We start from the raw sequence: 115,343 nt of genomic DNA on the forward strand, positions 1-115,343 counted from the left end.
ATGGTGGAGGGGGACGGATTCGAACCATCGAAGGCGGAGCCGGCAGATTTACAGTCTGCTCCCTTTGGCCACTCGGGAACCCCTCCAGGGTATTTAAGTAAATAAATATTTACTATGGTTAGTCCCAATTCTAACCGCTTTATATCAACGTGTGCGTTACTATTAAAATAAGGCACAAATCAAGTTGTATGGTGGAGGGGGACGGATTCGAACCATCGAAGGCGGAGCCGGCAGATTTACAGTCTGCTCCCTTTGGCCACTCGGGAACCCCTCCAGGGTTTTAAGGTTAACTCATTCGTTATACTAACCTTCGGCTAGTCCCAATTCCAGCCGCTCTCAAGTGAGGAGCGCATAATAGCAAAATCGAATGTGCTGTAAAGAATTTTATTGCGATTTTGACTCGGTTGCTGCCTTTTTGGGCAATGATGCCAGAAAGTAACCGTTTCGCTCCTTTATCGCTTTAGATCAGATATGTTTACAAAAACTTTCTTCATCTTTACATTAGTTTACGTAGCGTATTATTTCAGCTGATAAAATGTCGAAAACCATTTTTAAGAGACCAATATGAACAACATAAAACAGATTTCTGCGTTTGGCTGCATCTTGATGTTAGTGTCAGGTGCCACTTTTGCCGCTGGACAAGGAAAAGCATCTGGGCCTTCTAAGTCTCGTTCCATCGCCGTAGTGACAGAACCGGTTGCCACTCATCAAATCTCTCAGACACTCACCTTAGTTGGCAAACTGGAAGCAGAAGAATCGGTTGTGATCGCTCCTGAAGTTTCAGGGAAAATTAACATTATTAATGTCTCTGCCAATCAGAAGGTTGATAAAGGGCAACTGTTGATTCAATTGAATGACGATAAAGCCAAAGCGGTCCTTTCGGAAGCTGAGGCTTATTTGCGTGATGAGCAGAGAAAACTGGCCGAGTTTGAACGGCTAGCGAAGAAGGGAGCAATTACCCAAACAGAAATAGACGCTCAAAAAGCCAGTGTCGATATTGCAAGAGCAAGACTTGATGCGGCCAATGCCAGCTTAAAGGATCTTAACATTACCGCTCCATTTTCTGGCACCGTGGGTTTTGTCGATTTTAGCCGAGGAAAAATGGTAAGTGCAGGCTCTGAGTTGATTACACTGGATAATTTATCGGTGATGCAACTGGACTTGCAAATTCCAGAGCGCTATTTATCTATGCTTTCAAAGGGTATGGATGTGAAAGCGACAACGAACGCTTGGGGTGGCCGTGATTTCTCGGGCAAACTGATGGGCATTGATACTCGCATTAATAGCGAGACTCTGAATTTACGAGTGAGAATTAAATTTGATAACCCGGATAATCAACTTAAACCGGGTATGTTGATGTCTGGCACGATGGAGTTTCCTGCCCTATCAGCGGCTATTATTCCTGTACAAGCGTTGCAATACTCCGGCACGAAGCGATACGTATATGTGGTTGATGACAATAATAAAGCCAAACGCACAGAAGTAATTTTAGGCGCTCGTATTGGTAATGAAGTGGTGATTGAAACGGGGCTAGAGATCGGTGAAAGAATCGTAGTACAAGGCATAGTGAATATTCGCGATGGTATTACGGTTGTCGAACAGGGGCAAAAGCAAGCGGCGATTGCGAGTAAGGATACAGAAGCTAGCAAAGGTGCAGAATAATGTTGTTATCAGATATTTCTGTAAAGCGGCCAGTTGCCGCTGTGGTGTTGAGCTTATTGCTGGTGGTATTTGGTATTGTCTCCTTTAATAAGCTGGCAGTAAGAGAAATGCCAGATATTGAAAACCCGGTTGTTTCTATATCTACACGCTATGAAGGTGCTTCAGCGACGATTATCGAAAGCCAGATTACGTCTGTAATAGAAGATCAGCTTTCTGGCATTAGCGGTATTGATGAAATCACGTCAACCACTCGTAATAGCTCGTCTCGAATTAAAGTGACTTTTGAACTTGGTTATGACTTGAACTCAGGGGTAAGTGACGTACGTGATGCCGTTGCGCGAGCACAACGTCGTCTTCCTGACGAAGCAGATGAACCACTGGTATACAAAAACAATGGCAGTGGGGAAGCATCGGTATACATCAATCTAAGTTCGTCAGAGATGGATAGAACACAGCTCACCGACTATACCGAACGTGTGCTGGTGGATCGCTTCAGTTTGATCTCAGGAGTGAGCTCGGTTGATATCTCAGGCGCACTTTATAAAGTGATGTACGTTAAGTTAAAACCTGAGCTAATGGCTGGTCGAGGCGTGACAGCTGCGGATATCACCGCTGCGCTGAAATCAGAAAACCTTGAAAGCCCAGGGGGAGAAGTACGTAACGACTCAATTGTTATGTCGGTACGTACCGCAAGAAGCTATAACCAAGTTGACGATTTCCAAGCGCTAGTGATTAAACGTTCAAGCGATGGTTCGCCTATTTATTTACGCGATGTTGCGGATGTATACATTGGTTCTCAAAACGAAAACTCCACCTTTAAAAGCGATGGTGTGGTTAACGTTAGTATGGGTATTGTGCCTCAGTCGGACGCTAACCCTCTAGAAGTCGCGCAGATGGTGCATAAAGAAGTAGAGGATATACAGAAGTTTCTTCCTAGCGGAACGCGGCTGGCGATAGATTATGACTCGACTATTTTCATCGACCGCTCAATTACTGAGGTATACAACACCTTATTTATTACCGGTGGTTTGGTTGTTCTTGTTCTTTACATCTTTATTGGTCAAGTTAGAGCAACAATCATTCCGGCGATAACCGTTCCCGTTTCGCTGATCTCGGCCTTTATCTCCGCCTACTTTTTTGGCTTCTCGATTAACCTAATTACCTTAATGGCACTGATATTGTCTATAGGCTTAGTGGTTGATGATGCCATTGTGGTGGTAGAAAACATCTTCCACCATATTGAGAAGGGAGAGTCACCACTTGTCGCTGCCTATAAAGGGGCAAGAGAAGTGGGCTTTGCGGTTGTTGCGACCACTCTGGTTTTGGTGATGGTATTCCTGCCGATTTCATTTATGGATGGAATGGTTGGCCTAATGTTCACTGAATTCTCAGTGTTGCTGTCAATGTCCGTTATCTTCTCGTCTTTGATAGCACTAACCCTGACTCCAGTTCTGGGCAGTAAAATTCTAAAAGCGAATGTAAAGCCTAACGCCTTTAATCGTGGGGTAGAGTTTCTATTCAGCAAGTTGGAAAAGGGCTATCGATTCCTATTAGTGAAAGCAATGCGTGTGCGGTTAATTGCGCCGCTGATCATCTTGGCGTGTATTGGTGGTAGTTATGGCCTAATGAAGCAGGTGCCTTCACAGTTAGCTCCGGCTGAAGATAGAGGCGTGTTGTTGGCCTTTGTCAGAGGGGCCGATGCGACAAGTTACAATAGAATGTCAGCAAATATGGACTTGGTTGAGTCAAAGCTGTTGCCACTATTAGGACAGGGGCTATTGAAGTCATTTAGCATTCAGACGCCAGCTTTTGGTGGCAGTGCCGGTGACCAAACGGGCTTTGTTATCATGATATTGGAAGACTGGAATGTGAGAACTCAGTCGGCTCAACAAGCGCTTGGTGTGGTAAGAAAAGCGTTAACAGGGATCCCTGATGCGCGTGTGATTCCTTTTACACCCGGTTTTAGAGGGGGATCAAGTGAGCCGGTTCAGTTTGTATTGGGTGGCTCCGATTATGTAGAGCTTAAAGAGTGGGCTGAGGTTCTTAAACAAGCCGCAGAAGATAGCCCATTAATGGAAGGCGCTGATATAAACTACTCAGAGAAAACGCCGGAGCTTGTTGTTACCGTTGATAAGCCACGAGCAGCTGAGTTGGGTATTAAAGTCTCTGACATCTCCAATACGCTAGAGATCATGCTGGGTGGTAAGAGCGAGACCACGTTTGTTGAGCGTGGCGAGGAATATGATGTTTACCTACGCGGGGATGAGAATAACTTTAACAATGCGCAAGATCTTAGCCAGATCTACATGAGAACCTCATCGGGCGAATTAGTCACGTTAGATGCTGTTACGCGTGTTGATGAAGTCGCCTCTGCCATTCGTCTTTCTCACTACAATAAGAAGAAAGCCATTACTGTTACTGCAAACCTAGTGGAAGGAGTCACTCTTGGCGAAGCATTGGACTTCCTTGACAATAAGGCCATTGAAACGCTGCCCGGAGACATCTCTATAAGCTACTCCGGCGAATCAAAAGACTATAAAGAGAATCAGTCGAGTATTTTGGTGGTGTTTGCATTGGCTCTCTTGGTTGCGTATTTAGTCTTGGCCGCTCAATTCGAAAGTTTTGTTAACCCGCTGGTGGTGATGTTCACCGTTCCTATGGGGGTCTTTGGTGGGTTCTTAGGACTCTTTTTAATGAGTCAAGGACTGAACATCTACAGTCAGATAGGCATGATCATGCTGATTGGAATGGTTACAAAGAACGGTATCTTGATTGTGGAGTTTGCCAACCAGCTTCGAGATAAAGGAATTGAGTTTGAAAAAGCGATCATAGACGCATCAGCTCGACGCTTACGTCCGATTTTGATGACCGCGTTTACTACACTGGCGGGGGCAATCCCACTGATTACGTCTAGCGGTGCGGGTTATGAAAGTCGTGTTGCGGTAGGTACGGTTATCTTTTTTGGAATGGCCTTTGCCACACTGGTGACACTATTTGTTATTCCAGCAATGTATCGTGTACTTTCTGCTGCAACTAGGGCACCGGGACATGTTGAACATGAGCTAACTAAGCAATTAGAGCATGAAGTAAAAGCCAGAATCAGTCACTGATAGACGATAATTAATACAAACAGCCGGACATTGGAAACAGTGTCTGGTTTTTTTATATTTAAAAAAATAGAAAATAATGAATGGAACAGGTGATTTATGTTTAGAGGGATTAAACGAAATAATTTTGAAGGGAAGGTTAAAGGGTGGGCATGTGAATGCCCTTCCTTTAATAACCTAATTAACTGAATTAATGAATGATATCAATTAGTTAAGTAGAGCAAGCATTGTTGAAGCAGCAACGATAATTGCGCCGATAACACGTAGACCTAAAGGTGCTTGGTTATACTCTCTGATGTCACTGTCGTGCCAAGTTTGTAATGCGTTGCGTAGATCTCTGTTTACCATAATTCTCTCTCCCATTTTGGGTTAACTCATAAAGTGAAGTACCTTTAACTTTCGCTATACTGCGTCTATCAAGTGTATTTTGATTGTATATACACTGAAATATAATTGCAATCAAAATGTCACATTAAGTGGAGATTATTTTTTTTAAACGAGCTTTTCGGAAAAATCGCATAGAAATCGTACAATTAGTGAGCGATTTTGGCTATTTTTAAGGCAGGATCACCATGATCCTATTGCTGATCTTTCAAGGCGTAAATACGCCGCGTTAAGTGACAGCATTAACAAGGGTTCCGCATAACCGTATTTATTAACCGCGCACAATCTATTTCTGGTTATGTTTCTCTATAAACGATAAAATGGAGAAAATTATTCTAAATAAAGCAGAGCAATGAAAATCGAATTAGATAAAACCGACCGAAAACTACTGTCGATATTACAGACAGATAGCACAGTGTCATTAAATGAGTTAGCTGAAACCGTAAACTTAACCACCACACCTTGTTGGAAGCGATTAAAAAGAATGGAAGACAACGGGGTGATCAGTAAGCGTGTCGCGCTGTTAAACCCCGAGAAGCTTGGCTTACTGTTTACCGCATTTGTGTTGATCAAAACCATTGATCATTCTCATGAGTGGTACCATCAATTTGTAGAAACCGTGACCCCTTTTCCTGAAGTGATGGAGTTTTATCGCATGGCGGGAGAGTATGACTACATGATGAAAGTTCAAGTTGAAGACATGAAGTGCTTTGATGAGTTTTATAAAAGATTGGTAAACAGCGTAGAAGGCATCTCAAACGTGACCTCAACTTTTGCCATGGAGCCCCTTAAGTACACCACAGCATTACCGATTGATGACAGATAGTGCCCCGGTTAATTACCATGCCCAAGTCGTAGCGATAAGCTATTCACTTGGGCATGATTCAATTGGCTATTGAGTAAAGCGCATAACACCTTCTTGGATAGCAGACGCAACTAAGTCACCCTGCTGATTAAAGATCTCCCCTCTGACTAAGCCTCGTGAATTACATGCCGTCGGGCTCTCAATGGAATAGAGCAGCCATTCGTCCATTTTAAATGGGCGATGAAACCACATTGAGTGATCGATAGTGGCTACCTGAAAGTTCGGTGTCATCAGGGTCACTTTGTGAGGGTGCATGGCGGTGACAAGGAAGCCCCAATCCGCCGCATACGCGAGTAGATACTGATGGATCATCTGATTGTCCGGTACGCTACCGTTGGCTTTGATCCACAAATACTGTTTTGCTTCCGCTTTTACCGGTTTTAATGGATTTATGACGGTAACAGGGCGAACCTCAATGGGCTTTTCGCCACAAAAAACTTGTTTGATCTTCTCAGGCAAAAACTCTGCAATTTTCTGTGCCAGCTCACTTTCAGATTGGTAATGCTCTGGGCTATCGATAGTTGGCATCGGGTTTTGATGCTCAAAACCTTCTGCTTCGCCATGATAAGAAGCGGTAAGGTAAAATATCGGTCGGCCATTTTGAACCGCTTTGACACGGCGAGTACTGAAACTGCGCCCGTCTCGTAAATTCTCGACATCATAGATGATCGGTTTCTCAGGATCTCCGGGATAAAGAAAGTAGCTGTGAAAGGAGTGAGCGATACGATCATTATCCACAGTGTATCTTGCTGCAGATAACGCTTGTCCCATCACCTGACCACCGTAAACTTGTGGAAGTCCTAGATGTTCGCTTTGTCCACGAAACAGGCCTTGTTCTAATTGTTCCAGCTGTAATAGATCCAATAGTGCTTGTAACGGCTTACTCATATTTCCCTCTTTGGACGCGCATCAAACTTTTGTTAAATAAATACATTCTAAGTGTTCCAATATCAAGTGCTTCTTATAGTCTATCAACAATACTTTGATAGAGAGGGCGTTATGAAAAGGACTATCTACCTTATTGCATCGGTAATATTGGCTTGGTTATTGGTTGGTTGTGAGACAACAGAGAAAGTTGCAACGTCAAACAAAGACGCACAACAGCAAGAAGTGATGCGCGCAATTTCCGGAATTGTATTTTATAGAGAAAGAATCGCACTGCACCCTGACGCTGAAGTACAAATAACGTTAGAAGATGTCTCGCTGGCGGATGCACCCTCTAAAGTTATCGCCCAGCAAACCTTTACCAGCGATGGTGATCAGGTGCCGCTCGACTTTGAGTTAAGTTATGACGCAAATGAGATACAACCGAATCATCGCTATAGTGTTAGAGCGCAAATTCGTCTAGAGGGAGAGCTTATCTATACTACAGATAGCAGCTATCCGGTAATTACCGATGTCCATTCAACGGACAATGTGCAGCTATTGCTGATAACAGTGCAGTAGTGTTAGGGGCGTTTTAAAGCTGCCACCGGTAGATTTTTAATGAAATTCTACCGGATTCGCTCACCGCAATGCCTTCAGATTCTAATCGTAATTTTTGGCGCTGGTAGCTTTCTCCTTTTAGGGAGATTTTGCCAGCGCTATTGATCACCCGAAACCAAGGTAGCTTTGAGTCTTTGGGTAAGTTGGATAGCGCTTTTCCGACATGGCGGGCATAGCCGGGATAGCCTGCCATTTTCGCCACTTCACCATAGGTGGATACCTTTCCCTCAGGTATCTTATATATAACCATATAAACCTGCTGTAAAAACGAGTCCATACACACCTTTTATTGTTCTATTACTGTCTTTATATCGATGTATCATATCCTTGTTAAGGTGAGATTGAATAGCGCTTTTTATGAGAGCTGGCTTTGTATGGTGTGAGTTATAAAACGTCAATAAGAGCAATTATTCGCCATTTAAACTCGAATGTGTTGATTTCGACCTTAGATGGCTTGCAATGAGAAGTGGGATAGTCGATAATCCTCCGCACTCGCTGCTGATAAGCTTGCGAAACAGAATCTATGGAGGCCCTGGTCCTCTCGCAACAATACTTCGTTTAATTGGTCAGGCCCGGAAGGGAGCAGCCAGGGTGAATGACTTGTGTGCCGGGATGTGGCTGGGGCTTCCACCCATTTAAAACGCCGCTTTTATTAGCGGCGTTTTGCTATCTAGCGAATGTCATTTCACATTCCTCAAAACTACTCCAACCCTTCAACTGTAATGATCTATTGCGGTTAATCAAATTTGGGCTGGTGATGTGACGTATTTGAAACAGGTGAAGGTTGGATGTACTTAGCCATCGTAATGGATCTGTACTCACGATGCATCGTTGGTTGGCATATTAGTAAACGTATGACCACTGGCTTAGTGAGTAAAGCAATGGTGAAAGCCTGTAATCTACGGCAACCGCTAAAAAGCTTGGTATTTCATTCAGATAGAGGTTCACAATATACCAGTAGACAATATCGAAAATTGTTAGCTGATTACCGAGTCAGAGTAAGTATGGGGAATGTTAGTGCTTGTTGGGATAACGCTGTTATTGAGAGGCTGTTTGGTTGCTTAAAGCATGATTGGCTGATGAAAGTTCCGCAACCGACTCGAGTCGATGTGAAGAATGATGTAATGGTAGAAATGCGCTATTACAACCTAGAAAGCTGCATACCGCTAATGGAGATCAATCGGCCAGTAGAGTATGAGAAAATCTCCTTAATAAAAGTGTCCTGATTTAGCTGTGCAGAACAAGCTCTACTGTTGTTAAATACAAAAACGAATATCAAAAAACTAATTAAGATTTTACAAATATACCTCTTGAAAAATAGCGGATGCATGTATACTATTCTGGTGCAGGGATAACCCTGGCGAATAGAAACCAAATATTGATAGCTCCCCCCAAGTTAGCTAATGCGCCCTTACTACCCGGTTTCAGTAAGGTTTTTTCTTGGTCTAATGTTTCTGCAAACACTTATATTGGTAGATGTACTCAATGAACACTTATTAATTACGAGTACTGTTGCCCTGTGTACCTATAGGAACTACAGAGTATTAAAGCTGGTACTAGATCCTGGACTTTTGCAGTAATTTTTAGGAAGGGACGCTAGACTATAGTAATCGGGATAATAGCCTTCTTAGGCATCAGAGTGTTATAAGGTAACAAATATGTTGTTAAGAATTTTTGCATTGGCTTTTATGTTTAGCTCAACCCTGATATACGCGTCTGATAAGGACAAGCAAGAACAGGTGGAGACACTTAGAAATATAGAGTTTTGTAGAATAATCGCTAGTCAATTTGAGCCTAATGAGCAATCTAAGTGGGAATCTTTGAAACAAAGTTACTTTGATGTAAGACGAGGTGCGCCTGCTAAATCCACACAGTGGGCGGAGCCTAAGAAAATAATGTGGGGTATCAAGTCTGCTGAAAATGATGCGAACAGGAGATTGAACTCGTTGCCTGCTGAAGAGCTTTATGTGCACTTTACGTGTTACGAAAAGTTGGAGAAAATACAAAAATCTAAACCCTGGTAATAGTATTTCAATTGACAGGGGTTATTGAGTGTAACTATTACTTTGTTATTTTAAAAGTTACTGAGAAAATTGCCATTTTTGGGGTGTTAAATGGGGCGATCTAGTGCTGCAGAGGCAGAGTTTACAAAGCAAAAAATTATTGAATCTGCTTTTGCTCTAACGTTGAATGAAGGGTATGAAGCATTAACTTTTACAAAACTGTCTAACCATTGCGGTGTATCCCGTTCCGGTATAAATAGGCACTTTCCTAAGAAAAATGACATCGTAAAAGTGCTGGAGCCAAAGCTGGAAAAACTATTAAAAGCGCAGATGGACTTTTCATCTCCTTCAGCGTTTTATAAATCCTGGGTAGATGGTTTAGCTAGCAACTCTGAGTTTCGTAGCGCGTTATTGGCAGCAGGACCGATTATTCCCACGGATAAAGGGATCCGGAGTTTAAAACGGCTTATCAAAGGTAGTGAAGCAGAAGTGACTAAAACTATATATATGTGTATAGGGTATGCAGTCGTCAATCTTAACTGAGTGGCATTCATGGTGGTAATTAGTAGGTGCTAGGTATAATCTATGCTTATAATTGTTAAATTAATGTAGCATTTTCATTGGTTATATTTACGGTTATTTCAGTGCTAAGAGCGGCCTATCTTCGTTTAAGTCTAGAGCGTGCCACTCAACAACACGACCTTGCGGAAATGGACTTTAGCGTACAATTAGCGGGTTACGTCCTCTAAACTGATGAGATCAAAGGCGTACTTGATGAAATGTTAGAGTATTAATCAAATTATTTAAGTTTTGTTTTCCATTATGGAGAAAAAGTATGTTCCACAAAAGTAAGATGAGTTTACTTCTTTTAATTGTATCTGCTACAGGGCTGACAGCTTGCAACGCAGAAAACGAAACGGTCATACAAAAGGAGCTGGTTCGTCCCGTCAAAATTATTTCCGCTGGCATCGATTCCCGACAGGATGTTACTAAGTTTCCGGCAGTGGTTGATGATAATCGCCTAGTTGAGCTGAGTTTTTCATCAGGGGGAAGGCTAGTCGAGTTTCCTGTTAACGGCGCTCAACAAGTTAAAACAGGCGACATAATTGCCCGACTAGATCAACAAGATCTGAACAACAATCTGAGTAAGGCTAGAGTCCAGTACGACAACGCGGAACAAGAATACAAGCGGGCCGTAAAGTTATCAAAAAGCAAAGCAATATCTCAAAGTACCCTTCTACAGAGAAAGACCGAAAGAGACGTTAGCCTGTCGCAGCTGAAAAGTGCGAAAAAAGCCGTGAATGACGCGATTTTACGAGCGCCATTTGATGGTGTAGTTGCTCAGACTTTTGTTGAAAATGGACAGTCACTTTCCGGTGGTCAAGCTGTCATTGTTCTTATTGGCGGCGACACGTTAGAAGCTTCCATTGACATACCTGCATCGTATTTAGCTAGCCTGTATAAAAGTGATAATGAAAACAACAAAATAGAGTCTTATATCATCCTTGATGTCGCTCCTGAGCTACCGTTGGAAATTAGATATAAAGAAGCTCTGCTTCTTGCGGATGCTATTACGCAAACTTACAACGTTACTTTTGAATTTACAGCACCTGAAGGGGTTCTTGTGTTACCTGGTATGAGCGCGACGATTGAAATGCGCACTACCAATGATGCAACAATAAATTCTATAGGCGTACCTTTAAGTGCGATTACGAGTGATGGCAATGAGAACTATATATGGGTAGTAAACAAACAAGATATGACCGTAGCGAAGCGCGAAGTAACGATTGCTAAAGGCGTTGGTGACATACAGGTTATTACAAAAGGACTTGAGCTGAACGAGTGGGTTGTGAGTGCTGGTGCTTCGTACTTATATGAAGGAATGAAAGTAAGGAAATGGAAATGAACTTATTGAATTACTTTATAAAAGTGAGTTGTGAAAAGGCAGGTACAAATGAATATTGCTGAGTTTACAATAAAGAATACGGTGCTAAGTATTATTGTTATCTTACTAACGATAGTTGGTGGGTGGCATGCGTATCAGGGAATGGCGCGCTTTGAAGATCCTGAGTTTACTATCAGACAAGCAGTTATTGTTACCGGGTATCCGGGAGCGAGTCCACACGAAGTCGCTCTCGAGGTAACAGAGCCCTTGGAGAAAGCAATTCAACAGCTTCCGGAGGTTAAAACTATTGAATCAGTATCTACTTACGGTAAGTCTGAAATCAACGTAGAAGTAAGGTATGAAGCCTCAAAGACAAGAGGAGATTTGCAGCTTGTCTGGAATAAACTTAGAAACAAGATTAATGACACAGTAAGCTCTCTACCACCTGGGGTTGGGGCTCCTTATGTTGCGGATGATTTCGGCGATGTATTTGGTTTGCTCTATTTTGTTACCGGGCAAGACTTCACTAATGTCGAACTAAAAAAATATGCTAAATCGTTGCAAAGCTCTCTACTTCAGGTTGATGGGGTGGCTCGTGTATCTATTGCCGGGGAGAAAAGTGAAGCGATTTATGTAGAAATATCTCAGCACGAAGCAAAACGTCTTGGTTTGTCTATTTCTAATATCGTTAACATGGTATCACAGCAAAATGCGGTCGTTTCATCAGGGAGCGTTAAGGTCGGAAACAAGCGCCTTGTTATTGACCCCACCAATGCTATTGATTCTGTAGACTCCATCAAAAACCTCTTAATCTCCGCTGATTCAGATGGAAGATTAGTTTATCTAAAAGACATTGCGAGAGTGTGGCGGGGCTATAAAGATCCGGATGAAAAGCTCTATTTGTACAATGGTGAACCTGCTATCGCTATTGGTGTTTCGGGGCAACTCGGAAGCAATATTGTAAAAATAGGCCAGGATATTGATGCAAAAATAACAGAAACTGAAAATTTGAGACCTCTAGGAATTGAATTGCATGAATTTTACCATCAGGGGAAAATCGTCGATTCTTCGGTAGAAAACTTTGTTGTCAATGTGGTTGCTGCCCTTGTCATTGTTATCGTGACATTGTTGATTTTTATGGGGTTAAAGTCAGCTTTAGTGATCGGTTCCATTTTGCTGTTAACCATTTTCGCGACACTAGCAACAATGAATATGGTTGATATTCCAATGCATCGTATTTCATTGGGGGCGCTGATTATTGCGTTAGGCATGATGGTAGACAATGCCATTGTTGTAACAGAAGGCATCCTCGTTGGTGTCAAAAATGGAATCCGCAAGCTGGATATAGCAAAACAAATTGTCCAGCGATCAGTTTGGCCTCTTTTAGGAGGCACTCTGGTTGGTATCATTGCTTTCGCCCCGATTGGATTTGCACCCGGCTCAACGGCAGAATATACGGGACATTTATTCTGGGTAATTCTTATTTCATTGCTGTACAGCTGGCTCTTTGCAATCACGCTAACACCATTGTTTTGTTTTTGGCTATTTAAAGAAGCTACACAGGATTCGGCATCTGAGGAACAAGAAAGCAGGTTTACCAGATCGTACAAAAAATTCCTCTACATGATGTTGAAGCAACGATATATAGTAATGATCGGTGTGGTTGCCATGTTCTTTGCTTCTGTTTGGGGGTTCCAGTTCGTCAAGCCTGGATTCTTCCCTGCATCAACAACACCAATGTTTGTTGTTGACTATTGGTTGCCTCAAGGAACAGATATAACCACTACAAAACGTGACGCCGAAAAGTTGGGTCAATTCGTTCAGTCACTCCAAGGTGTTGACGATGTTCAGACCTCAATTGGAGGTGGGGTGCCAAGATTCATGCTGGTTTATGCGCCTGAGTCTCAGAACTCAGCGTATGCTCAGTTATTAATACGTACAAGTGACGATAAAGTTATTGATGGTCTTTTAACTCAGATCCAAAGCTATATTGATGAATCTTTCCCTGATGCTCAAGGAAAAGTGTGGAAGTTTGTGTTGGGACCTGGCGGTGGTTCTAGGATAGAGGCCAAATTCAGTGGACCTGATACCAAAGTTTTGCGCAATTTGGCGACTCAGGCGAAAGCAATTATGGCCGAAGATGGTCGAGCTCTATCGATCAAAGATGATTGGCGCCAACCAATTAGCGTTATTGAGCCTATATATTTAGAGAAAGCAGCCCAAAGAGCGGGGGTTTCTCGTGAGGATTTAGCTTCTGCATTGGAAACGAATTATTCTGGTAAGAACATTGGTGCCTATCGAGAGCGTGATGAACTGATTCCAATTATCACCAGAGCACCGATAAATGAACGATCTGGTGTGAAGGACATTAACAGTGTGCAGGTTATCAGCTCTATAACTGGGCAAGCTGTGCCTATAGGACAAGTAACGGATGGCTTCAGAACTGTTTGGCGCGATGGTGCAGTTAGACGTGTTGATCGCCAATGGGAAATCAGAGCTCAGTCAGATCCAGTTCCTGGAGAATTAACTACCGATTTATTCAGCCGAGTTAGACCAAAAATAGAGGCAATACCATTACTTGAAGGTTATGCGCTTGAATGGGGAGGTGAGTATGGTGATTCTACAGAGTCTAACAGCAACTTAGCTTCTACTATTCCACTAGGTTTTGCGGCTATGGTTATCACAGTGTTTGTGCTATTTGGTTCAGTCAGACAGCCGGTAGTTATATGGTTGGTAGTCCCTCTTGCTCTGATTGGTGTTTCTGTTGGCCTGCTAGCAACCGGGACACCAATGGAATTTATGGCCATCCTTGGTTTATTGTCTCTTTCTGGGTTACTTATCAAGAACGCAATTGTTCTAGTTGATCAAACCGACTTAGAGATAAGTGAAGGCAAAGCAAGGCATGATGCGGTGATTGATGCTGCGGCTAGTAGAGTACGACCGGTAATGATGGGAGCGCTGACGACGGTTTTAGGTGTTATTCCTTTGTTCTTTGATGCCTTCTTTAAGTCAATGTCAGTAGTGCTTGTCTTTGGTCTTACTTTTGCCACATTGTTAACACTTATTGTCGTGCCTGTGCTTTATGCCATTTTCTTCAATATCAAGTCAAAAGAAAGCACAATGTAATTATTGAAAATAGATGGTAAATAGCCGTATAAGGGTTGATTCTTATACGGCTACCCAATTGCAACGAGCAGAGAATATGGTTCGGTATTGGTGGTGCGTAAGATGAAGCAAATACTTAATGTCATGGCTTGGGTACTGGTGTTATTTCTGGGGGTGGGTTGTTCCTATATAGGTCTAACTCAGGATGTGGAGTTATTAAACCATTCGGCAAGCATTTCAGGTGTAGTTGTGTCACATGAAAGTGATACGCCTATTGTAATTACTCTGAACAAGGTGATTGGGAAAAATGTAGAGCTAGAGGAGTTCGTTACCACTTTTCCAAATGACTTATTCAGGTTCACAGTTGCAGAAGGGAACTATTACTTGTTTGCATTTGAAGATCCGAATAAGAACTTCACTTTAGATGAGAGTGAAAGGATTGCATTCTATGGTTCACCCAGTTTATTGAAGCTAGCGCCAGATGAGAATGTAGATAACGTAACTCTTCAACTTCTATCAGCCAATAAAGCAAAACAAGCGTTGCCACACATATATAGTCCCGAAAGCCCATATAAACCAGTAAATCACCAAAATAATCTTTTGGGCAAAGTAGTTACGTCATCATATTTCGAACCAACAATTGGTCGTTTAGGTATGTGGGAACCGGTGAAGTTCCATGAAATGGGAAACAGTGGCATTTTTTTCCTGAATGAGTACTCTCCTAATAAAATCCCTGTGCTTTTCATTCATGGAATGAGTGGCTCTGGTTACGATTGGTTATATCTTGCAAATGAACTGGATAAAAATATCTTCCAGCCTTGGATAGTGCAGTACCCGTCAGGCATCGATTTAGAGTTATCCTCCAAAATGCTACATCAATCTGTTACTGAACTAGCGATTCGTTTCGATGTAAGTGAAATAAAAGTGGTAGCTCACAGTATGGGCGGATTAGTATCAAAGAGTTTTATAAACCATGTGTTTTCATCGAAAAATCAACAACCTAATATATCTTCCTTTATAACTATATCTACTCCATGGGCAGGGCATGATTCTGCGAAAAACGGAATTCAATACATGCCTGTTGCGGTTCCATCCTGGATCAACATTGCCCCGAATAGTAAGTTTCTGCATCATCTCAAGGCTGTTTCTCTAAGAGAACATCTTTTGTTTCATTTATTCTTCAGCTATCGTGATAATCCAAATCTTATTTCATCAAAAAATACAGATGGTGTTGTTTCAATGGAGAGCCAGCTCATGACTGAGATGCAAGATGACGCAATATCGGTTTATGGCTTAAATGAAGATCATACTAGTATTTTAAAAAGCCCCATCATGGCGAAAAAACTCAACGAAGCCCTCAAAATGTCTCCTTAAACCTAAATGAAGTTAGATGGATAAGAAGCTTGAGTTCAGTTTTTCTATTCAGTGCTTAGTCTTATCTGATTGCATTTTGTGATACCAAAAATTTTCCGTATTTTTCTAATTTAAGTAATTATTCTAAGAAGGTTTTGTCGGGTGGACGACAATTGTTACCATGTGCTGTCTAGCTGCATTTCTTGCTAACTATTACTGCAAAATTAAAGCTAAGTTGTTGAAGTTTGTAGAATGCGATGCTGACTTATATTGCAAGCATCACCATTTAAAACGCCACTTTTATTAGCGGCGTTTTGCTATCTAGCGAATGTCATTTCACATTCCTCAAAACTACTCCAACCTTTCAACACTCCGCTGCTCATCCAGAGTAATCAACTCGTTCAAATACACCATAACGGCATTAAGTTCGTTTTGATCAGCATCGGTTAACGTTGAGTGTAGGGTAACTAAGTAGTCGCGTGCTAATAGCGGCATATTGGCAATTTCGGTTTGGTTGGGTATTAAGTTAGGCATAATGGCCTCCGAGTATTAGTTTTATATTGTTCACAACTCAAAGGTCCTAAGCTTTGGGTGGCAAACTGAACAGGGTTAGGACTACCGCATACTCGAATACGGCCAGCATAAATGCTGCCCCGCTCAGCTCACCATAATTTCACTAAGGACTGTTCTACTTAGCTAATTTCGGATATGCCAAAGCAACATATAGATTTGGCTATTTGTTGAAGCCTCTATACGTCGAGTATTTTTCGGGGTCCTAAACCCGACACTGGATTTTGCCAGTGCTGGAGTAGGGTATAAAAAGAATGGCTGTGGTGCAATGGCGTATTTGTCTAGTTTTATGACTGTTGCATCTATGCTTTCTGCGTTGAGGTGTCCTTGGTAAAGCTCATTGATCAGGTGGGGCTTATCCCCCAAGACTCTTCACAATGACCACCATTGACAGTGGTTTATTGCAATACTAGAAGCTATCTAAAAGGTCTATTCCGTCCTAAGCACCTGAATTGTTTTTGTCCAGAACCTTCACCGTTGGCATTTCGTAACTCAGAAATGCCCCATTGTTTGTTACGCTTCTAAATACGTTACAGATGATCAGCTAATTTTGTCGACAGAAGATTTAGTAAGATATTGTTAATAAAAGGATTGGTACTATTCTTCATAGGATAAAGCGCATTGTTAAAAAGTGATAACACGCTGGCTCGTTTTTATTTGATGACAGAATACATAGTTCGATGTATTTTCTTTAATTTTTAGTGAGTTATGATAAGTTGATGGAAAGTCAGGCAGACAGGAAAACGAGACTGCCTGTTATTAAGAATGTTAGAGCTCTTGGAGAGATTAGTGCTAGAAAAAGAAATCGCTAAGTTTTCATATTCGTGTATGTCCAATACTAAATGGAGAAAATTTTTTAGTGTGGTCAATGAGTCCAATTTGAAGCTACCTAATTGTGTCTGGAAACTTGTTGGTGAGGCTGAACCGAAAAGTGGGTTCGTTCCAGATTTCGGCCAACTTGGCGAAGACTATGTCGGAGATTGTGGCGCATTAAATGGGCCTTTTGAGTTTAAACGTATTGAATGGCTTAAATTACCAACTCGCATTGGATTTAAGCCATATGAGAAGGCACCAACTCAATTCAAAATGCAGGAGTTTTCCACAATAATTGAACAGCTAAGCTCTATAGGGAGTTTTGAGTTAGACGTAAATTCAGAGGGTGTTACAGTCTATGGCTATAAGCCTTAACAAGGCCATCAACCAACGCCACTTCGTGGCTGGACAGCCTAAAGCGCGCTTTGCGCACGGCTGCCGGTTATTGCGGCGATATGTGTTCTTTCGTGTAGCATCGTTTTAATTAAGTGCTCTAGCTCAAGAAACTTTCAAGATGATTTCTATAATATCTTAAGATTCAGTTGGTTAAGTGGATAACAAAATGAACCGTGAACAAATCTATGACTTCATTGGTGAGCTTGCAATAGCTCTTTACTCTAAACAAATCAAAATTAGCTTATCTGCGCTAAATGCGATTTTGGCAGATAAAGGCGTTGAATATGGTAATAATCGTGGATTAGCTTCTGGAGTTGCCGCAGCATATCGTCATTGGGAGAAAAAAGATCCAGTCATCTACCATGCTATTGCGTTTACTTTTAGGGATAAAAACGGAAATGTTCCGTGGGACTAAACACATAACAATAAATTTAAGAGTGATTCACAACGCTCGGCGCTTTCATTTCAAGTCAGTTTAGTGATTATGGCACAATGGTTTAGCTAAGGTGCTAGCGTTGTTCACACCTTAATTTGGCGTTATGTGTTTGGGAGGAGAAATGTCAGTTTGGCAAAAAATCGCCAGTGAAGTTGAAACAAAAGTTAATAATCAAAAGCTTCACACACTAGGCGAAATGAAGAAAATAGTATCGAATAAAGATTCTGGCTTTTACTGGATTTACACAAAGATACCAGCTCAAAAGTTCCTTGATTATTCTGTTCCAGATAACTTAGTTCACATTGACTTCGCTGAATTAGCGAAAGTAAATCTTCCTTTTGAGTGGACTATCAAGCAATTTGACGACGATTATTGGTGTGTCTACAACGGTAAAGGCAAAGCTTTGCGAGATAGACTGGCGGCAGCATTTACTAATACTCAAGGCGCAACAGGAAAACTCGCTTTAGAGCGGTGTTTTGAGGTTGATGAGTTTCGCGTTAAGTTTGTAGTTTGTGATAGCTCGGATGAGCAGTACGGTATTAGGTGGGCATATGCGGGCATTGAGCGAGACTTAGAGAGGGTTTGGCGATTGAATAATGGTTGGCCATTTTTGTGTCGCACACAACAAACTGTTCAAGAGGGATTCGCAACGCGTGGCATTTTTACCATGCGTTTAGTTTAGTGTTTAAGGTGGTATGCGGCGGAAGCGGTATTGCGTTGCTCACACCTTAACAGGGCGTTAGGCTTTCGGTAAGAGTTAATGGAATATAAGTGTGATATCGAGTTTTTAGAACGGCGGTTGAGATTGTTAAAGTGGCTTAACTATGGGTTTATTATCCCTTGCTTAATAGCTTTATATTTCAAACCTTCGATTTTTGTTGTAAATGGCTCCCTTACTACAGGAATTGCTATTTGTGCAGCTATTATGTATTTCTTGAGGTTTACCGATAGACACTACGACAGTGCTTTATACAACCATTGTAGTGACGTGGTTATTGTAAACAACGTCGGGGTTGAGTTTTGTAACCAAGACTCAGGCTACAACTTTAAGCGCAATCACGAAGATATTGTGTCGGTGGAATACTCAAGATTATTTGGTACTCCAAAGGTGAAGCTTCGATTAACCAACAATGAATTCTATGATCTCGTTTGGTTTAAAGACTCGAACTCTCTTTACAATAAGCTAAAAAGTAAAGAGAGCTTGGTGAAAAAAGCCTGACAAACTGTTCAAGACGGACTGCTAACACGGGCACTTTTAGCACCAGTCGGGTGTAGTGTTTAAGGTGGTTTAGTATAGTTACGTGGTAGGTTGGCAGCCACTTAACAGGGCGTTAGGTGTTCCTCAAAAGATAGGTCATTTTATGGATAGTAGAATTCCTTTACCAACAGATAATATCTATAAGTTTTACGCTTTGTTTGGACTCTTGCTTTTTGTCTTTGGGATTGGCTCAATAATATATATGAATCAATCAACCAATAATTTGGTTTACGAGATTATTGTCGAATACCATACTCTCAAAAACATCCCAGAAGAAGCACGGTCATTGGCTGAAGAAGCAACATTTCAAGTACTTGATCGAAAACTTGATGTTGCAGTCCGCGACAAAGTTTTTTATTCATCCGGTATCGGAGCAATCATTGCTATTGGGATGTTCATGATATGGTATGGTTTTAGGGCTTGGCACACAGTAATTCAACCGATGCAAGATGAGATAACCCGTTTAAATATAAAGAAACTGAAACAAGAAGTTGGCGAGTAGTGAACACCTAACAAATTGCTTAAGAGTGACGGCTAACCTTAGGCATTTTTGGTTCGGTTTAGTCTTGCGATTACGGTGGTTTTGCTTGGGTTTCGTGGTGTTAGCCGCACCTTAGCAAGGCATTAAGTGTCTATCAAATATGACAGAGGATGTATGAACCACTGGTTGAAAATCAAAATCCCTATTGATTCTGAAGTTGATCTAAAATCAGAAATGGCTGCTCCTCAACATGTTACGGATTACTACATTCAACATGGCGATAAGCAACTTTGCTTTTGGCTGACCGACGATAGTAACCTGTTTGGTGTATCAAAGGTGTTAAGAAGTTTCTGCTGTAAGCGTGCGGATATCCACTCAATAGTATTAGAGTATGTAAAACCTGCAAAAGGGCAAGGTTGGGTATCATTGGAAGTATATGGTTTCAATAATCGCAGCATTGGATCATTAGGTAGTGCTAGATATTCAATTAAATCATTGGAATGGTTGAGTGAGGTTCAAATTGAACTTGCCAATGAATTTGGTTTTACAGTCTGTTGCCTAGAGTTAGGTTATGACACTTAACAAACTGCTTAAGATGGACTGCTAACGCTCGGCAATTTTGATTCTAGTGATATAGTGTTTACGGTGGTTTGTTCAAGCAGAGTAGCTATGCGTCGTCAGCTACTTAGCAAGGACGTTACCAAATCTGCAGTTCTAACTTGAAACTGACCACAAATGTTTCAGAGAACGATACTCTGCAATATGATGTTTAATAGATGCAAGGGACTGTCGGATTGATTGCAATGGTGTAGTAGTTAGAGTGAAACCTATCTTAGACAGTGCCGAGTATCATTGTTGATTTAATGAAAACTAATTACAGGGCACTGACCGTTTTGTTATTTAGCGTTTGCCAAATTAAAGAATACCTATAGCGTTAATGAAGTCGTTAAAATGTAAGCGCGTCATAATGATTTGCACAACTAAATATAAATGGAGTTAAAACAGCTGCTTTACTTATCCCTTTTTAAATTCGCGAATAAATTTATAGATAGTGTGTCGGGTAATATTTAGTTTTCCAGCAACAATAAGAACAGATTCTTTGAATTCAAAAATACCGTTGCTATATAGGATTTCACAAATTGACTTATTTCGACGTTTAGCCGTTACATGGCTAGCGTTGTCAACGGTTTCAATTGCTTGGTCAAGTGCATTTTTTATGCTCGAAGTTGGATCAGAAACAAGAACTTCACTTGCTTTTGAACTTTCATTAGGAATGGTATAACTGGCGAGGAACTCATTGAGTGGTACAGACATGTTAATGTTAATACTGATCAGGCCAATAGGCTTACTACCGTTAGTAATTACCAGTATCGAAGACTTTAACATAGTGTCACCAACCTCAACAAAGTAAGGTTGAACTCGGTTCTCACCTGTCGATTGATATTCAAATACAACTCGTAACGCTTTGTCTGAAATGGGATCACCTACTTTACGGTGACTGATACCACCATTGACAATTTTTACGACGGACATTTCAACATCTTCAAGAGAGTGAACGACAACTTCGCAATGTTCACCATTTATTGACGCCACTAGATCTGCGATATCAAAGTATTTCTCCAACACTTCTTGATCTTCTTGGTTAAAGTTAAAAGAGCGGCTTGCAGATTTGTACATGAAAATCTCCGTTTTATTGCATTATGTTTCTATTTTCACAACCACAAAATTCTAACAAATATTAAAACTTTGTGGTTTGATTTGTCGAGGAAAGTAGGAGCGATTCAGTTATAGAGAATGATATGCTGTTTTAACGCCTACAATTTTAAAAAGGGAGCAGTTACGTTCAGCAACTGCTCCCTTTTCCTAATATTTACTTCATTAAACGACTATTATAAGTCAGATTAATTTATACATTTTGAAAGTGTTTTAGTCAGTTGAAATTAATACTCACTTTCGTAATTTCTCCCTCTATCCAGCAATTAGTGCAATTGATAGTTCGGCGAACAATGTGGCTGAATAGAAAAACCTTTAGTTGCATCAGTGGGAGATAGTCCTGAAATTATTACCTATTAACAGATGCTGCTGATGCGTTTGAAATAGGAGCCATATTATTAACAAAAACACCTCCTGAAGCAATAGTACCCGTAAGAATAATAGAATCGCTATCTAATGAAACGCAAAAAAATAAGCCCCTTTCTCTATTGAGGAAGAGGCTTATCGGACTAACTATTTAAACTTATGACTCAGTTGCGAGTTCTAAATTTTCTTCTTTGTCTTTTGCTGCAAATTTCATAAACGCGACCATCGAGATGATAACGACAGCAATAGCAACCAAACGGATTACAGTCACTTCTTCACCTAGTGCGAATACGGCAAGAACAAATGAAGATAGAGGCATTAAGTTAAGAGCCATACCTGTACCATCAACACCAACACGTTCCATTGCGTAGATGTAGATAAGGTAACTTGTACCTGAGATGCCCACACCAAGAATACAAATGGCTAAGATACGTAAAGGAGAACTAAATACGTTTAGTGCAGAAGAGAAGTCTGCGCCAGAAACCATCAAATACAAGCCAAAACCAAGTGATGCAAAGATGAACTGGTGGAACATGGTTGCTACAGAACCATACTTCTCAGCAAGGATTGCGCGGCTGTATGCCGTACATGAGAAGCTAGCGGCACTTAGAAGACAGATAAGGTGACCGATGTTGAATCCATTCGTTTCTGCTGTTGGATCCATAACCAGAATGGCAACACCAGCAAACGCACCAAGAGCCGCTCCTATTTGCATAACAGTGAAACGTGCGTTATGACGAAGGAAACCTACTGACAGAATTAGAATAGGAATTAGACCTTGAATCACGCCATTTTCTGATGCGGTGATATAGTCAAGAGATAGGAATGATAGATAGCTGAATGCGCCTTGACCGATAATACCACAGGCTGCAGTCCAGAAAAGATCACTTCTGTTCGCCCAGCTTATTTCAAATTTTTTCTTCTTCTCCATTTTTCCACTTGCTAGGCCAATGTTGAAAACCGTGCCAAGCGTAATAAATGCAACCGTATAACGAACCCATACTAGTACCTGTGCATCCATTACTTCAAGAATAGGTGTGCCTACAATCCAAGGGATGCCCCAAAGCAAGCCAATGAAAATTGCTGCGCACCAACCTTTAACTTGATTACTCATAATTTTATTTCTCTTTTGTTTATTGTTTATTGTTTATTGAGTGCCCATAGACAGGGCACCTGTATTATTTGTTAATTACTGATTCAGCAGACGCCCATAACCTGGACAAGAAGCTTTCTTTCCAGTTAAGTGCATGGCGTGCCAGAACATAGCGGAATTGCTGCACACCACTGGAATATTAAACGTGTCTTCAATTTCCTGAATATGGTCAAGAACACGTAAATTGGTGCACGACATAAAGACAAGATCAGCACCAGATTCAGGCAATATTTTTTTTAAAGCCGCCAGCATTGATTCTTTAGATACTGTAGTGATGTTGGTGTCTTTTTCGATTCCAAGAGAACCCAGAACAACCACTTCAAACCCTGCATTGGTTAACTGTTCATATAATGGAAAATTAACACCTGTTGGATAAGGGGAGAAAACGGCGATTTTCTTAGCACCTAAATGCTTGAATGACGCCTGAGCAGCCGTCCAAGGGTTGGTGGCAGGGATATCACCGCGATTTTTAGTCAGTAGCTGAGATACTTTTTCTTCACCAATAATGATCGAGGCAGAAGTACACCCAAATGCCATTACGTCCATTGGCAATCCAGTTGCTATCAAGTCTGACGCATCGCTGATACCTATCTTGATTTGATCTAACGCTTCTGGAGTCATTTCACTGCTGTAGTAAACACGAGAGCTAAATACCCCAGCTTGCGTGCCTAAAAGCTTCGCCCAGTCCATCTCTAAAGAATGGTCGGTGCTTAGCTGAACTAAGCCAATATGCACACGGTCAATTCTTGGTGCTTGTTCGTGTTCTAATGGCACTTCAAACTTTTTAAATTCTTCAAATGATTTCATAAATACACTCAAATTCGGATGTCATATCCAAGGAATAATATGACTAATTATAGCGGTTTATTTAATGACAATTAGTTCTGGTTCAGCGCGTTCACTCAGCCACTCTGCACCATCTTCAGTGATGACAATGTTTTCTTCATGAACCATTGACTTACCAGGTGCGTATACCATTCCTGGTTCTAAAGTCATTACCATGCCGGGCTTAAGAACGGTATTATCTGTTGCGGTGTTTGATGGACGCTCTGTTAATTCCATTCCAAGACCATGGCCAAGACGACCGACGTCATTTCCTAATGCACCATTTTCTTCAAGTACTTTCCACATTGCGTTGTAAATATCAGTGGTAGTTGCACCCGGACGAGCTGCTTCAAAACCTTTGGTTGTTGCTTCGTATGTTGCGCGGTAAGCGGCTTTGGTCTGCTCACTTGCATCTCCGAATGCCCAGTTGCGGTCGAAGTCAGAGAAGTAACCGTCACGTACAGCACCAGTATCGATGATAAGTACATCACCATGCTCAATAACACGATCGGTCGGTCCCATAATGATGCTGTCATAACCGTCAGCACCAGAGCCAGCAATGATGTATGGGCATTCGTCTGCACCTTCTAAAAGCATATCAACACGGAATTGTTTACAAATTTCTCGTTCCGTCATTCCTGTTTTTGCATATTCTGGAATCTTAGCGAAACCGACATTGGTGATACGGCAAATTTCTCTTGTTTTTTCGATTTCAGCTTGAGATTTAATTTGACGAAGTTCATGAATAGACAAAGAAACATCAACAAACTCTTTTTTAACCATTGTGGTCAACTGTAGGTAGTTGTTCACTGGCATACGCAAATGTGACTCTATTCCAAGCGTGGCACCGACACGACCATGCTTACATGGTAGAGAGTTCAGTACACTTGCGACTAGGCTGATGCCGTCGTCTTCTGGACGTGGTGACGGCCAAGTAATGATGTTGTCAATCCAAGTACCAGCCATGCCACTTGCGCCGATTTCAGGAATAATAGCCGTTGGCTTGCCTTCTGCTGGAACCACAACAAACCAAGGACGAGTTGGGCTATGCCAGAACTGAGTGTGAAAACCAGTAAAGTAGCGCACGTTAGGTTCAGTAGTAAAAATCATCGCGTCCAGTTTTTGGTCGTGCATGATTTTTTGGGCTCTTTCAGTTCTGTTTTCAAATTCGGCTTGTTCAAAGCCTCTTTTTACAAAATTCATGATATTCCTTTTTTTTCTTATTAGATTATTTGATTACCTTTTCAGTTAAATATAGTTAACCATATATGTAAAGATTAGAATGCTTGTATCTATTCATTATTGTGATGAAGCTCCTAGGGTTAACATTTGTAACCCTTGTGGTAACTTTTCGGTTACAAAATGTTACTTTTGTTAATAAGAACAATACTTACGACAAGTTTCATATCCGTGGCTGTAATACGTATTTTTCCCTGTAATCAAAGGGGGTTACAACAGTTTAGTGAGTAGTGTAGTGCTTTCCAATGCACTAAAAGGACATTTAAAATCACGATTTCAAATAAAAGCAAGAAAAAAGATTGTATGCACAAGCATTAATAGTTAACATTATTTGACTATTAGGTTGAGTGCGGACTCCGGTTAACTTTTGTTTACTATTGGCTGGGAGGTGCTGTTTAATTAGTGGTCAGACATGAACGTTTTATCGTATAGACCATTTGATACTCATCTCGCAAATAGAGTTAGAGAGCGCTCTAGAGAAAGTAATCGCTGACGTTAATAGCAATGCAATGATTAACCGTACAAGAAAAATTAGAGCCATAACAAAACGGCTTTGTGAAAATGGAATTTTTGAGCTTAAAGAGACGGCTGCACTCATATCTAAATGCTTTGAAACTACTCGTCACGCTATATACATATATAACCGCGAGTTCAAAACACAAAAATAAACAAGAGAGATATACAATGAAAACTAAAATTCACACTGACTCAGCTCCAGCAGCAATCGGCCCTTACTCACAAGCACTTGCATTCCAGGAACTCGTGTTCACATCAGGCCAGTTACCTTTAGACCCTGCAACGATGGCTTTTCCTGAAGGCGGGATCAAAGAGCAGGCACTACAATCGTTAAAAAATCTTAAGGCGGTACTGGAAGCAAGTGGCGCTTCTATAGATACAGTTCTTAAAACGACCTGTTTCTTAGCTGATATGGAAGATTTTGTTGCATTCAATGAAATGTATACAGAAATATTTGGAACTGAAAACGCGCCAGCACGCTCATGCGTACAGGCCGCTCGTCTTCCAAAAGACGCGCTCGTTGAAATCGAAGCAGTTGCTTACATTAATAAGTAGCCGTGGGAAAGGCCATAGTTACTATGGCCGCTCGATTTTTACTTATTATCAACTACTCATTTGAAAGAAGTTATTATGCTGAAGATATCAAAAAATACGTTTTACACGGGTAAGACATCGCCACTCTTCAATGAGTCGGTCGCTAGGGAAGCGCTTGATTTACATAAAAAAATAGAAGGCTATCAAGAAACACCTTTAGTTTCTTTAACTAAATTAGCTGAGCAGCTTGGTGTGAAATCTATCCTAGTGAAAGATGAATCTAAACGCTTTGGACTAAACGCATTTAAAGTCCTTGGTGGCTCTTATGCTTTAGGAAAGCTACTGGCCGAACACCTTGGTGAAGATATTTCAGATATCAATTTAAAAACAGTGGCTTCAAAGTTAGAAAACCCTTTGGTATTTACTACTGCTACTGCGGGTAACCACGGAACAGGCGTTGCTTGGGCGGCAAGAGAAATGGGCCAAAAAGCGGTTGTATATATGCCAAAAGGTGCTGCACAAACAAGTGTTGACCGTATTAAGGGCTTAGGCGCGGAATGTATCGTGACCGATGTAAATTACGATGATACGGTGCGTCTAGCTAACCAAACCGCTCAAGAGAACAACTGGATGTTGGTTCAAGATACGGCATGGGAAGGCTACGACAAGATCCCAACATGGATCTCTCAAGGTTATATGACAATGGCATTAGAAGCCGTTGAACAAGCTAAAAAATTAGAGCAGTTACCCACTCACGTTATTTTGCAAGCAGGTGTCGGTGCAATGGCTGGTGGTGTACTTGGTTGCCTTGCAGATAAGTTAGGCTCAGATACATTCAAAACAATTATTGCAGAACCAAGTGCAGCAGATTGTATTTATCGCTCTGGGACTAGTGAAGCTGGCGAAATGGTCAATGTCACGGGTGATCTAAATTCAATTATGGCAGGGTTGGCTTGTGGTGAACCTAACCCAGTAACTTGGCCTATCTTAAGAGATTGTACTCAACAGTTTGCTTCTGTTGATGATAACGTTTCTGCTACAGGAATGAGAATGCTAGGTAATCCTTTGTCTGGTGATCCTGCTGTAATAAGTGGAGAGTCTGGTGCTATCACTACGGGTTTGCTTTACTTATTGGCCAATCATCCTGACGGTAAGAAAGCCGCACAAGAAATCGGTTTAAACAAAGATTCTATTGTCATGCTATTTAATACCGAAGGAGATACTAACCCTATCCGTTACCATCAAATTGTTTGGCAGGGCATGCTTCCTTTAGCGGAGTAATGGAACTGTATTCTTGATACCCTGATGTTCCTCTCATGACCTTAGTGTTTTGAGAGGAATTTTTTTATACATTTGTTTTTATTAGCGACTTGTCTTAATTTGCTACGCAACTTTTTATAATGTTGCGCTTCGATGGCTGTGGTGCAATGGCGTATTTGTGTTTGATTTCATTCAATATAAATAGTGTTACTTAATGTGCCTGTCCTAGCAGGAGCCGTTACCCAATTGTCGTCGCGTCATCATCTTGCGTCACTTCAAAAGCTAAGTTAAAACGATGCTCCCTTGTGGTTCGCACTCGGTGTTTATATGAACATTCTGTTTGAGTAGATAGGCTCGAAGCTTTCAAGCAGAGTCATACGTTTCAGAGCGTCTCTTTCTGGATTAACGATGACATTCGCGTAGATACAGTTTCGCAATTCGTTCTGCATTGAAGCCGCGAGTTGTGGATTAATAGTCGCTGATGGAGCAATTAACCCATCGTACTTCTCGTCATTCAATATCTCGGTGCCGTATTTTTGTGTCGCGATGTTAAATGGGTACTGCTGCCAATTCGTTGGGAGCTCTTCTGGCTGGATTTCCTTCAACTTTAAAGTAGGGCATTCGAACACACCAATGGCGAACAATTTATTCGCTATTTTTGGGGATTTGACATAACTGCCAAGCTCCAGCATCGCATTTTGTACGTTGCTGTTAAAATACATCACTGGGGTTGATGCTACGTTCCAACGTGCCCCCACTTTGTAAGAGCTGCCTTTTTTATAGTCAGTCCATGTCTTTGCATATTTTTTGTGTAGGGCTCGAAACAAAATCATGAAAAATCTCCATAGCGTAGTCGCTCGAGAACTTCTCGAAGTGCCTTTCTACCTGCCAACGTTTGTACTAACTCTATGGGAGCTCGTCCATCCAAAGAGGGCAATGCATCGTTTAACCATTCATCGATGAGCTCGGAATCACCCATAAACACATCTCGCATTTCAGCCCAGAAAGCCGTTAAATCACTGATATCCTGACTTTGTGGGATGGTCAGATGCTTTCGTGCGTACAATTTAGATAGGTTGCTACTACTGACATCAATCGTTTTTGCTACTACCTCTCTAGGAATTGTTTTAACCACAATTCGTAGTGTTTGTCCTGCAAGTCTCGGCTCTTTAAGAGTGGCTTCGGTTAGTAGTGGTACGCTATCGATGTCGTAGTTCTCTTCAAACCTCGACAGAACAATGCTGTCGAGTGTTGTCATATCGACCTGTGCCATATTATCCCCTTTGTTGCCAAATTCGTACTTACTACTACAGTATATTCGTATTTAGTACGATTGCAAAGCGACACTATTCACATATCCTCGCAGATGCTTTGGTCGAAGTCATTTATCTTAAACGTCTAGTCTCGGCACAAGACAATGAAATCCTTCTGTTTTTGCTGACGCTTGTTAACCTCAATACCCTCTAATTTCTCCGGTACATATTTAGAACCTTATTAAAATGATAGTTTTGTTAATAGAGGTGTTAGTTTGTCATTGCTCAAAATCTAAACTACGTTAAATAAGTTGGCTAATATGTAATAGGTAGAATAATGAAAAGTATACTCTCCAAGCTCTCTGTAACGCGGCGTTTGGGGGTGATAGTGTTCCTATTTGCTGTAACCACTATCCTCATCGCAACGGATATTATTTTAACATTAGAAAAAAACAAAATTGACAGTACGATAATGAATGTCGCTACTCGTCAACGAACGCTCACGACCAAGTACGCGAGCGAAATCATGTTATCAGTCTATGAAGGTCACCGTTCGGTTCACGCTACGCTGGACTACAACAACACAGGAAAACTGTATGAGTTGTCTCTGAATGCTCTAAAAAATGGAGGAGAAACATTCGAAGATATATCCATGAGTAAATCGCTAGAGTTACCCAGTAATCAAGCTCAACTGTTTATCAACCAAGTGAGTAAAACAGAGCAGTTGTGGGACAGACAAAAATCGATGGCCAATGCGCTTATCAGTTCAACGAGTAAACCAGCGGAAGCGCAAGTCGATCAATTCATGCTTGCCAATCAAGAAACCCTTAACTCCATGAATGACGCAGTACTTATTTATAATCAGTACGCAGGAGAAAACATACAGGTACTAAAACAGGATATTATTTATATCTCTCTAATCGGTGTCACGATATGTATTCTCGTTACCGCAGTAATAGGAAGAACGATTACCAACCCGATTCATAAGCTCGTTGATGTAAGTTTAGCAACCAGTAAAGGTGATCTGGAAGAGCGCTCTGAAATAAATATGCTGGTTAACAATAGCGAGTTAGGTATTCTCGCCAAGAACGTTCAATCCATGAGGCATGCGCTCTCTTCCGTTGTAAAAGGCCTTAAGACGAGTGCGGTAAATATCACTAACTTATCTTCTCGTGTCGAAACCTTGTCCCATGAAGTAAACAGCAGTTATCAGGATGAGAAAAGCAAATACGAAGAGATCTCGGCAATCTCTGATGAGCTGGTAGCCACCTTTGATAAAGTGTCATTTACGGTGACACAAACCCTTGAATCAGCAAGTCAGAGCCAACAGAGCGCAAGCAAAGGTTTAAACTCAGTGAGTGAGAACATTAGAACCGTGGAGTTGGCATCAATCGAGTCTGAAAAAGTATCGGCCAATGTTCAAGAGCTGAGCACGGTTGCAGAGCATGTCTACAGTATTATTGACGTAATACAAACCATAGCTGAGCAAACCAACTTACTGGCGCTCAATGCTGCTATTGAGGCGGCAAGAGCCGGTGAACAAGGTCGGGGTTTTGCTGTTGTAGCGGATGAAGTGCGTGTTCTTGCTCAAAAAACCAATCACTCCACCGTAGAGATAAGTAACTTGCTTAACCAATTAACCGAGCGGGTCAAAATATCTGTCGACTCTGTAGAGCAACTTCAGGTCGAAGTTCAAAACAGCAAAAGATGCAGCCATGAAACCGAGCAGAGCATTGAGCTTATTACCAGTTCAATTGAATTAACGGTGGGGCAGCAAAACGAAATAGCGTCTTTGATCGAACAGCAGTCAATGAGTATTAATGAACTTAAAAAGGCACAGGATTACTTAACTAATTTGCTTGAGAACACCAATAAAAAAATCACCAGCAGTTCTCAGATTGCCGTGGATATGAGCGATATGGCCAAGGGAATTTCTTCCACCTTAAATGAGTTCACACTGGCAACCAAATAGTTAGGTACTGATTAATAAGTCGATAGCATTTGCGATGTTGCTATCGCTTTCTATAGGTGACTTTTGGCCGGGCGGTATGTCGGCCATAACTCGGGGATAGACAAAGATGGTAAAAACAGATGTAGATACAAATGGCAATCATATTACTATTTCAGCAGAAGGCGCTTTCGGCTTTAACATGGTGAGTGAGTTTCGAAATAGTTACGTAGAGTATAAGGAGTATGATTTTACTGTTGATTTTCGAAAGGTGGACTATATCGATAGCGCCGGGTTAGGGATGCTACTTAACATGCAAAACTATCTGGAAAAAAAGGATTTAGAGATCCGTATAACTAACCCGTTACCTCAGGTAAAGAAAATACTAATGATATCGAGGTTTGATAAGAAGTTTATTATTGATTAAGAGCGTTCGATGAATGTAATTATTGTAGATGATCAAGCTAGCAATAGAGAGCTTTGCCGATTGCTGTTAAAGCCTATTGCTAGCGACATTAAGATGTACGCCAATGGGCAAGAGTTGATCGATGCTTTACTGAATGCTTCTGCTTTACCGGATGTTATTTTATTGGATGTGATGATGCCGGTTAAGAATGGATTTATTGCGGCGTGTGAAATCCGAGAACGGTTCCCGCAGCATCACATTCCTATCATTTTTTTAACTGCGCTGGATGACGACTCATCATTCGAACAATGCTTATCTCTGGGTGACGACTTTATACTTAAGCCGGTAGAGAAAAGCGTTATTCAAGCCAAGGTGCAGGCGCATTTCAGAATATCTCATATGCACAACGAGGTGAAACAACAAAGAGATGAACTGAAACAGTTTCATGAGTTGATTGAATATGAGCACTCTGTTGCGGATTCGATATTTTCAAACTTAAAAAATGAGATGAACTTACATTTAAAGAACATCTCAGGAGTCGACTATTTATCAACCCCATCAACCCTATTTAATGGTGACTTGATCATTGCGGCTTGCCGTCCTCATGGTGGAGCCTACATTATGGTTGCCGATGCGACTGGGCATGGTCTTCCTGCCGCAATTTCAACGCTTCCGGCTGCTCGGGATTTCTTTAGCATGGCTAAAAAAGGGTTGTCATTAGGGGAGATCGTAACTGAGCTTAACTCGGTGATGGAGAGGTTTCTTCCGGTTGGAATGATGCTGGCTGCCAGCGTATTTGAAATTAAGGCCAGTGGTCTTGAATTCGCATTCTGGGGAGGAGGGTTACCCGATGGATTTTTACTGAACGCAGATGGCACGGTAGCGAGCAGACTTAAATCTAAACATATGCCTCTTGGCGTCTTAAAGAGCAATGAGTTTGAAGCGAATATAGAAGTCATTCAGGTGCTTCCTCAGCAAAAACTGTGCTGTTATACCGACGGCGTTATTGAAGCGAAGAATGCTCACGGTGAACTGTTTGGAGAGGCAAGACTGGAAGAGGTTTTGAGCTGTTCATCTCTGACTATCTCAAAGATTTACCACTCTGTTCACAATCATTCGAACAGATCGGTAGACGATGATCTGTCTATTTTAATTTTAGATTTCCCATTGATAAGTGGCTGTCCGGAAAGAACCGATGCCGCAGAAGCGCATATAAGTCAGTTGCCTTGCGACCTGTCAGTCCACTTCGATGCTTCGTTGATCAGGGAGGTCATTTTGATGAATGAAGTCAGAAAAGTTTTGAACGGTATCATTGCAGGAAGTCATTTAGATCTAATCTGTACCGTGTTGTCTGAACTGCTTAGCAACGCGATTGATCATGGATTACTAGAGCTTGAATCCGACCTGAAACAAGAAGAAGATGGCTTTTATCTGTATTTTCAACAGCGTCAGGAAAAACTGAACCAATTAAGTAATGAAAAGTGGTTAACGTTTAATGCCAAGCATGACTCAGATAAAAAGCACTTTGTGTTGGTCGTTGAGCACAACGGAAGAGGGTTTGAGCATAGCAATCTAATACCTGACATCTCAAATAACGAGGTATGTGGAAGGGGGATAGCCATTGTAAGCGAGCTCTGTGATTCACTAGAGTATTCAAAGGCGGGTCGCTGTGCGACCGCGGTATACTCTTACAAAGCCCGTTGATGTCTGGAGGTGGAATATTGCTGAGTTTTGTTGCCTGCGATATCGGTGACCATTTTAGCCGGTTGCTTCTGCCAAGTACTGTTTAAGTTCATCTGCAACGAAGTCGAAAACTCGGCGAATTCGAAGATTGGTGCGCAGTTCTTGATGACAAACTATCCAGACAGGTAAATGAATAGGCCGTACCAAGTGCTCAAAGGCTCGTACTAGCTGATTGTCCGCATCTCCAATATCTTGTGTTAGATAGATAAGGCCAAGACTTTCTTTACAGAGATTTAGCTGCATCAACTGACATTCAGAGGTCACTTTAATGTTGTCTTCTGTTAACTGGCCACCTTGCTGGTTTAGTTTTTCAATAATAGCGCTGTTATTGCTAAAGCCAATCACTTGCAAATCTACAGCATCAGCCAAGGTTTTTACGGTTGAGAAAGGTTGCAAATACTCTTTTGTGCCATACAGCCAAACCACTTCATCGCCTAGTTTTCTGGCAATAAGGTCAGGTTGAGTGGGGTGGAAACTTCGAATTGCTATATCCGCTTCTCTGCGTTTGAGGTCGCTTACGTTATTTGTCACCACAACCTCAATTGAGATTCCGGGCTCTTTTTTTCGCAACTTGGCGATAATTTTGGGTAGGCGAAACACGGCATCCAGCTCACAGGCGGAGATAACAACGGTCCCTTCGAGCATTTGCGACTGACCATTGGCAACCAAAGAGAAGTCACTTGCGGCGTCACCCATTCGTCTTGCAACTTCTAGCAGCTCGACTCCTCCAGCAGTGAGCACAAGCTTTTGTCCTATTCTATCAAATAGTGAAATTCCCAGCTCTTTCTCTAAAGCGGCCACTTGCCGGCTGAGTGTTGGTTGGGTCATGTTTAAAGCTTTCGCGGCTGCCGATAAAGACCCTTCTTGCGCTGTTACCAAAAAGGCTCGTGTGCGATTCCAATCAAAACAAACAGAATTCCAGTTCATACGTTTTTGTATAGCTCCATGCAATAATTGGTAGTTAACTGACCATTAATACATAGGCATACTACTTGGTAATTGAGTTCAAGCAAGGAGAAGTTATGAGGATATTGGTGTTAGGTGCTTCAGGGGCGACGGGTCGTTTGGTTGTAGAGCAGTTAATTAAAAGACGGCAGCGGGTAAGAATCATTGTTCGTTCATCCAAAGATCTATCGTCGATGATTACAGATAGCGATCTGGTTGAAGTGACATATGCGAGTGTACTGGATCTGACCGATCAGCAAATGATAGAGCAAGTACAAGGATGTGAGGCTGTAGTGTCATGCTTGGGGCATAATTTAACCTTTAAGGGAATATTCGGTCAGCCTCGGCGTCTGGTGACAGACGCGATAAAACGTGTGTACCGATCAATCAATGCTATCCAACCAGCAACACCGATAAAACTGGTATTAATGAGCACCACAGGGTTTCAGAATCAAGTTGAGGGAGAAAAAGTGTCCATGGCCCATAGAGCGATAGTCTCACTGTTGAGAGTCACTTTACCTCCTCATGTTGACAATGAACAAGCCGCGCTGTTTTTACAAGCTCAGCATAAACAGCTTTCTAAGTGTATTGAGTGGGCAGCAATACGCCCTGACAGCTTGGTTGACCATACTCAGGTAACACCATACCACCTACATGCTTCGCCGCAGCATGACCCTATTTTTGATTCACAAAAAACAAGCCGTATAAACGTGGCCCATTTTATAGTAGAGCTGGTTACGACTCCTCGCATATGGGATAAGTGGCGCAGTAAATTGCCGGTGATTTATAATGAATCGTTTTAGTAGCTTGTTTGACTTGTACGTGAACTAAAGCGTTAGCAAAGTTAGAGGTGCCAAAAGTTAGAGGTGCGTGTATTCGCAAGAACGCTTTTCGCAGGATCGTTAGCGGTTTTTACGGCCTCTTTTGCGTTAACCAGAAATTACCGTAGTAGAGCTTCTCTAACTTAACCTGATCGCCTTGTTGCAGCAGGACAAATTCTAGATCGGATTTCTTCTTGGCAACGGTGATGTAATGACGAATGCCATCTTCTGTTGTTTTGGTCTCGTAATAACCTAAATCGACAGGTTTTATTTTCTGCTTTAGCAGATAAGTGTATTGTCTCTTTAAGTTATTGTTTTGGATGTCTAAAGTGACTTGCTGAAGCAATAGTGTGAACGGATAAGCGGCTTCTTCCATGGATTCCTGAGTGTTCTTGAGACGGTTTTTCATCTCCATAGTGCGAAAATCATAACTGTAGGAACGGTGGTTAGAGCCAATTTCTTCTTCATAGCTTGTGTACACGGGAACAATTTGATCACTTTCCACTTTATATACGCCTTGTTCTTCCACATCGGCATCAATAAATAGAAAAGAGCCTTTTGCGCGTGATTTATATTGGCATACCTGCTGTTCACAGCTTGAGGTAATCGACAAATCGCCAAGCGTGATGGGGCCAAAACCTACCGAGTATTCGCTGCTGTTAGCCGCTAATGGCACTATAGTGAGGATAGTCGCCATAAGTTTTAGATAAATATTCGTTGCTGTTTTTTTCATATTTTTTATTCACTAATGCTCTGTAAATTTCGCTAGGTCATTTGTAAAGTATAGTTGCTACAAGCTATATATACCTTAATTAACCTTATACCACATGTTGGTGCTATCCAAGTTAAGTTCGGTTTTTGAGTCGCTTGCCACTCAGTTAACCAATTGCGATGTAATGCATTACTTTTTTTATTTCGTCTATAATCAAAATGATAGTCGCGAAAGGTCACCAGACCCTAGGGTTATGCTGAGAAGGAACTGGATTTTACACAAGAATGTGTTGTAGGAGATGACGCCTATTAAACAAAAGAGTATGGACATCAACCGCTATTGTTACGCAAAGCTTTTGCTGCCGACCACATTTATACGGCTGCTTAATGTGGTGGTGCGTATTCCAATCTACTTGTTTGTTTTGCTATTACCCAGTTACGCTTCTGCTCAGCCAGCCTCTGGTGTTGAGTTTGGGAAAAGCTCGTTATCCAATATGCCCGTTATTCTTCAAGACTACATCGAAGAGATGCACCCTCCAATAGACGATAACTGGGCCGATGCAACAGAAAGCTACTTCGCCACCATGGTTCATGACTTTAGTACCTATATTGATCACGGCTTAGCAAAAGATGAAGATGAGCAGCAGTTAGAAAATCGCAGCTATTTACGCCTCCGTACTAACTTTAATTACACCCACCGAGGCGATTTTGACTCAAAGGGGCGTGTTTCTGTGCGAGTGGACTTACCCCATGTAGAAGAGAACTGGAACCTAATATTTGATACCGACCCAGATGACTATGATTCGTTAGAGAACAAGCAGCGTGATTTAGGAGGGGGGAGAACAACCACTTCTAATGAAGGAGCGATTGGTGGTGTTCGCTTAGAAGGGGACCAAATTAAACACTGGAAAACTAAGTTTGATATCGGTATCAAAATACGTTGGCCAATCGACCCGTTTGTTCGTACCGAGTTACAACGCGTAGAGAACGTAACCGACGACTGGGTTACGCAGTTCAGACAAGAGTTATTCTATTACCACTCTATTGGTTTAGGGTCACTTACAGAACTGAATTTTTTCTATCCAGTGAATGACAATCACTCAACGATTCTATCCCTTAACTCTAGTGCCCAGTATCTTTATGAAGATTATGGCTGGGAGCTGTTGCAGCAAGTTGTCTTAGCCGATCGAATCAACAGAGAACATTTAATGGAGTACTCGGTTGGTATTGATATTGAGCCAAAAGCGTCTGACGAGATCGGCAACTATTGGTTATCAGCAACTTGGCGTCACAAGCTGTATAAGAACTGGTTGTTTCTAGCCATCACTTCACAGGTTGATGCCCCTAGAGAGTACAATTACAAAGCCAACCCTGGTGTATTGATTGAAGTTGAGGCCTTTTTCTCTCGAAACCGGAAAGTGGATCGCTTGCGTAGAAGTATTCCTGCTCCAACTCGGACAATCAACTGATCTGATGCTCTGCAAGTCACAGAGCCCACGCCTATTGAGAGTGGAATATTGTGTGATCACTTAGAGATATACACCTTTAAAGGTATATATTTTATCAATAATAACCTCTATATTTACTTTTTCGGATAAAGGTAAAGAGAGAGTTATGTCGAACATTCAAGAATTTATGACTGAGCATCACAAAAACTGTGATGATCTTTTAGTGGACGCGGAAGGGGCTCTTGCAAAGGCAAATTGGACGGATTTTGAAGCAGCGTGGAACAAGTTTGATGCGGAAACGCAGCACCACTTTGCTTTAGAGGAAGATATTTTGTTTCCTGAGTTTGAGAAGCAAACCGGTATGACTGGGGGACCAACCATGGTTATGCGTCAAGAACATAGTCAAGTTCGAGCGATGTTTGACCAGATGCAGCAGGCCATTCAAACGCAAGATACTGACAGAGCTATGGGGATTATCGAGAGTGTTATGTTGCTAATACAGCAGCACAATATGAAAGAAGAGCAGATTCTTTACCCTATGTCCGACAACCATTTAGCCAATGGAGCGGAGATTGTGGGCCAAATGAAGAACACCTCGGTTTCAGGCGACAATGCTAAATAATGGTTAACGTTACCTATCTTGATGTGAGCGAGCTGGAACCACCACAACCGATGAGAGAGATATGTAATACGCTTGCCACTATGTCTAAGGGAACGGTATTGCATGTATTTCATCGACGCGAACCCGTCCCTCTCTATGATATGTTGCGTGAAAAATATGCCTTTCAACATCAGCAGTTACAAGAAAGCTGCCACCATATCTATATCTGGCATTTAGGTGATGTTAAGTGTGAACACTATGTAAGGACTGCATTGCATGCGAATGACAGGACTTAATTTTGACGCAATCCCTGAGTTGCACGTACCACTGCGCTTTTATTTAACGGCGCCTCTGTTCGCCATTCTGGCGTCACTGCTGTTTATCGATCAAGGCAGTACGATCTGGTTGAGTCGCTGGTTGCCGGCTTCGCTGGCGATTACGCATCTTTTTGCTCTCGGTGTCATGGCAATGGTGATGATTGGCTCTCTATATCAGGTTATGCCGGTGTTGTGTGGTGCCCCCATTCCTACCAGTAAATGGTCTCTGTTGTTGATTCATGCAGGGCTAACCGCCGGAACACTGTTGCTGTGCGCAGGGTTTCTAGGTTGGATATCCTTGATGGCGAGTTTTGTCGTATTGGCAATGAGTTTGGGTTATTTTATCGTCTCCATTCTGTGGGTATTAATACGAAATGCCAGTGGTCAACAGACCAGAACGCCAATACTGATGGCGGTGTCCGCGTTAGCCCTACTGCTGGTGGTTGGACTGCTGCTGTTATCAAGCTATTTGTGGGGTTTCCAGCCTACGGTAGGCAAGAGTCTTACTCATCTACATGCCAGTTTAGGTTTGTTTGGCTGGGTGCTGTTACTTATGATGGCGGTCAGCTTTCAGGTTATCCCCATGTTTCATGTCACCCCTGTCTTTCCTCGGTTGTGGCGTGTTGGCCTAACGGCATCTACGGTTGTTGGATTGGTAGCGATGACATTGGCGACGTTTCTTGCCTATGATCTGACCTATTTTGCGATGTTTCTTGCCAGTATTGCCATACTTTATGCCGCCGTTGCTCTTTCTCGTTTAGCACAAAGAAAAAGAAAGCTGCCGGATGTTGTGGTTACTTATTGGCAATCAGGGTTTGCTTGTCTGATATTGGCCAGTTTACTTGTCATCGCGATGGAGCATGCATCACCGATGTGGCAAGTTAAGTTAGAGGTGTTGGTTGCATTGATCATCGGCTTGGGTTTTATCGTTGGAATCATGCAAGGTATGTTATTAAAAATTGTCCCTTTTTTAATAAGCCTACACTTGCAACCTATTGCCATGCAAAACCCCTCAGCCATGATGTTGCTACCGGATCATTATCGTCTGATTAGTCGCAAGCAGTGCCGTGTTCAATACTGGTTATATGTTTTGGTTTTAGCCAGCATCGCGGTGTCATTTTTTGTGCCATCACTCTCTTTTACTATTGGTCTTTCCTTAATGCTTAACTGGCTTGTGGTTGGATTGAATTTGCTACAAGCCAGTAAGATTTTCTTCACTGTACGCAAACAGATGTTAGCCTTGTAACCTTGCTAGCTAATCTCTGTAAACAGCTGAATTTGAGACTGTAACCATTGACAAAATATAGCCACTTTTTCTCGTTTAAAGTGGCTTTTTGGTGCACATAAATAGTAACTGTAGTTAGACTTCGCTGATTGCTGGCCAATCCGTACCAGTTGACCGTCCCGTATATAGCGATAAGCAAGGCTATGCTTTACCAGTGCCACGCCTTGTCCGGCTAATGCCCCTTCCAGAATATAACTTGAACCATTATATTTTAATGTTGGCTTGGTGTTCTCGATAGATAAGTTGCTTAGCCAGCTTCTCCAATCCATATCGGGCCAAACATCTTCGATAAGGTTAGCATGAGCAAGCTCTGACATCTGAAATAGATGATGCTCTTGTTGGTATCTAGGGTGACAAGCAGGGTAAAGCTCCTCATCCATTAACCAGATACTCTGAAGGTTTTTATAGTTTCCTTTACCGTATCGAATACAGAGATCCACGGAATCATCATCAAAAGTAACCAGCTCATTTCTTGGGTCCATCAGCAAGGAGATCTCTGGATTATCCGCTCTGAAGTGATTGAGTCTCGGCATTAACCAGTGTTGGGCAAAAGAAGGGTGGGTAGAGATAGAAAGACGGTGAGGATAGGGGTCTTTGCTTAATGATTTGACGCCATGTAGTATTTCGGCAAAGCCTTTACTCGCTGAGTGAAACAATTTTACCCCTTCGTCGGTGAGCGTGATATTGCGATGCTGACGTATAAATAGATCGCAACCTAGCCACTCTTCCAGTTGGCGTATTTGTTGGCTTACTGCTGCAGGGGTGACGAACAGGCTTTCCGCCGCATCCTTGAAACTGCCTTTATTGGCTGCACAATAAAAGTAATACAAACTTTGTAGCGGAGGCATGCTTTGTTTCACGTTAGTTTTCCTTAACTGACCATCAATTTCTATCGTTTGAAGCAAAATAGAGTATAGACCAATATAACGTTATCAAGTCAGTGAAGGAGAGCGTTATGAGTCATGCATTAATCAGTGTTGAATATAGAGCGGCATATTTTGTAAAGAATACGGTTAAGTATTTCTATACGCTTATAACACGCTGGCAGCGAAACTGGTCCACGCGAAAACACTTAGCGGCACAGTCTGACTTTATGCTTGAAGATGTTGGCATTACACATGAACAGGCAAAAGCGGAAGCAAATAAACCGTTTTGGCGTTAATAAAAAAGTGCCAGCTCTTTGCTAGAGTCTGGCACTTAGTTTATTTAGGCTGACAATTACTGTGCGATTAAATCTTTATAAGCAATTGTTTTACCTTGAGGTTTCTCGTTAGCCAGTTTCGCTTTAGGCGAACCAGGTTGTGATAGCCAGTACTCAGCCCCTTTCTCAGGGTTAAGTTTAGGACCACACTCTCCTTGAGCACCACTGCGTTCTAGGCGGCGCAATACTTTATCTTGCGCTTTTGCTAATCCATCTAAAGCTTGCTGAGGTGTTTTCTCTCCACTCGCCGCTTCAGATACATATTGCCACCAAAGTTGAGCAAGTTTTGGATAGTCTGGCACATTGGTTCCTGTAGGAGTCCACTGTTTACGTGCATCGCTACGGTAAAACTCAACTAAGCCACCCAGTTTTGGAGCAATATCGGTCATCGCCTGAGAGTTGATGTCTGACTCACGAATTGGTGTTAAGCCAACCAGAGTTTTCTTCAAACTAACCGATTTTGATACAACAAACTGAGCATAGAGCCATGCTGCTTTACGACGGTCTAGAGGTGTGCTGTCTAAGAAGGTCCAAGAGCCCGCATCTTGATAACCCAGTTTCATACCATCTTCCCAGTATGGACCTCTTGGTGATGGAGCCATACGCCATTTTGGCGTACCATCTTCATTTACTACAGGTAATCCCGGTTTGGTCATATCGGCTGTAAACGCGGTGTACCAGAAAATCTGTTGAGCAATGGAACCTTGTGCAGGAACAGGGCCCGCTTCACCAAACGTCATACCTTGTGCTTCAGGTGGCGCATACTGTTTGAGCCAGTCAACATATTTGGTTGTGGCGTAAACAGCAGCAGGTCCATTGGTTGCTCCCCCGCGTGAAACGCTAGAACCAGCAGGTTGACAGCCTTCAATGCGGATGCCCCACTCATCAACAGGTAAGCCATTAGGTATTCCTTTATCACCTGCGCCAGCCATAGAGAACCATGAGTCAGTAAAACGCCAGCCTAAAGAGGGGTCTTTTTTACCGTAATCCATGTGACCATAGACTGGTTTACCATCAATCATTTTTACTTTGTCGGTAAAGAACTCAGCAATATCTTCATACGCAGACCAGTTTAGTGGTACACCTAACTCATAACCGTAAGCTTGTTTGAATTTCGCTTTAAGATCTTCACGTTCAAACCAATCTGCACGGAACCAATATAGGTTAGCAAATTGTTGATCAGGTAATTGATAAATCTTGCCATCCGGACCGGTGGTAAAGTCTAAACCAATAAAATCAGGAAGATCTAACATTGGGTTGGTGACTTCTTTACCGTCTCCTTTGATAAAATCACTGATTGGCACGACTTTTCCGTAACGGAAGTGTGTACCAATAAGATCGGAGTCATTGATATAGGCATCGTAAATATTACGGCCTGTCTGCATTTGTGTTTGCAGTTTTTCAACAACATCACCTTCTTGGATCAGGTCATGATTGACCTTAATACCTGTAATTTCATAAAAGGCTTTTGCTAATGTTTTGGCTTCGTACTCATGCGTAGTGATGGTTTCGGAGGCGACATTTATTTCCATTCCTTGGAAAGGTTTAGCGGCATCGATGAACCATTGCATCTCTTGTTGTTGCTCAGAGTTAGATAATGTTGATGGAGTAAACTCTGAATCCAGCCATTTTTTTGCTGCCGACATATCAGCATAAGCATTTGGTGACAGTGCGGCCATTGCGATAGCGATAGACAAGCAGCGTCCTAGGTAAGATTTTTTCATATCCGTTTGCATTGTTATTTAAACTCCTGTTATGAGTATGTTTCCTACCGAAAGCAACCAAGCTGACGGTAGGTGTCGTTCTACGTTATTGGTATTACGTTTTTGTTATCCCCACTTAAGTACGGTACACAGCCAAATTACAGAAACTGTAAACGGCACCCAGATGCTCATTTCGCTTAATCCCACAAAACCCAAATGAATAAATGCCGAACTAAGTAAACCGATAAATAAGCGATCACCTCGCGTAGTGGTAATAGGCAAAAAGCCTTTGCGCTCTACGCATGGAAATTTGATTTCAAGTACCGTCATAGTGATAAGAATCAAAGCGATACCTGTAAAAAATAGTGCTGATGGGGTGGTCCAAGCCATCCAACTCATACTGTTCTCCTTATACGCGACCTAGCGCGAATCCTTTTGCCACGTGATTACGAACAAACCATATAACCAATATGCCCGGCAGAATCGTTAGCACACCTGCGGCGGCAAGAACTCCCCAATCAATACCGGAGGCACTGACGGTTCGAGTCATCACGGCTGAGATTGGTTTTGCGTCTACGGACGTTAATGTTCGTGCCAGTAGCAGTTCTACCCAGCTGAACATAAAGCAGAAGAATGCCGACACGCCAATGCCTGAACGGATCATGGGTAAGAAAATCTTCACAAAGAACTTAGGAAAACTGTAGCCATCAATATAGGCGGTTTCATCGATTTCCCGTGGCACGCCTGACATAAAGCCTTCCAGAATCCATACCGCCAATGGCACATTAAACAGACAGTGTGCTAAAGCGACCGCAATGTGTGTGTCGAACAGCCCCACTGATGAGTAAAGCTGGAAGAAGGGCAGCAAAAACACCGCGGGAGGAGCCATTCTGTTGGTTAGCAGCCAGAAAAACAGATGCTTATCACCAACAAAACGGTAACGTGAAAACGCATAAGCCGCAGGTAAGGCCACAAGTAGGGTGATGCACATGTTCATCACCACGTAGATGATGGAGTTGACATACCCCATATACCAAGAAGGATCAGAAAATATGGTTCGGTAGTTATCCAGAGTCCAAGTGTTAGGTAGAAAACTCAAGCCACCTAATATCTCTTGGTTCTCTTTAAACGACATGTTTAGCAGCCAATAAATCGGCAACATTAAACAGATAATATAAAGGGCTAAGCCGAATATCTGTAAGTGTCGGGTATATTTAGATTTGGTCATAATTGCGCCTCTTACTTATTTTCGCTGTGGGTCATTGCGGTATAGAAAGCCCAGCTGACCAATAAAATGATAAGAAAATAGATGATAGAAAAAGCGGCTGCGGGGCCAATGTCGAACTGACCAATCGCCATTTTTGTTAGTGCCTGACTGAGGAAGGTGGTTGAGTTTCCGGGGCCTCCTCCGGTAAGTACGAACGGTTCGGTGTAGATCATAAAGCTGTCCATGAAACGGATAAGCACACCGATAAGCAGCACATTTTTTAGCTTAGGCAACTGAATATAGCGAATGATTGACCATGTGGACGCTCGGTCGATATTGGCGGCTTGATAATACGCATCCGGAATAGCGCGAAGACCTGAGTAACACAGAAGCGCAATAAGAGATGTCCAGTGCCAGATATCCACTAACAAGACCGTTAGCCATGCATCAATAGGGTTGCCCGCATAGTTGTAGTCAATGCCGATAGAATTCAACGCCCAACCAAATAAGCCAATATCTGCACGGCCAAAAATCTGCCAGATAGTGCCGACTACGTTAAGAGGAATAAGTAGCGGAACCGCAAGAACGATGAGACAAAATGCAGACCATTTGCCTTTGGTCGGCATGGTTAACGCAACGGCGATGCCCAGCGGTACTTCAATCAATAGTACGGCAAATGAAAAACCGAACTGGCGTAATAATGCACCTTGCAAACGTTCATCATTAAGCATCTCTTTGTACCATTCCGTGCCGACAAAATAAGCTGTATCAGCGTCAAAAATGTCCTGAATGGAATAGTTAACAACGGTCATTAGCGGCACGATGGCGCTGAACGCAACCAGCAAAAATACCGGTAATACCAGAAACCACGCCTTGTTGTTGACGACTTTATTCATGTTCTTCTCCCGTGGAAACTAAGTAATCATTGAGATACAACATGGTCCACTGCTCTGGAAAGCTGATATAGGCATGACCTTGAGGAACCGGCTGATCTTCTTGTAACCGCACTTTTATTTGCTGCTGACCAAGAGTTAGAGAGAGAATTTTGTAGGTTCCCAAATCTTCCACATGGGAGACCAAGGCCTTCATTGCCGATGCGTTGGGTTGCTCCCATACATGAACAAATTCCGGGCGAATGCCTATTTTTAGGTTTTGGCTGTGACTTTTGGCGAGTACCTCTCTGAGCTGAGGAGCCAATGGCAATTCTATCTCATCAAATGCAACGCCATGTTCTGTTGCCGTTACGTCAATAAGGTTCATGCCCGGGCTGCCTATAAAGTAGCCGACAAAAGTGTGGTTTGGACGTTCAAAAAGTTCTCGCGGTGTGCCGAACTGCACGATTTGGCCGTTGTACATAACGGCGATTTTGTCGGCAAAGGTGGAAGCCTCAAGCTGATCATGAGTCACGTAAACCATAGTGATATTGAACTGCTGGTGGATCTGCTTAAGCTTGCGTCTTAGTTTCCATTTTAATTGTGGGTCTATGACGGTTAATGGCTCATCAAAGAGGATGGCAGAAACATCATCTCGAACCAGACCTCTTCCCATCGATACTTTCTGTTTTTCATCTGCGGTAAGGTACTGCGCTTTTTTTGTCAGTACTGGCGTAAGTTCCAAGATATTGGCAATGTCGGTGACTTTAGTGTGAATTTTGTCTTTGTTAACCTTCATATTTCTTAGAGGGAAGGCCAAATTGTCATAAACCGTCATCGTGTCGTATATTACCGGAAACTGAAAAACCTGAGCAATATTGCGTTCTTGAGGAGGAAGGTGGTTTACTTTTTTACCGTCAAACAAAACCTCGCCATTTGAAGGACTCATCAGGCCGGAGATAATGTTAAGCAGCGTGGATTTTCCGCAGCCTGACGGCCCTAATAGGGCAAAAGCTCCCCCTTGTTCCCATGTGTGAGTCATCTCTTTAATGGCATAGATGGACTCGTCGTTAGGTGCTTTATCGTATGTATGAGCAAGCGAATTCAGCGTGATCTGAACCATACCGGATTACCCTCTTAAAATTGGACTAGGGGCATGGAGCAGTTTTTCATCCATGCCAAAAACATAAAACTTATGAATAGGGATATATATTTTGATAACTTCATCCACGTTGTAGCGATGAACACCAGGTATATGCAGGACCAGTTCAAAGTGCTTATTTCTTAGGTGTAAAAAGGTTTCTGAACCACTGATTTCAGCAACCTCAACGGTCACGGTGAGTTCTACGTCATCATCATTTTTGGGTAACAAGCTGAGGTGGCTTGGTCGTATACCAAATATGTAGCTGCCTTTTTCAAGATGCTTGAGTGACTGATTGAGAGGGAAGTGAGCATCTTGGTCGAAACTGACTTCCGCATCCGTGACCTCACCTTTCATCAAGTTAATCGGTGGTTCGCTGAACAAGCTGGCTGAAATGACGGTATTGGGTTGATGGTATACCGCGGTGGTTTCACCAGACTGAATGACTCTACCTTCATGCAGAATCGTGGTTGTGCCACCTAAGGCTAAGGCTTCATTAGGTTCGGTCGTGGCGTATATAGCGATGGTATGGCGTGTTTTAAATAGTTCGCGCATTTCTTGGCGAAGCTCTTCACGTAACTTGTAGTCCAAGTTAACTAACGGCTCATCAAATAAGATTATCTCTGCATCCTTAACAAGCGCTCTCGCCATAGCGGTACGCTGCTGCTGTCCCCCAGAGAGCTCTAATGGGTTTCTAGTGAGATAGTCGGTAATTCTTAACATTTCAGCCGTTGAGTGAACGCGCTCTTTAATGTCGCTATCAGACATACCCGCCAATCTTAATGGTGAGGCGATATTCTCAAACACCGATAAGTTTGGATAATTGATAAATTGCTGATACACCATAGAGATATTTCGCTCTCTAACGGGTGTAGTGGTTACATCGGTTCCATTCACTAAGATGCGACCTGATGTTGGTCTATCGAGTCCAGCGATCAAACGCATCAAGGATGTTTTTCCTGCCAACGTTCGGCCGAGAAGAACATTAAACGATCCCGGTTCGAATACCAGGTTGGCATCAATAATATGATCCTCACCGTCAAACGATTTGCATACCTGCTCCAGTGTTAATGACACTTAGTTCTCCTTACTTCGAACATATTTATTTTCGCTAATGTTCGTTATTGCTAAAGTCGTGCCAAAAAATGATTTAGATTAACAAAATTGCAACATTATTTGCTATCAATATGATATTAAAGGGTTTATTTAATAATTTCGAAATGAGTGCCTTCTATAAGTCAATAACTTAGAGTTGAGTTAATAATCTAGTATGTTACATAAATGTGTTCATTGTGTTCATTTGGTGTTACGGTGACTGAACAATAGCGGAACAGTGTATGTAAACGAACATAGTGGTTTTTTGGGTATAAGAAGCGACTGTGTTGCTGTACAGAGAGTAAAAAACAGTATGAAATCGGAACGACAATCCATTATTCGTGAGTCATGGCAGCGTTGCCGAGAAGCCGGCTTAACCCACAGCAGCGAGCCTATCATTGAGATCAACACCAGCAATGAACTTAATCATGTTCTTGATGAAAATCACGGCTTGGTCAGTGCCACTCAACAGAAGGTGCTGCCTTTTTATGACAACTTGTTGTCTAACAGCAATTGTATTGTGATGCTTGCAGACACTAACGGCCAGTTGCTCAATTCTTGGGGGGATCATTGGAGCAAAAATAAACAGAGTCAAAGAGTGTTTGGTCATGGTGTTCACTGGAAAGAGTCTCTTCTGGGAACCAATGCAATAGGAACCGCTCTCGAAACAGGCTCCATTGTTCAGGTGTTCCATGATGAACACTTTTTGTTGTCCAATCGATTTATGACTGGCTCTGCTGCTCCATTGTTTGATGCCGAGCGCCGTATGACGGGTGTTCTGTCCATTTCTAGTGATGCCTACATTCCAACGGCACATACTCTAGGAATGGTAAAATTGATGTCACAAGCGATTGAAAACCAGTTAATTGTCTCTCAATTTCATACTGAACATTTCCTATTTTGGTTTAACACCAGTGCTGACAATATTGATAGTCAGTGGTCTTCTCTGCTTGTATTTGACGAGAAAGGGATGGTGATATCGGCCAATCGCCGGGCAGAAGTAGTACTCGGTGGCGACTTGGGCTTACAGAGCATTGAACAACTGTTTGATGTGAAACTGTCGCAACTTTTATCGCATCCAGCGTATACGCCTTTGACCTTTTCATGCCGTCAGCAGTTTAAATTTCATGGCATTGTTATTCCTCCTTCTATTCCTAAAGGCAGATTATTGGACTTTCGAAAAGGCACGAAACCGAAGGCGTCTAATGAAAAGCAACAAGTTTTGGATCTTCAACGTTTAGATATGGGGGATAAGCGATTATCCAAAGCCATTTTGCAAGCGAGAAAAATCCTAGATACAGATATCCCCATATTGATACATGGCGAAACAGGGGTAGGTAAAGAGGTGTTCGTTAACGCGTTGCATCTCGCAAGTGAACGGCGAGACGCTGCTCTCATTGCGGTAAATTGCGCGGCAATCCCGTCTGAACTTGTTGAATCTGAACTGTTTGGTTATGAGAAAGGAGCGTTTACCGGTGCCCATAATAAAGGTTATGTTGGTTTAATCAGAAAGGCAGATAAAGGCACTCTGTTTTTGGATGAGCTGGGGGATATGCCGCTAAAAGTGCAGGCTAGGTTGTTAAGAGTACTGCAAGAACGAAAAGTGACCCCTTTAGGTTCAACAACCTCTTATCCTGTTGATTTTAAACTTGTCTCTGCGACCAATAGGCAGTTAAAAGAAGATGTGGCGTCTGGGCAGTTTCGCCAAGATCTGTTTTACAGAGTATCGGGTTTAAACATTACTCTGCCTAGTTTGCGGGAACGGACTGATAAAGATGTTTTGATACAGTATTTGCTCGATAAGTACGCCTCTGATAATAGCCAAGCGACCATCTCCATTGAGGTGCTGTCCATGTTTCGTTCTCACCCATGGCCGGGAAATATTCGCCAAATGGTGAATGTCATTCAAATTGCTTTAGCGATGGCGGAGCCAGATACCATAACGGTACAACACCTTCCTGACGATTTTCTGAGTGATTTTGAAAACAGTCGTGCTTCATTGACGGCGGCTGAGTCGCAACATACCAGTCGGTTTTCGCCAAGTCAGGGTTCAGGAAATAACAGTAATCTTCTGCCGAATGACTCATTTGACCCTCATTATCCTCAAACGGATGAGATGAACCATCCGTTGGATTCCGGTCTTCCGTTACCGTTAGAGAGAGAAAATCAATCTAACTGGCATCAGGTCTATCTGCGCGAAAATGGCAATATTTCTGCAACGGCAAAGGCATTAAATATCAGTAGGAATACCTTATACAGACGACTGCGAGAGGCTGGGTTGAAGTAATAAAAAGAGTTGCCTCAATGAATCATCCGTTTATCTGATAATTCATTGAGGCATTGGATTTAACTGTTACTCGTTATCGTGGTTGAGGTGATTGAATTATGCGTAGTTTACGGGTTGTTGGTCGGTTTCAGCATCAACACTTGAGTCAACAGTCGTATCAGCACTACTTTTATCCAGATCCAAATAGTTTTGCAGTTGCTCTATTTCGCTAGAGGTGAATTCCAATCCAAGTTTACTTCTTCGCCACAATATATCTTCTACAGATATTGCCCACTCATGATGAATCAGGTAGTCCACTTCAGCTTGATATAAACCGTGGCCAAAGTGTTGACCGAGCTGTTGTAGAGACTCTTTTCCTGCCATGAATAGATTGACACGTGTTCCATATGCTCTTACCCAGCGAGCTAAAATATCATCTTGAACCCAAGGATAAGCATTGATGAATGAAAGTTGTAAAGAGTCTCGAGAGGTGAACTCTCCCCCAGGCAAAATGGCCTCTTTTGTCCATGCTGGTGTCATGGATGGAAAGTAGGGGGCAAGTTGATCCACCGCGGCCTGACCCAGTTTACGATAGGTGGTTAACTTGCCACCAAAAATGGAAAGTAGCGGGGCATCGTCTAACTCGTCATCCAACTCGATGGTGTAGTCTCGAGTAACGGCTTGTGCATCTGAAGACTCATCTTCACACAGTGGTCTAACTCCTGACCAAGTCGAAACCACATCTTGTGGTGAAACTTTATCAATGAAGTGTTGATTAGCAATATCGCATAGGTAGTTTATTTCATCATCATCAATTACTACCTTTTTGGGATCGCCTTTAAACTCCACATCAGTGGTGCCGATAACCGAATATTTGTCCAGATAGGGGAGAACAAACACAATTCGTTGGTCTTGGTTTTGTAGAATAAAGGCATGGTCACCTTGGTACATGCGCGGCACGATGATATGACTGCCTTTTACCAGACGAATTCCTCGCGGTGACGGCATTTTTAACTGCTGATCAAAAAACTTATCGACCCAAGGACCCGCTGCATTGACTAAGGCTTTACATTTAACCTGCTGAGTTTCACCGCTTATGCTGTCTTTAATATCAATCAACCAGCCATCTTGGTTGCGAGTTGCGTTAGTGCATTGAGCACGAGTGTGAATTTTGGCTCCTTTCTCTTCTGCTAACTTGGCATTGATTACCACCAGACGAGCATCGTCTACTGAGCAGTCTGAATATTCAAAGCCTTGAGACATCTCTGGCAACAAAGGGCCATTTTTGTCAAATTTGACACCATGACTGGCGGGTAGAGACACTCTCTTGCCAATGTTGTCATAGAGAAAAAGACCGGCACGAATCATCCAAGCCGGACGTAAATGTGGACGGTGAGGCAACCTAAATCGAAGAGGGGCCACAAGGTGAGGTGCATTTTTTAGCAGCACTTCTCGTTCAGCGAGTGCTTCACTCACCAAACGAAACTCATAATGCTCAAGGTAACGAAGTCCACCGTGAATTAGTTTGCTGCTCGCGGAAGAGGTGGCTGAGGCCAGATCGTTCATTTCATACAATGCGACGTTTAGTCCGCGACCTGCGGCATCACTTGCTATTGCAACACCATTTATGCCGCCGCCAATAACAACTAAATCATATTTCGTCTCATTATCCTGCATATTAATACCTATGTTCGTTTTGTGGTCATTATGCTCGTTCGAGTGTATTGGTTATTATATAAACATAGTGCTCAATAAAAATCGAACAATATTTTTAGCGTAATTGTTAAATTTCTACTTATTGGTCAAAAAAAGTAGTGATGATTTTTGCTATAATTGGCATTTACTCATTGTATTTTCAGGGTATTTAACCGAGATTAGCAAGGTTTGATAATATAAATGTTGCATTTATGATAAATATTTGTTTCGATAATGGTTGTACGAACAAAAGCGAACATTGAACAGCAATTTAAGGATTTAAAAGCAGATGGAAAACAGTAAACAAGTGGTTGTTGCTTTGGATCAGGGAACAACAAGCTCTCGTGCCATCATCTTTAATCAGAGCTCTAATATTGTAAGTAAGGCGCAGCGAGAATTTAGCCAGATATACCCGAAACCTGGCTGGGTTGAGCATGATCCCATGGAGATTTGGGCAACTCAGCGCTCGTCTTTGACAGAGGTATTGGCTCAGTCGGATATTCATAACCAAGAAGTTGCCGCGATTGGAATTACTAACCAACGTGAGACCACGATTGTGTGGGATAAGAATACGGGTATTCCTGTCTATAACGCCATTGTTTGGCAGTGTCGCCGTACTGCAGATCGCTGTAATGAACTGAAACAGCAAGGCTTAGAACCCTATGTTAAGCAAGTGACGGGACTGGTTATTGACTCTTATTTCTCAGGTTCGAAAGTGGCTTGGATACTGGATAATGTTGAAGGTGCAAGAGAGCGAGCTGAGAAAGGTGAGCTGCTTTTTGGTACGGTTGATACTTGGTTAATATGGAAGTTAACCTCAGGAAAAGCGCATGTCACCGACGTTACTAACGCATCTCGTACCATGCTGTTTAATATCCATACGCTTGAATGGGATAAGAAACTGCTGGAGATTTTTAATATTCCTGAACAGATGTTGCCCGACGTAAAGTCGTGCAGCGAAGTCTATGGCTACGCCAATATTGGTGGTGGAACTAAGATTCCTATTAGCGGCATTGCCGGAGATCAGCAAGCCGCATTAATTGGTCAGCAGTGTTTAAAGAGAGGAATGGCTAAAAACACATATGGAACAGGGTGTTTTTTATTGATGAACACCGGTGAGAAGGCGATTGAATCTAAACACGGCTTGTTGACAACGATTGGTTATAAAATTGGTGATGATGTTGCTTATGCCCTTGAAGGAAGTGTCTTTATGGGTGGGGCTGTTATTCAGTGGTTACGTGACGAAATTGGTTTGATTCGAGATGCATCCGATAGCGAGTATTTTGCCAATAAAGTCGACGATAGTAATGGCGTTTATGTTGTCCCTGCTTTTGTCGGTTTGGGTGCGCCTTACTGGGATCCTGAAGCACGAGGCACAATTACCGGCTTAACGCGAGGAACCAATCGTAATCATATTATTCGTGCTGCACTAGAGTCTATTGCCTATCAAAGTCGCGATGTGTTGCAAGCCATGGAAGATGACTCTGGCCTTTCACTTAACCATATTTGTGTAGATGGTGGAGCCGTTGTTAATGATTTTCTGATGCAGTTTCAAGCGGATATTTTAGGAAAAAATGTCGTCAGGCCAAATGTAACCGAATCAACCGCTTTAGGTGCGGCTTTGCTGGCTGGTTTAGCCGTTGGTTTTTGGTCGTCAAAAGAAGAACTGGTCAGTAAAAAAGAGATTGAGAAAATCTTCTCACCAGAAATGGAAAAGCCACAAAGGGAAACCAGATACCGTGGATGGTTAGATGCTGTTGAGCGTACTAAGTCTGGTTAGTTTTCCTTTTAAACAAGTTCCAAACGTAAAAAAGAAGCTTTTTCAGGCTTCTTTTTTTTTAGATGAAACTATAAGTTGGCTTAGTGCATCGCTTCTTTGCGTTGTTTTTCTTGCATGATCTGCTGGGTAAATTTTTGGTCGATATCTTGATTGAAGAATTGGAAGTTGTTTTTGCCGATGGATTTCGCGTGATACATAGCATGATCTGCATGAGATATCAGCTCATCTGAGTTGGCACAATCATCTGGGTAGATAGCTATACCGATGCTGGCGGTTACTTTTAACTCTAAATCGTTGAGTAAATAAGGTGAAGCTAATGTGGTAATTAATGAACTGGCGACCGCTTTAGCGGAGGTAATGCACTCTGATAGTGACGGCTGATCTTGCAGTATAATAATAAATTCATCACCACTAATTCGAGCGGCGGTATCATAGGAACGGACCGCTTTTAAAATTCTATTTCCGACAACCTTTAACAGCTGATCTCCCATTGAGTGTCCATAGTTATCATTAATGGCTTTAAAGTGGTCCAGATCGATAAATAGTATTGCTACGAATCGACCATTTTGTTGAGCATGAGTAATGGCGCTATCTAATGCTTCTATAAAGTGAATTCGGTTAGGTAATCCTGTTAGGTAGTCGTAATGAGCTTGGATATGTAGTGCTCGATTTTTCTCTTCAGCGTGCCTATTCTCTTCCGTTAGTGAGTGTATTGAACGCTCTTTTTCCCATGCTTTTTTTGATAACAGACGATAGATAAAAATGGAGATCAAAATAGACACGAAAATCAGTATGCCGCTGACAATTTGATAACTGGTAACCCTCTGCTGATAGTGGGTTTTAATGGTACTCAGCACCTTGCTAATTCGGGAATTAAATTCGGCGAACTGCTGATCAATATACTTGTCTGTTGATGAGCCATAAAAAGAGTGGGTTGGGTTGTCTAATTGGTGTTCAATGTTGCGTCGAAGGTCAGTGAAAAGCAGTTGTAGTTGAAACATCTCGTTATAAATATCGTCATCTCGTAATGCGTAATACTTTCCTTGGTCATTTTCTCCTCCGGTTAACATGACCCCGATATACCATTCGGCCATGTCCAGTCGTTGACGTACGGCGTCGGTGTTATGTGATTTATCCCCGGCAATAATTTCATCTGTCCACATATGCGCTGATGCGGCATTAAGTTTTATCTGGCCTGCAGCTTCTATCGTCGGAATACATTCGACCAGTAACCGGTTTGCGAAAAAAAATAGTGAGCTCATCACTAAGATTAGTAGTGATGTATAGGAGAGAACTGATACTAAAAGACCCTGTATAGAGAGTTTCATCAGAGCATAAACTTATTATAACCAATAAATATTTTTATATTAAAAGTGTAAATGATGGTTAAATGCGCTGTTGAAAAGATCCCGTTTTTGGCTATGCAATATGAAACTTGTCACATTTATCGGATGGGTTTGCACTGGTCATACCACAATGTTGAGTAGTAAGTCGCCTTTTTGTTGTCCCTGTGAATGGCAGTAAAAGCCAAGTGTTTCAGTTCATGAATACACTTGGCTGATTGATTTAAGTGCTATTTTTATCGACCGTACGCTGTTTTAATCGCCTCTTCAAACTGTTGGCACATCGCTTTATCAGATTGTTGGTTATTGGCTAGAATCTTATTGCCATCGACAACTTGTATGCTTGCATTTAGTGGCGCGATTTCAGCACGGACTCTCGTTGCTGCTGAGGCTATTTTTTGCTGCTCTTGTTGCCAGACTTGATCCGCAGATAAATTACACTCATCGGCTAAGTAGCGGGCATTAAAGCCTTCACCTGTTAGCCTTTCTATGGTGGTGTTATGGTTAACTTTATTCCCTTCACGCCAATAGTGTTCCGCAAGTAGAGGGCCAATGTTAGGGTTGTCGGTTAGATAGCCAAACTCATTCATGAAGTGATGGCGGGTTTGATACACTGCCATATTGGCTAATAAGTAGCCTTGATAAGCACAAGCCGCTTCATCTGACAACAGATGTGGAATCGCCATTAATGGGCGAGGGCTGGTATCAAGACCGAGAATATTCATCTCCATCTCTCTTGCGAGTGAAGTGACTTTTTCTGCGGTCAGTTGGTGATCTTCTAGCAAATAGAGTGCACGTTCGAAGTAGGGAACAACCAGTATGCTTCGTTCTCCGTATGCTCTGAATGGTTGTCGAGCATCAATCATCGCTTTAATCACATGATCAGGAACGGCATTGCCGTCAGCGTCTTTTGCGTATTGCTTTAGCCAGTCTCCATCGCTCAGTAGGCTATCGCAAAACATGGATTGTGTTTCGGCATAGGCCATAGAGGTTGGTGCGAACTCTTGAGAGAAGCATGGCGCGTTCATCTTAACATTGGCAAAGTGAGCCGCATGACCTCCTTCGTGAAACAGTGTGTTTATGCCATCGTAGCCACTGCCAACCTGATCGGGCTTGGCATTGCTGGTAAAGTTAACTTTCGCTGCTACCCATTCTCCTTGTTGGTAGAAAGAGGGAGTCGGGCCGTGACAAAATCCGTTTGGATACTTACCTTTTCTATCAAGTAGATCAAGAGTGAGCTCTGCTTGAGAGTAATTGATGTTAAGTCGACCAAAAGATTCTACCCAACGAGTCAGTGACTGAGAAAAGGGCACATATGGGTCGAGATCTCGCATAGCATCGCCAGAAAAAGAGTAAACAAAGTTATGCCCTTTGATGGCGTTATCGCCTTTCTGTTTTGCGAGGGTCGCAATGCTGTCTAAATGATTACTTCGCGTCTGTTTTTCAAAATCATCCAATATAGAGAACAGTTGTTCTGTGGTCATCTGTTCGGTTTTTTCGATGGAGTAATCAAAAAAGTTATTGTAGCCAAGGGAACGAGCAAATTGATTGCGTAGTGCCACTAACTGTAAAAAGCCGTTTTGTAATAGCCATTGCTCCAAATCTAATAGAGCTTGATGTGAAGAGCGTCGTACGGTTTCGTCGTCACTAGTGCGGATATTGGCAGCCATGACAGGAAGCGAGCCTTCGTAACTCTCACCTTGTGCATCAACATAGCTCATTACGTGATTTTGCTTTTTGCTGAACAGATCGGCTTCAAATTGAATTAATTCTGCTTTGAGTTTTTTCGCCTGATCAGATTCGATGGCATGTGCTTTAAAGGTCGCTAACCAACCTTTTAAACCAATTAGGGTAGCTCTATTTTCATCATTATCTGTTTGAGTGGAAAGCGTATCGATATGATGTTGGATGGCGCTGATATTGCTTGCATCACTAAGAAAAGAGTTCCATTGCGTTTCTGCCTGCGTTGCTCCTTTCTGATCGTCACTTAGCCCCATATAGGTTTGCCAAAAGAATTGCTCTTTTTTGCCATGAAGATCTAAATAGTGCTGATTGAGGTCATTGAAGAATTGGGTTGCTGTCATAGCTGATTTGCCTAACTAATTGAGAATATAGATAGTTTATACTTAACTGCCGACAAAGGGGGAATTTTATTAGCTCTTGTGAATTTGTAAAACGATGACCGTAACCATGTTTGATAAAAAAATAGCCAATCGATGGATTGGCTATTCTACTATTTTATTGAGCGTGTAATTACTTGCAGTATTCTAGCGCTATTTGAGCACCTAAACGTGCGTTGTTTAATACCAATTGAATATTGGAGTCTAGGCTGTTACCACCTGTTAGCTCGCACACTCTTGCTAGCAAAAATGGTGTCGACTCTTTACCGTAAATGCCTTGCTCATCTGCTTCTTTAAGAGCGGTTTCAATTGCATTAGTGATCACTTCTGGAGCCATAGCGTACTGCTCTGGAATTGGGTTGGCGATAACCGCACCACCATGAAGCTCGAGCTGCCATTTAGCTTTCAATGCAGCAGCAATCTCTTTTGCACTGTCTAAACGATAGTCAATGCTATGCTCACTTTCGCGAGTGTAGAAAGCTGGTAGAGAGTCAGTTTGATAACCGATAACTGGCACCCCTTGTGTTTCCAAGTACTCTCTCGTTAGTGCGAGATCTAGAATGGATTTAGCACCTGCACAAATTACCGCCACATCTGTATTGGCTAACTCTTGTAGATCCGCTGAAATATCAAATGTCTCTTGCGCACCTCGGTGAACACCACCAATACCACCCGTTGCAAATACTTTAATTCCGGCCATTGCTGCAAGTATCATGGTTGCGGCCACAGTGGTAGCCCCGTCTTTTTTGCCTGCAACGATAAATGGAATATCGCGACGGCTAACTTTAGTGACTTCCGTGCCGGCTTTACCAAGATGCGTAATTTGCTCTTCGTCCAATCCTACTTTTAGGCGACCTTCGATAATGGCGATAGTGGCAGGAACGGCACCATTGTCACGGATGGTTTTCTCTACCAGTAACGCAGTTTCGACGTTACGAGGATATGGCATTCCATGGGAAATTATGGTCGACTCCAAAGCAACAACAGGTTGATTATTTGCTAACGCTTCTGCGACTTCAGGTTGAATATCTAGGTAGTTTTCTAACATGGGATGTTTTCCTCTAATAAACGCAGAACCGCTTGTTCTGACATAGTTGAATTTATGGTGTTATCGGCAATAAGAGCAAGTCGGGCTGCGCCTAGGGCAAAATCGACAGTGTGATCCCATGACCAATGACTGACATAACCGTGTGCTAAGCCTGCCATTAAGGCATCTCCAGCGCCGGTCACGTTGTTAACTTGTACTGCGGAAGCAGGAATAAACCGGCCTTCATTGTTGTGGCTAGAGTATGCTCCTTCGCTTCCTAAACTGATTAGCAGTTGAGTAATACCTTTATTGTGAAGAATTTCAGCGACTTCTGGTAAATCACTCTTCTGTTTAATCTCTTTTCCTGCCAGTAATTCAGCTTCTAATTTGTTGGGTTTTAATGTGTGTATCTTGTTTAGAAAAGGCAGCAATTTAGATGCTTTTACTGATGAGACGGGGTCAACCAATATTGGCTTATCACCATGAACATGGAACAGATATTCGAGTGCGTTTATGTTCAGGTTGGCATCAAGCACGATGGCTGTCGATCGGGAGATGACGCCATCTCGCTGAGCCAGTTGAGCGGCGTTTAATGAGTCGATCAGCGCCATATCATTTAGCGCCAGTTGCATTTCACCGTCAGGACCATGAATAGATAAGTAGCTGCTAGAAGTTGCGCCAGTCACGGTTAAGCAGTGATCCACATTAACCCCTGCTTCACGGCAGGCTTTTTTCAACTGGTCGCCCCACAGGTCATCTCCCATTGCACCCACAAAATGCACGGTACTTCCAAGTCGACTCAGATTTTCAGCGATGTTTCGGCCTACGCCGCCGGCACTACTGGTTAGTTTTCCGGGGTTTGAATCGCCAGCAACGAGTGATGATTCTGCACGTCCGCAAAGGTCCATGTTGGCGCCGCCGATTACCATGGCATATTGGTCAGGTGCAATAATGTACCCTTTCCCTTGTATGACGCCTTTTCTGGTTAGGTTCATGATATGACCGGCTACCGCACTTCTACTACAGCCCATTTTATCGGCCAGATTTTGCTGTGGGATCATTGGATCTTGCCTTAGCAAGGCGAGTATTTGTTGTTCTTTTTCTGTCATAAACATATGTCCGCAAACCAAACAATTGTTTGTATATTAAATGGGATAATTGATATTGCACGTGGAAAACTGGAAATATTTGTCGTTTGTCACATTATTTTCTCGTGGAGAGGCTGGGTATTTATGCGGTCGTTGAAGGTATCCATATGCGAGGAACGTGTGAGCGGTAGGGGTTTCACCCACTGTGAAATAATATTTATTGATTTACAGCATATTATTGTTATCGTAACAGTGTAACCTTACTCGACTAGAGCTCGAGTTAAATCATATACGTAATACAATAATGTTGTTCTATTGCTGTAGATAATAATTTACTAATTTTGACGTTGTTTTGTTTGGTGGCTTGTTGGATATTTCACAATCTAGTTTTGCGCATTTTATTAGCATGATTGATAGTGCTAATGAAGGGCTTTGGGTTAAAGACACGGCTGGAAAAGTGGTGTTTTATAATCAAAGTTTTTATAAACAATTTGCGTTTTCAACACATGAGGCTCAGTTATCCGACTGGGTTAAGCTAGTCCATCCCCTAGATAAAGATAAATTGACGTTAATCACCGATATCAATAGCGATGAAAGAGTCGTCGATGAACGAATTGTTAATCAATATCGAGTGTTAAAAGAAGACGGCAGCTTTTGTTGGATTGAAGCCACTGGTGTGATTAAAAAAGAGGGTGGTGCTTCCTATATTGTTGGTAACCATCGTGATGTCACCCAGCAGAAAAAAATGGAATCGTACGTTAACAAACTCAGCTATTACGATTCGGCAAGCGGCTTACCAAACCACCAAAAACTTCTCCAAGATATTGATGCTCTAGAGTGTAATTCAACACTTATTCATATTCATTTAGATAGAGTTAAATCCTATGTGAATCGCTATGGAGAGTCTATTGTTGAGGAAATCATAGATAGGCTGTTGCAATGCTTCTCACTGTTTGACCATTACCAAAGCACAGCATACCGAAATAACAGTGATTCTTTTTCTATACTCATTACTAGCTTAGTTTCGGAGCAAGACCTTGCTCAAAGTTGTCAATCCTTCATCTCTCTATTTCACTCCTTGTCAAACCAAACCAGCCAGCTTTATGTCGGGAAAGTTTACATAGGTGCTTATCAGCATTTATCGAAAAACAAAACCGCAAAAGAGGTGTACAACTGGGCATCTAAAACTTGTGAGTATGCGTTTAGGAATGAACCTGCTCGTTGGGCGATCTGTAATTCCACCAATAAAGAGAAAGTAGAACACTTTTTTTATATTGAAAGCCAGCTTAAAAAGGCCATTGATCAGCAAGAGATATCTATTCGCTTGCAACCCATAGTATGTGCGAAGAGCAATCAACTTTTGAGTTTTGAAGCTTTGGCTCGTTGGGAAAAATCAGAGATGGGCGCCATTTATCCTGATGAATTCATTCCGGTAGCAGAAAGACAAGGTTTAATCTCACACCTTGGTGAAAGCGTATTAGAACAAGCGTGCCGATATATAAAAGAATATAACCATAAATGGAACAGTCAGGTACGGATAAATGTTAATGTTTCGGCTTTACAACTGTTAGACGGAGTCTTTCCTCGTAAAGCAAAACAGATAGTTCAACAAACCGGCGTTGATCCTAAAATGGTGGTTTTGGAGTTAACAGAGTCTGTTCTTATCGATAATCAACATCAAATAAAGCCTCAAATGGAGCAGCTAAAAGCGATTGGCTTTAGTTTAGCGATGGATGATTTTGGGGCTGGTTACAGTTCCTTGACGAGCTTTTTTAAGCTTCCTTTTGATCAGGTTAAAATTGATAAAGAGTTAGCGAACGAAGTTATGCGCGCTAATGAACCTCTTCACTATATGAAGTTTATAACCAAAATTTGTGCGGATAAAAATGTCTCTATAACCGTGGAAGGGATCGAAACGGTTTCTATGCTTGAAAGTTTTAATCAAATGGATATTACCACTTTGCAAGGATATTTGATGTCGAGCCCACTGTTGATGGAAGATGCATTTGAACTGAGTACCGACTTTGGAATTTGGTTAGCGGAGAACAAGTAGTTAATACCTTGCTCTGAAATGAGGGCATTGTCGCTGAACCAACACCTTGAGATTACCTGAGTATATTAAAGGAAGCATGGATGCTACTTGAATGGTCAATACTGTTTTTTGCCGGTTTTTTTGGTGGCATATTAAACTCACTTGCTGGTGGAGGAAGTTTTATTACCTTTCCGGCACTCATGTTGGTAGGCATTCCCCCCGTTCACGCTAATGCAACCAATACGTTTGCATCTTGTGCAGGCTACCTTAGTGGTGCCTATGCCTTTCGTAAAGATATAGCGGATCATTCCTCCGATATTGTCCGAATTATTCTGCTGAGTTTTATCGGCGGTATAGCTGGAGCATGGCTGCTATTAAAAACCCCCGAATCCCTTTTTATGGAAGCCATTCCATGGTTACTGTTGTTTGCCACTCTGCTGTTTATCTATGGTGGCAAACTAAGCCAATATTTTAATAGACTATCTTCTTCTTATCGCCATGCTTCTCTGCTGGCTACTCTGTCTCTTTCTGCATTTTTGGTTTTTGTTGCGCTGTATGGCGGATTTTTTAATGCCGGTTTGGGCATCATTTCATTGAGTTATTTAGCGCTGGCGGGCTATAGCAATATAAATGCGATGAACGGCATTAAATTGTTAATTTCCTCATGTGTCGCATTGGTGGCCATTGCTCTGTTTATTTGGGAAGGAGTTATTGAATGGCAGTCAGGTTTTTTGGTATTGCTTGGAACGCTATTAGGTGGCTTTGTCGCAGCGAAAGTATCACGAAATCTATCTCAGAAACTGGTTCGTAATTTTGTTAGTCTCGCCAGTATCAGTATTACCCTTTACTTTTTTTATGATGTTTATTGGGTGTTTTAATTAAGTGAGGCTGCCCCACTTAATGAAAACACTAGGTCATATTCTACTACTCTTATGACATGACTCAGGCTAGGAGCGTAAGCTATTACCGAACAAGAGTGACATCGCAATCGATGCGCCTATGGCGAGCAAGATGTTGGTCATGCTAAATCCCCAAATGGCAACGCAGATAGCGACTGTAACAATTGACCAGAGTAATGTTTCGAATATCCAAGTTCCCATAATGTTTCCCACAATGTTGAATGAATGACTTATTTAATCTCAATTCGGAATAAAAAAGTTAAAACTCCATATTTAATAATAAGTTAAGCTTTAACTAGGCGCAGTGCTGATATTTTAGATGAATGACAAGGCAAAATTATAAGTGATAATCTTTCTATCACGTTGATTTTGACGAAGTCAGACGCTGTAAGAGCAGTACTGAGCGGCTTAAATTATCCCGAACTGAGGTTATTTACTTATGTCATTTCTAAGTGAAAGGTTGAGAACGGCACCTAGAGATGACTTAGGTATAGTAATTATCTAATGGTTAATTTTAGGTTATCTAACGACAGCGACCGACATCTTGTTCTAACAGACGCTTTCTGTTCAATGGTTAAGCAGATTGAATGGGCTTATTACTAGAAGTATAAACTAACAATTCATGCGTTATTAAAATGTTTTGCAAATGTTAATTATCGTGGTGTTTTAATCTGCAAATGTTATCTAATGCTAATATATGTCACTGAAAAATACGCACAAAAGATAAATTTATTAATAGAATTCATTTACACCAATAGGGTTTTATGCTGTTATTCAGTGTCAATGGAAATTGACACAACTTTTTTACAATAATAATTTTAGAGATTTTGCAATGGATAACAAAAACACAACTGCGCAGAACACAGGTGGCGCTTGGTCTCGACTTGAACTTTGGAAAAAAATCCTGGTAGGGATGATTCTGGGTGTGATTGTCGGTACCGTGATGGGGCCTGATGCTGAAGTGCTTAAGCCTATTGGTACACTATTTATTAACGCGATCAAAATGCTGATTGTTCCTTTGGTATTCTGTTCACTGATTGTTGGTATAACATCAATGAAAGATACTCAGAAAATGGGAAGAATTGGTGCAAAAGCAGTGATTTTCTACCTTGGAACAACCGCCGTCGCTATTACTATTGGATTAGTGCTAGCAGCAGTATTGACTCCAGGTGCAGGACTGAACATGGTGGCATCGAATCCTGAGGCAGCAGGAAAAGAAGCACCAGCATTGGTTCAAACACTGTTGAACATGGTTCCTAAAAATCCAGTTGGTGCTTTAGCCGCTGGTAATATTCTTCAGATTATCGTCTTTGCAATTGGTCTTGGCATCTCTCTTGTTTTAGTAGGAGATAAGGCTGAGCCTGCAATTAAGGTGTTTGAAAGCCTAGCTGAAGCTATGTATAAACTGACCGAGCTTGTGATGAAGCTGGCTCCGTTTGGTGTGTTCGGCTTAATGGCATGGGTTGCCGGCAAATACGGCCTAGATGTTTTATTGCCACTGATTAAAGTTGTTGCCGTGGTTTACTTAGGTGCCCTGATTCATGTATTGATATTCTACAGCGGTGTGATTCGCACACTAGGTGGATTAAGCCCTGTTCGATACCTCAAAGGATTAGCAAACCCAGCCGCTGTGGCGTTTACTACGACCAGTAGTTCAGGTACGTTGCCTGCGACAATCAAAGCTGCGCGTCAAGAGCTAGGTGTATCGAAAAGTGTTTCTAGCTTTGTATTGCCACTTGGAGCGACCATTAATATGGATGGCACCGCCTTGTATCAAGGTGTGTGTGCGCTGTTTATTGCTCAAGCCTTTGGCATTGATTTAGCAACGTCGGATTATGTCACTATTATCCTTACTGCGACGTTGGCGTCTGTGGGTACTGCGGGTGTTCCGGGAGCAGGTCTAATCATGCTTTCATTAGTACTGACTACCGTTGGCCTACCTATTGAAGGTTTGGCTATTGTTGCAGGTATTGACCGAGTTCTGGATATGGCACGCACAACCGTGAACGTATGTGGAGATATGATGGTTTCTGTTATGGTAGCGAAAAGTGAAGGTGAGTTAGATACGTCTGTCTATAATGCTGACACTAATGCTGAAGTAGAAACAGCATAATACTCTAACTTATTATGAAATCCACTGCTTATATAGCGGTGGATTTTTTTTATCTGTAATAACTCGACGAATAGTAAAAAGTCTTTAAACTAAGAGATTTACACTCAAGTGACCTCAAGATGCGCTCCCAAGGGGCGAGTTTTATTGGCTGAACAAGCTCCTTGAGATTACTTGAGTATATTGTTAAAACAACATAAGCAGACAGTGCAGTGGTTGATCTCATGTTCATAGGAATAGTGGCGAGTTTTATTGGTGCAACGCTGCAAGCTATTAATTATATTCTCACTCAAAATTGCCAGCAAAAGTATAATATTGATGGTGTAAAACTGCTTGTGGCGACACATGCTGCAATGGGATTTTTTGCGCTTATTCCAGCCATTTTGTTTGATTATTGGCGATATATTCATCCTAGCCAGTATATTGATTTTATAAAAATCAATCTGCCTTATCTAATTGCACAGTATCTACTTATTAGAGCGATCAAACTGAGTGATGCGTCGGTTGCCTCACCATTGTTGGCATTGAAGATACCTGTGCTGGCGTTAATTTCTTGGCTAGTGTTGCAACAATCATTTTCTATACAGCAGTGGGGAGCAATAGCGATTATTGTTGCTATGGCTTGGCGATTCTCCACGATGTCTGGTGACATATCATTGAAGCCTCTGTTGCTCGTTTTTATCGCTTGTATTGGTTATAGCTGTTCAGATCTAGCGGTAACCGATTTCTCTCATCGAGTACCTGGCTCATCTCCGATAGAAAAAGTGATGGTTACCATGACGATAAACTATCTGGTTGTTGGCGTATTAAGCCTGCCTCTGATGGTGACGAACAAAGTCAGCATAACAATGGTTTATCAGGCTAAATGGGTCGGTTTTGCTTGGTTCTCTGGTGTCATTTTGTTAGTGATTGGTTTTAACCTCAGTGGTGTTGTGTCCGGTAATATTGTTCAATCATTACGCGGGATAATTGGCATTGCATTGGCGTTTGTATTCTTTCGTCATCAAATTAACCAGCCTATGTCGCTATGGAAAAATAAGATGATCACCGCGTTGATAATGGTCGCAGCGATTGGACTTTTCTATATTTAAAACAAGATGATAAAGGCACTTTAAACAGAACTCTCCCCCGAACATGAGATCGGTTTTGTCTTGAAATGTGCTTACATATGGAGGGTGAATGATGAAAACTTCAACGAAACCCGGCAATCAATACCGGGTCTTTTTTTCATCGACACAAACAGGCGATGACGCAGTACTTAAAAATCAACAAGCCTTAAATATACCTTCTAGAACACGTTGCAATACTGGATAAGAGAACGAGTCTTCACCTATCTGGTAATTGCGAGCCATTTTGTCGGCTCGGTCTTTAGCGTCAGTTAAGTAATGAATGGTTTGTTGAACCGCTTTGTCGTTGATTGAACGATCAATGTACGCCAATCCGTTTGCATCAATTTGGTGTTTGTCACCTAGGTCAATAATATCAAACTGGCTCTGTTCTATGTCGGTTGCATAAACAGGATAACGGTAGACAATCATAGGCAGTTTAGCGATGAGTCCTTCTAAGAACTGATTTCCCCAACCCTCCAATAGACTTGGGTAGGTGATCATATCTGCATGGGCATAAACGTCCCAAAGAGAGTAGATTTTACTATCTTGCTGAGATGAGCGTGAATGATCAACCACATCGTTGATAAACAGAAGCTCTACGTTTAGCGACTTAGCTTTGTCTATCAGTTTTTGTAAGTATGGCGCTTCTTCACTCATGCCTGCAAAAGTCAGGATTAAACGACTCTCTTCTGTGAATATCTGACCGTTATATAAGGTTTTTCCAACCAATTCATCTCTACTTTTTTCCAGTGCAGCGATATGATCGATGGCGAGTTCTATTCCCTTTCTGGCAACAATTCGAGTTGCCTGAAGGAACATTACATCGTGAGGGCGAATGTTAAATCGAGAACGAAGATCTTGGTTGTACTCATCGATATGCCAGTCACTGTTGTGAAAATCGAATACATTTGGCACAACATTAGACTCAATGCCTCGACGAGCTTTTAACTCTTTCTGAGCAATATGATTGATGACGCAATGCTGAATGCTGTCGTCCTTAGGAGGAAAGTAACAATCAAGTAGTTCGGTTATAGCAGGGCAGGTTGGATTGGAGTATTTTTCACGTTCCCAATGAAAATCGTGGTGATGGCAAATCGCTTTTATACCAGTGGATTTTACCGCTTGATAGAGACCAATAGCGGCAGGCAGATGATAGCCGAGTGACCAAATATTGTTTGGAACAATAATATCAATATCCAGTTTAACTATCGCTTTAGCTATTTTGTCCTCAATACACTTTGCCTGTTTATGTATGCTGGCAATAAGCTCTGCATCATCAGTAAAGTCAGAGAGTTCTACATAGGCATTTTGAATGATTTGGTCATTAAATGAGTCCAAGTAGTGCAACTCTTCTATGCATTCTGCCTGACAGTTTCCTTGGCTACCTGCTAGGTAATAGATGTTATGGCCAAGCGCTTGCAAAGCAGATTTCCATTTATCCATTTCCAGTGATACGCCATCGGTTTCCCCTACGCGGAAATGCGCGAGTAAGATGTTCATTTTTTGTTCGCCCTATCATTGATTCACAGTACTTATTAAGTGATGTGCATTTAACGATACTGTGCAGAGTTAGAAAGTGACTAACTTCACAGAAACAACACTGAGGCCAAAACCGGTTTTGGTTTATTGCAAAATAAGTGACTCAGTTCAAAAAAATCTATTATTTTCCTGTCTATGATAGTTATATCGAATGTGAGTGTCGTTGTGAGAATGTATTTTCTCATTTTTTATAACTAGCAACAAAACCGGTTTTGTTTTTTTGATATAAATATCGATAAGTTGGTGAGTTAGGTGGTTTTTTATATTTTGGTAAGAGACGTTAGTTAACGTATAGACGAAAGTTAACGTATAGATACAGTGGAAAAAAGCGATGAAGCTTAAAAGCGAAAATCTTAAAAATAATTTACAGCAAATTCTAGCTGGTGTGTATGCACCAGCAGAGCTGAATACCTTTTTGCCTGAGTTAATGAATAGAATTGAACAGTTTTCTGGGGTGAGTAAAAAAGAGAAATGGGTCGATCAGAACGACATTATGTTGATTACATATGGCGACTCTATCCAGAAAAAAGGTGAAGCACCAATGCAGACCTTGCATCATTTCTTAAATAGAAATGCACAAGATGTTCTGTCAGCGGTTCATATTCTGCCTTGTTTCCCATATACCTCTGATGATGGTTTCTCTGTCGTTGATTACTGGAAAATCAATCCTGACTTAGGTGATTGGAGTGACGTAAAGTCACTCTCAGCGGATTTTGAGCTGATGTTTGATGGTGTTATTAACCATATTTCTCAGTCTAGCGATTGGTTCCAAGGCTATCTTGCAGGAGACGAAGCGTATAAAGATTTCTTTATTGAAGCGAATCCTGATAGAGATTTCAGCTCGGTTACCCGCCCAAGAGCGTTACCATTATTGACTGCATTTGATACAAGTAACGGTAAAAAGCATATCTGGACCACGTTTAGTGAAGACCAGATAGACTTGAATTTCCGCAGTACGGAAGTGTTTGCAAAAATCGTTGAGCTGCTGCTGTTTTATGCTGAGCAAGGTGCATCATTTATCCGACTTGATGCCATTGGTTTCATGTGGAAAGAGATGGATACATCATGCATCCATTTGCCTCAATGTCATGCTCTTGTTCAGGCCATGCGAGCTGTGATGGACGCTGTTGCACCACAGGTTAAATTAATTACCGAAACGAATGTGCCTCATGTGGACAATATTAGTTACTTTGGTAACGGCCAAAATGAAGCGCATCTGGTTTATCAATTCCCGCTTCCTCCACTGACACTGCACACTCTACAAACCGGTGACAGTAATAAAATTGTTGAGTGGATGGGCAGCTTAGAAGGGTGTTCAGATAAAACGACATTCTTTAACTTTCTTGCGTCTCATGATGGCATCGGTGTTCGTCCGGTAGAAGGTATCTTATCAACTGAACAGGTTAATGATTTAAAAGATATCGTTCAGAAAAATGGTGGCCGAGTATCATTCAAAAATAATGGTGACGGCACTCAAAGCCCTTATGAGCTGAATATCAACTATTACGATGCGATAAAAAATATTGATGCGGATGAATCTACCAATATTGACCGTTTCATGGCAGCGCAATCAATTCTCGTTTCTATGGCAGGTGTACCGGGTATTTACGTTCACAGTTTATTGGGTTCAACCAATGACACTGAAGGGCTAGAAAGACTGGGATATAACCGTGCTATTAACCGTGAAAAACTGGATAGCGATATTGTGGAAAGCGAGCTGAATGACTCTGCTCACCGTCGCCACAAAATTCTTAATCGATTTAAGCATTTATTAACGGTTCGCAAAGGTGAGAAGTCATTTGCACCAAGTGCGTCACAGAGAATAGTTAAAACCAATTCTAAACTTATAACCATGATACGTGATGAACGTGTTGCTGTGGTTGTAAATGTTAGCAACCAATCTGTAGAGCTTGATACACGTTGTTTATTAGATAACCTTAATAAGGATATTTTATCTGGTAACGCAGTCAAGACCACAGTAACCCTACAGCCATATCAAGTGATGTGGTTGAAAAGTGAATAACGAATCCTAAAGATAAGGATATAGTGATGAAATTGAAAACTCTGACTCTTGGACTAGCAGCTGCAGGACTAACCATGTCTAGCCTTGCTCAAGCGACAACCATTGAATATTGGACTACCCAAACTCAATCAGACCGTATACAGACTATTGAAGTAATGGCTGACGTGTTTGAAGCGTTAAATCCAGGAATAGATGTTGAAGTTGTAGCTGTAGATGAGAATGAAATACCGACTCAAATAGCGGCAGCGGCGGCATCGAACACTCTGCCAAATATCGTAGAAGTTGGGTCTAACTTATCGTTAGCCTTTGCCGACCAAGGCATTGTAAATGTTGATGCCAATACGGACGTTGTTAAATCTCTTGGTGAAGATCGTTTTTATCAAGGTGCGCTGAAGCTTATCCAAAACCCAGACACAGAAAAATATGTTGCTGTCCCTTATCGTGGTTGGGTTCAGGGTATTTGGTACCGAGCTGACTGGTTTGAAGAAGCCGGTCTTGAGCCACCAACAACATGGGAAAGTATTGAAAAAGCTGCAAAGCATTTTTACAAGCCGGAGCAAAATCAATACGGTATTTTGATTGGTACTAAGTCAGACGCATACGCGGAGCAGGTTTATACTCAGTTTGCATTGTCGAATGATGCGGGTGAGTTCGATAAAGATGGTAATCTAATCTTTAACTCTGAAGCACAGGCAGAGACATTAGATTTCTACAAAACATTGGCTCAGTACAACCCTCCAGGTCCACAAACTTGGCGTGCACGTGACTACTACTTGCAGGGTAAATTGGCGATGTTCTTCTACTCTACCTATATTATGGATGACCTAGCGCTAGCAGAAGCTGCAGCAAGTTCATTGGGGACGGAGAACTTTAAAAACCTTAAAGGTGCTAAGTTTGATCCAAACTTATCTAAAAATACTCGTTTAGCAGCAACAATTACTAAGAAGTCACCTTCTACATTCGGTACTTTGGTTGGTTTCTCTGTGATGAACACTGGTGATCAAGCTGAAGTTGATGCAGCTAAAGCCTTCTTGGAATACATGAATGAACCTGATCAAGTTATCGCTTACTCACACATGGCGCCTGGTGGACACCTACCAATGCTGCGTGATATCGCTGAAACAGATGAGTTCTTAGATGATCCAAAAGGTATCTTCAATCGCTATGGTAAGGAATCAATCAAAGAGATCGTTGGTGGTTTCGATACGATTAAAAACTTCTCTGTTGTTGATGGTAAAGCCTTCCCGAAATCGGGTGAGATTTTCTCTAAACAAGTTATCCCTCGTATGATTTATAGCGCTGTTATTGAAGACCAAAGCACTCAAAAATCACTAGAGTGGGCAGAAAAACAGATGCAAGAAATTGTAGCTAAGTAATATTGTTAATATCGCCGGCTATCGTTAGGTAAGTAACGCCTGCCGGCATTCACTTGAGGTTAGCTTTTAGCCTCACCTGAGAGGAATTATTCTCATGACTCCATTAGAGAGAGCAGAAGCGAGATTAGGTTGGAAATTAGTTTCTCCAACGATCATCTTTATCGCGCTTTTAATACTCTATCCTATTGTATTTAACGTCTATCTTAGTTTTTTTGATGTTAAGTTGAATGGTGATAAGTTATTTGTCGGACTTGATAACTATTCAAAATTGCTGTCTAACCCTGACTATTATTCATCTATAGGCACGACAGTAATCTACCTGCTTGGTACTGTTGCCGGTACCACGTTACTTGGCCTTTTAGTGGCGCTATTAATGCGTGAACCGTTTAAAGGACGTGGCATTGTTAGTGCAGCGATACTCATGCCTTATTTTGCACCGGTTATTTCGGTGGTGTTTGGCTGGCAGTTCCTTTTTGACCCTGTTAATGGCGTATTTAACTGGTTAATTGTTGATGTACTAAACCTAACAGCAGAGAGAACCAACTTAATAGGTGAGCCAGAGACTGCGGTTTGGGTAGTGATCATTTTTGATATCTGGAAACATTTCCCTATCGCTTATTTGCTAATTTTGTCTAAGTTGCAATCGATTCCAAAAGATCAATATGAAGCGGCAGCAATAGACGGGTATGGGCCGGTTGGACGTTTTTTCCATGTGACGTTACCTGAGATCTATTTTGTTCTTGCAACGGTGATTATCTTGCGTCTGATTTGGAACTTGAACCGATTTGAGGATGTATATCTACTTGCGCCAAATGTAGAAACTTTACCGGTATTCACTTACTACCAAGCATTTACCGGAATCATTGATCAGGGCTTAGCTGCAGCAACATCCGTTATTCAATTTGGATTCTTGTGTGTGCTCATCTGGTTCTATGTTAAGAAAATTTTGAAGTGGTAAGCAATTATGTTAGGTAAACAAACTGTAAAAAGTCGAATTGGATTTTGGATGGCGATTCTGTTGCTAGTGAGCTTCTGCTTGCTGCCTTTCGCACAAATCTTATCGACATCATTGAAGCATCAATTTGATTGGGGTAACCCATCATTGATTCCTCAGGTCGTTAACCTTGATGCCTATAAAGAGTTGTTGGGATTAAATGAAGTAAAAGAAGTAGAGCTGCCAGCAGCAGTTCAGAAGATTCTATCGAATCCAAAAATACCTCAAGATAAGAAAGACGCCATTGTTGCTAAATACAGTGGTGGTGCGGATGTCTTTCCTTTCGGACGGTATATGCTAAATAGCTTTGTTATTTCCGCCGGGGCGGCAATTATTTCACTGGTCTTTGCTGTGATGGGGGCTTATTCAATCAGCCGTCTACGCTTTCAAGGACAAGTTGTCGTGCAGCGTTCAGTGTTATTTGTCTACATGGTTGGTGGCGTTCTGCTGATGGTTCCTCTTTATCAGATGGCGGTAAATGTCGGATTAGCGACCAGTATGTGGGGATCAATATTTAGCCTATTCGCTATTTATATTGTTCAAACGTTGCCAGTTGCACTTTATATGTTGGGTAACTACTTCCGAACGATTCCATTTGCGCTTGAAGAGGCGGCAATGATGGATGGTTACTCACGCAGACAAGCAATATTGAAAGTAGTGATACCTTTGTCACTGCCTATGCTAGCAACAGTATTTATGTACTGCTTTATTATCGGATGGAATGAGTATTTGTTTGCGTCTGTTTTCTTAAAACAATTTAAAGAATTCTACACTTTGCCTTTAGCTCTTCAGGAACTGTTTTTGTCGAAGAATGCTATTTGGGACCGCATTATGGCAGCGTCTATGCTGACTCTGGCTCCAATTATTGTGTGTTTCTTATTTGCTATGCGTCATATGGACGGTGGCAAAACTGATGGCGGTGTAAAAGGTTAATTATTATGGCTTCTATTTCTCTTAAAAATATTATCAAGAACTACGGCGAAACGAAGGTCGTGAAAGACATTAGTCTAGAAATTCAGGACGGTGAGTTTGTGGTTCTGGTTGGTCCTTCTGGCTGTGGTAAGTCAACCACTCTACGTATGATTGCAGGTTTAGAGCAACCAACATCTGGCGATATTCAAATTGGCGATAAGGTGGTCACTCATGTAGAACCACAAGACCGAAATATTGCCATGGTATTCCAAAACTATGCTTTATATCCTCATAAAACGGTTGAAGAGAATATTGTTTTTGCTCTTAGACGTTTAAAAATGGATGAAGCAGAGATTGAGCGTCGTCTAGAAGAAGTTTCTAAGATGCTTAAGCTGGATGAGTACTTAAAGCGTAAGCCAGCAGATTTGTCTGGTGGTCAACGCCAGCGTGTTGCTATGGGTCGTGCCATCATTCGTGATGCGGACTGCTTCTTGTTTGACGAGCCTCTATCAAATCTTGATGCTAAATTACGTAACCATATGCGTACTGAAATAGGTCAAATTCACAACAAATTTGGTCGCACTAGTGTGTATGTTACGCACGATCAGGTTGAAGCGATGACGCTAGCGGATCGCGTTGTAGTTATGCGTGACGGTATCATCGAGCAAGTAGGTACGCCGATGGAAATTTATTTGGATCCAAATAATATTTTCGTTGCGACGTTTATTGGTTCTCCTTCAATGAACATCATTGATGGTACGCTTTATAATGACTATTTAGAGGTGGGAGGTTATCAAATCCAACGCTCTATGCTGGTCAATGTTGCTATTGATGATGAGATTACAAGTGAAGGTAAAGCGGTAAAAGTGGGGATTCGCCCAGACTTCTTTAATGACAAAGCACACTTCTCTGAAACGGAACGTACTTTTGATTTTGATGATATTGAAATCGACCTTGTTGAACCTATGGGCTTCGATAAAGAGGTACTGTTCAAACTGGGAGAGCAGAATGTCAAGGCAAGACTTGATTTGCGCTCCGAAGTCGAAAAAGGCAATAAGATGGATCTGTTAGTGGATCTCTCCAGAGTGTTGTTATTCGATATCGATACAGAAGAACGACTATAAAAAAACAGGCCTCTCACTTCGGTGCGAGGCCTTTTTTTATCATCAACATTGTGAATAAACAAATGACCCAGTTGCTAGCATCTATTGCTCACTACTTGTTTGAGCAAAACAATCAATTTGAACTGTCAGCAGCTCAAGATACTGCTGCTGCCCTGTGCCGTGCATGGTTTATCACTCAATCGGGAGAGAGAGCTAAAGAGTATCAAGCGGCATTGCATCTGTTAAAGCAGCATCGCCATCATCCAGTGATACAACTGCTTGAACAATGTCTGCCGCTTATTGAACAAGAATCCGGCTTGTTACCGCAGCGTATTGTCGATGATGATATTGATGCTCTCTGGTCACTGTTTTCGCCACAAGCCATCGCGTGTCGAGACAACGGCAATCTGGTTGCAAAACAGCTGTTAGAGAAGCGGAGTATAGAGCTCACTAGACCTGACGAGCCGTTAATTACCGACGTTGCGAAACAAATACTGTTTACCAGTAATATTATGCTAACGGTGCCTATAGATTGTCCCAAGCATTTACCGACAGAGATGCAGCAGCAATTAGTGTTGGCATCTTCACAACCTCAAGCGTATTGGTATGATCATCCGATCCCGATAGGCATTCCTGCTGAAGAGAATGAAATACTGTATGGGCTCCAGCAGTTGGATCGTTCGATAGAGTATGAACGCCAGCGAGGGAATATTGCTGACAAGCAGAAAGTTGCCATTGCTCTGTCTGTTTCTGTTACGCACCCTGCATTAGCGTCGATTGCTAGGCAGTATGTGCAGTGGGAGATAGAACAGCATTTAAATCTAAATAACATTCAAGTGACACTTTTTGCCGAGAATGATTGCCAGCAGTTGCTGTCATGTTTTCCTCATCCTAGTGATGCATTAAAACAAGTATTTGGTGTAGATGGTGCTTATGGACGCCATTATAGCTTTTTAAAAGCGATTGCTGCGTTATGGCAAAAAACCATCAATCCTGAGCTTAGAGCGACGTTCAAGATAGATTTGGATCAGGTTTTTCCCCAGCAAACTTTGATAGAGCAAACCGGTTACTCTGCTTTTGAACACTTCTTACAATCCAACTGGGGAAGTGACGCCATTAATGCTAATGGGAAAGCGGTACATTTGGGGATGATCGCAGGTGGTTTAGTTAACGAATCTGATATTGAGAAAGGTCTGTTTACTGCCGATGTGACACAACCCGTTGATGGAAAGTATGACGTATTTGAACAGCTATTTTGTAGTCGTTGGGCGCAGGCTATTTCGACAGAAACTGAAATCCTTAGTAGAAGCCGCAATATTCAACGAGTGCATGTTACCGGAGGTACAAACGGCATCACGGTTGATGCGCTATTTCGATTCAAGCCTTTTACGCCAAGTTTTATCCATCGAGCAGAAGATCAAGCTTACTTGCTGTCGTGCTTTGCGACAGATAACGAACAACCTCATTTAGTTTATGCCCATCAACCGGGACTGATCATGCGCCATGATAAGGCGGCATTTGCTGGCAGAGCCATGTCGGTTGCTGAATCTGGAAAAGCACTTGGTGATATTGAACGTATACTGCTGTTTAGTGGCTATGCGAAGCATCACACACTTCCATTTGATGAGTTAAAACAACGTCTCTATCCATTTACTAGTAGCTTTATCAGTCGTACACCAGTCACCTTGGCATTATTGAGATTTACACTCGAAGGAACATATAAGAATAGTGAGTATATTGATTCAGGTGCGAAACGGCTGATGAAGTGTGTCGATTTTTATCATAACCAGTTGAGTCGAGAGCTAACTTTTAACCAACAGGGGTGGGAGGAGTATTATCAAACCCTTGCCAATATGACTTTATTCAATAAAGATATGCATCGAGTTATTCTCGGATGCCAAATTACTATATAATCAGCGCGCCGAAGTTAGGAGCTTGTCAGTATGTCTATTAAAAAATTAGCAGAATCATTGGGTCTATCTAAGTCAACAGTATCTCGTGCCCTGAATGGTTATAGCGATGTGAATCCAGAAACCAGAAAGAAGGTTTTTGATGCTGCTAATGAGATGGGATACAAACCAAATGCAACAGCAAAACGGTTAGCTTCTGGTAAGTCACGTAATGTTGGCATCATTCTGCCATCAAACTCACGAATGTTTGTTTCGCCAGCTTTCTCCAAAGTACTTGCCGGTGCCTCGACCTTTTTAGCAAAACATGATTATCAGCTCATGGTAACCACTATTTCTGACTTTCAAGATGAAGACAAAGTGTACCAAGACTTTATCAATAGCGGCATGATAGATGGTCTGTTCGTTGTTCGTACTCGTGTAAATGATGAGCGAATTGCGATGCTCAAAGAGCGTAAATTTCCTTTTATATGCCACGGTTTTGATGAAGGGTATGACGCGGACAGTTTTGTGGATGTCGATAACGCAGAGGTGTTTTATCAACTCACAAAACGGCAAATTGAAAATGGCCACAGCAGAATCGCATTTATTGATGGCCCAAGCGAACTGACACTCTCTGTATCTCGTTTCCGAGGCTATCATCGAGCCATGGATGAAGCTGGATTAGAGGTTGATCCAAGATGGGTAAGAAATGGTGAGCTAAGTGAAGATGGGGCTCTGAGGTTAGCCAAAGAGGTGCTTTCGTTAGCTCAGCGACCGAGTGCTATTTTGTGTGCCGATGACAATATGGCGATAGGTACAATCGCCGCTTGTGAAGAGTTAGGTTATCTACCGGGTAAGAATATCTCTATTGCAGGATATGGTGATTACGAGCAGGGGCGCTACAGTAAGCCTGCTGTGACTACGGTGAAATATGCCACTTTTGAAGTAGGCGAGGAGATGGCTAAGCTGATGCTAAATAAACTAGAGAAACGCTCCTACACCATTCAGAACTGGTATCAAGGCAACATCGTGGTTAGGCAATCGGACCTGCTGTCACGTTAGACAGTCTGTATTGTTTGTTAAAGCACGATTGTTCAGCAAAGTATGGTTATTTTCCGTTGCGATAATGTTTTGGAAAAACATGGAATGTTTTCTTAAACTGATTAGAAAATTCATACTGAGAAGCGTATCCAAGTTGTTGAGATATCTCAGAAATTTGCATAGAAGTAGACCTTAACATTTTACACGCTTCGTCCATCCGTTTACGAATTAAATACTCTCTCGGCGACACGCCCATTTTCTTTTTAAATGTTTTTCTAAATCGTTCATATCCCCAACCTTTGCTTGCACAGTACGCTCTAATATCAAAGCGATGAGCGTATTTTTGTTCAAAATCACGACAGCTTAACTCTATGATCGCGTCATTTTCGATTGGCTTATCTTGTTCGCTAAATAGTGCCCTTAGAATAGACAAATAGAGTAAGTAACCATCGATGAGCGTTTCTTCACTGGTTGTCCGCAATAACATCATCAACTGTTCAATGTTATCGATGCTAGCTTGGCTGTACTTATCGTTGTAAACCGGGATAGTACTGTCGATTAGAGATAATGAGCATAAGTGCTGATACAGCTCTTGGTTACAATCGAGGTAATACTCTTTCCACTCGCTGTTAGGGTCGATAATAGTGGTATGAGGTTTGTCTGGTCTGCGTTGAAACAATGAGCCTTTAGTTAATGGGTAGCGTTTACCATTTTCATCGCAGTAGTGACCTTCTCCTTGGATAACGTAGACCAATGAGTAAAAGGGAAATGCCACGTCGATGTGATCGATTTCGATGCCTTTTTTATTGATATAACCACAACCTATCCAGTTTTTCGATTGGCCTAATGTTCTTGAAACATTGATCGGTTCAGACTGCTGATAATGGTTTGGCGTTACGCTTTCACAGCAGAGAGACTTCGCCAAATACTTGTGCTGGTTGTTCTGAATCATAGTGAGTTCTCTACTGAGTGCCTAATACCATTTAGCATATCTTAAATACCAGAAAGAGTATTCTGTTATTCTTTAACCCCTTTATTATAAGCAATGTAATAGAAATAAAGGAGAATTAACATGAGCCATTTAACAAAATACAGTGCCATTAAACAGTTGCTGGATATTTGTAATGACGTTGATCCACGCATTAGCTTGAGAAGTACCATGTTGGTGGTTCTTATTGTGGGTGTTATGAAATTAAAGCGTGGCTATATGGCATTGCAATGCCGTGGGCTGGAGATTTATCTTGTGACTGCTTTTATTGCCATTATTGCATACTGCCTATAAGCAGCAAGGTACCGAACCGTTATGTACGGCACTTTTTCTCTAACATGATACTGTCTGCTTCTGTCAGCATTTGTTCAAAATCTCGGTCGGTATCAACATAGATATAACCTAGCGTTAAACTAAACTCTAGAGACAAATTATTATTACCATGACGGCCGCATTGATATAGTGATTGTTCAAACTGTTGGATATCTTGTTCGCCAGAGACGGTCATTAGTACCGCGAACTCATCACCACCGAGTCGGCCAACAATATCTGAAGAGCCTACTGAGTCCGTGAGCGTCTTTGCTACGGCTATAAGAACATTGTCTCCTGCAGTATGGCCATACTTATCATTAATTGCTTTAAATCGGTCAATATCAATGTAGAAAAGCACCAATTGGTCATCGGCCTGTTTAGCCAAATGAATACGTTGCATTGCCAGAGAGTAAAAACCTCTACGATTGTTAATCATGGTCAATGGGTCGGTAACCGCTAGTTGCTGCATTTCTTTAAATGCTTCCACGAGACGCAGGTCTGACTCTAATAAATCTTTTAGCTGATGAATCAGTTCCAAATAGGGGCCATTATAATCGGTGACCTCGTAGTCCATTACGCAAAAGGTGCCAAACGGATCGCCATTAGGCCAAAAAACCGGAACGCCAAAGTAGGAGCGAAAACCATCATTATGTACTTCTGGATTTGTATCCCAATAGGAGTCAGCTAATGCATTGGCAACGTAGAGAGGTTGGCGGGTTTCAACGATTCTTCGGCAAAAAATATTTGTTTCAGGTTCGACAATGACACCAGCAGGATAAGGGTTCGATGGCTGCTCACTTGAAATGGTAACTTGAAAACCCTCTTGAGTATATTGCACAAGAAAACTGGCGGGGGCGTTATACATTTTCGCCAGTAAATTAATGGTTTTCTGCCATTTCTGTAGAGAGATGAGTTCGTTAGGTCGATTAAGTAGGAACTTGTCATGTTCAATTTTTTGAATATCCATATTCATAATACCACTTACTCAATGCCAAAAAATAATGTTAACGAAATGTCAACAATAACCATCGTATGCTTAATGTTTTTCTGGATCAAGGTATTACTTTATATTTATTTGCTATATTAATTAATTTTTAGTAAATAATCTTAGATTCGATGGTTTCTTAATATTTTGAAGCTTGTACAATTAAACTCACTTGATTGGTTACATAAGTCGAAACCAATACATTCTCGCAGAGTAAGCATATTGTGAATGGTTATATTATTGCTTGGTATCAAATAGGGCAATTTAAGTTGCTTACTTCGGATATTGATTGAGGATTGAAATGAAATTTTTAGTTACAGGTGCCGCTGGGTTTATCGGTTCGAAGACGGTAGAAGAGTTGTGCAAAAAAGGGCATCAAGTTATTGGTGTCGATAATAACAATAGCTATTATGACGTTAAGTTAAAGCATGCTCGTTTAGATAGAATAATGCATGACAATTTTACTTTTTTGAACTTAGATATTTCCGACACGCAATCGGTGATGGAATTATTTGCAAAAGAGAAATTTGATAAAGTTATTCACTTAGCTGCACAAGCAGGTGTTCGATATTCTATTGAGAACCCACATGCTTATTCTCAGAGTAATTTAACTGGCCATCTAAATATTTTAGAAGGGTGCCGAGCAGAGAAAGTCGCGCATTTAGTATATGCCTCATCAAGTTCAGTTTATGGGTTAAATGCGAGTACACCATTTAAAACATCAGATTCTGTTGATCATCCGGTTTCTCTGTATGCGGCAACAAAAAAATCCAATGAGCTAATGTCACATTCCTATTCTCACCTCTATGACATACCAACGACAGGGCTGCGTTTCTTTACTGTTTATGGCCCATGGGGGCGTCCAGATATGGCACCATTTATCTTCACTAAACGTATATTAGATGGCGAAACCATAGATATTAATAACAATGGTGATATGTGGCGCGACTTCACCTATGTTGATGATATTGTTGAAGGGGTAGTAAGAATTGCTGATGTTATTCCGCAGCGAGATGAACAATGGACCGTTGAGAACGGGACACCAGCCAGCAGTTCTGCACCGTATAAGGTTTATAATATCGGCCATGGTAGCCCAATAAACTTGATGGACTTTATCACAGAGATAGAACAAGCGTTGGGTATTGAAGCGAAGAAAAACTTTAGAGAGATGCAGGCAGGGGATGTTTACAAAACGTTCGCTGATACTGAGGATCTGTTTGCTGCGACAGGTTATAAACCTCAAGTAGGCATTAAGCAAGGTGTTGCTGAATTTGTCGCTTGGTATAAAGAGTTTTATAACAAGTAAGTTCAGCCCATTTAGTAAAAAAAAGGAGTTGCATGTGCAACTCCTTTTTTGCTTGTCACGTTTCCATTGGGTTATTGGATTATTGGTTTTTGCCGCGACTTTCTATAAAAATATAACTTAGCCATGCGCAGACAAAAGAGAAATATCCTGCCCAAGCAACATCCGTAAAGTGATGCCCGCCGGCCGCAACTCGGGCGTAGCTGACAAACAGATACCAGCTAACAATGCCTATTGCTAACTGTTTTGCTAGCTTTAGCTTGCCTCGGCGGTAGGCGGCAAATGCAAGAAGTAAAAACGATAGAGGCACCGCGGCATGACCCGATGCAAATGATTTACCCTCATTACCCCAGTTGGCTTCTAATACGGCTTTGGGTTGATATTGACCGCCAAACTCTACGGTTTGAGATGGGCGAGGTCGACCAAAGTTCTCTTTAAAGACAGAATTAACGATCAGTCCTGGGCCCAACAAAATAGAGATAAACAGCGCGAGTACCAAGCGATTATGTTTTCTGATGGACTTCTTAAACAGTGCCGCAATGGCAAAGCCAATGAAAAAGAGAATGCTAACGGTCACAGAGATATTGATAGAACGATAAAAAAACCTGACTAGAGAATCATTTTTTAAAGTGAAGCCATCTTGTGAGTGATAAAAGAAACTGGTGATAGCAATATCAAGGTTGAATAATCGCGTTGCAATGGTAATTATTGCAATGATAATTGTCGCGATAATAATGGGTTGCCACTTTGATTGTAATATTTGACTCATAATAATTCACAGCATTGTATGTAAAAAAGCAGACCTAAACAGATCGTTCGCCTGCTCTATATAGAGATATGTTCAAGTACCGACGACGTTACTTGAACACAAATGAACTGAGGCATGATGCCGCAATTTTCTATTTATTGTAACCTTTGAAGCCTTTTACTCGATAAATATCATAATCACTGGTTTTGTTTTCTGACACTCTACGATTTACTGCCGATAGTAACTCAACGTCCGTAAAATATTTGTCAACATTGGACTTACCCATATCGGTAAGAAATAGAGCTTCTTTGTCAGAGCCTAAGTATGGCCTTGTCAGTTCAAAATGACTTTTCACTACAGTACGTGGCCACCATGCGACCAGCCGATCATTAGGACGGTCAAAAGTATAAAAGGCCGCTTCTGTTATGGCGGTTCTGCCATCAACAATTAATTGATCTTGCGGGTACTTGTCGGTGAAAACTTTGACTTCTTCTCCCCACTCTTGCCAGCCTCTAACACGTTTAAAAGGGTCTTTGCCTTCTGGTAACTCAATACCTGCAGCTTGAATAATAGGATCACCAAGTTGCACAACCATACCAAGTGCAAGATTGCTGGCTAGCATAGCGATTAACCAGCCTTTACGGTGCTGCAGAAAATGAGCAATACCTATAATTACAGCGACATACGTTGGCGCTGCCCAGTTGGCATTATACTTACCTTGCAGCGCGACTAGAGAGATTATAATCAGCATCGGCATGCTAAAATTAATTAATAGGTTTCTCGGCTTTTCGCCTTTGATTAACCACCACCACATAACGATAAATCCGACTGGCCCAAGGATACCTGCCTGCTCCAATATAAAATTAAACATTTTATTCGGATAGAGCCCTTGTTTATCTACATAGTCAGCTGTGTGAGCAAAAGTAGGAAAGTCGTTTAGGTAATTCCAATAGAAATTTGGTGCTAATATCAGTAATGAAAGCCCCGCCATAACCCATAAACGAGGGTTTTTTAACTGTTGGCTGTGACCGAAAAAGAGCATGTAACCTAACGCTGATAGAGAGAATATCGCCATATTGTACTTGGTAAGCAGACCTAGGCCGCATACCACTGCGCACATAATCCAGTTAAACCATGTATTGGTTTCGATGCTGCGCAAGAAAAACAGCATGGCGCTGCTCCAAAAAAGAAACAAGAGAACATCGGTAGAGGTAATCGTGGATGAAAGCGCTACGCCGGGAAGGGTGATAAACAGTACGGCTGCCCAAAAACCAACCCGTTCAGAAACTAATTTGCGTCCTAATAGATAGATGATTAAAGCGGTAACGGGGTACACCAATATCGCGCCCAACTTGATAGTAAAGACCGAATGGCCAAATAAGCTGGTAACAAAATAGATAAGAACCGCGACCATAGGTGGTTTTGAATAATAGCCCCAATCTAACTCTAGCGACCACCACCAATACTGAATTTCATCAACGTAGAGATCCAGTGAACTAATGGAAAGTGCGTAGCCGCGAAATAGGGAAATTAGCGCAAGAACGACCAATAGCGTTGTTAGCATTGAACCTGTGCTGGTGTTCTTAGACGTAGAATTATTTGTCATAAACTCGTTTCAATCGTTGATTTTTTTGGCAGCATAAAGACGATCATAGCGCCAAATATAGAATTAAATAAAATAAAAAAGTGAGAATTTAAAGCGGCGGCTACTATTTCTTTAGAGCTAACAGCACTTAAATCAGCGCCGCTGGACATCAAACCAAATGAGACGGCCGCTTCATAACTGCCGAACCCACCGGGTAATCCCGGCAGCATACCAGAAACTTCGCCAAACAGCGCTGCAATTGTTGTTTGTTCGATTAGTAGAGGCGTCATGCTCGCCAACAAAGCCGCAAACAGGAAGATTTTGATGCCCCAGTTTAACCATGAAAGGGCGGTCATGCGGAGTAATTTCTTTTTGCTATCAGGAATATTGGTCAATATCTGCCAGATAAATTTCACTTTGTTTCTTGCTCTATGTTTATAAGTGAGGCCTATAAGCTGTCTGCGAAGTGAAATACCCACTAAAGGTATGAAAAATGAGACCAGTAACCATGCCAGTACCCATACTCCAGCCATAGGAAAAGAAAAAATAGCCACTGCAATCGAAGCCAAAACATAAGCATCAAAAAGACGCAAAACTAATAATGCAGGAACAGAGTGAGAATAAGGCGTCGAAAATGCTTTTTTCATTAATATGGGAAAAGAGATCTCCCCAGCCTTTGCTGGCAGCAGGTTAGCCCAGAAGGTTTGCTTAATAACAATAGGTAATACAACCTTGGTGGGCAATTGAATGCGTGGGCTGTTGAAATAAATGGAAATTCGATAGCTTCGAACCAGATAACTAAACCAATATAACAGAGTAAAAAAGATAACGGCGTTAGTTGGAATGGTGCTCCAGAATGAAAGTAGAGTATCCCACCCCCAGATAGCTTGAACTGCGACAATTACTGAAAGGAATGTCAACACAGAAATAAGGGCCGAACGGTGTTTCATAACTATGCTTGACTTCCGAATTGAGTTATAGTGAAAAACTTAAATAGAATAGCATAAAATGATGGTGAGAGTAGCTATTATGTCGGATAACAAAGTTTCCGAAACTAATGAAAAATATAAAGTTAGTGTCGTTGTCCCTATCTACAATGAAGAAGAAAGTGTTAAGCCGTTAGTTGACGCAATTGATAGCTCTTTAAAGAGCGCTCCATTTGAGTGGGAACTGCTGTTAGTGAATGACGGCAGTAGTGATAGAACATTGCATGTCGCAATGGAAGCGCAACAGCAATACGGTGATCATGTTCGAATCATCGCTTTACAGCGTAATTTTGGTCAGACTGCTGCTATGCAAGCAGGGATAGAGCAATCTGACGGCGATTATATCGTAACGTTAGATGGTGATTTGCAAAATGATCCTGCTGATATTCCGCATATGGTGCAGCGTTTAATTGACAGAGATTTAGACCTATTAGTCGGCTGGCGTAAAGATCGAAAAGACAATATGTTGATTCGTAAGGTTCCTTCTAAAGTGGCTAACTGGTTAATCGGTAAAACCACAGGTGTTAAGCTAAATGACTACGGTTGTAGCTTAAAAGTTTATCGTGGCAGTGTGATTCGTAACGTAAAACTCTACGGAGAGATGCATCGATTTATTCCTGCTTGGGTTGCCATTCATGTACCCGTTGATCGTATTGAAGAAGTAGAAGTTAATCACCATGCAAGACAGTTCGGTGAATCTAAATACACCATTTCACGTGTATACCGAGTGATTCTTGACCTGATTTCAGTTATCTTCTTTATGCGTTTCCGTACCCGACCATCTCACTTCTTTGGTCCAATTGGACTAGGTTGTGGTGCGCTTGGATCGCTGATGATGTTGGTACTCGCGTTTGAGAAATTCATACTTGGTGAGGCCATTGGTGGTCGTCCAATGCTGATTGTCAGTGTATTACTTATTGTAATGGCAATGCAGTTCATCACCACAGGTATTCTGGCTGAAGTGGTCAGCCGTACTTATTACGAATCTTCAAATCGTTCTACCTATGAGTTTACTGAGATAACGTCAGATTCAACAGCTGAAACTCCGGCTCCAGTTGCCGCAGAGACAGAGGCGCAGCCTGAGCCGTCATCGAAAGAGTAGATGAGCTAATTTGTTTATAAATGTGAGAGCTTTCAATTAATTGAAAGCTCTTTTTTTTGCTTAAATAGCGCCGATAGAAATTTTAATGAGAAATATTCTCATTAAAATCATTGCTTTACCTCTACTTCACACTTCTTCGATCTTGATTCACTTATCGCTTACTTTCTGACCTGTAGCTCAACATTTTCATAACAATGCGATTATATTTTAAAGTCTGGAACAGCGATTAACCTTAATGTTGGATGACTTAACTATTTAATAAATCATATGTTTTAACCTATTCAATGGCTAAATATCCGAGTTGAGGTAAATGAGAATAGCTGGTGCAACTAGAATGGCGCTTACGTTGATAACAGAATAATAGACGATGCTCCGTTCTTACCAAGTAGAAGGTAAACACTCATGAGCAACTCGTTAAAGGATATGACCTTACCACCTGATTTAACGGTTAAAAAAGGATCCGGTCCGGTACGTACAAAATTCCCCATCTATGCCAATACACTTCCTCCATGCAACCATGCCTGTCCAACAGGCAGCAATATTCAAAGATGGTTATCCCTCGCACAAGAAGAGCGTTATGAAGAAGCCTTTCAAGAGCTGGTGCTGAATAATCCAATGCCCGCTATTCATGGTCGTGTGTGTTATCACCCTTGTGAATCTGCTTGCAACCGAATCAATGTTGATCAGCCAGTGAGTATTCATGCTGTAGAGCGGTTTTTAGGTGATTTGGCGATAGAGAAAAAATGGCCGATTCGTTATGAAGCTAAATCTACAGGAAAAAGAATTCTGGTGGTTGGTGCCGGGCCTAGCGGGTTAGCGACGGCGTATCACCTTAAACGTTACGGTCATGATGTTGAAATTAGAGAAGCCGGTCCTATGGCCGGCGGTATGATGCACTTTGGTATTCCTGCGTATCGACTACCCAGAGAGATATTGAACCAAGAGGTCGACCGAATTCAGCAAATGGGCATCAATATTGTGCTTAACAGCATGGTGCAAGATATTTTAGCTGAGAAGGTAAAAGGGCAGTTTGATGCAGTATTTCTTGCTATTGGTGCGCACATTGGTCGAGGACTGGATATTCCCCATGACGATCCAAGTAACGCCATCGATGCGGTGACTTACTTGCGACAAATAGAAACAGAGGAAGCCCCCGAGCTTGGTAAACGAGTTGTGGTCTATGGCGGAGGAAATTCGGCCATGGATGCAGCACGTACCGCGAAACGAATGGGGTCTGAAGTGACGGTTGTGTATCGTCGCGACAGAGCCAGTATGCCCGCCCATGATTTTGAATGTGTTGAGGCTATGGAAGAAGGGGTGGAGTTCTTATGGTTACGCACCATAAATCAAGTGGATGGGACGACGTTTACTTTAGAAAAGACGGTGCTGGATGAGAGCGGGCGACCGCAACAGTCGGGGGAGTTTGAGACTCTAGAAGCTGATTTTCTAATTTTGGCATTAGGGCAAAACATTGACACGATAATTACCCAAAATATCCCAGGAGTGGAGTACAAATCCGATGGCACCGTTATTGTTAATGATCAAATGATGACAGGATATCCGGGGCTGTTTGCCGGTGGCGACATGGTGCCTAGTGACCGAACAGTGACCATCGCGGTGGGGCACGGTAAGAAAGCCGCGGCTCATATAAACGGATTTTTGAAACATCGTCCATTTACCAAAATCGCGAAAACCCCCTTAATTAAATATGACAAATTGCACTTATGGTACAAAACGGATGCGGAACAGCGGGAGCAACCTGCTATGCCTCCACAGATTCGAACCGCGTCATTTGACGAAGTGGTAGGCGGTTTGAGCCAAGAAGAAGCTTTGTATGAGTCTCAACGCTGCTATTCATGTGGTAATTGTTTTGAATGCAATGGTTGTCTGGGGGCGTGCCCTCATGGTGCGATTACCTTCAATGGTAAAGACCAAGGTTATTCTGTGGATTACAACAAATGTACGGGTTGTGAGGCATGTTATGCCCAGTGTCCATGTCATGCCATCGAGATGGTTGAAGCGGAAGTGAAATAGGAGGCGTTATGAGTAATCAATTTCAACATCAAATGTACACCTGTGATGGCAATGAAGCTGCGGCACATATCGCCTTTCGAGTCAGCGAAGTTTGCGCTATCTATCCTATTACCCCTTCCTCAACCATGGCGGAATTTGCAGACCAATGGGCCGCTGAGAATAAGACCAATATTTGGGGGAATATTCCGTTAATAGCGGAGATGCAGAGCGAAGGTGGTGCGGCCGGAACCGTACATGGCGCTTTGCAAAGTGGTGCATTAACCACAACGTTTACAGCCTCTCAAGGGTTGATGTTAATGCTACCTAATATGTACAAGATTGCGGGTGAGCTAACCCCAACGGTATTCCATGTTGCTGCTCGCTCATTGGCGGCTCAGGGTTTATCTATATTTGGTGATCACCAAGATATTATGGCGGCGAGAGGAACCGGTTTTGCGTTATTGGCGGCGTCGTCAGTTCAAGAAGCACATGATATGGCGTTAATTGCTCACACAGCCACTTTGTCGGCCCGCATTCCTTTTATTCACTTTTTTGATGGTTTCAGAACATCCCATGAAGTGAATAAAATTGAGCTGATTTCAGATAGCGATATTCGAGCAATGATCTCCGATTCTCTGGTTCGTCAACATCGAGAACGTGGTTTAAGTCCGGATGCCCCCTTTATTCGTGGTACGGCCCAAAACCCTGATGTTTACTTCCAAGGGCGCGAAACGGTCAATCCTTATTACGCAGCCACCCCCGGTATTGTTCAGCACTGTATGGACCAATTCGCTGAGCTTACTGGCCGAAAATATAAGCTTATTGAATATGTTGGTTGTGATGACGCTGAGCATATTATTGTTGCTATGGGTTCGGGTGTAGAGACCATCAAAGAGACGGTGAGCTATTTAGAAGCACAGGGGGAGAAAGTCGGCTTAATCCAGATTCGGTTATATCGACCTTTATCAACGGAACATGTGTTAAACGAAATCCCTCAATCGGTAAAAACCATTACCGTATTAGACAGAACCAAAGAACCGAGCGCGACGGCAGATCCATTATATCAAGATGTCATTACCGCTCTTATGGAACAGCCTGAACGATTTGGTGCAATGCCAAAAGTGCTTGCGGGTCGTTATGGTTTGTCGAGTAAAGAATTTACCCCAGCGATGGTTAAAGCGGTATATGACAATATGTTATTGGCGCAGCATAAGAATCATTTTACCGTCGGTATCATCGATGATGTGATGCACTCTCATCTAGATGTGGACGATGACTTTGATATTGAGCCAAATGAAGTGGTTCGAGCCATGTTTTATGGATTAGGCGCTGATGGGACTGTTGGCGCCAATAAAAATACCATAAAAATAATTGGTGAAGATCCTAATTACTTTGCTCAAGCCTATTTTGTATATGACTCTAAGAAGTCCGGCTCGCAAACCGAGTCCCATTTACGCTTTGGTCATCATGAAATCAACAGCCCTTATCTTATTCAATCCGCTAATTTTATTGCCTGCCACCAAGCGACCTTTGTCGAAACAACCGATATGTTAGCTAAAGCGGCTCTGCACTCTACGTTTTTGCTTAACTCGTCCGTTGCACCAGAACATTTATGGGCATCTCTGCCCGCTAAAATGCAGCAACAACTGATTGAGAAACAGATGACACTGTATGTCATTGACGCTTATAAAGTTGCCCGAGAAACGGGAATGGGGAATCGCATTAATACCATCATGCAAACTTGCTTTTTCGCTCTGTCTGGGGTGATGGATAAAGAGGTTGCCATTGATAAAATTAAGGCGGCGATTAAAAAAACGTACGCAAGTAAAGGCCCTGAGCTGGTGGAGAAAAACTACCTCGCGGTAGACCAAACCTTAGCAAATTTAAATGAAGTTGCTATTGCTGATAGTGTTACCGCGGAGGTAAATGAAACACCACGAGTCTCTGAAAGAGCGCCTGAGTTTGTTAAGCAGGTGACGGCGCAAATGATGGCAGGAAAAGGGGACCTGATTCCTGTCTCAATGTTACCCGCAGATGGAACCTATCCTTCAGGTACCACTCAATGGGAAAAAAGGAACATAGCGCAGAAAATCCCAATCTGGCAATCAGACATCTGTATTCAATGCGGTAATTGCAGCATTGTATGTCCGCATGCGGCGATTCGAGCCAAGTTTTACGATAAGTCACTGCTTGAAGAGGCACCGGAAGGCTATAAGTCATCAGGTATTACCGCACGAGGCTTTCCCGATACCCGATATACGTTGCAGGTGTATGCAGAAGATTGTACCGGGTGCGGGCTATGTGTTGATGTTTGTCCTGCGTTTAGTGAGCAAGACTCTTCTCATAAAGCCATTAATATGGAACTAAAAGAACCCTATATGGAACAAGAGGTGGAAAATCTGACTTTCTTTGATTCAATCAAATACAACGAGAGAGCGAAAGTCGATTTTTCCCATGTCAGAGGGGTTCAATTCCTCCAGCCTCTTTTTGAGTTCTCGGGGGCATGTGCAGGTTGTGGAGAGACTCCATATTTAAAATTGATGTCGCAGTTGTTTGGTGACCGATTAATGATAGCCAATGCCACAGGGTGCTCCTCCATTTATGGTGGTAACTTGCCGACGACGCCTTGGTCGGTGAACGAAGAGGGTAGAGGCCCTGCGTGGTCTAATTCGCTTTTTGAAGATAATGCCGAATTTGGCTTAGGTTTCCGTTTAGCGGCGGTCAAACAGCATGAACTGGCTGAACAGTTACTCATTGAAAATCGCGCCGAGTTAGACCCACTATTGGTGGACCAGTTGCTTAACGCTAGCCAGTTAACGGAATCGGATATTCAATCACAGATTCAACGGGTTGATAGGCTGAAAGAGCAGCTAACTAAGATTGATAGTGAGTCGAGTAAGAATTTGATATCGGTTGCTGATCAGCTTATTCGTCGTTCTATCTGGATAGTGGGTGGTGATGGTTGGGCGTATGACATTGGATCAGGGGGACTTGATCACGTGCTTGCTAGTGGTGCAGATGTCAATGTATTGGTGATGGATACAGAGGTCTACTCAAACACAGGTGGGCAGATGTCTAAGTCCACTCCGTTAGGGGCTGTTGCCAAGTTCGCTACGGCTGGCAAACAAGCCACCAAAAAAGACATTGCGATGCAGGCCATTGCTTACAACAACGTTTATGTCGCTCGGGTAGCCATGGGTGGGGATCCACAGCAAACCTTGCTGGCAATGCGTGAAGCAGAAGCGTATCGAGGACCTTCAATTATCATTGCTTATAGTCACTGTATTGCGCACGGTATAAAAATGGAAGATGGTTTGAAACAGCAGGATTTAGCGGTGAGATCGGGTCACTGGCCACTGTTTAGGTACAATCCAGCACTAAGAGATGTTCAAGTTAATCCGTTTTCTCTAGATACCTTACGACCCACTATTTCGTTGCAAGAGTATAGGATGAATGAAAGTCGCTATCAGATACTGCAAAGAAACGATCCTGAAGCAGCAGAAGAGATTCTACAGCAGGCACAACATGTTGCGGAACGGAAATGGCAGTTATATGAGGAGCTCGCGACACGGAGCCAAGGCAGCGTTGCACCTCATATGGAACTGGAATCCAAATAGATAACTACGGACGTGATGTGCAAAGGAGAGTGTTCCTTTGCACATTCGCGATAATGTGCAGAGATAGATATATAGCATAAGTTTGCTAAGCTAAAGTAAGGCAAACAAAGAATAGTTTCGCCTATCGTTGTTCAGTAACGGAAGGTTCTCTATGGTTCATATCCCCACCGCATTTACTATGTTTGGCCTAACGCAATTAGCCTGCGTGATGGTTATGGGGTTGATTTGGTATAAAAATAAGCAGATAAACGGCTTGCTTGAATGGTCTATTGGTCGCTCCTTGTTGGTTATGGCATTTCTGTTATTTGCATTTAGAGAGTCTATGCCGTTAATGTTATCTGTTTTGTTGAGTAACGGGATATTTCTCATTGCGCTCTATGTTATTTGGTTAGGGCATGTGCGATTTATGCAGCTAAGCTATACCAACACTCATTTAATCTTTATCGCATTATTACTGGTTACCTTGGTTGTGTTTGCTGCTTTGACACAAGTTGAACAAGGTTATTTATTGCGTGTCATTATCATCTCTATTTTGGTTTCTCTTTACGCCGCCCTCTCTATTATTGTTTATCTACCTGCGATTAGAGAGAAGGATAAACCCCTTGTTAATTTAATGGTCTTCTCCTATTCACTGTTAATTCTCATTCATATGTTGCGAGCACTTTTCTATCTTGCCGGATTTGGAGGTCAATCTTTACTCACAGCAGGAAGTGTTACAGCAATCACCATCGTAGGGTACTTCTTCGTCTCTTTTCTTATTGTGATGGTGAGCTTAGGAATGGTGGTAGAGCTGTTGCAAAAAGAGTTGAAACAAGCTGCAGACAGAGATGCATTGACAGGTGCTTATAATCGACGAGCTTTTTTTACTATTGTCGAGAATGTATTTGCGAGAGCTAAGCGAGAACGGCTTCCGATATCGGTGTTATCAATCGACTTAGATCACTTCAAGTTAATTAATGATACTTATGGCCATTTACGTGGTGACAAAGTGATACGTAGTTTTGTTAATACCTCGCTAGAACTATTGAGAACTCCGGATCTATTTGCGCGTTATGGTGGAGAAGAATTTGTCGTGGTTCTACCGGATACCAATATTAAAGATGCGGCTAAAATTGCAGAAAGGATAAGACAACGTTTTAGTGAGTTGTCACCAGCTCAATCAATTAAAGCTGGAGAAGTAACATGTAGTATTGGTATTGCTTCAGTAGATGCGTTGGCGGATAACATCTCCATTATTGATCTATTAGAGCGATCTGATATCGCTCTGTATCACGCTAAATCCCATGGACGTAATACAGTAAGTACCTATTGACGGCTCAAAATAATCCCAGTTCCAAACCAAACATATAAAGTAGCTCTGGTAGTATGGCCAGATAAGCAGCCGCATAATACATGACAAGCATAAATATTCCCGCTTTCAATATGGCAGATAAATTGGCATTCATTGTACTGTTCCTCGATTCACTATTGCCGACATTAGTGTAATAGCAGTTTTTATGCCAATAGATAACATTATGTTTATATTGACTTTATTAAAATTTATGTCATATTGACCTGTGTCATATAGACATAGTTGTGTGTCTTATAGACATCGAATTAATAGAATTAACCAGCTCAGCTTATTTGGTGATGAATCAGTGCAAAACATAAGTGAAGAGTGGGGTAAAATTGTTCTTGATTTAACCTCCAATCTCTCAAGTAAAGATAGATTTGATCGGTTGCTTTTGTCGATAAGGCAAGTGCTGAGTTGTGATGCTTCAGCTCTGCTATCGTTTAATAATCAGCAGTTTACTCCATTAGCAATCAGTGGCTTGTATGATGAAGTGCTGGGACGACGCTTTAATATTCAAGACCACCCTAGGTTAGAGGCGATCGCCAGAGCGGGTGATATTGTCCGTTTTCCCTCGGATAGTGAATTACCCGATCCATATGATGGGTTAATCGCAAATATGGATGGCAATCTGAATGTTCACTCATGTGTTGGGCTGCCCTTAATGGTGGATGAGCGTCTTATCGGGGCATTAACCATCGACGGTTTCAGCGCTAAGCAATTTGATGGTTTTTCTGATGGCGATCTTCGAATTATCGCTGCATTAGCGGCAACGAGTTTGAACACATCTCTATTAATGGAGCAACTGGAGCGTCAACTTACCTACCTACCGTCGTCAGATAGCAATATTACATTTAGGGACAGTAACTCGGTTGAGATGATTGGGCATTCATCGGCGATGAACGAGTTAAATGGCAATATTAATGTCGTTTCAAATACGGATCTAACCGTTTTGATATCGGGGGAAACAGGGGTCGGTAAAGAGCTGGTGGCAGGCTTGGTGCACGCTAACTCTGCTAGAAGAGAGCGGGATATCGTTTACTTAAACTGTGCCGCTCTGCCAGAGTCCGTTGCGGAGAGTGAACTATTTGGTCATGTAAAAGGGGCGTTTACCGGAGCAATTAGTCATCGTAAAGGCAAGTTTGAACTAGCGGATGGTGGGACTCTGTTTCTTGATGAAATTGGTGAGTTATCCATAGGATTGCAAGCTAAACTACTGCGAGCATTGCAGTATGGCGATATCCAGAGAGTGGGCGATGATAGCAGCGTTAAAGTCGATGTACGAATCATCGCCGCAACAAATAGAATACTGCATGACGATGTAAAACAGGGGCGTTTTAGAGCAGACCTTTATCATCGCCTAACCGTGTTCCCTATATTAGTTCCAGCACTACGAGACAGACAGCAGGATATCACCTTACTTGCCGGGCACTTTGCTGAAAAATGCAAATTGAAACTAGAGGTTCGTAGTATCAGTTTGTCTAAAGAGTTACTAATAAAATTAAATGATTACCATTGGCCCGGTAACGTAAGAGAGCTTGAGCATATGATCAATCGAGCCGCTGTTATTGCCAAATCTGAAACTAGCGATGCTCACCTTGTTTTGCAGCCTTATCATTTTAGCTTTAAAGAGAGCAGAGAAGATTTGCTGAAGACAGAAGAAGCAAGAGAGATGAGTCACGAGCTGTCAGAACAGACGCTTAAGAGCGCAACAGATACCTTTCAGCGTCAAATTATCGAGCAATGCTATAGCAAAAATCGTCACAATTGGTCTGCAACGGCGAGAGAGTTGGGGATAGATTCAGGAAATCTCCACCGGTTAGCCAAACGATTAGGAGTGAAGTGATTTTTGTCAGAGTTAACAGCATGACATCATTGATAGTTTCGCTAACAATGATGTCATAATGACATTTACAGTCTATGTTAATTTGACACTTATTTATGTCAAATTGATAGTGTGCTGAAATTTGGTTTATGAAGGAATATTATAAATTATTGTTTTATAAGACAATAGAAATACTCAGTAAGAGTTATTCTCATTGGCACATAAACTGCAATACTATGAGTAGTATTGCAGTTTATAAGGTTCTATAAGTGTTAAACATCACCGATAAAAGTAAAGAAGAAAAAATCACTCCACTGTTGCGTCTAGGCTTTAGACCATTCTTTTTATTTGGCACACTCTACTCGATTTTGAGTATCACTATCTGGGTACTTGCTTTTCAAAATGGCCAGCCTGAAGCACTGCGTGTTCCTGCCGTTTGGTGGCATGTTCATGAAATGTTGTTTGGTTTTGCCATGGCGATTGTTGCCGGATTTGTGCTTACCGCGGTGCAAACATGGACTGGCATTATTGGCACCAAGAGTTATCGGCTGGGTTTCATCGTACTATTATGGATGTTGCCTAGAGTGCTCTTTTGGACAGAGACACCATTATGGTTAATCTCAACAATTGAAGCTCTTTTCTTGGCAGCGTTGGCCTACGAAGTTGGCTTTAGAGTTGTGAAATCGAAGGGCTGGAAAAATCTATTTTTTGTTCCTCTATTTGTATTGGCTCTGGTCGCAAATTTTGCCAGTTACGCCACTATTAAAGGCATGCCACCCTTTACGTCGCTAGCGGTTTGGCAAGCGATGATATGGTGGTTTATGTTGCTATTGTCGATAATGGGTGGTCGCGTTATTCCATTCTTTACAGCTAAGCGATTTAACTTTGAAAAAGCTCAGCCTTTACTTTGGTTAGAGTGGGCGGCTAATCTGCCTTTAGTACTGCTTTTCGTATTAAGTTTTTTCCCTCTACTCTCTTCTCAAATTGGCCCTGCTATTATGCTAATAGGTGCGTTGTTTCAATTGGTTCGATTTGCCCGTTGGAAGCCATGGAGAACACTGAGTGAACCACTCGTTTGGTCGTTACATTTATCTTATTTTTGTATTCCTTTAGGACTTATTGGTAGCGGGGTAACGACAGGGTTTGCACAACATTCTATGATTCATTTATTTGCCATTGGTGCTTTGGGTGGATTGATTTTAGCGATGATCTCTCGTGTTACTATGGGACATACCGGGCGTGCTATCTATAAAGGACCTAGGATCTGGCCAGCATTTTTGGCGATGTTTTTAGCGGCGCTGTTAAGAAGTTTAGGGGTTGGTTTTTCGCCCGTTTACATGATGTTGATTATTAATATTTCTGCCATCTTATGGGGATTTGCCTTTACCGTATTTATCTATTATTTCGCGGTTATGCTGATGAAGCCAAGAGCAGACGGCCATCCCGGTTAACAGGCTGATCTCGAACTAACTATTTATTTAGCCGTAATACTTTAGAAACCGTATATTTAACAATAAGTTAAGTTGCGGTTTCTTTTTATTTCCCCTTTTGTATTGTTATATCTATCAATTGCAGTGCCAAAATAGCAAAAATCAACGATACTTAAATCGTTAATGCTTGATTGAACAACTTAACTTGCTCCAGTCACATTGATTACCGTTTAGTTTGTTATCAGTAGTAATGCGGATTAAGGAATGAAATGTTCAGCTACTTTTTAAGATTGATGATAGTTATTAGCCTTGTTACCCCTTCGATATACGCGTTTTCTGCGCAGAAAATCTTCATTACCAATGGTGAGTGGGCACCCTATATGGGGAAACAGTTAAAAGAGGGGGGAATTGTCTCGCACATTATCACTGAGGCTTTTGCTGCGGTAGAGATCGAAGTTGAGTATGGCTATTTCCCATGGAAACGCTCTTATCGTTATGCAGTGAATGGCGTGGGGGAGAGCAACCGTCGCTGGCACGCTACTGCAGCTTGGTACTACGCTGAGAAGCGAGAAAAAGATCTTCGCTATAGCGATATGGTTTATGAAGCTAATGAAGTTATGTTTTATCTAAAGAGTAACCCGGTGGTATGGAACAGTGACAGTGATTTACAAGGCAAAAGAATTGGCGGTACAGACTATTCTCCTTACCCTAATTTAGAACCTCTTAGAGATAAAGGCATTATTAAAATTATCCGTTCTGGAGAAGATGATGTACAAATGCAACGTCTGTTTTTTCGCAACATTGATGCCGTTGTGGTGATGAAAGAAGTCGGTTTGTACTACATGGCTGAAAACTTATCAAACAAGGACATGAGTGAAGTGGCCTACGTGGAACAGAGTATTAGTAAACGTCATCTGTATTTGCTGTTTTCACATAAAGTAGAGGAGAACCAAGTATTACTAGAGAAATTTAATCGAGGCCTCAGAATCATTCGACTTAGTGGTCGATATAGTGAGATTGTCAAAGAGTTTGAGAATGGTCGGTATTGGTCGGAATAACAGAACCAAAGTCTAATTGTTGTGGAGGACAATTGTTGTGACTGACTTTAGTTCTGTGTAGATTAGCGAATTATTAAACTAGCCAGCTGCGTTAGCAGGAGCGACCTCAATATTTTCTTCCATCTTTACTTCTGGAGTTACCTCTTCCGTCTCCAGTTTATGCATCTGTTGAATCTCTACTGCGCTCATGTGACCATAATCTTCAATCATGTACTTGAATGTTTTGAACAACATGTAGCTAACTAATACCAGCAGTGGTGCCGCGAATATCAAGATGGCAGATTGCATCGAGCCGACTGGAGCTTTAACGATAATGAATACCGCTGGTATAGCGATGATCACCAAACACCAGAAGATTTTCAATAAAGTTGCCGGGTTCTTATCTTTATCTAATACACGTTGCGTCTGACAAGCTACAGTAAATACTGAACCATCCAGTGTGGTGACCAACAATAAGAAGGTCGAGATAATAAATATAACAAGCAGAACAGATGAGAATGGTAGTGTATTTAACGCTTCTACAATTGACTGACTCGCTTGACCGTCAGATACCATCTGGCCGATGTTTACTTTCTTATCAAGTTGGGTCTTCATCATAAATGAACCAACAATTGAGAATAGGATTGTTGTACCTACTGTACCGCCACCTACCATACAGGCAATGACTTCACGAAGAGTACGACCTTTAGATACTTTAGTAATGAAGATACACATCAAAGGAATGAAAATCATCCAGTATGCCCAGAAGTAAGCTGTCCAGTTTTGTGGGAACTTGTCCTGAGTGATAGCATCCGTATACAGACTCATATGAATGAAGTTTGATGCCCAAATGCTCAGTGATGTACTGGTATTCTCCAGAATGAATAACGTCGGACCGAAGATAAGAATGTAAATAACCAGTGCGATTAGGAAGTAAGTACCTGAGCTTGAGATATTTTTCATGCCTTTTTCGATACCCACAAACGAACTCACAATAAGCAGTGTTGCTACAATACCTAACATGCCTAACTTAAGTCCCAAAGTGTCCTCTAGGCCTGTAAGCTGAGCAAAAGCAGCAGATACAATTGGCACACCTAGAGCCAGTACGATGATAAGGCCAAAAACCAGCGCGATTGGGTAGGTGATGTCAATAATACGAGCAACCACTTTACCTGCAGTTTGGTTTTTAATCATGCTCTGTACGATCTCGCTGATCTTTAGAGAAGGGTTTTTACGCACATAGTAGGAGTACATAATAGGCACAGCACTAATGGCATATAGAGCCCATGCAGTAATTCCCCAGTGATGCAGAGAGTAGGTTACTGCCCATTCATGCGCGGCAACAGAGCCCGCTTCTATAGCAAAAGGAGGGGTCTTGATGTAGTAAGACCATTCTAGAAAGGCCCAGTAAACGGTACCTGAACCCACACCGGCGAGTGCCATCATAGTGATGTATGCAAAATTGGTGTACTCTGGCTTTCCCTCGCCCATACGTATGTTACCGTATTTGCTGGCCATCAGATAAACTGAAACTATTACCATGGCAAAACCAAACCACAGAATAGGCGTACCAAGATTATAAGCGATCATGGTAAAAATACTTCCAGCGATGCTAATGGCACGCTCAGTATCTGTTAGAAAAAATACAGACAACGCACTGATAATGAGCAGAGAGATCAGTATTGTAGTGCGGTCAAAATTACTTGATTTACTATTTTCCATAAAGGACTCCTTGATACTCCCGCCTATGGATCGGGAGTAACAATTTCACGTCATTAATATTTAATTATTCAAAAACATAGTGAGCAATTGATGCTTCTTTTACCGCTTCCCAGTCCATTTCCACACCCAATCCATTTCCTTCTGGTGCGTGAACAAACCCATCTTTATCTGTACGAATTTGTGTATTAGAGCCAAGTTCGAAGCTCTCATATGGGTAAAACTGTTCGAAGTATTTGCAGTTGTAGTGAGCTAGTGCCACATGTAAATTGGCTGCTTGGGTGATGGTGTAGCCCATGCTTTGAATTTCTAATGTTTTTGAGTGACCTTCTGCAATAGCAAAACATTTATTGAGTTGAGTAATGCCGCCACATACGGTTGCGTCTTGGCGAACATCAGACCAAAATCCATTACCAAGAGCGTAAGTTACTTCTTGTAATGTTAATAAGCAGTTACCGTGACTAGAGATCTCAAGATCCGTTTTGTCCACGAGGCGTTGATAGGTTTTGTAATCATAATCAGAAACAGGCGCTTCTAGCCATTCCCAATCGTAGCTTTCCATCAGCTTAGCCATTTTCATTGCTTCTGCTGCATTATAAAATGTAGCGGTATCAAGCATGAAGCGAATACCTGTGTCACCGTAACGCTGCTGAATTGCGTTGACTAATGCTACATCTTTATCGTATACGCAGTAGCAGTGAAGTTTTATAGCAGTAAAGCCTGCTTCGATGCATTCATCTACGTAGGGGAAATATTCTTCTACAGTATCGAACATAGGCGTAGAAGCATATGACAGCATTTTTTCTCGAGCACCGCCAAGCAACATGTAAAGAGGCATGTTGGCTTTTTTCGCTTTGATATCCCAAGCTGCAATGTCAATTGGGGATTTTGCAGGCAAGCCACCCCATGAACAACGAGCGCCAAGCCATGTATTAAGTTCTTCGGTCATAAGAGGATTTTTGCCGATTAACCCAGGAACAATTGTACGCATAGCTTCAATAATGCAGCGATCGAAGTCGTTTTCTGTATAGCTGATTGTTGCACCGACACCTTCAGTTCCATCTTCAGTAATAATACGAACGATGTTATTGGTGTATAAAAGAGGTTCCTGATTGTCTGCCCACGGAATCGGTGGTGCGTCACGATCAGCAACTGCGTAAAGCTCAACTCTTTTTATTGCTGTACCTTTCATTTTATCTCCTTACAACGCACTGCCGTTATCTATCATAATAGTGCGAATTTCTTCACCATGTAGATCGCGGATACGTCTATTTTCATCAATTGCTTTTACAACAGCGATACCCGCTGCCATACCGTACTCAAAACATTGCGCAGTAACGCGAGCTGAAGCGAGTGCTTCGTGCTCTGCACTTAAACAACGCCCTGCAACAATAATGTTCTCACCAACAACTGGAACGAGTGTGTTAAACGGAACATCGTAATAATCATTAATTAACCAATGAAGTTTTGGTTTATCTCCGGAATGAAGCTCAATTGGCCACGGAGTTCGGCATATGCTGTCACTGCGTTTTACACAATTGACAACATCTTCATTGGTTAATGTTTCCACTCCGACAATCGAGCGAGTTTGTCGTATACCAACTTCTACACCGGTATCGACTACGTAGGCGTTTTCACATCCTGGAACGAAGTTGTTTAAGAAACGGGTATAGTCTCTTACTTGGCGACGTCCCCAGATTTCAGCTTCGGTGAAATCTTTTGGATCAATCACATTGAGAATGCGGCCATCTTGGCCAGCTAGGCGAGTTGCGTTCACCATTAGCTCATTTGGTCGGGTTGTTGGAAATATCCAGATTTTGTGACGAGGCAAAACATAATCACCACTTGCGTTAGCGTTATGGATATTGTCAGTAACTTTAGCTGGGCAGATGGTGTCATCGCCGTAGTAGTCGAGATACTTATCAATATCAACGCCCCCAATTCGGAAGAACATGGTGGGATTTTGAATACGTCCGTTATCGCCGAAGTAGTAATCCATTCCGGCACGCGCAATCAATGCTGCGTCACCAGAGGCATCTACGATCATTTTGGCTAAAATGACGCTTTGACCTGCGTTGGATTCAATCACAACACCTTTAAAGGTGTCTTTATCCATAATGACGCCCGTTACCGCGGTGTGAAATAGAGTGGTAACGCCCGCTTTTTCTAGCAGATCGTCTGCGACTTCACGCCAGATCAAAGGATCATGGGTTACTGTGTAGGTCTTGCCATACCGTTGAGGCTCAGTGACCCCACTTCTGACTTTTAACTCTTTGCGGAATTTTTCAGTGAAGCCATATACCACTTGTTCGGGTTGTGCATCTGGATCGTCACTAGCCATAAACATGCCACAGATTGTGCCAGATAGGCCAGCAACCGCTGCCCCCCCACAGAAGCCGTATTTTTCAATCAGCCATGTGTTTTTTCCTGAACGACCAGTGGTTTCGGCTGCCGCTACTCCAGCTGCGCCGCCACCAATCACTAATACATCGATTGAAGCCAAGATCGGCAGATCCGGTATTTGTTCAAAACGGCGAACAATTTTCCAATCTTTCATGATTACCTCGCTAATAGATTACTGATAGTCATCTGATATATCAGTTGTGTGTTTTGAATATATGCTGATATTTTTTGTGATACAATTGCGATTATGATATTCGTGAGTCTGCTCACTAAAATTGGCTAGGAAAATAGAATGAATAACAATATTAATCCGATAAATAAGACAGAGATTGCATATAACCAGTTAGAGAAAATGATCATCTTTCGCGAACTTGAACCTGGAAGTATGGTGAGTGAAAAGCAGTTGGCTGAAAATCTAGATTTAGGAAGAACACCGGTAAGAGAAGCACTTCAAAGGCTTTCTTATGAAAGAATGGTCGAAATCCATCCTCGTCGAGGCATACAAATCCCTTCTATTTCAGTAGAAAGCCAATTAAAAATATTGGAAGTAAGACGAGATATCGAAGGGTTATGCGTTAAATACGCTGCGGTTAGAGCGTCGGTTGACGAGAAACAACAGATGCAAGAGTTGGCTTCTAAGCTAGAGGTTTGTGCGGAAAATGGTGATGAGGTTGAATACTCTGTGTTGCTAAAGCAGATCCATAATGTATTGGTTAAAGCGGCACGTAATGAGTATTTGCAGTTAGCTATGGCACCACTTCAGGGGCTATCTCGTCGATTTTGGTTCGCTTACAAGAATGACTCAACAGATTTGGCAGAAGCCTCTCATCTACACGCCGCAACGTTACGAGCGGTATGTCACACAGATGCAGATGAGGCGGTATGCGCATCACATAAACTAAATGATTATTTAACGGATGTCGCGTACCGAAGTATCAGCAAGCGTTAAACGAGCGTCATTTTAACCATAGATAAGTAAAAAGGATTTACTTTGCTAGCTTTAGACAGATATACCGTATTTGGTGTTGCAGCAATTCTGCTTTGGAGTAGTTTGGTTGCGCTCATTCGACATGTGACTGAGTTATTAGGGCCAATTGGTGGCGCTGCAATGATATACAGTGTGGCGTCACTGTTTTTGTTAGTTTCGATAGGAATACCTAAGCTAAGGCATTTTTCTTGGAGCTACATTGTTATTGCTGGAGGTCTGTTTGCCGCATACGAAGTCTGTTTTTCTCTGGCTCTTGGTTACGCTATTGATCGTTCTCAAACCATAGAAATGGCAGTTATCAACTATTTGTGGCCTTCTCTAACGGTACTGTTTGCCATCTTGGGCAGTAAAAAAAGCATTAGTAAGTGGATTTATCCGAGTCTATTTATTGCTTTTTTTGGTGTCGCGTGGAGCTTAATGGGTGGGCAAGATCTCTCGTTGTTAACAGTAATGAATAATGTGCAGAGCAATCCATTAGCCTATTTGTTGGCTTTTGTTGGTGCGATAATCTGGGCTGTCTACTGTAATATAACAAAAAGACTTTCAAACGGTAAAAATGGCATTACTCTGTTTTTCATTTTCACCGCGCTATCGCTTTGGTTGCAGTTCGTCTTAACGAATCAGCCACCAATGACGTTTACTGCTAAATCGATCAGTTACCTTTTGATTGCGGGGGTTGTGATGGGAAGTGGTTATGCGCTATGGAACATCGCTATTATAGGAGGGAATATGATGTTTCTTGCGACCTTATCCTATTTTACTCCGATATTATCAACCCTACTTTCCATGCTTCTTTTGGGAGTCACGCTCTCAGCCAGTTTCTGGCAAGGCGTATTACTGGTTACCTTAGGCTCTTTAATGAGTTGGTGGGTAACCAGAGGTAGGGATTAACATTCAGCTTTGTAGTGGTTAATAAACATAGCGGCTGCTTCGGACACGACAAAGTCAATTTCTTGGTCTGAAATACGTTGCTTGGCATTTATTAACAGTGGCCAAAAACAGCGCCCTTTAATTAAATTATGAAGCTGGCTGTTAGCAAACTCGAAATCTAGCGGTTTCAATCTTCCATCTGCAACCGCCGCCTCCAGCCATTTATATAATGTGGTCTCTCTAGAAGAAAACTTTGCCATTTCTCTTTCTAGTGCATCGGGTTTATAGAAAAAGTAGCCGATGGCAACTCGCGATAGATCGATATTTTCTTGAGATGAGAACATATGAGCTTCCGCAGTGAGTATCTCAACAAGTTGATCTTGTAGTGGTTGCAAACAAGAGTATTCCCGCTCAATTTGCGTCGTTGCTCGTCGCCATAAGTCGGACATGATGTGCATCACGAGCTCTTCCTTGGTGGCAAAATGATTGTATACAGTACGTTTTGATACTTGAGCTAGTTCGGACAATTTATCCATACTGATGCCTTGAACACCATGTTCAACAAATGCTTTTTTTGCTGCATTTACAATCGCTTCTCTTTTTAATTCACTTCTGGTTTTTTTTATAGTTACCATTTTGTTCACAAGGCCGGAAAAAATACTCACAGCAATTGTACACTGAACGGTTTACTTTTCAATTTAAGAATGTAAACTGCTTAGTGTAGATTTTATGGGTAGGCCCGTTGAAATGAAGAAATTAACTAAGATTATTGTAGGAGTTGCGTTTATGTCAGTCGTATTAGTTACTGCTTGTGCATCAGAGTCTGGTGCGGAAAGCCAACAAGGCAAGTTCGTTAATAGCGAAATAAAATATAAACCAAGTTTGAGCAATATTTGGCAAATAATTAAGCAGCAAGTATCGGCAAAACGCAGTGAGCCGACTCCTGTAAATGATATACCGTTAAAAATGTTATCTCGTGCAGAGTTGGATAGCAGTAATGAAGATGCCATTTATAGATTGGGCCACTCGACAATACTTATGCGTTTAAATGGTCAGTATGTACTGGCTGATCCCGTGTTTAGTGAGAGAGCTTCTCCTGTACAGTGGGCGGGACCAAAACGATTTCATCCTACACCAATATCTATAGACGAACTGCCTGAGATAAAAGTAGTGGTCATTAGCCATGACCATTATGACCACTTAGATAAAGCCGCCATTAAGCAACTAGCGGACAAAGTTGAGTACTTTGTAACACCGTTAAAAGTTGGTGATTATCTGCAAGAGTGGGGCGTGGACGCTTCGAAAATTACCCAATTAGATTGGTGGCAAAGCATAGAAATCGATGATTTAAAACTGGTGGCTACACCGGCGCAGCATTTTTCAGGGCGAGGGTTGTTTGATAGAGATGAGTCTTTATGGGCGAGCTGGGTTATTCAAAGTGAGCAATATAATCTTTTCTTCAGTGGCGATGGTGGTTACTTTAACGGGTTTAAAGAGATTGGTGAGCGCTATGGGCCATTTGATGTCACCATGATAGAGACGGGTGCTTATAATGATTTGTGGTCAGATATCCATATGCTGCCTGAGCAGAGTATGCAAGCACATTTAGATTTGAAAGGAAAAGCCATGATGCCAATCCATAATGGCACCTTTGATTTATCACTGCACGACTGGTACGAACCCTTCGAGCGTATTAGCGAGCTAGCAGGGCAGAATGGGGTTGAACTGTTAACGCCAATCTTCGGTGACAATGTAACACTATCCAATCCCGTGAGTAATTACGCTTGGTGGAAAGATGTGGCCAGTAATGAAGAGTTACGTCTTGTGTTAGAGCAAAACTAATACGCTTAGCCGCAACTCATTATAGTCCGTGGTGAGCAATAGATAGGGGCAAGGAGATTAAATCACCTTGCCTTTTTTACATCGGTTATTCCGGAACACATATTTCGTCATTAAATATTGCTTTGACAGTACGAATGATGAGCCAAGCGAGTAAAACAGAAACCAAGGTCAAAAAGAGTATCGACAGGCTGTCAAAAAATAGACTTGTGGTAAAGGTTGCCATTTTCGCGGTGGCGATTGTCAGGGACGCCATGGGAAATGAGTATGCCCAAGAAGAGATAAAAAATGGCACTTTGCTGAAGCGAAGTATATTTGAGAACAATACGAAACTTAAAAATAACGCGACATAGAATAGAACTCGAGCAAATACATCCAGTTCACCTACTAGGTTGGTATAAGAGACAAAACCAATTGAAGGTGGGGCGAGTAGTATAAACAACATGGGTGTTAGCCTTGCCGGTAATGGTTCATGGAAAAACAGTCGGTACATTACAATAGTGAGTAAGACAACCCAGAAAACGATACCGATACTGAAGAAAAACCAGCTTATTTCCGTATAGCCAAGGTGTGCACCTGCAATTGGAGCGATAATATTACCCACAACAGGAATAAACCAACTAGGGTTTGCATGAGTTAGCACATAATGAGTATGGTGAATCCAACTACTGATAACATAAATGGTTAACATAAGTTGTACAGAAGCACCCACCATCCAAAGTGTATGAGATACGGAGTGATAATCTTGCCAAACAACCGCCAACAGCAGAAGGCTGATTGAAAAAGCAGGGAAAAAATTGAGACGGATGGGGTGACGAGTCTCTGCCATCACGGCTTTTGGATGGCGAATGATTTTTAGCAGATAGACACCAGTCACTGAAACCATCGCGATAGAGGTAAAAATCCCTAGCCAGAATGAAGCTTGAGGAATAATGCTCCCTCCAGCCGATCGCCATGCCAGTGTTAAGCCACTAAGACCTAAAATTACTGCAAAAAATGAGATGGGGAAATGACAAAGTTTGCCTTGCTCTTCCGTGGCAGCAGTGTTCATGAATCAGTCCTTTTATATAGCGCTTATATACCAGTATAGCGGAGGAAAATTGTACTCTATATTATTGGCATAAGCCATTAACTGAAACATAGTACCAAATAATCTAAATTAGATAAAGCTTAAATAATCTAATTAGTTTGTTCGAAGAGAGTATAAAATCGGTTTATTTGTGATTAATCCAGTGATAGCAAGTAGAGCCCCACTGTAACCGCGAGACAGAATAGCAGTGCCACGAGAGCGCGTTTGTTAGATACCATTGAAACTTCAACTTCTTCTGAACCTTGTTCACCAGTTATCATCGCCATTACCAATGGTTTTGCTTTTAACTTATAGAGAGCAATTGCAGATAGGTGTATCGCAATAAGAACATACAACGCTGTAATCCCATTTTCATGAACGATAACCGCATAATCAAAAATCTCATCACTTAACCAAGTTTCTGAGCCGGGAAGGGGATCTAAGTATCCTGCTAGCGCTAATCCGGTTAGTGCCTGAAAAAATAGAGCAGAGATCATTACGATAACCATATAAGCACCAGCAGGGTTGTGCCCGGGAGCATGCTTAGCTTTGCCTTGAAGGTAGGCGAGTACTTTAATGGGTGACTTAACAAATTGCAGAAAGCGGCTCGTTTCGCTACCAATAAATCCCCAAAGAACTCTCCACAGTATTAAGGTCACTAAAAGTAAGCCTAATTTAGTATGTGGCCCTTCACCTGTTGAGCCTGTATACATTAACCCTGCCACTAAAATGACTTGAAACCAGTGATATAGGCGCGTAGGTAGGTCCCAAACTCTCATGGTGAATCCTTATTCGATTAAAGCGTTAGTTGACAGTAATTTACAATAGTCTGGTTTACATGACCATAACTTTTGTGTAACTATTTACGCGGGACAAACGCTCGATAAATGAGCAACTTAAAAGGAAGCCAAAGTGAGAAAACTAATAATAACTCTACTACTCCCTGTATCGTTAACGTCAATGGCGGCTGGGTTTGAGTCAGATATAAAAGCAAGACAAGATGCCTTTTCAGGTATTAAAGACAATGTGGAAATGGTTGGCGAAATGTTAGAAAGTGGTAAGTTTGATTGGGCTAAGCTCGAAACTTACGGCAGCGCGTTAACTCAGCATGCATCCGTGTTAGAAAATCATTTTCCAGAAGGTAGTCAAGCGGGCAGTGATGCGAAAGCAGCGATATGGAAAAACTATGACAAGTTTTCGATGGGATTAGAGAAGCTGAATACTGGTTTTAATACCTTCTATACCGCAGCAAAAGCTCAGGATCAGGCTGCACTTGTCGCTGGATTTAAAGACGCGACAGGTACTTGTAAAGCTTGTCATCGCAAGTTCCGAGCTAAATAGTATTATCAGTCTTAACGGGTTATTGTAAGTGAGAGTTTGATAAATATTGCGGCCAGACGTTTTATGAGTGGATCAATATCATCTAACGAGACATTACCATAACCTAGTACAACAGACTGCCACCTTCTGTCGGTAGCTTGGTGTTCATAGTAACTAAGAGGGCGTATCGTAATGCCCTCTTTTTTTGCTTGTTGAGAAAACTTCAGCTCCGTTGCGCCCTCCTGCCAGCGAATAGTGACATGCAATCCCGCCGCTTGACTAATGATCTCAACCTTGTCAGTAAAATGCTCAGAAATTGATTGGCACATAGCGGTATGCTTTTGTTGGTAGTGTTTACGCATTTTGCGCAAATGCCTGATGTAGTGACCGTCACTAATAAACTCAGCCAGTGCCGCTTGCAGGTGGCTTGGGGTTGATCCCGCCAATGCGTCTTTAATCGTGAGGCATTTTTCTAAAAGTCTCTCTGGCACCACCATGTAACCGATTCTTAAGCTATTGAACATTGTTTTACTGAACGAACCTATGTAAATACAGTGATCGGTGATTCCTGATTGTTCTGCTAATCCTTGTAATGAAGCGTAAGGACGATGAGAAAATTGGAACTCACTGTCATAGTCATCTTCTATAATCCAACTTCTGTTTTCAGCTGCCCATGTTAATAGTGTTAATCTTTGCTCGGTATTTAAGCTTGTTCCCATAGGATATTGATTACTAGGAGTTAGGTAGATTCCTTTGCATTTTTTATTTAACAACTTGTCTAGCTGTAAGCCATGTTCTGCAACCACATTTGCACTGTCGATGCTAAAACCAAAAAGCTCTGCGACTTTGGTCATTTGTCGGTAGCCCGGGTTTTCCATGAGCAGTGTATCCTTGCTGGTAAAAGTCGCCAGCATAGCGATGGTTAATGCTTGTTGTGCACCATTAGTAATGATAATTCGATTTGGGTTGCATCGAACAGAGCGAGATGATGCGAGATAGTGATTTAGAGCGACTCTTAACTGGCTAAGTCCTTGTAAGTCGACAAATCCTGCTAATGTTGGACGTGAGAGATGATGCTGGACTATTCGTTGCCAGCGAGAATATGGAAAGCGTGCTAGATCAGGAATTCCCGGTGAGAATGGTTGATTATAGTCGCGGCTAGAACTTGCATCGTGTATCGATTTGTCACTACCGATTGCTGGTTGATCAATAGAGGAGAGCAAAAAGCTTTCAGGGATGTCTACACAAACAAAAAAACCAGATCCAGCCCTGCTCTCAATATAGCCTTCGGCCGCCAGCTGTTCATACGCCAGAGTGACGGTGTTGCGACTAATCGCCAGCTCTTCGGCTACTTTTCTTGTTGAGGGGAGTTTAGCGCCATTTTTCCACAGTTTACTGGTGATTTTTATCCGAATTTCATCAAATAGTGCCCGTTGCAGGGAAGAAACTGCAGATGAAATAGTAAGATCTCCAATATCAATCATAACTGGTCCTACATAAATGTTAAAACTGGCACTAAATAAAATACCAGTTGAAGTTTATATTGCCAAGGAGCTTATGTTTTGTACAACGAATACTTTAAGCAAACGCTATTGTTAAGGGATTTATTGTTGAACAGGCTGGGCTAGTGATTTGACGGTATAACAAGACAAGAGGAGGTCACGATGTTATCCAACACTCCAAGAACAAAGATAAAAAAAGCGGCACATAAAGCGTGTTTACAGCAAGATATGCTGTGGAAGATTATTGATGAAAGTTTAATTGCTCATGTCGCAATAATAGAGCAAGGGGCGCCAATGGTGATTCCCATGCTAGCGTGGCGAGTTGATAACAATGTTTATTTGCATGGGGCAAGAAATAGTCGCTTAATAAAGAAATTGAAGAGTGGTGTTGAAACGTCGATGACCTTCACTCTGTTTGACGGTTGGGTGTTGGCTCGTTCAGCCATGCATCATAGTGCGCATTACCGTTCCGCTATGGTATTTGGTCAGTTTCAAGCTATTGAATCGAGAGAAGAAAAAGATCGATTGCTGAATCACTTTATCGAGCAGATCGCTCCCGGTCGTACGGAAGACGTTCGGTTAGGCAATGATAAAGAGCTGGATGCCACCGATCTTTTAGTAATGCCTTTAACAGAAGCATCGGTGAAGATTGGTTGTCATGGTGTCAATGATGATAAAGCGGATCTGGATCTTGCTGTTTGGGCTGGGATAATGCCTTATCGAACCGTTGTTGGCCCTTTGGAGCCTGTTGAGGATTTGTTGGATGGTGTAACTTGTCCAGACTACTCATCGGCGTATGGATCGCGATGGGCTACTAGGGTTAACAGACCTGAATAAATGACAGACAATAAAAAGGGCTACACTTAGTTAGCCCTGGTTCTTGTTATTTCTTGGAAGCTTCCTTCCAGAAACGATTTCTGCAACGTTTAAGTTGCGCTTTTCTCATTTTTTTGATCATAACTTATCTCTTCTTTAATTATTGTAGGTACAGCCTTTTCGAAGGGCGGCAAGTCACGTTATCGAAACATATTACCAACAGAATTTCATAAGTAAAGTGATATTGTTCACATAATATAAACAGGATTGCCGTGATAATCATGAGTTATGGTGAACAAGGTCTTCTATTTTGTAAATAAATAGATTAATGGCATAGTAATTGCGGTATAAGTCGAAGCCTGTCTGGTGGGTAGTTATTCTAAATCGCTGCATATTTTTTGAGCGAGTGTTCAATCGATATCCGAAGTTGGTATTTTGCACAAACTGTAATACCATTTTAATTTACATTTGTATTACAATCGTGACTAACGATATAAATAGGAGTGACGTCAATATGACCAGTGAGTCTACTGAATTGGTTAACGCGTATAGAATAATTTTGCTGGCACTGGATGAGATGGTGAAGGCGGGTGGACAGCCAAGATATGAAGGCGATGATAGCAGTACCGATCCCGAAGCATTTAAGCGATTGGTTATGCAGTACGCAGGCGATCGAATTAGTGAGTCAGCGATAGATGAAGCATTAAAAGTACCACTGCAGGATATTGCGGGTAAGCTAATGGCTCTTTCGGCAAAATAGTCAGTTTAGTTTCGCTGCTTACTTGCCTATATTAACGGTTTGCGTTAAAAGTAGTTGGATTTGTAAGGCGACCAAAACAGAGGAATAAATAGATGGTTTCTAAATGGGCTAAACGTTTTTTTCAGATGGCAGAACTAGTTGGCTCTTGGAGTAAGGATCCATCCACTCAAGTTGGTGCTGTAATTACTAAAAAGAATCGCATCGTGTCGGTTGGTTTCAATGGTTATCCACATGGCGTTTCGGATAGTGCCGACACTGATGAGCGTGAAATGAAGTATCTGAAAACCTTGCATGCTGAAGAGAATGCCATACTGTTTGCGAAAGGAGATTTAGAAGGCAGTGAGATTTGGGTAACTCATTTTCCATGTCCAAATTGCGCAGCAAAAATAATTCAAACAGGCATTGATAAAGTCAATTGTCCTGCTCAAACTGAAGATTTCTTGTCTCGATGGGGAGAGAAAATCGCAATCAGTGAAGAGATGTTTGGTCAGGCTAAAGTTGAGGTGGTTTGGTTACCATTAGAAGAGCTGAAAAACGACAATCTCTGATACGAATATTTGGTTACAATTTCTCTCTTGATAAGCTCGTAGTGCTCCACTAGGTTGAAGGCATTTTTTTGCTTAATACTTATCCGGAGCTTTTATGAATGATCAGGTTACTGACATTATAGGTGATGTCAGGTCCTCTAGAATGGACCGTTTTTTAAATTTAATTGAGAGAACAGGAAACAAAATCCCTGATCCTGCCATACTGTTTTTTTGGGCGTTAATCATCGTTTGGGTTCTCTCCGCGTTACTCTCTCATTTCTCCTTTGATCTAATCAACCCAAGAACTGGCGATATTTTACAGATCAATAACCTGCTAACTGGTGAGGCTCTTGCGTCATTTTTAGCTAATATGGTCACAACATTCACAAGTTTTGCACCATTAGGCATTGTTTTGGTAGCTATGCTTGGTGTCGGGGTTGCCGACTCTTCAGGTTTTATTACCACTGGCCTTAAGAAAATGCTTAATGTGACGCCGGCAAAACTATTAACACCAATGCTTGTACTGGTTGCTATTGTTTCTCACACTGCGGCGGATGCTGGTTACGTGTTGGTTATTCCTCTTGGTGGCATTATCTTCCATGCCGCGGGTCGTCATCCACTCGCTGGTATTGCTGCGGCGTTTGCTGGTGTATCCGGTGGATTTTCGGCTAATTTTATTCCTTCAGGTATTGATCCATTACTAGCCGGTTTTACTCAGACATCCGCTCAAGTTCTTGATGCCGGTTACATCGTTAATCCTTTAGCGAACATATTCTTTACTGGACTATCGTCAATTATCATCGTGCTGATTGGCTGGTATGTGACCGAGAAAATTATAGAACCACGGCTAACATCGGTTTCTGTCGATGATGACGCAGAACAAGCACCGGACTTAGCTTCATTTACTCAAACTGAATCGAAAGCATTCAGATACGCAGGCTGGGCGATGGTTGCGGGTATTGCTCTGTTGGTTTTTGCTGTTTATCCTGAGAACTCAGCTCTTCGTTCTAGTGACGGAGAACTGACCGCATTTTCTGCACCGTTAATGAAATCAATAGTGCCACTTATCTTTATTTTGTTTATTGTCCCAGGTGTGGTGTACGGGAGAGTCGCAGGTACATTTAAATCAAGTAACGATGTGATTAAAGCCATGTCAGATACGATGTCGACTATGGGTGCTTATATCGTAATGTCGTTCTTTTGTGCCCAGTTTTTGTCTGCTTTTGGTCAGTCAAATATTGGCACAATGCTCGCACTCTATGGTGCTGAGGGCTTAAAAGCGATGAACCTTCCGGGTCAGGCTACCATTGTGGGAATGATTTTACTGACTGCACTGGTTAATTTGTTAGTGGGTTCTGCTTCCGCAAAATGGGCCTTGATTGGACCAATACTTGTACCAATGCTAATGGCTGTGGGCATCTCACCTGAGTTGTCTCAGGCGGCTTATCGGGTAGGTGACTCGGTGTCCAATATTATCTCTCCGTTGATGGTGTTTTTTCCATTAGTTGTGGTGTATTGCCAGCGCTATGTTAAGTCAACGGGGATTGGTACATTGGCTTCTTTGATGATGCCGTACTCTATTGCTATGTTCATCGGCTGGACTATCTTCTTGCTCGCATATTGGGCATTAGGTATCCCGTTGGGCATACAAGCGCCATACAGCTACGCAATGTAGTGTGTTGCTATAGCCGCTTAGCTTCTAAGCGGCTTTTACTTTATTACTCAATATCTTTTCTCATCACGCTTTCTTTTTTGGTTAATCATTCCTAACCCCTATTGACTTAAAGTTAACTTTAACTATTAAGCTAAAGGTCTAATGACAGGGAGTTGGAAATGAAGAATAGAACACAGTTATATTTGTCTGGCCGTTTTTTTGATGGGATTTCTTCAGGTATGTTTATGATGGCATTGCCTTGGATAATGCTATCTCAAGCTGATATGGGCACATTTGTGGCATTAACAGCACTGCTTTGCACAGTGGCATCTTTTCTTATTACGCCGTTTAGTTCAACTTGGATAGATAGGTTTTCAAGAAAATCGATACTAGTAATAATGCAGTGTGTCCAGTTTAGCACCGCTCTATTGGTTGCTCTGTTAGCGGTGGTGGATCTCTCTTCAATATGGGTATTGGCGTTAGCCCAGTTGATATTTTGGCTGAGTGGTGACATTGCTTGGAGCACCAACAATGCGTTTACTCAGGAGAACTATCAAAAAAGTGAATACGCAAAAGTCACTGGCCAGCAAGAAGTTGTGATGCAGATGACTATGCTGGGAGCAGGGGGAGCCGGCATTGTGTTGTTGCAGCAGTGGTTTATTGTAGAGTTTGCGTTTTTTGCCGCGTTAGCATCAATGATCTCAATGTTGTGTTACCTAGCTACTCCCTACAACAGGAAGCTTACAAAAGCGGCGAGTCATACTCCGTTTGTGCAGCAGCTGTTTGAGATAAAAGCTATTTATACTTTTCAGCCTAGATTCTATCTGTTTTTAGCGCTCTCTTCGCTCTCATATCCAGTATTAACCTTCTTGGTCAAATTAGTGCCGATCTATTTCGCTCAGGAAGATATTAGTGGTTCGTGGTTTGCCGGTTGGAAAATAAGTTATGGTTTAGGGGCTCTGCTATGTGGTGTGGTTATTAGCAGGTTACTTGCTAACATTTCAAGTGAGCACGCAATGATTTTGTCGATGTTTGCGCTGAGTGTGCTGCTTTTTGTCATGGCGGGTTATTTGTCTCCTTCGGTGATGATCGCTGCAACCGTTGCCATTGGTTTTTTCAATGCGTTTAATCGAATTGCGCGGATAAACAAGATGAACCATGAAGTCTTGGTGGCACAGAGAGGCAGAGTAGAGGGTGGATTAAAGATGTTTTCTACCATGAGTCAAAGTGTTAGTTACGTCATCATCGCTTTGCTGGCGCACCTTGATTTAGTCGCAACAGGATTTATGTTGGTTGCAGTTAGCCTGTTACTTGTTTCTATGTTGTTGCTTCGTCTATATAAAGCGAAAGCGCATATTCATGCGCTTCCTCAATTGAGCTAACAGCTTAAGGTTAACAGGTCTTAATATAAGCGAACGTTGGCGATAACCGTGGATAGCGGAGTGGATGACCATATCGCAAATGGCACATCCACCGATTGTTGATGGTCAGATGGCAATAAATCGTCAATATTCACCGTGATGGTTTGCCATTCATTCACGACACTTTTTAATTTAGGTTGAATGTTAAATTGCTTGTCTATATCGCAACTTATAATGTCCCGGCTCTCACCCATAGCAATGTAAATGGGTTGCTGAACAGGTGTTGAGATAAGTAGCTCAAATGACAAGGTAGTAAATGCAGATACGTTATCGTACTCACCATCTGCGGTCTGAATGTAGAAGCAAGCGGAATGGTCGGTAAACTTCACCTCTACAGCATCTTGTTGAAGTTGATAGTTATAAGGTAGCGTCGTTATCCAGTCATAATAGAGTGGATTGTTCAATGAAACATCGATGGCATCGTTATGTTTTGAGTGATGAATTTTTGCCTGATAATCGCCAATAATAGAACGAACACCAAACAGCTCAATAATATTTTTCTGGTTTTGGCTCTCTTCACTGATGTCTAATTCAATCATGTTGAGATTATTGGCTTCTTCATGATTGGCATAGTTTAAGCCGTATCCGTAAGGAAAAAGTGGCATATCCTTACCTAGTGGATCTTGCTCTGATTCAGGCAACTGGTAATTAGGGATATGAGGCGGAATACGGTTAACGCTACTAGAGAGCTTTTTGTTTGGCCAGCTATATGAGAGCTTGCCACTAAAATCGTAAATAGGCTTGCCGTTGTCATCTCCGATGATAACGTCGGTAATCCCTTGTGCTTCAGTACCCGGTAAGAAAGCCGCGATAAACGCGTCAGACATTGCTATCTCTTCATTCACGTACAAAGGACGGCCTGAGAAAAAGAGGCTAATGACCTTTATGCCTTGCTGTTGTAAATAGCGAATCTTATCAACATCTTTTCGATAGCTTCTCTTCAATGAGGCGAACTCAAGCGACTGCCACTGTTTTATGTCCCCCATCATTTCTGAATATGGGTCTTCACCAAAGGCGACAATGGCGACATCGATATTGGATAAATCATCGTCGAGTAGAGGAGAGAAGAGCAGGTTATTTTTATCGATTACGCTCTCCAGAGCAGATTTAATTGTCGTCGCGTTGGGGAAGTCTTCTAGTGTATTTTCGGTGCCTTGCCAAGTGAGATTCCACCCACCTGTCTGCTTCTGAATATCGTTGGCGGCACTGCCTGTCAGCAGGATGTGTTGAGAAGGTTTCAACGGTAGAGTTTGCTGATTATTTTTTAGTAACACTAACGATTTTCTTACTGCCTCACGAGCAAGGGCTCTATGATGAGGGTTATTTAATGCAGAAGGTTTCCCAGCGAGTTGTCTTTCACTAGGTTTTGACTTCTGCCATAGCCCAGCTCTCATTTTTACTCGCAAAATTCGTTTTACCGCATCATCAATTCTGCTCATTTTTATTTGACCAGACTGAATGTCTTTGATGGTCTGTTTATACACTTGTGGCCAATGTTCTCGTACCGGAACCATTAAAATGTCATTACCCGCATTGATGGCGTAAGTGGCGTCAATTTCGCTACATTTGCTCACTTCTGAATGACCATTCCAGTCGGTGACAACCAGCCCATCAAATCCCATTTGCTGCTTCAATACATCATTGAGTAGATAGTGACTACCGTGAAGCTTATGGTTGTATAGCGGAGTTGTGTCCGGGCTGTGATCGTAATTAGCCTCATTCGTCCAAGAATTAAATGAAGACATCACCACTTGCGCGCCAGCATTAAGGCCGCTGAAGTAGCCCATACCATGAATATTAATCAGCAATTCTTCACTGTAATTATTAATACCGCGATCAACGCCGTCAGCGGTTCCGCCATCTCCGAGCCAGTGCTTAACATTTGAGATTACTTTGGTGTCGCCTTTTAATAACTCTTCATCACCTTGTAATCCTCGTACCATCGCTTCTGCATATTGATAGGTAATTTCAGGATCTTCCGAGTAACCTTCATATACGCGCCCCCATCTCAGGTTCCTTGGTGTGGCAACGGTTGGGGCAAACGTCCAATCTAAACCTGTCGCACATACTTCTACTGCGGTCGCAGCCCCAATTCGTTCAATTAAATCGCTATCTCGAGTCGCACCCAAGCCAATATTATGGGGAAAAACAGTGGCGCCATAGACGTTGTTGTGACCGTGGACTGCATCAGTCGCCCAGATAAATGGAATTCTAAATGGCCTATCTTTGAAAACCTCTTCAGTCGCAAGCCAAAATTCATCGGCTTTCTCTGCCCACTCTTTGGCAGACGCGTACTTGTTTTCGTTGGGCCAGCTTCCACCACCATTCAGAATTGAGCCGAGTTTATACTGTCGCAATTCTTCAGGAGTAATGTCTCTAAGGTTTGGTTGAATCATTTGACCAACCTTCTCTTCAATTGTCATTAGAGAAAGTATGTAACTAATTTCCTGTTCAATGGTGTCATCTTTGCCAATAGCAGATTCAATTTTTGGCCAGTGGGTGTAGTAGGGAAGTGTTACTGAGCTTTTCATAGTTATCTCTTTAATCAGAACTGAGTCGGTCACGTTACTATCGCTAAGTATAGAGAGAGTATCGAAAAAAAGGGTAACTGTATTGAGAGCTCTCCATCAGTTTTGATCATTAATATTAATCTGATTCAGTAACGGTTTAAATTGTTGAGTTGCAACGTCGTTTGACAATGGTGCTGCTTTTCACTTGCTATTAAATCGTCAGAAATAAAAAATGTGGCGGTTATTAATCCAGCCACATTTTTGGGTTAACAGAACTAGGGTTATTTACGCTAGATAATACTCGGTAGCCAAAGAGATAATGGCGGTAAAAGTAACAGAAGAAGTAATCGAACTATATCTGCACACCAAAACGGAGTCACACCTTTGAAAATGGTGCTGGTCTTAATATCTTTGACAACACTGCTAAGAACAAAAATATTTAACCCCACCGGCGGTGTAATCAAACTGATCTCTGTTACCACAACAACCACAATACCAAACCAGACTAAATCAAACCCTAGGCTTGCTACCAAAGGGTAAAAAATGGGTACGGTCAAAAGTAGCATTGATAGGCTTTCAAAGACGGTGCCTAATAAGATGTAGACAGCCATGATGGCTAAAATCACTAAGAATGGCTCAGCGCCAAAAGATTGCATCCAGACGACCAGTTCTTGAGGTAGACCTGTGCGGTTTACGAAGTTAGAGTAAATTAGCGCGCCAATGATAACGCCAAACAACATGGTTGAGGTGCGAGCAGTATCAATCAGAATCTCTCTTAGAACCCCCCATGTCAACGTGCGGCGATATAGTGCAATGGCAAAAGCACCACCGGCACCAATGCCAGCCGCTTCTGTTGGAGTGAAGACACCTAGATAGATGCCGCCCATTACCAGAGCAAACAGACCCAAAATACCAGAGACTGAACGTAACGCAGAGAAACGTTCCTCTTTAGACATTTTGCGACCGTTAGGTCCCGCTTTCGGGTTGCGCCAAACCACAAACTTTGTTGCCAATAGGTAGAAAAGAATACCAAGCATACCGGGAATAAAGCCTGCCGCGAATAGATCCCGGATGCTCTGTTCGGTAAGAACACCATAAATAATGAGGATGACACTTGGTGGAATCAAGATACCTAGCGTTCCACCCGCTGCGATAGACGCTGAGGCTAAGCTGTCACAGTAACCATATTTACGCATTGAAGGCATAGCTACTTTTGCCATGGTGGCAGAAGTGGCTAAACTCGAACCGGAAATAGCGGAAAACCCACCACATGCCGCAACGGTTGCCATTGCGAGTCCGCCACGATAGTGGCCCAAAAATGCGTAACACGCTTTATACAGCTCTTGTGACATGCCTGCGCGGGTGATTAAGTTACCCATAAGGATAAACATAGGGATCACCGACAATCCATAGTCTTGGGCAGTATCGATCAGCCTTTTTGCACTCACAGTTAATGCGCCATTAAAGTTCCAGTCACCTAATGCGGCATAGCCGATAAAGCCAACAGCTGCCATAGCGAAGGCGATCGGCATTCTCAATAGTATTAGCGCCATGAGTACCGCAAAACCGATTAAGGCAATAGTCATATCAGTCCTTTTGATTATTATATTCTTTGTTATATATCCGCGTAACTACCAACACCAAAGAGGTGATAGCGGTGAGCCAACATGAAATTGCGAGGAAATAAACGAAGTAGTAGGTTGGGATCTCCAAATACTCAGTCATCTCTTCATAGCGCAATGCGCGATCACCAAGCTCCCAAACTTTGCTACCAATGACCGCAAGACTAATGGCTACTACAACATCAAATCCCATATCACGAATGTTTTTGATATTTCTCGGGATGATGCTATCGGTTAGGTCAACACTGATATGCTCTTTTCGCCATGTTACTAATGGCATAGTTAAAAATACCAGCGAGCCCAGCAATATTTCGGTGAGTTCAACACTGCCCATGACCGGCATTTCAAGCAAGTATCGACCTACCACGTCGATACAAGTCAGTGTCATCATCAACATTAGTGCGGCACAGGCGAACAGTTTTAGTGTGTTATCTAAAAGTTGGGCGCAATACTCCCAACTTTTAGTTAACCAGAGTACAGATGCTCTCATGGTTATTTCCTACAGGTCGAGTGGCTCATACTCGCTAACGATCTGGCGGAATTCTGTTAGCGCTGTTTTTGCGTCAACTTTGCGAGATTTCACTGACTTGATCCATTTTTCGTCCAGACC

The 115,343-nt window shown here is 42.0% G+C and carries 100 protein-coding genes, 2 tRNA genes, 1 other RNA gene and 1 pseudogene (1 of these 104 running past the window's edge); 59 read left to right on the top strand and 45 right to left on the bottom strand.

Going from position 1 to position 115,343, the window contains the following annotated elements; all coding sequences use genetic code 11:
• Nucleotide 1: 1 nt before the first annotated feature.
• Both F0227_RS10615 and F0227_RS10620 read right to left on the bottom strand, forming a co-directional pair.
• Nucleotides 2–86 (bottom strand) — tRNA-Tyr (locus tag F0227_RS10615).
• Nucleotides 87–189: 103 nt separating this feature from the next.
• Nucleotides 190–274 (bottom strand) — tRNA-Tyr (locus tag F0227_RS10620).
• A 332-nt stretch (nt 275–606) separates the two neighbouring features.
• Between F0227_RS10620 and F0227_RS10625 the strand changes: the two genes are divergently transcribed.
• Together F0227_RS10625 and F0227_RS10630 are read left to right on the top strand one after the other, a co-directional pair.
• A complete protein-coding gene (locus tag F0227_RS10625; protein ID WP_253822080.1) occupies nt 607–1,662 on the top strand; it encodes an efflux RND transporter periplasmic adaptor subunit in 1,056 nt (351 codons plus the stop codon).
• Nucleotides 1,662–4,772, top strand: coding sequence for a multidrug efflux RND transporter permease subunit (locus F0227_RS10630; RefSeq protein ID WP_171753182.1), 3,111 nt, complete (start codon nt 1,662–1,664; stop codon nt 4,770–4,772). The genes F0227_RS10625 and F0227_RS10630 overlap by 1 nt, the downstream gene beginning before the upstream one ends.
• A gap of 204 nt (nt 4,773–4,976) precedes the next feature.
• Here the strand turns inward: F0227_RS10630 and F0227_RS10635 are convergent, their stop codons facing one another.
• Entirely contained in the window at nt 4,977–5,117 is a 141-nt protein-coding gene (locus F0227_RS10635) for a hypothetical protein (protein ID WP_171753183.1), read from the bottom strand.
• Between the two features lie 388 nt (nt 5,118–5,505).
• On the opposite strand from F0227_RS10635, the gene F0227_RS10640 reads away from it, so the two are divergent.
• Entirely contained in the window at nt 5,506–5,979 is a 474-nt protein-coding gene (locus tag F0227_RS10640) for an Lrp/AsnC family transcriptional regulator (protein ID WP_171753184.1), read from the top strand.
• Between the two features lie 66 nt (nt 5,980–6,045).
• Here the strand turns inward: F0227_RS10640 and tesB are convergent, their stop codons facing one another.
• Nucleotides 6,046–6,906: an acyl-CoA thioesterase II gene (gene tesB / locus F0227_RS10645; RefSeq protein WP_171753185.1), complete on the bottom strand. Its 861-nt coding sequence runs from the start codon at nt 6,904–6,906 to the stop codon at nt 6,046–6,048.
• A 111-nt stretch (nt 6,907–7,017) separates the two neighbouring features.
• On the opposite strand from tesB, the gene F0227_RS10650 reads away from it, so the two are divergent.
• Nucleotides 7,018–7,464, top strand: a complete 447-nt coding sequence (locus F0227_RS10650) for a YbaY family lipoprotein (RefSeq protein WP_171753186.1) — start codon at nt 7,018–7,020, stop codon at nt 7,462–7,464.
• A 13-nt stretch (nt 7,465–7,477) separates the two neighbouring features.
• Here the strand turns inward: F0227_RS10650 and F0227_RS10655 are convergent, their stop codons facing one another.
• Nucleotides 7,478–7,780 (bottom strand): MGMT family protein, encoded by a 303-nt coding sequence (locus tag F0227_RS10655; RefSeq protein ID WP_171753187.1) that lies wholly within the window; start codon nt 7,778–7,780, stop codon nt 7,478–7,480.
• Between the two features lie 253 nt (nt 7,781–8,033).
• Here F0227_RS10655 and ffs point away from each other — a divergent pair.
• From ffs to F0227_RS10690, 7 genes and pseudogenes are all read left to right on the top strand, one after another.
• Nucleotides 8,034–8,130: signal recognition particle sRNA small type (gene ffs, locus F0227_RS10660), an RNA gene on the top strand.
• A gap of 102 nt (nt 8,131–8,232) precedes the next feature.
• A pseudogene (locus F0227_RS10665) lies at nt 8,233–8,657 on the top strand (IS3 family transposase); the annotation flags it as partial.
• Between the two features lie 504 nt (nt 8,658–9,161).
• Nucleotides 9,162–9,527 carry a hypothetical protein gene (locus F0227_RS10670; RefSeq protein WP_171753188.1) on the top strand — a complete coding sequence of 122 codons (366 nt, stop codon included), beginning with the start codon at nt 9,162–9,164 and terminating at the stop codon, nt 9,525–9,527.
• Nucleotides 9,528–9,617: 90 nt separating this feature from the next.
• Nucleotides 9,618–10,049 carry a TetR/AcrR family transcriptional regulator gene (locus tag F0227_RS10675; RefSeq protein WP_171753189.1) on the top strand — a complete coding sequence of 144 codons (432 nt, stop codon included), beginning with the start codon at nt 9,618–9,620 and terminating at the stop codon, nt 10,047–10,049.
• 310 nt (nt 10,050–10,359) lie between these two features.
• Nucleotides 10,360–11,412: an efflux RND transporter periplasmic adaptor subunit gene (locus tag F0227_RS10680; RefSeq protein ID WP_171753190.1), complete on the top strand. Its 1,053-nt coding sequence runs from the start codon at nt 10,360–10,362 to the stop codon at nt 11,410–11,412.
• Between the two features lie 48 nt (nt 11,413–11,460).
• Nucleotides 11,461–14,517: an efflux RND transporter permease subunit gene (locus F0227_RS10685; RefSeq protein ID WP_171753191.1), complete on the top strand. Its 3,057-nt coding sequence runs from the start codon at nt 11,461–11,463 to the stop codon at nt 14,515–14,517.
• Between the two features lie 102 nt (nt 14,518–14,619).
• Nucleotides 14,620–15,870, top strand: coding sequence for an alpha/beta hydrolase (locus F0227_RS10690; protein ID WP_171753192.1), 1,251 nt, complete (start codon nt 14,620–14,622; stop codon nt 15,868–15,870).
• A 330-nt stretch (nt 15,871–16,200) separates the two neighbouring features.
• On the opposite strand, the gene F0227_RS10695 is transcribed toward F0227_RS10690, so the two are convergent.
• The gene (locus F0227_RS10695) at nt 16,201–16,383 is read right to left on the bottom strand and encodes a hypothetical protein (RefSeq protein WP_171753193.1); all 183 of its coding nucleotides are present in this window, start codon (nt 16,381–16,383) and stop codon (nt 16,201–16,203) included.
• Between the two features lie 825 nt (nt 16,384–17,208).
• On the opposite strand from F0227_RS10695, the gene F0227_RS10700 reads away from it, so the two are divergent.
• The 6 genes from F0227_RS10700 to F0227_RS10725 all read left to right on the top strand — a co-directional run bounded on the left by F0227_RS10700 (nt 17,209) and on the right by F0227_RS10725 (nt 20,385).
• Entirely contained in the window at nt 17,209–17,607 is a 399-nt protein-coding gene (locus F0227_RS10700) for a DUF6678 family protein (RefSeq protein WP_345775803.1), read from the top strand.
• Between the two features lie 187 nt (nt 17,608–17,794).
• Nucleotides 17,795–18,043, top strand: a complete 249-nt coding sequence (locus tag F0227_RS10705) for a hypothetical protein (RefSeq protein ID WP_171753194.1) — start codon at nt 17,795–17,797, stop codon at nt 18,041–18,043.
• A gap of 142 nt (nt 18,044–18,185) precedes the next feature.
• A complete protein-coding gene (locus tag F0227_RS22085; protein ID WP_345775804.1) occupies nt 18,186–18,746 on the top strand; it encodes a hypothetical protein in 561 nt (186 codons plus the stop codon).
• A 243-nt stretch (nt 18,747–18,989) separates the two neighbouring features.
• Nucleotides 18,990–19,283 carry a hypothetical protein gene (locus F0227_RS21930; RefSeq protein ID WP_253822079.1) on the top strand — a complete coding sequence of 98 codons (294 nt, stop codon included), beginning with the start codon at nt 18,990–18,992 and terminating at the stop codon, nt 19,281–19,283.
• Nucleotides 19,284–19,425: 142 nt separating this feature from the next.
• Nucleotides 19,426–19,824, top strand: coding sequence for a hypothetical protein (locus F0227_RS10720; protein WP_171753197.1), 399 nt, complete (start codon nt 19,426–19,428; stop codon nt 19,822–19,824).
• Between the two features lie 153 nt (nt 19,825–19,977).
• Nucleotides 19,978–20,385 (top strand): hypothetical protein, encoded by a 408-nt coding sequence (locus F0227_RS10725; RefSeq protein ID WP_171753198.1) that lies wholly within the window; start codon nt 19,978–19,980, stop codon nt 20,383–20,385.
• 432 nt (nt 20,386–20,817) lie between these two features.
• Here the strand turns inward: F0227_RS10725 and F0227_RS10730 are convergent, their stop codons facing one another.
• The 4 genes from F0227_RS10730 to F0227_RS10745 all read right to left on the bottom strand — a co-directional run bounded on the left by F0227_RS10730 (nt 20,818) and on the right by F0227_RS10745 (nt 25,066).
• Nucleotides 20,818–21,480: a PAS domain-containing protein gene (locus tag F0227_RS10730; RefSeq protein WP_171753199.1), complete on the bottom strand. Its 663-nt coding sequence runs from the start codon at nt 21,478–21,480 to the stop codon at nt 20,818–20,820.
• 559 nt (nt 21,481–22,039) lie between these two features.
• Nucleotides 22,040–22,996, bottom strand: a complete 957-nt coding sequence (locus F0227_RS10735) for a DMT family transporter (RefSeq protein ID WP_171753200.1) — start codon at nt 22,994–22,996, stop codon at nt 22,040–22,042.
• Nucleotides 22,997–23,071: 75 nt separating this feature from the next.
• Entirely contained in the window at nt 23,072–23,842 is a 771-nt protein-coding gene (locus tag F0227_RS10740) for an aspartate/glutamate racemase family protein (RefSeq protein WP_171753201.1), read from the bottom strand.
• A gap of 57 nt (nt 23,843–23,899) precedes the next feature.
• Nucleotides 23,900–25,066 (bottom strand): M24 family metallopeptidase, encoded by a 1,167-nt coding sequence (locus F0227_RS10745; RefSeq protein WP_171753288.1) that lies wholly within the window; start codon nt 25,064–25,066, stop codon nt 23,900–23,902.
• Nucleotides 25,067–25,783: 717 nt separating this feature from the next.
• Here F0227_RS10745 and F0227_RS10755 point away from each other — a divergent pair.
• Together F0227_RS10755 and dpaL are read left to right on the top strand one after the other, a co-directional pair.
• Complete coding sequence (locus F0227_RS10755) at nt 25,784–26,170, top strand: RidA family protein (protein ID WP_171753202.1); 387 nt, start codon at nt 25,784–25,786, stop codon at nt 26,168–26,170.
• A gap of 75 nt (nt 26,171–26,245) precedes the next feature.
• Nucleotides 26,246–27,430, top strand: coding sequence for a diaminopropionate ammonia-lyase (gene dpaL, locus F0227_RS10760; RefSeq protein ID WP_171753203.1), 1,185 nt, complete (start codon nt 26,246–26,248; stop codon nt 27,428–27,430).
• Between the two features lie 302 nt (nt 27,431–27,732).
• Here dpaL and F0227_RS10765 read toward each other — a convergent pair whose 3' ends face one another.
• Complete coding sequence (locus F0227_RS10765) at nt 27,733–28,242, bottom strand: RES family NAD+ phosphorylase (RefSeq protein ID WP_171753204.1); 510 nt, start codon at nt 28,240–28,242, stop codon at nt 27,733–27,735.
• On the bottom strand, nt 28,239–28,682 hold the full coding sequence (locus F0227_RS10770) for an MbcA/ParS/Xre antitoxin family protein (RefSeq protein ID WP_171753205.1): 444 nt from the start codon (nt 28,680–28,682) through the stop codon (nt 28,239–28,241). Before F0227_RS10770 ends, F0227_RS10765 begins: the two co-directional genes overlap by 4 nt.
• Nucleotides 28,683–28,999: 317 nt before the next feature.
• On the opposite strand from F0227_RS10770, the gene F0227_RS10775 reads away from it, so the two are divergent.
• The 3 genes from F0227_RS10775 (at nt 29,000) to F0227_RS10785 (ending at nt 32,720) form a co-directional block, all read left to right on the top strand.
• Nucleotides 29,000–30,634 (top strand): methyl-accepting chemotaxis protein, encoded by a 1,635-nt coding sequence (locus F0227_RS10775; RefSeq protein ID WP_171753206.1) that lies wholly within the window; start codon nt 29,000–29,002, stop codon nt 30,632–30,634.
• Nucleotides 30,635–30,740: 106 nt separating this feature from the next.
• Entirely contained in the window at nt 30,741–31,037 is a 297-nt protein-coding gene (locus F0227_RS10780; protein ID WP_171753207.1) for an STAS domain-containing protein, read from the top strand.
• Between the two features lie 9 nt (nt 31,038–31,046).
• Complete coding sequence (locus F0227_RS10785; protein ID WP_171753208.1) at nt 31,047–32,720, top strand: fused response regulator/phosphatase; 1,674 nt, start codon at nt 31,047–31,049, stop codon at nt 32,718–32,720.
• Nucleotides 32,721–32,774: 54 nt separating this feature from the next.
• Here the strand turns inward: F0227_RS10785 and F0227_RS10790 are convergent, their stop codons facing one another.
• On the bottom strand, nt 32,775–33,686 hold the full coding sequence (locus F0227_RS10790; protein WP_171753209.1) for a LysR family transcriptional regulator: 912 nt from the start codon (nt 33,684–33,686) through the stop codon (nt 32,775–32,777).
• A gap of 95 nt (nt 33,687–33,781) precedes the next feature.
• Between F0227_RS10790 and F0227_RS10795 the strand changes: the two genes are divergently transcribed.
• The gene (locus tag F0227_RS10795; RefSeq protein ID WP_171753210.1) at nt 33,782–34,507 is read left to right on the top strand and encodes an NAD(P)H-binding protein; all 726 of its coding nucleotides are present in this window, start codon (nt 33,782–33,784) and stop codon (nt 34,505–34,507) included.
• A gap of 109 nt (nt 34,508–34,616) precedes the next feature.
• Here F0227_RS10795 and F0227_RS10800 read toward each other — a convergent pair whose 3' ends face one another.
• A complete protein-coding gene (locus F0227_RS10800) occupies nt 34,617–35,258 on the bottom strand; it encodes a hypothetical protein (protein WP_171753211.1) in 642 nt (213 codons plus the stop codon).
• Nucleotides 35,259–35,535: 277 nt separating this feature from the next.
• Between F0227_RS10800 and F0227_RS10805 the strand changes: the two genes are divergently transcribed.
• The 4 genes from F0227_RS10805 to F0227_RS10820 all read left to right on the top strand — a co-directional run bounded on the left by F0227_RS10805 (nt 35,536) and on the right by F0227_RS10820 (nt 38,848).
• A complete protein-coding gene (locus F0227_RS10805) occupies nt 35,536–36,705 on the top strand; it encodes a hypothetical protein (RefSeq protein WP_171753212.1) in 1,170 nt (389 codons plus the stop codon).
• Nucleotides 36,706–36,850: 145 nt separating this feature from the next.
• Entirely contained in the window at nt 36,851–37,306 is a 456-nt protein-coding gene (locus F0227_RS10810) for a hemerythrin domain-containing protein (protein WP_171753213.1), read from the top strand.
• Nucleotides 37,306–37,581: a DUF2249 domain-containing protein gene (locus tag F0227_RS10815; protein WP_171753214.1), complete on the top strand. Its 276-nt coding sequence runs from the start codon at nt 37,306–37,308 to the stop codon at nt 37,579–37,581. The genes F0227_RS10810 and F0227_RS10815 overlap by 1 nt, the downstream gene beginning before the upstream one ends.
• Nucleotides 37,562–38,848, top strand: coding sequence for a hypothetical protein (locus F0227_RS10820; protein WP_171753215.1), 1,287 nt, complete (start codon nt 37,562–37,564; stop codon nt 38,846–38,848). The genes F0227_RS10815 and F0227_RS10820 overlap by 20 nt, the downstream gene beginning before the upstream one ends.
• Before the next feature lie 5 nt (nt 38,849–38,853).
• On the opposite strand, the gene F0227_RS10825 is transcribed toward F0227_RS10820, so the two are convergent.
• The gene (locus F0227_RS10825; protein ID WP_171753216.1) at nt 38,854–39,747 is read right to left on the bottom strand and encodes a LysR substrate-binding domain-containing protein; all 894 of its coding nucleotides are present in this window, start codon (nt 39,745–39,747) and stop codon (nt 38,854–38,856) included.
• 95 nt (nt 39,748–39,842) lie between these two features.
• On the opposite strand from F0227_RS10825, the gene F0227_RS10830 reads away from it, so the two are divergent.
• A complete protein-coding gene (locus F0227_RS10830; protein WP_171753217.1) occupies nt 39,843–40,049 on the top strand; it encodes a DUF1127 domain-containing protein in 207 nt (68 codons plus the stop codon).
• Between the two features lie 56 nt (nt 40,050–40,105).
• On the opposite strand, the gene F0227_RS10835 is transcribed toward F0227_RS10830, so the two are convergent.
• The 6 genes from F0227_RS10835 to F0227_RS10860 all read right to left on the bottom strand — a co-directional run bounded on the left by F0227_RS10835 (nt 40,106) and on the right by F0227_RS10860 (nt 46,088).
• The gene (locus F0227_RS10835; protein WP_171753218.1) at nt 40,106–41,824 is read right to left on the bottom strand and encodes an ABC transporter substrate-binding protein; all 1,719 of its coding nucleotides are present in this window, start codon (nt 41,822–41,824) and stop codon (nt 40,106–40,108) included.
• 93 nt (nt 41,825–41,917) lie between these two features.
• Nucleotides 41,918–42,190, bottom strand: a complete 273-nt coding sequence (locus F0227_RS10840) for a DUF2160 domain-containing protein (protein ID WP_171753219.1) — start codon at nt 42,188–42,190, stop codon at nt 41,918–41,920.
• Nucleotides 42,191–42,200: 10 nt separating this feature from the next.
• The gene (locus F0227_RS10845; protein ID WP_171753220.1) at nt 42,201–43,019 is read right to left on the bottom strand and encodes a carbohydrate ABC transporter permease; all 819 of its coding nucleotides are present in this window, start codon (nt 43,017–43,019) and stop codon (nt 42,201–42,203) included.
• Nucleotides 43,020–43,030: 11 nt separating this feature from the next.
• Nucleotides 43,031–43,894, bottom strand: coding sequence for a sugar ABC transporter permease (locus tag F0227_RS10850; RefSeq protein WP_171753221.1), 864 nt, complete (start codon nt 43,892–43,894; stop codon nt 43,031–43,033).
• Nucleotides 43,887–44,993, bottom strand: a complete 1,107-nt coding sequence (locus F0227_RS10855) for an ABC transporter ATP-binding protein (RefSeq protein ID WP_171753222.1) — start codon at nt 44,991–44,993, stop codon at nt 43,887–43,889. The genes F0227_RS10850 and F0227_RS10855 overlap by 8 nt, the downstream gene beginning before the upstream one ends.
• A 6-nt stretch (nt 44,994–44,999) precedes the next feature.
• The gene (locus tag F0227_RS10860; RefSeq protein WP_171753223.1) at nt 45,000–46,088 is read right to left on the bottom strand and encodes an ABC transporter ATP-binding protein; all 1,089 of its coding nucleotides are present in this window, start codon (nt 46,086–46,088) and stop codon (nt 45,000–45,002) included.
• A 331-nt stretch (nt 46,089–46,419) separates the two neighbouring features.
• On the opposite strand from F0227_RS10860, the gene F0227_RS10865 reads away from it, so the two are divergent.
• Entirely contained in the window at nt 46,420–48,393 is a 1,974-nt protein-coding gene (locus tag F0227_RS10865) for a sigma-54-dependent Fis family transcriptional regulator (RefSeq protein WP_171753224.1), read from the top strand.
• 96 nt (nt 48,394–48,489) lie between these two features.
• Here F0227_RS10865 and glpD read toward each other — a convergent pair whose 3' ends face one another.
• Nucleotides 48,490–50,049, bottom strand: a complete 1,560-nt coding sequence (glpD, locus tag F0227_RS10870) for a glycerol-3-phosphate dehydrogenase (protein WP_171753225.1) — start codon at nt 50,047–50,049, stop codon at nt 48,490–48,492.
• A gap of 307 nt (nt 50,050–50,356) precedes the next feature.
• Here glpD and glpK point away from each other — a divergent pair, with 307 nt between their 5' ends.
• A complete protein-coding gene (glpK, locus tag F0227_RS10875) occupies nt 50,357–51,847 on the top strand; it encodes a glycerol kinase GlpK (RefSeq protein ID WP_171753226.1) in 1,491 nt (496 codons plus the stop codon).
• 80 nt (nt 51,848–51,927) lie between these two features.
• Here glpK and F0227_RS10880 read toward each other — a convergent pair whose 3' ends face one another.
• The 4 genes from F0227_RS10880 to F0227_RS10895 all read right to left on the bottom strand — a co-directional run bounded on the left by F0227_RS10880 (nt 51,928) and on the right by F0227_RS10895 (nt 57,446).
• On the bottom strand, nt 51,928–53,175 hold the full coding sequence (locus F0227_RS10880) for a GGDEF domain-containing protein (protein WP_171753227.1): 1,248 nt from the start codon (nt 53,173–53,175) through the stop codon (nt 51,928–51,930).
• A gap of 251 nt (nt 53,176–53,426) precedes the next feature.
• Nucleotides 53,427–55,274 (bottom strand): M3 family metallopeptidase, encoded by a 1,848-nt coding sequence (locus tag F0227_RS10885; protein ID WP_171753228.1) that lies wholly within the window; start codon nt 55,272–55,274, stop codon nt 53,427–53,429.
• A gap of 169 nt (nt 55,275–55,443) precedes the next feature.
• Entirely contained in the window at nt 55,444–56,358 is a 915-nt protein-coding gene (locus F0227_RS10890) for a pseudouridine-5'-phosphate glycosidase (RefSeq protein ID WP_171753229.1), read from the bottom strand.
• Entirely contained in the window at nt 56,352–57,446 is a 1,095-nt protein-coding gene (locus F0227_RS10895) for a PfkB family carbohydrate kinase (RefSeq protein ID WP_171753230.1), read from the bottom strand. Before F0227_RS10895 ends, F0227_RS10890 begins: the two co-directional genes overlap by 7 nt.
• Before the next feature lie 346 nt (nt 57,447–57,792).
• Here F0227_RS10895 and F0227_RS10900 point away from each other — a divergent pair, with 346 nt between their 5' ends.
• Both F0227_RS10900 and F0227_RS10905 read left to right on the top strand, forming a co-directional pair.
• Nucleotides 57,793–59,478 carry an EAL domain-containing protein gene (locus F0227_RS10900; RefSeq protein WP_171753231.1) on the top strand — a complete coding sequence of 562 codons (1,686 nt, stop codon included), beginning with the start codon at nt 57,793–57,795 and terminating at the stop codon, nt 59,476–59,478.
• 80 nt (nt 59,479–59,558) lie between these two features.
• Nucleotides 59,559–60,335, top strand: a complete 777-nt coding sequence (locus F0227_RS10905) for a sulfite exporter TauE/SafE family protein (protein WP_171753232.1) — start codon at nt 59,559–59,561, stop codon at nt 60,333–60,335.
• Nucleotides 60,336–60,404: 69 nt separating this feature from the next.
• Here the strand turns inward: F0227_RS10905 and F0227_RS10910 are convergent, their stop codons facing one another.
• Nucleotides 60,405–60,557, bottom strand: a complete 153-nt coding sequence (locus F0227_RS10910; protein ID WP_171753233.1) for a hypothetical protein — start codon at nt 60,555–60,557, stop codon at nt 60,405–60,407.
• Between the two features lie 631 nt (nt 60,558–61,188).
• Here F0227_RS10910 and F0227_RS10915 point away from each other — a divergent pair.
• Both F0227_RS10915 and F0227_RS10920 read left to right on the top strand, forming a co-directional pair.
• Nucleotides 61,189–62,469: a dicarboxylate/amino acid:cation symporter gene (locus F0227_RS10915; protein ID WP_171753234.1), complete on the top strand. Its 1,281-nt coding sequence runs from the start codon at nt 61,189–61,191 to the stop codon at nt 62,467–62,469.
• A gap of 221 nt (nt 62,470–62,690) precedes the next feature.
• Nucleotides 62,691–63,557: an EamA family transporter gene (locus F0227_RS10920; RefSeq protein WP_171753235.1), complete on the top strand. Its 867-nt coding sequence runs from the start codon at nt 62,691–62,693 to the stop codon at nt 63,555–63,557.
• 174 nt (nt 63,558–63,731) lie between these two features.
• Here F0227_RS10920 and F0227_RS10925 read toward each other — a convergent pair whose 3' ends face one another.
• Nucleotides 63,732–65,075, bottom strand: coding sequence for a glycosyltransferase family 4 protein (locus F0227_RS10925; protein WP_171753236.1), 1,344 nt, complete (start codon nt 65,073–65,075; stop codon nt 63,732–63,734).
• A gap of 370 nt (nt 65,076–65,445) precedes the next feature.
• Here F0227_RS10925 and F0227_RS10930 point away from each other — a divergent pair, with 370 nt between their 5' ends.
• The 7 genes from F0227_RS10930 (at nt 65,446) to F0227_RS10960 (ending at nt 74,473) form a co-directional block, all read left to right on the top strand.
• Nucleotides 65,446–67,137 (top strand): sugar phosphorylase, encoded by a 1,692-nt coding sequence (locus tag F0227_RS10930; RefSeq protein WP_171753237.1) that lies wholly within the window; start codon nt 65,446–65,448, stop codon nt 67,135–67,137.
• Between the two features lie 26 nt (nt 67,138–67,163).
• Complete coding sequence (locus F0227_RS10935) at nt 67,164–68,513, top strand: extracellular solute-binding protein (protein ID WP_171753238.1); 1,350 nt, start codon at nt 67,164–67,166, stop codon at nt 68,511–68,513.
• A gap of 94 nt (nt 68,514–68,607) precedes the next feature.
• Nucleotides 68,608–69,471, top strand: a complete 864-nt coding sequence (locus F0227_RS10940) for a sugar ABC transporter permease (RefSeq protein ID WP_171753239.1) — start codon at nt 68,608–68,610, stop codon at nt 69,469–69,471.
• Between the two features lie 6 nt (nt 69,472–69,477).
• Nucleotides 69,478–70,440 (top strand): carbohydrate ABC transporter permease, encoded by a 963-nt coding sequence (locus tag F0227_RS10945; RefSeq protein WP_171753240.1) that lies wholly within the window; start codon nt 69,478–69,480, stop codon nt 70,438–70,440.
• Nucleotides 70,441–70,445: 5 nt separating this feature from the next.
• The gene (gene ugpC / locus F0227_RS10950) at nt 70,446–71,543 is read left to right on the top strand and encodes a sn-glycerol-3-phosphate ABC transporter ATP-binding protein UgpC (RefSeq protein WP_171753241.1); all 1,098 of its coding nucleotides are present in this window, start codon (nt 70,446–70,448) and stop codon (nt 71,541–71,543) included.
• Nucleotides 71,544–71,605: 62 nt separating this feature from the next.
• Nucleotides 71,606–73,435: a hypothetical protein gene (locus F0227_RS10955; RefSeq protein WP_171753242.1), complete on the top strand. Its 1,830-nt coding sequence runs from the start codon at nt 71,606–71,608 to the stop codon at nt 73,433–73,435.
• A 30-nt stretch (nt 73,436–73,465) separates the two neighbouring features.
• Nucleotides 73,466–74,473, top strand: a complete 1,008-nt coding sequence (locus tag F0227_RS10960) for a LacI family DNA-binding transcriptional regulator (RefSeq protein ID WP_171753243.1) — start codon at nt 73,466–73,468, stop codon at nt 74,471–74,473.
• 46 nt (nt 74,474–74,519) lie between these two features.
• Here F0227_RS10960 and F0227_RS10965 read toward each other — a convergent pair whose 3' ends face one another.
• Nucleotides 74,520–75,404, bottom strand: coding sequence for an AraC family transcriptional regulator (locus F0227_RS10965; RefSeq protein WP_171753244.1), 885 nt, complete (start codon nt 75,402–75,404; stop codon nt 74,520–74,522).
• Between the two features lie 120 nt (nt 75,405–75,524).
• Between F0227_RS10965 and F0227_RS10970 the strand changes: the two genes are divergently transcribed.
• On the top strand, nt 75,525–75,734 hold the full coding sequence (locus tag F0227_RS10970) for a hypothetical protein (protein ID WP_171753245.1): 210 nt from the start codon (nt 75,525–75,527) through the stop codon (nt 75,732–75,734).
• Nucleotides 75,735–75,753: 19 nt separating this feature from the next.
• Here the strand turns inward: F0227_RS10970 and F0227_RS10975 are convergent, their stop codons facing one another.
• On the bottom strand, nt 75,754–76,719 hold the full coding sequence (locus tag F0227_RS10975) for a sensor domain-containing diguanylate cyclase (protein WP_171753246.1): 966 nt from the start codon (nt 76,717–76,719) through the stop codon (nt 75,754–75,756).
• A gap of 319 nt (nt 76,720–77,038) precedes the next feature.
• Between F0227_RS10975 and F0227_RS10980 the strand changes: the two genes are divergently transcribed.
• A complete protein-coding gene (locus tag F0227_RS10980) occupies nt 77,039–78,043 on the top strand; it encodes an NAD-dependent epimerase (RefSeq protein WP_171753247.1) in 1,005 nt (334 codons plus the stop codon).
• 79 nt (nt 78,044–78,122) lie between these two features.
• On the opposite strand, the gene F0227_RS10985 is transcribed toward F0227_RS10980, so the two are convergent.
• The 3 genes from F0227_RS10985 to F0227_RS10995 form a co-directional block, all read right to left on the bottom strand.
• Nucleotides 78,123–78,809, bottom strand: coding sequence for a phosphatase PAP2 family protein (locus F0227_RS10985; protein ID WP_171753248.1), 687 nt, complete (start codon nt 78,807–78,809; stop codon nt 78,123–78,125).
• Between the two features lie 130 nt (nt 78,810–78,939).
• The gene (locus tag F0227_RS10990; protein ID WP_171753249.1) at nt 78,940–80,394 is read right to left on the bottom strand and encodes a glycosyltransferase family 39 protein; all 1,455 of its coding nucleotides are present in this window, start codon (nt 80,392–80,394) and stop codon (nt 78,940–78,942) included.
• The gene (locus F0227_RS10995; protein WP_171753250.1) at nt 80,391–81,323 is read right to left on the bottom strand and encodes a lysylphosphatidylglycerol synthase transmembrane domain-containing protein; all 933 of its coding nucleotides are present in this window, start codon (nt 81,321–81,323) and stop codon (nt 80,391–80,393) included. The genes F0227_RS10990 and F0227_RS10995 overlap by 4 nt, the downstream gene beginning before the upstream one ends.
• A gap of 79 nt (nt 81,324–81,402) precedes the next feature.
• Here F0227_RS10995 and F0227_RS11000 point away from each other — a divergent pair, with 79 nt between their 5' ends.
• From F0227_RS11000 to F0227_RS11015, 4 genes are all read left to right on the top strand, one after another.
• Entirely contained in the window at nt 81,403–82,461 is a 1,059-nt protein-coding gene (locus F0227_RS11000) for a glycosyltransferase family 2 protein (RefSeq protein WP_171753251.1), read from the top strand.
• Nucleotides 82,462–82,863: 402 nt separating this feature from the next.
• Nucleotides 82,864–84,495 (top strand): NAD(P)-binding protein, encoded by a 1,632-nt coding sequence (locus F0227_RS11005; RefSeq protein WP_171753252.1) that lies wholly within the window; start codon nt 82,864–82,866, stop codon nt 84,493–84,495.
• A gap of 8 nt (nt 84,496–84,503) precedes the next feature.
• Nucleotides 84,504–88,091, top strand: a complete 3,588-nt coding sequence (gene nifJ / locus F0227_RS11010) for a pyruvate:ferredoxin (flavodoxin) oxidoreductase (protein ID WP_216613393.1) — start codon at nt 84,504–84,506, stop codon at nt 88,089–88,091.
• Between the two features lie 151 nt (nt 88,092–88,242).
• Nucleotides 88,243–89,403 (top strand): GGDEF domain-containing protein, encoded by a 1,161-nt coding sequence (locus tag F0227_RS11015; RefSeq protein ID WP_171753253.1) that lies wholly within the window; start codon nt 88,243–88,245, stop codon nt 89,401–89,403.
• 4 nt (nt 89,404–89,407) lie between these two features.
• On the opposite strand, the gene F0227_RS22035 is transcribed toward F0227_RS11015, so the two are convergent.
• Nucleotides 89,408–89,536 (bottom strand): hypothetical protein, encoded by a 129-nt coding sequence (locus tag F0227_RS22035; protein WP_301338363.1) that lies wholly within the window; start codon nt 89,534–89,536, stop codon nt 89,408–89,410.
• Nucleotides 89,537–89,728: 192 nt separating this feature from the next.
• Between F0227_RS22035 and norR the strand changes: the two genes are divergently transcribed.
• The 3 genes from norR (at nt 89,729) to F0227_RS11030 (ending at nt 93,734) form a co-directional block, all read left to right on the top strand.
• Nucleotides 89,729–91,267 (top strand): nitric oxide reductase transcriptional regulator NorR, encoded by a 1,539-nt coding sequence (gene norR, locus F0227_RS11020; protein ID WP_171753254.1) that lies wholly within the window; start codon nt 89,729–89,731, stop codon nt 91,265–91,267.
• Nucleotides 91,268–91,515: 248 nt separating this feature from the next.
• On the top strand, nt 91,516–92,697 hold the full coding sequence (locus F0227_RS11025; RefSeq protein ID WP_171753255.1) for an NnrS family protein: 1,182 nt from the start codon (nt 91,516–91,518) through the stop codon (nt 92,695–92,697).
• A 248-nt stretch (nt 92,698–92,945) separates the two neighbouring features.
• Nucleotides 92,946–93,734 (top strand): transporter substrate-binding domain-containing protein, encoded by a 789-nt coding sequence (locus F0227_RS11030; protein WP_171753256.1) that lies wholly within the window; start codon nt 92,946–92,948, stop codon nt 93,732–93,734.
• Between the two features lie 78 nt (nt 93,735–93,812).
• Here the strand turns inward: F0227_RS11030 and F0227_RS11035 are convergent, their stop codons facing one another.
• The 3 genes from F0227_RS11035 to F0227_RS11045 form a co-directional block, all read right to left on the bottom strand.
• On the bottom strand, nt 93,813–95,435 hold the full coding sequence (locus F0227_RS11035) for a BCCT family transporter (RefSeq protein WP_171753257.1): 1,623 nt from the start codon (nt 95,433–95,435) through the stop codon (nt 93,813–93,815).
• A gap of 64 nt (nt 95,436–95,499) precedes the next feature.
• Complete coding sequence (locus F0227_RS11040) at nt 95,500–96,624, bottom strand: mandelate racemase/muconate lactonizing enzyme family protein (protein ID WP_171753258.1); 1,125 nt, start codon at nt 96,622–96,624, stop codon at nt 95,500–95,502.
• Nucleotides 96,625–96,633: 9 nt separating this feature from the next.
• Nucleotides 96,634–97,989 (bottom strand): FAD-dependent oxidoreductase, encoded by a 1,356-nt coding sequence (locus F0227_RS11045; RefSeq protein ID WP_171753259.1) that lies wholly within the window; start codon nt 97,987–97,989, stop codon nt 96,634–96,636.
• Between the two features lie 138 nt (nt 97,990–98,127).
• Here F0227_RS11045 and F0227_RS11050 point away from each other — a divergent pair, with 138 nt between their 5' ends.
• Nucleotides 98,128–98,784: a GntR family transcriptional regulator gene (locus F0227_RS11050; protein WP_171753260.1), complete on the top strand. Its 657-nt coding sequence runs from the start codon at nt 98,128–98,130 to the stop codon at nt 98,782–98,784.
• 42 nt (nt 98,785–98,826) lie between these two features.
• On the top strand, nt 98,827–99,714 hold the full coding sequence (gene yddG / locus F0227_RS11055) for an aromatic amino acid DMT transporter YddG (protein WP_171753261.1): 888 nt from the start codon (nt 98,827–98,829) through the stop codon (nt 99,712–99,714).
• Here yddG and F0227_RS11060 read toward each other — a convergent pair.
• Nucleotides 99,711–100,328 (bottom strand): TetR/AcrR family transcriptional regulator, encoded by a 618-nt coding sequence (locus F0227_RS11060; protein ID WP_171753262.1) that lies wholly within the window; start codon nt 100,326–100,328, stop codon nt 99,711–99,713. The two genes, yddG and F0227_RS11060, sit on opposite strands and share 4 nt — an antisense overlap.
• Before the next feature lie 112 nt (nt 100,329–100,440).
• On the opposite strand from F0227_RS11060, the gene F0227_RS11065 reads away from it, so the two are divergent.
• On the top strand, nt 100,441–101,535 hold the full coding sequence (locus tag F0227_RS11065) for an MBL fold metallo-hydrolase (RefSeq protein WP_171753263.1): 1,095 nt from the start codon (nt 100,441–100,443) through the stop codon (nt 101,533–101,535).
• Between the two features lie 85 nt (nt 101,536–101,620).
• Here the strand turns inward: F0227_RS11065 and F0227_RS11070 are convergent, their stop codons facing one another.
• Nucleotides 101,621–102,583 carry an SLAC1 anion channel family protein gene (locus F0227_RS11070; RefSeq protein WP_171753264.1) on the bottom strand — a complete coding sequence of 321 codons (963 nt, stop codon included), beginning with the start codon at nt 102,581–102,583 and terminating at the stop codon, nt 101,621–101,623.
• 173 nt (nt 102,584–102,756) lie between these two features.
• Nucleotides 102,757–103,380: a cytochrome b/b6 domain-containing protein gene (locus tag F0227_RS11075; RefSeq protein WP_171753265.1), complete on the bottom strand. Its 624-nt coding sequence runs from the start codon at nt 103,378–103,380 to the stop codon at nt 102,757–102,759.
• A gap of 133 nt (nt 103,381–103,513) precedes the next feature.
• On the opposite strand from F0227_RS11075, the gene F0227_RS11080 reads away from it, so the two are divergent.
• A complete protein-coding gene (locus tag F0227_RS11080) occupies nt 103,514–103,942 on the top strand; it encodes a cytochrome c (protein ID WP_171753266.1) in 429 nt (142 codons plus the stop codon).
• 11 nt (nt 103,943–103,953) lie between these two features.
• On the opposite strand, the gene F0227_RS11085 is transcribed toward F0227_RS11080, so the two are convergent.
• Nucleotides 103,954–105,405, bottom strand: coding sequence for a PLP-dependent aminotransferase family protein (locus F0227_RS11085; protein ID WP_171753267.1), 1,452 nt, complete (start codon nt 105,403–105,405; stop codon nt 103,954–103,956).
• 180 nt (nt 105,406–105,585) lie between these two features.
• Here F0227_RS11085 and F0227_RS11090 point away from each other — a divergent pair, with 180 nt between their 5' ends.
• From F0227_RS11090 to F0227_RS11110, 5 genes are all read left to right on the top strand, one after another.
• Nucleotides 105,586–106,260, top strand: coding sequence for a pyridoxamine 5'-phosphate oxidase family protein (locus tag F0227_RS11090; protein WP_171753268.1), 675 nt, complete (start codon nt 105,586–105,588; stop codon nt 106,258–106,260).
• A 493-nt stretch (nt 106,261–106,753) separates the two neighbouring features.
• Nucleotides 106,754–106,999 (top strand): hypothetical protein, encoded by a 246-nt coding sequence (locus tag F0227_RS11095; RefSeq protein ID WP_171753269.1) that lies wholly within the window; start codon nt 106,754–106,756, stop codon nt 106,997–106,999.
• A 92-nt stretch (nt 107,000–107,091) separates the two neighbouring features.
• Nucleotides 107,092–107,547, top strand: coding sequence for a cytidine/deoxycytidylate deaminase family protein (locus F0227_RS11100; protein WP_171753270.1), 456 nt, complete (start codon nt 107,092–107,094; stop codon nt 107,545–107,547).
• A gap of 94 nt (nt 107,548–107,641) precedes the next feature.
• Complete coding sequence (locus tag F0227_RS11105) at nt 107,642–109,201, top strand: AbgT family transporter (RefSeq protein WP_171753271.1); 1,560 nt, start codon at nt 107,642–107,644, stop codon at nt 109,199–109,201.
• A gap of 158 nt (nt 109,202–109,359) precedes the next feature.
• Nucleotides 109,360–110,562, top strand: coding sequence for an MFS transporter (locus F0227_RS11110; RefSeq protein WP_171753272.1), 1,203 nt, complete (start codon nt 109,360–109,362; stop codon nt 110,560–110,562).
• 20 nt (nt 110,563–110,582) lie between these two features.
• On the opposite strand, the gene F0227_RS11115 is transcribed toward F0227_RS11110, so the two are convergent.
• The 4 genes from F0227_RS11115 to F0227_RS11130 form a co-directional block, all read right to left on the bottom strand.
• Complete coding sequence (locus F0227_RS11115) at nt 110,583–113,132, bottom strand: glycoside hydrolase family 3 protein (protein ID WP_171753273.1); 2,550 nt, start codon at nt 113,130–113,132, stop codon at nt 110,583–110,585.
• A 269-nt stretch (nt 113,133–113,401) separates the two neighbouring features.
• Nucleotides 113,402–114,697, bottom strand: coding sequence for a TRAP transporter large permease (locus F0227_RS11120; RefSeq protein ID WP_171753274.1), 1,296 nt, complete (start codon nt 114,695–114,697; stop codon nt 113,402–113,404).
• Between the two features lies 1 nt (nt 114,698).
• Nucleotides 114,699–115,223, bottom strand: a complete 525-nt coding sequence (locus F0227_RS11125; RefSeq protein ID WP_171753275.1) for a TRAP transporter small permease — start codon at nt 115,221–115,223, stop codon at nt 114,699–114,701.
• Between the two features lie 9 nt (nt 115,224–115,232).
• On the bottom strand, nt 115,233–115,343 hold the 3' portion of the coding sequence (locus F0227_RS11130) for a TRAP transporter substrate-binding protein (protein ID WP_171753276.1). Its footprint extends 924 nt past the window's final position; 111 of the gene's 1,035 nt are visible here — the last part of the coding sequence; its start codon lies beyond the right edge, outside the window — the gene reads right to left on this strand; it ends in the stop codon at nt 115,233–115,235.

Source organism: Vibrio sp. 99-8-1, assembly GCF_013114595.1.
GTDB lineage: Bacteria > Pseudomonadota > Gammaproteobacteria > Enterobacterales > Vibrionaceae > Vibrio.

What these genes read in the sequence shown, in the direction of transcription:
- F0227_RS10625 (WP_253822080.1), top strand. Translation starts at nt 607, where the DNA reads ATGTTAGTGTCAGGTGCCACTTTTGCCGCTGGACAAGGAAAAGCATCT.
- F0227_RS10630 (WP_171753182.1), top strand. Translation starts at nt 1,662, where the DNA reads ATGTTGTTATCAGATATTTCTGTAAAGCGGCCAGTTGCCGCTGTGGTG.
- F0227_RS10635 (WP_171753183.1), bottom strand. Translation starts at nt 5,117, where the DNA reads ATGGTAAACAGAGATCTACGCAACGCATTACAAACTTGGCACGACAGT.
- F0227_RS10640 (WP_171753184.1), top strand. Translation starts at nt 5,506, where the DNA reads ATGAAAATCGAATTAGATAAAACCGACCGAAAACTACTGTCGATATTA.
- tesB (WP_171753185.1), bottom strand. Translation starts at nt 6,906, where the DNA reads ATGAGTAAGCCGTTACAAGCACTATTGGATCTATTACAGCTGGAACAA.
- F0227_RS10650 (WP_171753186.1), top strand. Translation starts at nt 7,018, where the DNA reads ATGAAAAGGACTATCTACCTTATTGCATCGGTAATATTGGCTTGGTTA.
- F0227_RS10655 (WP_171753187.1), bottom strand. Translation starts at nt 7,780, where the DNA reads ATGGACTCGTTTTTACAGCAGGTTTATATGGTTATATATAAGATACCT.
- F0227_RS10670 (WP_171753188.1), top strand. Translation starts at nt 9,162, where the DNA reads ATGTTGTTAAGAATTTTTGCATTGGCTTTTATGTTTAGCTCAACCCTG.
- F0227_RS10675 (WP_171753189.1), top strand. Translation starts at nt 9,618, where the DNA reads ATGGGGCGATCTAGTGCTGCAGAGGCAGAGTTTACAAAGCAAAAAATT.
- F0227_RS10680 (WP_171753190.1), top strand. Translation starts at nt 10,360, where the DNA reads ATGAGTTTACTTCTTTTAATTGTATCTGCTACAGGGCTGACAGCTTGC.
- F0227_RS10685 (WP_171753191.1), top strand. Translation starts at nt 11,461, where the DNA reads ATGAATATTGCTGAGTTTACAATAAAGAATACGGTGCTAAGTATTATT.
- F0227_RS10690 (WP_171753192.1), top strand. Translation starts at nt 14,620, where the DNA reads ATGAAGCAAATACTTAATGTCATGGCTTGGGTACTGGTGTTATTTCTG.
- F0227_RS10695 (WP_171753193.1), bottom strand. Translation starts at nt 16,383, where the DNA reads ATGCCTAACTTAATACCCAACCAAACCGAAATTGCCAATATGCCGCTA.
- F0227_RS10705 (WP_171753194.1), top strand. Translation starts at nt 17,795, where the DNA reads ATGAACCGTGAACAAATCTATGACTTCATTGGTGAGCTTGCAATAGCT.
- F0227_RS22085 (WP_345775804.1), top strand. Translation starts at nt 18,186, where the DNA reads ATGTCAGTTTGGCAAAAAATCGCCAGTGAAGTTGAAACAAAAGTTAAT.
- F0227_RS21930 (WP_253822079.1), top strand. Translation starts at nt 18,990, where the DNA reads ATGTATTTCTTGAGGTTTACCGATAGACACTACGACAGTGCTTTATAC.
- F0227_RS10720 (WP_171753197.1), top strand. Translation starts at nt 19,426, where the DNA reads ATGGATAGTAGAATTCCTTTACCAACAGATAATATCTATAAGTTTTAC.
- F0227_RS10725 (WP_171753198.1), top strand. Translation starts at nt 19,978, where the DNA reads ATGAACCACTGGTTGAAAATCAAAATCCCTATTGATTCTGAAGTTGAT.
- F0227_RS10730 (WP_171753199.1), bottom strand. Translation starts at nt 21,480, where the DNA reads ATGTACAAATCTGCAAGCCGCTCTTTTAACTTTAACCAAGAAGATCAA.
- F0227_RS10735 (WP_171753200.1), bottom strand. Translation starts at nt 22,996, where the DNA reads ATGAGTAATCAAGTTAAAGGTTGGTGCGCAGCAATTTTCATTGGCTTG.
- F0227_RS10740 (WP_171753201.1), bottom strand. Translation starts at nt 23,842, where the DNA reads ATGAAATCATTTGAAGAATTTAAAAAGTTTGAAGTGCCATTAGAACAC.
- F0227_RS10755 (WP_171753202.1), top strand. Translation starts at nt 25,784, where the DNA reads ATGAAAACTAAAATTCACACTGACTCAGCTCCAGCAGCAATCGGCCCT.
- dpaL (WP_171753203.1), top strand. Translation starts at nt 26,246, where the DNA reads ATGCTGAAGATATCAAAAAATACGTTTTACACGGGTAAGACATCGCCA.
- F0227_RS10765 (WP_171753204.1), bottom strand. Translation starts at nt 28,242, where the DNA reads ATGATTTTGTTTCGAGCCCTACACAAAAAATATGCAAAGACATGGACT.
- F0227_RS10770 (WP_171753205.1), bottom strand. Translation starts at nt 28,682, where the DNA reads ATGGCACAGGTCGATATGACAACACTCGACAGCATTGTTCTGTCGAGG.
- F0227_RS10775 (WP_171753206.1), top strand. Translation starts at nt 29,000, where the DNA reads ATGAAAAGTATACTCTCCAAGCTCTCTGTAACGCGGCGTTTGGGGGTG.
- F0227_RS10780 (WP_171753207.1), top strand. Translation starts at nt 30,741, where the DNA reads ATGGTAAAAACAGATGTAGATACAAATGGCAATCATATTACTATTTCA.
- F0227_RS10785 (WP_171753208.1), top strand. Translation starts at nt 31,047, where the DNA reads ATGAATGTAATTATTGTAGATGATCAAGCTAGCAATAGAGAGCTTTGC.
- F0227_RS10790 (WP_171753209.1), bottom strand. Translation starts at nt 33,686, where the DNA reads ATGAACTGGAATTCTGTTTGTTTTGATTGGAATCGCACACGAGCCTTT.
- F0227_RS10795 (WP_171753210.1), top strand. Translation starts at nt 33,782, where the DNA reads ATGAGGATATTGGTGTTAGGTGCTTCAGGGGCGACGGGTCGTTTGGTT.
- F0227_RS10800 (WP_171753211.1), bottom strand. Translation starts at nt 35,258, where the DNA reads ATGAAAAAAACAGCAACGAATATTTATCTAAAACTTATGGCGACTATC.
- F0227_RS10805 (WP_171753212.1), top strand. Translation starts at nt 35,536, where the DNA reads ATGACGCCTATTAAACAAAAGAGTATGGACATCAACCGCTATTGTTAC.
- F0227_RS10810 (WP_171753213.1), top strand. Translation starts at nt 36,851, where the DNA reads ATGTCGAACATTCAAGAATTTATGACTGAGCATCACAAAAACTGTGAT.
- F0227_RS10815 (WP_171753214.1), top strand. Translation starts at nt 37,306, where the DNA reads ATGGTTAACGTTACCTATCTTGATGTGAGCGAGCTGGAACCACCACAA.
- F0227_RS10820 (WP_171753215.1), top strand. Translation starts at nt 37,562, where the DNA reads ATGCGAATGACAGGACTTAATTTTGACGCAATCCCTGAGTTGCACGTA.
- F0227_RS10830 (WP_171753217.1), top strand. Translation starts at nt 39,843, where the DNA reads ATGAGTCATGCATTAATCAGTGTTGAATATAGAGCGGCATATTTTGTA.
- F0227_RS10835 (WP_171753218.1), bottom strand. Translation starts at nt 41,824, where the DNA reads ATGCAAACGGATATGAAAAAATCTTACCTAGGACGCTGCTTGTCTATC.
- F0227_RS10840 (WP_171753219.1), bottom strand. Translation starts at nt 42,190, where the DNA reads ATGAGTTGGATGGCTTGGACCACCCCATCAGCACTATTTTTTACAGGT.
- F0227_RS10845 (WP_171753220.1), bottom strand. Translation starts at nt 43,019, where the DNA reads ATGACCAAATCTAAATATACCCGACACTTACAGATATTCGGCTTAGCC.
- F0227_RS10850 (WP_171753221.1), bottom strand. Translation starts at nt 43,894, where the DNA reads ATGAATAAAGTCGTCAACAACAAGGCGTGGTTTCTGGTATTACCGGTA.
- F0227_RS10855 (WP_171753222.1), bottom strand. Translation starts at nt 44,993, where the DNA reads ATGGTTCAGATCACGCTGAATTCGCTTGCTCATACATACGATAAAGCA.
- F0227_RS10865 (WP_171753224.1), top strand. Translation starts at nt 46,420, where the DNA reads ATGAAATCGGAACGACAATCCATTATTCGTGAGTCATGGCAGCGTTGC.
- glpD (WP_171753225.1), bottom strand. Translation starts at nt 50,049, where the DNA reads ATGCAGGATAATGAGACGAAATATGATTTAGTTGTTATTGGCGGCGGC.
- glpK (WP_171753226.1), top strand. Translation starts at nt 50,357, where the DNA reads ATGGAAAACAGTAAACAAGTGGTTGTTGCTTTGGATCAGGGAACAACA.
- F0227_RS10880 (WP_171753227.1), bottom strand. Translation starts at nt 53,175, where the DNA reads ATGAAACTCTCTATACAGGGTCTTTTAGTATCAGTTCTCTCCTATACA.
- F0227_RS10885 (WP_171753228.1), bottom strand. Translation starts at nt 55,274, where the DNA reads ATGACAGCAACCCAATTCTTCAATGACCTCAATCAGCACTATTTAGAT.
- F0227_RS10890 (WP_171753229.1), bottom strand. Translation starts at nt 56,358, where the DNA reads ATGTTAGAAAACTACCTAGATATTCAACCTGAAGTCGCAGAAGCGTTA.
- F0227_RS10895 (WP_171753230.1), bottom strand. Translation starts at nt 57,446, where the DNA reads ATGACAGAAAAAGAACAACAAATACTCGCCTTGCTAAGGCAAGATCCA.
- F0227_RS10905 (WP_171753232.1), top strand. Translation starts at nt 59,559, where the DNA reads ATGCTACTTGAATGGTCAATACTGTTTTTTGCCGGTTTTTTTGGTGGC.
- F0227_RS10910 (WP_171753233.1), bottom strand. Translation starts at nt 60,557, where the DNA reads ATGGGAACTTGGATATTCGAAACATTACTCTGGTCAATTGTTACAGTC.
- F0227_RS10915 (WP_171753234.1), top strand. Translation starts at nt 61,189, where the DNA reads ATGGATAACAAAAACACAACTGCGCAGAACACAGGTGGCGCTTGGTCT.
- F0227_RS10920 (WP_171753235.1), top strand. Translation starts at nt 62,691, where the DNA reads ATGTTCATAGGAATAGTGGCGAGTTTTATTGGTGCAACGCTGCAAGCT.
- F0227_RS10925 (WP_171753236.1), bottom strand. Translation starts at nt 65,075, where the DNA reads ATGAACATCTTACTCGCGCATTTCCGCGTAGGGGAAACCGATGGCGTA.
- F0227_RS10930 (WP_171753237.1), top strand. Translation starts at nt 65,446, where the DNA reads ATGAAGCTTAAAAGCGAAAATCTTAAAAATAATTTACAGCAAATTCTA.
- F0227_RS10935 (WP_171753238.1), top strand. Translation starts at nt 67,164, where the DNA reads ATGAAATTGAAAACTCTGACTCTTGGACTAGCAGCTGCAGGACTAACC.
- F0227_RS10940 (WP_171753239.1), top strand. Translation starts at nt 68,608, where the DNA reads ATGACTCCATTAGAGAGAGCAGAAGCGAGATTAGGTTGGAAATTAGTT.
- F0227_RS10945 (WP_171753240.1), top strand. Translation starts at nt 69,478, where the DNA reads ATGTTAGGTAAACAAACTGTAAAAAGTCGAATTGGATTTTGGATGGCG.
- ugpC (WP_171753241.1), top strand. Translation starts at nt 70,446, where the DNA reads ATGGCTTCTATTTCTCTTAAAAATATTATCAAGAACTACGGCGAAACG.
- F0227_RS10955 (WP_171753242.1), top strand. Translation starts at nt 71,606, where the DNA reads ATGACCCAGTTGCTAGCATCTATTGCTCACTACTTGTTTGAGCAAAAC.
- F0227_RS10960 (WP_171753243.1), top strand. Translation starts at nt 73,466, where the DNA reads ATGTCTATTAAAAAATTAGCAGAATCATTGGGTCTATCTAAGTCAACA.
- F0227_RS10965 (WP_171753244.1), bottom strand. Translation starts at nt 75,404, where the DNA reads ATGATTCAGAACAACCAGCACAAGTATTTGGCGAAGTCTCTCTGCTGT.
- F0227_RS10970 (WP_171753245.1), top strand. Translation starts at nt 75,525, where the DNA reads ATGAGCCATTTAACAAAATACAGTGCCATTAAACAGTTGCTGGATATT.
- F0227_RS10975 (WP_171753246.1), bottom strand. Translation starts at nt 76,719, where the DNA reads ATGGATATTCAAAAAATTGAACATGACAAGTTCCTACTTAATCGACCT.
- F0227_RS10980 (WP_171753247.1), top strand. Translation starts at nt 77,039, where the DNA reads ATGAAATTTTTAGTTACAGGTGCCGCTGGGTTTATCGGTTCGAAGACG.
- F0227_RS10985 (WP_171753248.1), bottom strand. Translation starts at nt 78,809, where the DNA reads ATGAGTCAAATATTACAATCAAAGTGGCAACCCATTATTATCGCGACA.
- F0227_RS10990 (WP_171753249.1), bottom strand. Translation starts at nt 80,394, where the DNA reads ATGACAAATAATTCTACGTCTAAGAACACCAGCACAGGTTCAATGCTA.
- F0227_RS10995 (WP_171753250.1), bottom strand. Translation starts at nt 81,323, where the DNA reads ATGAAACACCGTTCGGCCCTTATTTCTGTGTTGACATTCCTTTCAGTA.
- F0227_RS11000 (WP_171753251.1), top strand. Translation starts at nt 81,403, where the DNA reads ATGTCGGATAACAAAGTTTCCGAAACTAATGAAAAATATAAAGTTAGT.
- F0227_RS11005 (WP_171753252.1), top strand. Translation starts at nt 82,864, where the DNA reads ATGAGCAACTCGTTAAAGGATATGACCTTACCACCTGATTTAACGGTT.
- nifJ (WP_216613393.1), top strand. Translation starts at nt 84,504, where the DNA reads ATGAGTAATCAATTTCAACATCAAATGTACACCTGTGATGGCAATGAA.
- F0227_RS11015 (WP_171753253.1), top strand. Translation starts at nt 88,243, where the DNA reads ATGGTTCATATCCCCACCGCATTTACTATGTTTGGCCTAACGCAATTA.
- F0227_RS22035 (WP_301338363.1), bottom strand. Translation starts at nt 89,536, where the DNA reads ATGAATGCCAATTTATCTGCCATATTGAAAGCGGGAATATTTATGCTT.
- F0227_RS11030 (WP_171753256.1), top strand. Translation starts at nt 92,946, where the DNA reads ATGTTCAGCTACTTTTTAAGATTGATGATAGTTATTAGCCTTGTTACC.
- F0227_RS11035 (WP_171753257.1), bottom strand. Translation starts at nt 95,435, where the DNA reads ATGGAAAATAGTAAATCAAGTAATTTTGACCGCACTACAATACTGATC.
- F0227_RS11040 (WP_171753258.1), bottom strand. Translation starts at nt 96,624, where the DNA reads ATGAAAGGTACAGCAATAAAAAGAGTTGAGCTTTACGCAGTTGCTGAT.
- F0227_RS11045 (WP_171753259.1), bottom strand. Translation starts at nt 97,989, where the DNA reads ATGAAAGATTGGAAAATTGTTCGCCGTTTTGAACAAATACCGGATCTG.
- F0227_RS11050 (WP_171753260.1), top strand. Translation starts at nt 98,128, where the DNA reads ATGAATAACAATATTAATCCGATAAATAAGACAGAGATTGCATATAAC.
- F0227_RS11060 (WP_171753262.1), bottom strand. Translation starts at nt 100,328, where the DNA reads ATGGTAACTATAAAAAAAACCAGAAGTGAATTAAAAAGAGAAGCGATT.
- F0227_RS11065 (WP_171753263.1), top strand. Translation starts at nt 100,441, where the DNA reads ATGAAGAAATTAACTAAGATTATTGTAGGAGTTGCGTTTATGTCAGTC.
- F0227_RS11070 (WP_171753264.1), bottom strand. Translation starts at nt 102,583, where the DNA reads ATGAACACTGCTGCCACGGAAGAGCAAGGCAAACTTTGTCATTTCCCC.
- F0227_RS11075 (WP_171753265.1), bottom strand. Translation starts at nt 103,380, where the DNA reads ATGAGAGTTTGGGACCTACCTACGCGCCTATATCACTGGTTTCAAGTC.
- F0227_RS11085 (WP_171753267.1), bottom strand. Translation starts at nt 105,405, where the DNA reads ATGATTGATATTGGAGATCTTACTATTTCATCTGCAGTTTCTTCCCTG.
- F0227_RS11090 (WP_171753268.1), top strand. Translation starts at nt 105,586, where the DNA reads ATGTTATCCAACACTCCAAGAACAAAGATAAAAAAAGCGGCACATAAA.
- F0227_RS11095 (WP_171753269.1), top strand. Translation starts at nt 106,754, where the DNA reads ATGACCAGTGAGTCTACTGAATTGGTTAACGCGTATAGAATAATTTTG.
- F0227_RS11100 (WP_171753270.1), top strand. Translation starts at nt 107,092, where the DNA reads ATGGTTTCTAAATGGGCTAAACGTTTTTTTCAGATGGCAGAACTAGTT.
- F0227_RS11105 (WP_171753271.1), top strand. Translation starts at nt 107,642, where the DNA reads ATGAATGATCAGGTTACTGACATTATAGGTGATGTCAGGTCCTCTAGA.
- F0227_RS11110 (WP_171753272.1), top strand. Translation starts at nt 109,360, where the DNA reads ATGAAGAATAGAACACAGTTATATTTGTCTGGCCGTTTTTTTGATGGG.
- F0227_RS11115 (WP_171753273.1), bottom strand. Translation starts at nt 113,132, where the DNA reads ATGAAAAGCTCAGTAACACTTCCCTACTACACCCACTGGCCAAAAATT.
- F0227_RS11120 (WP_171753274.1), bottom strand. Translation starts at nt 114,697, where the DNA reads ATGACTATTGCCTTAATCGGTTTTGCGGTACTCATGGCGCTAATACTA.
- F0227_RS11125 (WP_171753275.1), bottom strand. Translation starts at nt 115,223, where the DNA reads ATGAGAGCATCTGTACTCTGGTTAACTAAAAGTTGGGAGTATTGCGCC.